This window comes from Microtetraspora glauca (assembly GCF_040656155.1).
Taxonomy (GTDB): Bacteria; Actinomycetota; Actinomycetes; order Streptosporangiales; family Streptosporangiaceae; genus Microtetraspora; species Microtetraspora glauca.
Window position 1 is genome coordinate 117,497 of the sequence record NZ_JBFALK010000009.1, and the last position, 98,811, is coordinate 216,307.

The 98,811-nt window shown below is 71.0% G+C and carries 81 protein-coding genes and 1 pseudogene (1 of these 82 running past the window's edge); 48 read left to right on the top strand and 34 right to left on the bottom strand.

The genetic code is table 11. The features are described from left to right. Positions 1-183 carry the end of a MocR-like transcription factor YczR gene (gene yczR, locus AB0I59_RS18050; protein WP_358134031.1) on the top strand. The gene continues 1,245 nt to the left of window position 1, outside the view, so 183 of the gene's 1,428 nt are visible here — the last part of the coding sequence; its start codon lies off the left edge, out of view; the stop codon is at positions 181-183. Here the strand turns inward: yczR and AB0I59_RS18055 are convergent. Next, positions 167-781: a trimeric intracellular cation channel family protein gene (locus AB0I59_RS18055; RefSeq protein WP_358134034.1), complete on the bottom strand. Its 615-nt coding sequence runs from the start codon at positions 779-781 to the stop codon at positions 167-169. The two genes, yczR and AB0I59_RS18055, sit on opposite strands and share 17 nt — an antisense overlap. 6 nt (positions 782-787) lie before the next feature. After that, positions 788-2,260: a peptide MFS transporter gene (locus tag AB0I59_RS18060; RefSeq protein WP_358134036.1), complete on the bottom strand. Its 1,473-nt coding sequence runs from the start codon at positions 2,258-2,260 to the stop codon at positions 788-790. A 186-nt stretch (positions 2,261-2,446) separates the two neighbouring features. On the opposite strand from AB0I59_RS18060, the gene AB0I59_RS18065 reads away from it, so the two are divergent. The 3 genes from AB0I59_RS18065 (at position 2,447) to AB0I59_RS18075 (ending at position 6,305) form a co-directional block, all read left to right on the top strand. Next, complete coding sequence (locus AB0I59_RS18065; RefSeq protein WP_061255611.1) at positions 2,447-4,279, top strand: AMP-dependent synthetase/ligase; 1,833 nt, start codon at positions 2,447-2,449, stop codon at positions 4,277-4,279. 78 nt (positions 4,280-4,357) lie between these two features. Next, on the top strand, positions 4,358-5,200 hold the full coding sequence (locus AB0I59_RS18070) for a hypothetical protein (protein ID WP_061255612.1): 843 nt from the start codon (positions 4,358-4,360) through the stop codon (positions 5,198-5,200). A 145-nt stretch (positions 5,201-5,345) separates the two neighbouring features. After that, positions 5,346-6,305: a hypothetical protein gene (locus AB0I59_RS18075; RefSeq protein WP_358134039.1), complete on the top strand. Its 960-nt coding sequence runs from the start codon at positions 5,346-5,348 to the stop codon at positions 6,303-6,305. A gap of 66 nt (positions 6,306-6,371) precedes the next feature. Here AB0I59_RS18075 and AB0I59_RS18080 read toward each other — a convergent pair whose 3' ends face one another. Together AB0I59_RS18080 and AB0I59_RS18085 are read right to left on the bottom strand one after the other, a co-directional pair. Next, on the bottom strand, positions 6,372-6,941 hold the full coding sequence (locus AB0I59_RS18080; RefSeq protein ID WP_061255614.1) for an isoprenylcysteine carboxyl methyltransferase family protein: 570 nt from the start codon (positions 6,939-6,941) through the stop codon (positions 6,372-6,374). Between the two features lie 7 nt (positions 6,942-6,948). After that, on the bottom strand, positions 6,949-8,004 hold the full coding sequence (locus AB0I59_RS18085; RefSeq protein ID WP_061255615.1) for a type III polyketide synthase: 1,056 nt from the start codon (positions 8,002-8,004) through the stop codon (positions 6,949-6,951). Positions 8,005-8,176: 172 nt separating this feature from the next. On the opposite strand from AB0I59_RS18085, the gene AB0I59_RS18090 reads away from it, so the two are divergent. The 5 genes from AB0I59_RS18090 to AB0I59_RS18110 all read left to right on the top strand — a co-directional run bounded on the left by AB0I59_RS18090 (position 8,177) and on the right by AB0I59_RS18110 (position 12,368). Then, positions 8,177-9,025, top strand: a complete 849-nt coding sequence (locus tag AB0I59_RS18090; protein ID WP_358134287.1) for a GNAT family N-acetyltransferase — start codon at positions 8,177-8,179, stop codon at positions 9,023-9,025. Positions 9,026-9,213: 188 nt separating this feature from the next. Beyond that, positions 9,214-10,401, top strand: a complete 1,188-nt coding sequence (locus AB0I59_RS18095) for an RtcB family protein (protein WP_061255768.1) — start codon at positions 9,214-9,216, stop codon at positions 10,399-10,401. Positions 10,402-10,506: 105 nt separating this feature from the next. After that, positions 10,507-11,496 (top strand): GTP 3',8-cyclase MoaA, encoded by a 990-nt coding sequence (moaA, locus tag AB0I59_RS18100; RefSeq protein WP_358134043.1) that lies wholly within the window; start codon positions 10,507-10,509, stop codon positions 11,494-11,496. 6 nt (positions 11,497-11,502) lie between these two features. After that, positions 11,503-12,114, top strand: a complete 612-nt coding sequence (gene mobA / locus AB0I59_RS18105; RefSeq protein WP_358134046.1) for a molybdenum cofactor guanylyltransferase — start codon at positions 11,503-11,505, stop codon at positions 12,112-12,114. Then, positions 12,111-12,368: a DUF6457 domain-containing protein gene (locus AB0I59_RS18110; protein ID WP_061255618.1), complete on the top strand. Its 258-nt coding sequence runs from the start codon at positions 12,111-12,113 to the stop codon at positions 12,366-12,368. The genes mobA and AB0I59_RS18110 overlap by 4 nt, the downstream gene beginning before the upstream one ends. Before the next feature lie 481 nt (positions 12,369-12,849). Here the strand turns inward: AB0I59_RS18110 and AB0I59_RS18115 are convergent, their stop codons facing one another. Then, positions 12,850-13,161: a DUF3099 domain-containing protein gene (locus AB0I59_RS18115; RefSeq protein ID WP_061255619.1), complete on the bottom strand. Its 312-nt coding sequence runs from the start codon at positions 13,159-13,161 to the stop codon at positions 12,850-12,852. Positions 13,162-13,245: 84 nt separating this feature from the next. Between AB0I59_RS18115 and AB0I59_RS18120 the strand changes: the two genes are divergently transcribed. Beyond that, positions 13,246-13,458, top strand: coding sequence for a dodecin (locus AB0I59_RS18120; RefSeq protein WP_061255620.1), 213 nt, complete (start codon positions 13,246-13,248; stop codon positions 13,456-13,458). 112 nt (positions 13,459-13,570) lie between these two features. Here AB0I59_RS18120 and AB0I59_RS18125 read toward each other — a convergent pair whose 3' ends face one another. Continuing rightward, on the bottom strand, positions 13,571-14,941 hold the full coding sequence (locus AB0I59_RS18125) for a metallopeptidase TldD-related protein (protein WP_358134050.1): 1,371 nt from the start codon (positions 14,939-14,941) through the stop codon (positions 13,571-13,573). A gap of 8 nt (positions 14,942-14,949) precedes the next feature. After that, a complete protein-coding gene (locus tag AB0I59_RS18130) occupies positions 14,950-16,443 on the bottom strand; it encodes a TldD/PmbA family protein (protein ID WP_358134053.1) in 1,494 nt (497 codons plus the stop codon). A 77-nt stretch (positions 16,444-16,520) separates the two neighbouring features. On the opposite strand from AB0I59_RS18130, the gene AB0I59_RS18135 reads away from it, so the two are divergent. After that, a complete protein-coding gene (locus AB0I59_RS18135) occupies positions 16,521-17,225 on the top strand; it encodes a beta-ketoacyl-ACP reductase (RefSeq protein WP_061255623.1) in 705 nt (234 codons plus the stop codon). Positions 17,226-17,304: 79 nt separating this feature from the next. Further along, on the top strand, positions 17,305-18,069 hold the full coding sequence (gene fabI / locus AB0I59_RS18140) for an enoyl-ACP reductase FabI (protein WP_061255624.1): 765 nt from the start codon (positions 17,305-17,307) through the stop codon (positions 18,067-18,069). A gap of 175 nt (positions 18,070-18,244) precedes the next feature. Here the strand turns inward: fabI and AB0I59_RS18145 are convergent, their stop codons facing one another. Together AB0I59_RS18145 and AB0I59_RS18150 are read right to left on the bottom strand one after the other, a co-directional pair. Continuing rightward, the gene (locus AB0I59_RS18145; RefSeq protein ID WP_358134056.1) at positions 18,245-19,420 is read right to left on the bottom strand and encodes a collagen-like triple helix repeat-containing protein; all 1,176 of its coding nucleotides are present in this window, start codon (positions 19,418-19,420) and stop codon (positions 18,245-18,247) included. Positions 19,421-19,796: 376 nt separating this feature from the next. Beyond that, complete coding sequence (locus AB0I59_RS18150) at positions 19,797-20,735, bottom strand: aldo/keto reductase (protein ID WP_061255626.1); 939 nt, start codon at positions 20,733-20,735, stop codon at positions 19,797-19,799. Positions 20,736-20,779: 44 nt separating this feature from the next. Between AB0I59_RS18150 and AB0I59_RS18155 the strand changes: the two genes are divergently transcribed. The 8 genes from AB0I59_RS18155 (at position 20,780) to AB0I59_RS18190 (ending at position 28,244) form a co-directional block, all read left to right on the top strand. Continuing rightward, positions 20,780-21,598: an undecaprenyl-diphosphate phosphatase gene (locus tag AB0I59_RS18155; RefSeq protein ID WP_061255627.1), complete on the top strand. Its 819-nt coding sequence runs from the start codon at positions 20,780-20,782 to the stop codon at positions 21,596-21,598. Next, positions 21,595-22,302 (top strand): histidine phosphatase family protein, encoded by a 708-nt coding sequence (locus tag AB0I59_RS18160; protein WP_061255628.1) that lies wholly within the window; start codon positions 21,595-21,597, stop codon positions 22,300-22,302. Before AB0I59_RS18155 ends, AB0I59_RS18160 begins: the two co-directional genes overlap by 4 nt. A gap of 9 nt (positions 22,303-22,311) precedes the next feature. Then, positions 22,312-22,884 carry a DUF3090 family protein gene (locus AB0I59_RS18165; protein ID WP_358134060.1) on the top strand — a complete coding sequence of 191 codons (573 nt, stop codon included), beginning with the start codon at positions 22,312-22,314 and terminating at the stop codon, positions 22,882-22,884. A 46-nt stretch (positions 22,885-22,930) separates the two neighbouring features. Next, positions 22,931-23,692, top strand: a complete 762-nt coding sequence (locus AB0I59_RS18170; protein ID WP_358134063.1) for an SCO1664 family protein — start codon at positions 22,931-22,933, stop codon at positions 23,690-23,692. A 46-nt stretch (positions 23,693-23,738) separates the two neighbouring features. Beyond that, complete coding sequence (locus AB0I59_RS18175) at positions 23,739-24,551, top strand: NRDE family protein (protein ID WP_358134066.1); 813 nt, start codon at positions 23,739-23,741, stop codon at positions 24,549-24,551. Positions 24,552-24,597: 46 nt separating this feature from the next. Continuing rightward, positions 24,598-25,809 (top strand): cysteine--1-D-myo-inosityl 2-amino-2-deoxy-alpha-D-glucopyranoside ligase, encoded by a 1,212-nt coding sequence (mshC, locus tag AB0I59_RS18180; protein WP_061255632.1) that lies wholly within the window; start codon positions 24,598-24,600, stop codon positions 25,807-25,809. A gap of 149 nt (positions 25,810-25,958) precedes the next feature. Beyond that, a complete protein-coding gene (locus AB0I59_RS18185) occupies positions 25,959-27,281 on the top strand; it encodes a GH39 family glycosyl hydrolase (RefSeq protein ID WP_358134069.1) in 1,323 nt (440 codons plus the stop codon). A gap of 27 nt (positions 27,282-27,308) precedes the next feature. Further along, on the top strand, positions 27,309-28,244 hold the full coding sequence (locus AB0I59_RS18190) for a glycosyltransferase family 2 protein (RefSeq protein ID WP_061255634.1): 936 nt from the start codon (positions 27,309-27,311) through the stop codon (positions 28,242-28,244). Positions 28,245-28,266: 22 nt separating this feature from the next. Here the strand turns inward: AB0I59_RS18190 and AB0I59_RS18195 are convergent, their stop codons facing one another. Beyond that, positions 28,267-29,046: a polysaccharide deacetylase family protein gene (locus AB0I59_RS18195; RefSeq protein ID WP_358134072.1), complete on the bottom strand. Its 780-nt coding sequence runs from the start codon at positions 29,044-29,046 to the stop codon at positions 28,267-28,269. 133 nt (positions 29,047-29,179) lie between these two features. Between AB0I59_RS18195 and AB0I59_RS18200 the strand changes: the two genes are divergently transcribed. Further along, positions 29,180-30,115 (top strand): glycosyltransferase family 2 protein, encoded by a 936-nt coding sequence (locus AB0I59_RS18200; protein WP_358134075.1) that lies wholly within the window; start codon positions 29,180-29,182, stop codon positions 30,113-30,115. 24 nt (positions 30,116-30,139) lie between these two features. On the opposite strand, the gene AB0I59_RS18205 is transcribed toward AB0I59_RS18200, so the two are convergent. After that, the gene (locus AB0I59_RS18205; RefSeq protein ID WP_358134078.1) at positions 30,140-31,267 is read right to left on the bottom strand and encodes a GNAT family N-acetyltransferase; all 1,128 of its coding nucleotides are present in this window, start codon (positions 31,265-31,267) and stop codon (positions 30,140-30,142) included. Between the two features lie 53 nt (positions 31,268-31,320). Between AB0I59_RS18205 and AB0I59_RS18210 the strand changes: the two genes are divergently transcribed. After that, the gene (locus AB0I59_RS18210) at positions 31,321-32,583 is read left to right on the top strand and encodes a cytochrome P450 (RefSeq protein WP_358134082.1); all 1,263 of its coding nucleotides are present in this window, start codon (positions 31,321-31,323) and stop codon (positions 32,581-32,583) included. On the opposite strand, the gene AB0I59_RS18215 is transcribed toward AB0I59_RS18210, so the two are convergent. Then, positions 32,570-33,646 (bottom strand): GNAT family N-acetyltransferase, encoded by a 1,077-nt coding sequence (locus tag AB0I59_RS18215; RefSeq protein ID WP_358134085.1) that lies wholly within the window; start codon positions 33,644-33,646, stop codon positions 32,570-32,572. The two genes, AB0I59_RS18210 and AB0I59_RS18215, sit on opposite strands and share 14 nt — an antisense overlap. 158 nt (positions 33,647-33,804) lie before the next feature. Here AB0I59_RS18215 and AB0I59_RS18220 point away from each other — a divergent pair, with 158 nt between their 5' ends. Next, complete coding sequence (locus AB0I59_RS18220) at positions 33,805-35,112, top strand: xylan 1,4-beta-xylosidase (RefSeq protein ID WP_358134088.1); 1,308 nt, start codon at positions 33,805-33,807, stop codon at positions 35,110-35,112. Positions 35,113-35,115: 3 nt separating this feature from the next. On the opposite strand, the gene AB0I59_RS18225 is transcribed toward AB0I59_RS18220, so the two are convergent. The 4 genes from AB0I59_RS18225 to AB0I59_RS18240 form a co-directional block, all read right to left on the bottom strand. Beyond that, entirely contained in the window at positions 35,116-38,697 is a 3,582-nt protein-coding gene (locus AB0I59_RS18225) for a lipopolysaccharide biosynthesis protein (RefSeq protein WP_358134090.1), read from the bottom strand. 154 nt (positions 38,698-38,851) lie between these two features. Beyond that, the gene (locus tag AB0I59_RS18230) at positions 38,852-39,577 is read right to left on the bottom strand and encodes a glycosyltransferase family 2 protein (protein WP_358134093.1); all 726 of its coding nucleotides are present in this window, start codon (positions 39,575-39,577) and stop codon (positions 38,852-38,854) included. 587 nt (positions 39,578-40,164) lie between these two features. After that, positions 40,165-41,373, bottom strand: coding sequence for a peptidoglycan recognition protein family protein (locus AB0I59_RS18235; protein ID WP_358134096.1), 1,209 nt, complete (start codon positions 41,371-41,373; stop codon positions 40,165-40,167). 138 nt (positions 41,374-41,511) lie between these two features. Beyond that, entirely contained in the window at positions 41,512-41,988 is a 477-nt protein-coding gene (locus tag AB0I59_RS18240; protein WP_358134099.1) for a peptide deformylase, read from the bottom strand. Between the two features lie 223 nt (positions 41,989-42,211). Here AB0I59_RS18240 and AB0I59_RS18245 point away from each other — a divergent pair, with 223 nt between their 5' ends. From AB0I59_RS18245 to AB0I59_RS18275, 7 genes and pseudogenes are all read left to right on the top strand, one after another. Beyond that, positions 42,212-43,576 (top strand): MFS transporter, encoded by a 1,365-nt coding sequence (locus tag AB0I59_RS18245; protein WP_358134101.1) that lies wholly within the window; start codon positions 42,212-42,214, stop codon positions 43,574-43,576. A gap of 144 nt (positions 43,577-43,720) precedes the next feature. After that, positions 43,721-45,919 carry a molybdopterin oxidoreductase family protein gene (locus AB0I59_RS18250; protein ID WP_358134290.1) on the top strand — a complete coding sequence of 733 codons (2,199 nt, stop codon included), beginning with the start codon at positions 43,721-43,723 and terminating at the stop codon, positions 45,917-45,919. After that, positions 45,916-47,313 (top strand): annotated as a pseudogene (locus tag AB0I59_RS18255) (FAD-dependent oxidoreductase); the annotation flags it as partial. The gene AB0I59_RS18250 and the pseudogene AB0I59_RS18255, both read left to right, overlap by 4 nt. Positions 47,314-47,454: 141 nt before the next feature. Beyond that, positions 47,455-49,935 (top strand): nitrite reductase large subunit NirB, encoded by a 2,481-nt coding sequence (gene nirB / locus AB0I59_RS18260; protein ID WP_358134293.1) that lies wholly within the window; start codon positions 47,455-47,457, stop codon positions 49,933-49,935. Between the two features lie 23 nt (positions 49,936-49,958). Further along, on the top strand, positions 49,959-50,315 hold the full coding sequence (nirD, locus tag AB0I59_RS18265; protein ID WP_358134104.1) for a nitrite reductase small subunit NirD: 357 nt from the start codon (positions 49,959-49,961) through the stop codon (positions 50,313-50,315). Further along, positions 50,299-51,615 carry a uroporphyrinogen-III synthase gene (locus AB0I59_RS18270; protein ID WP_358134107.1) on the top strand — a complete coding sequence of 439 codons (1,317 nt, stop codon included), beginning with the start codon at positions 50,299-50,301 and terminating at the stop codon, positions 51,613-51,615. The genes nirD and AB0I59_RS18270 overlap by 17 nt, the downstream gene beginning before the upstream one ends. Beyond that, positions 51,612-52,325, top strand: a complete 714-nt coding sequence (locus AB0I59_RS18275; RefSeq protein ID WP_061255646.1) for a sirohydrochlorin chelatase — start codon at positions 51,612-51,614, stop codon at positions 52,323-52,325. The genes AB0I59_RS18270 and AB0I59_RS18275 overlap by 4 nt, the downstream gene beginning before the upstream one ends. 108 nt (positions 52,326-52,433) lie before the next feature. On the opposite strand, the gene AB0I59_RS18280 is transcribed toward AB0I59_RS18275, so the two are convergent. Continuing rightward, positions 52,434-52,865 carry a MarR family winged helix-turn-helix transcriptional regulator gene (locus AB0I59_RS18280; protein WP_358134296.1) on the bottom strand — a complete coding sequence of 144 codons (432 nt, stop codon included), beginning with the start codon at positions 52,863-52,865 and terminating at the stop codon, positions 52,434-52,436. A gap of 554 nt (positions 52,866-53,419) precedes the next feature. Here AB0I59_RS18280 and AB0I59_RS18285 point away from each other — a divergent pair. Continuing rightward, positions 53,420-55,684 (top strand): MMPL family transporter, encoded by a 2,265-nt coding sequence (locus tag AB0I59_RS18285; protein WP_435831010.1) that lies wholly within the window; start codon positions 53,420-53,422, stop codon positions 55,682-55,684. Between the two features lie 265 nt (positions 55,685-55,949). Here the strand turns inward: AB0I59_RS18285 and AB0I59_RS18290 are convergent, their stop codons facing one another. From AB0I59_RS18290 to AB0I59_RS18305, 4 genes are all read right to left on the bottom strand, one after another. Then, entirely contained in the window at positions 55,950-56,654 is a 705-nt protein-coding gene (locus tag AB0I59_RS18290) for a GNAT family N-acetyltransferase (protein WP_358134110.1), read from the bottom strand. A gap of 214 nt (positions 56,655-56,868) precedes the next feature. Beyond that, positions 56,869-59,259, bottom strand: coding sequence for an ATP-binding cassette domain-containing protein (locus tag AB0I59_RS18295; protein WP_358134113.1), 2,391 nt, complete (start codon positions 59,257-59,259; stop codon positions 56,869-56,871). A gap of 252 nt (positions 59,260-59,511) precedes the next feature. After that, complete coding sequence (locus AB0I59_RS18300; protein WP_358134116.1) at positions 59,512-59,637, bottom strand: hypothetical protein; 126 nt, start codon at positions 59,635-59,637, stop codon at positions 59,512-59,514. Between the two features lie 149 nt (positions 59,638-59,786). Continuing rightward, positions 59,787-60,644 (bottom strand): PAC2 family protein, encoded by an 858-nt coding sequence (locus AB0I59_RS18305; RefSeq protein WP_061255649.1) that lies wholly within the window; start codon positions 60,642-60,644, stop codon positions 59,787-59,789. Positions 60,645-60,838: 194 nt separating this feature from the next. Between AB0I59_RS18305 and metH the strand changes: the two genes are divergently transcribed. The 8 genes from metH to AB0I59_RS18345 all read left to right on the top strand — a co-directional run bounded on the left by metH (position 60,839) and on the right by AB0I59_RS18345 (position 72,140). Beyond that, positions 60,839-64,303 (top strand): methionine synthase, encoded by a 3,465-nt coding sequence (metH, locus tag AB0I59_RS18310; protein ID WP_061255650.1) that lies wholly within the window; start codon positions 60,839-60,841, stop codon positions 64,301-64,303. A gap of 141 nt (positions 64,304-64,444) precedes the next feature. Then, the gene (locus tag AB0I59_RS18315) at positions 64,445-65,086 is read left to right on the top strand and encodes an HAD family hydrolase (protein ID WP_358134119.1); all 642 of its coding nucleotides are present in this window, start codon (positions 64,445-64,447) and stop codon (positions 65,084-65,086) included. A gap of 156 nt (positions 65,087-65,242) precedes the next feature. Beyond that, the gene (locus AB0I59_RS18320; protein ID WP_358134122.1) at positions 65,243-65,722 is read left to right on the top strand and encodes a cellulose synthase; all 480 of its coding nucleotides are present in this window, start codon (positions 65,243-65,245) and stop codon (positions 65,720-65,722) included. Positions 65,723-66,071: 349 nt separating this feature from the next. Beyond that, complete coding sequence (locus AB0I59_RS18325; protein WP_061255653.1) at positions 66,072-67,064, top strand: ABC transporter permease; 993 nt, start codon at positions 66,072-66,074, stop codon at positions 67,062-67,064. 49 nt (positions 67,065-67,113) lie between these two features. Continuing rightward, positions 67,114-68,886, top strand: coding sequence for an ABC transporter substrate-binding protein (locus AB0I59_RS18330; protein WP_061255654.1), 1,773 nt, complete (start codon positions 67,114-67,116; stop codon positions 68,884-68,886). A gap of 80 nt (positions 68,887-68,966) precedes the next feature. After that, positions 68,967-69,986 carry an ABC transporter permease gene (locus AB0I59_RS18335; protein WP_358134125.1) on the top strand — a complete coding sequence of 340 codons (1,020 nt, stop codon included), beginning with the start codon at positions 68,967-68,969 and terminating at the stop codon, positions 69,984-69,986. Next, on the top strand, positions 69,983-71,008 hold the full coding sequence (locus tag AB0I59_RS18340; protein ID WP_061255656.1) for an ABC transporter ATP-binding protein: 1,026 nt from the start codon (positions 69,983-69,985) through the stop codon (positions 71,006-71,008). Before AB0I59_RS18335 ends, AB0I59_RS18340 begins: the two co-directional genes overlap by 4 nt. 64 nt (positions 71,009-71,072) lie before the next feature. After that, the gene (locus AB0I59_RS18345; RefSeq protein ID WP_358134127.1) at positions 71,073-72,140 is read left to right on the top strand and encodes an ABC transporter ATP-binding protein; all 1,068 of its coding nucleotides are present in this window, start codon (positions 71,073-71,075) and stop codon (positions 72,138-72,140) included. A gap of 24 nt (positions 72,141-72,164) precedes the next feature. Here AB0I59_RS18345 and AB0I59_RS18350 read toward each other — a convergent pair whose 3' ends face one another. The 3 genes from AB0I59_RS18350 to AB0I59_RS18360 form a co-directional block, all read right to left on the bottom strand. Continuing rightward, positions 72,165-72,848 carry a response regulator gene (locus AB0I59_RS18350; RefSeq protein ID WP_061255658.1) on the bottom strand — a complete coding sequence of 228 codons (684 nt, stop codon included), beginning with the start codon at positions 72,846-72,848 and terminating at the stop codon, positions 72,165-72,167. Then, on the bottom strand, positions 72,848-74,074 hold the full coding sequence (locus AB0I59_RS18355) for a sensor histidine kinase (RefSeq protein ID WP_061255659.1): 1,227 nt from the start codon (positions 74,072-74,074) through the stop codon (positions 72,848-72,850). Before AB0I59_RS18355 ends, AB0I59_RS18350 begins: the two co-directional genes overlap by 1 nt. A gap of 114 nt (positions 74,075-74,188) precedes the next feature. Beyond that, the gene (locus AB0I59_RS18360) at positions 74,189-75,052 is read right to left on the bottom strand and encodes a RecB family exonuclease (RefSeq protein ID WP_061255660.1); all 864 of its coding nucleotides are present in this window, start codon (positions 75,050-75,052) and stop codon (positions 74,189-74,191) included. A 125-nt stretch (positions 75,053-75,177) separates the two neighbouring features. On the opposite strand from AB0I59_RS18360, the gene AB0I59_RS18365 reads away from it, so the two are divergent. After that, entirely contained in the window at positions 75,178-76,308 is a 1,131-nt protein-coding gene (locus AB0I59_RS18365; protein WP_228644569.1) for a site-2 protease family protein, read from the top strand. Between the two features lie 64 nt (positions 76,309-76,372). On the opposite strand, the gene AB0I59_RS18370 is transcribed toward AB0I59_RS18365, so the two are convergent. Then, positions 76,373-76,522 carry a hypothetical protein gene (locus AB0I59_RS18370; RefSeq protein ID WP_358134132.1) on the bottom strand — a complete coding sequence of 50 codons (150 nt, stop codon included), beginning with the start codon at positions 76,520-76,522 and terminating at the stop codon, positions 76,373-76,375. A gap of 147 nt (positions 76,523-76,669) precedes the next feature. Here AB0I59_RS18370 and AB0I59_RS18375 point away from each other — a divergent pair, with 147 nt between their 5' ends. After that, complete coding sequence (locus tag AB0I59_RS18375) at positions 76,670-78,289, top strand: FHA domain-containing protein (protein WP_061255663.1); 1,620 nt, start codon at positions 76,670-76,672, stop codon at positions 78,287-78,289. A gap of 59 nt (positions 78,290-78,348) precedes the next feature. Here the strand turns inward: AB0I59_RS18375 and AB0I59_RS18380 are convergent, their stop codons facing one another. After that, positions 78,349-78,951 carry a TetR/AcrR family transcriptional regulator gene (locus tag AB0I59_RS18380; RefSeq protein ID WP_061255664.1) on the bottom strand — a complete coding sequence of 201 codons (603 nt, stop codon included), beginning with the start codon at positions 78,949-78,951 and terminating at the stop codon, positions 78,349-78,351. Positions 78,952-79,009: 58 nt separating this feature from the next. Here AB0I59_RS18380 and AB0I59_RS18385 point away from each other — a divergent pair, with 58 nt between their 5' ends. Further along, the gene (locus tag AB0I59_RS18385; RefSeq protein ID WP_061255665.1) at positions 79,010-79,918 is read left to right on the top strand and encodes a carbohydrate kinase family protein; all 909 of its coding nucleotides are present in this window, start codon (positions 79,010-79,012) and stop codon (positions 79,916-79,918) included. Positions 79,919-79,947: 29 nt separating this feature from the next. Next, the gene (locus AB0I59_RS18390; protein ID WP_061255775.1) at positions 79,948-81,171 is read left to right on the top strand and encodes an aminotransferase class III-fold pyridoxal phosphate-dependent enzyme; all 1,224 of its coding nucleotides are present in this window, start codon (positions 79,948-79,950) and stop codon (positions 81,169-81,171) included. A gap of 30 nt (positions 81,172-81,201) precedes the next feature. On the opposite strand, the gene AB0I59_RS18395 is transcribed toward AB0I59_RS18390, so the two are convergent. Then, positions 81,202-82,299, bottom strand: coding sequence for a GNAT family N-acetyltransferase (locus tag AB0I59_RS18395; protein WP_358134141.1), 1,098 nt, complete (start codon positions 82,297-82,299; stop codon positions 81,202-81,204). Positions 82,300-82,471: 172 nt separating this feature from the next. Between AB0I59_RS18395 and AB0I59_RS18400 the strand changes: the two genes are divergently transcribed. The 4 genes from AB0I59_RS18400 (at position 82,472) to dop (ending at position 88,318) form a co-directional block, all read left to right on the top strand. Then, positions 82,472-83,335: a tRNA (adenine-N1)-methyltransferase gene (locus tag AB0I59_RS18400; RefSeq protein ID WP_061255667.1), complete on the top strand. Its 864-nt coding sequence runs from the start codon at positions 82,472-82,474 to the stop codon at positions 83,333-83,335. A gap of 205 nt (positions 83,336-83,540) precedes the next feature. Continuing rightward, entirely contained in the window at positions 83,541-85,304 is a 1,764-nt protein-coding gene (gene arc, locus AB0I59_RS18405; RefSeq protein WP_061255668.1) for a proteasome ATPase, read from the top strand. Between the two features lie 226 nt (positions 85,305-85,530). Continuing rightward, a complete protein-coding gene (locus tag AB0I59_RS18410; protein ID WP_358134145.1) occupies positions 85,531-86,718 on the top strand; it encodes an acyltransferase family protein in 1,188 nt (395 codons plus the stop codon). Between the two features lie 82 nt (positions 86,719-86,800). Beyond that, positions 86,801-88,318, top strand: a complete 1,518-nt coding sequence (gene dop, locus AB0I59_RS18415; protein ID WP_061255670.1) for a depupylase/deamidase Dop — start codon at positions 86,801-86,803, stop codon at positions 88,316-88,318. A gap of 159 nt (positions 88,319-88,477) precedes the next feature. On the opposite strand, the gene AB0I59_RS18420 is transcribed toward dop, so the two are convergent. Next, a complete protein-coding gene (locus AB0I59_RS18420) occupies positions 88,478-89,371 on the bottom strand; it encodes a serine/threonine-protein kinase (protein WP_358134149.1) in 894 nt (297 codons plus the stop codon). A gap of 325 nt (positions 89,372-89,696) precedes the next feature. Between AB0I59_RS18420 and AB0I59_RS18425 the strand changes: the two genes are divergently transcribed. After that, complete coding sequence (locus AB0I59_RS18425; protein WP_061255672.1) at positions 89,697-89,906, top strand: ubiquitin-like protein Pup; 210 nt, start codon at positions 89,697-89,699, stop codon at positions 89,904-89,906. Between the two features lie 94 nt (positions 89,907-90,000). Here the strand turns inward: AB0I59_RS18425 and AB0I59_RS18430 are convergent, their stop codons facing one another. The 6 genes from AB0I59_RS18430 to AB0I59_RS18455 form a co-directional block, all read right to left on the bottom strand. After that, positions 90,001-92,994: a glycoside hydrolase family 38 N-terminal domain-containing protein gene (locus AB0I59_RS18430; protein ID WP_358134151.1), complete on the bottom strand. Its 2,994-nt coding sequence runs from the start codon at positions 92,992-92,994 to the stop codon at positions 90,001-90,003. A gap of 9 nt (positions 92,995-93,003) precedes the next feature. Next, positions 93,004-94,152 (bottom strand): Gfo/Idh/MocA family protein, encoded by a 1,149-nt coding sequence (locus tag AB0I59_RS18435; protein ID WP_358134154.1) that lies wholly within the window; start codon positions 94,150-94,152, stop codon positions 93,004-93,006. A 232-nt stretch (positions 94,153-94,384) separates the two neighbouring features. Then, positions 94,385-95,614 (bottom strand): CehA/McbA family metallohydrolase, encoded by a 1,230-nt coding sequence (locus AB0I59_RS18440; protein WP_358134156.1) that lies wholly within the window; start codon positions 95,612-95,614, stop codon positions 94,385-94,387. After that, the gene (locus AB0I59_RS18445) at positions 95,611-96,681 is read right to left on the bottom strand and encodes an ABC transporter ATP-binding protein (protein WP_358134159.1); all 1,071 of its coding nucleotides are present in this window, start codon (positions 96,679-96,681) and stop codon (positions 95,611-95,613) included. The genes AB0I59_RS18440 and AB0I59_RS18445 overlap by 4 nt, the downstream gene beginning before the upstream one ends. Continuing rightward, a complete protein-coding gene (locus AB0I59_RS18450; protein ID WP_061255677.1) occupies positions 96,678-97,505 on the bottom strand; it encodes a carbohydrate ABC transporter permease in 828 nt (275 codons plus the stop codon). The genes AB0I59_RS18445 and AB0I59_RS18450 overlap by 4 nt, the downstream gene beginning before the upstream one ends. Positions 97,506-97,710: 205 nt before the next feature. Next, positions 97,711-98,613 carry a carbohydrate ABC transporter permease gene (locus AB0I59_RS18455; protein WP_358134161.1) on the bottom strand — a complete coding sequence of 301 codons (903 nt, stop codon included), beginning with the start codon at positions 98,611-98,613 and terminating at the stop codon, positions 97,711-97,713. Positions 98,614-98,811 lie beyond the last annotated feature (198 nt).

Sequence of the window (98,811 nt, forward strand, 5' to 3'; positions counted from 1 at the left end):
GCGGCCAGGGGCGTGCGGATCGCGCCCGGACCGTGGTTCGGCGTCGACGGGACGCTCGAACGGTACGTCAGGATCCCGTTCACCCAGCCGCCCGACGTCCTCACCGACGCGGTCCACCGCATCGCCGCCGGCACCGGATCGTACGGCTACCGCCCGGGGGAGCCGCTCACCCCGACCCTCTGATGCCCCTGGCGAGGGGCGCCCGCCAGCCGAAGCGCATGGCGAGAATGCGGAACGTGAAGGCGAGCAGGGCCGAGAACAGGGTGGCGGCGAACCCGCGCACGCCCGCCGTGTACAGGATGGCCATCGCCGTGGAGCCGAGCATCGCCGGGACGGCGTAGAGCTGGCGGTCGTAGAGCAGGGTCGGCATCTCGCCGGACAGGACGTCGCGGATGACGCCTCCGCCCACGGCGGTGCAGACGCCGAGGAGCACGGCGTGCAGCGGGGCCAGGCCGGCGTGCAGCGCCTTGGTGGTCCCGACCGCGCAGAACAGGCCGAGCCCCGCCGCGTCGAAGACCAGCACCCCGGGCATGGCCCGCTCGACCTGGGGATGCCAGAGGAAGGCGATCGCGGTGGCCGCGATCGGCACCAGCAGATATCCGGCGTCGCGGAAGGCGGCCGGCTGAACGCCGATGAAAAGGTCGCGCATGATGCCGCCGCCGACGGCGGTGAAGAACGCGAGCACCACCATGCCGACGACGTCCAGCCGCTTGCGCACGCCTTCCAGCGCGCCGGACAGGGCGAAGACGAAGATCCCGGCGAGGTCGAGGACGGGGGTCACGGCTCATCAGTCTCGCATAAGGCGCGCGAGCCGCTTCGAGAAGACCAGCATCGCGACGCCCGCCACCACGGCGACGAGGGCCAGGCTCAGGTAGTACATCGGCATCGGGATCACGGAGGTCAGCCGGTACGCCTGGCCGCCGATCGAGTCGCCCAGGGCGACGGCGAGGAACCAGACACCCATCATCTGGTTCACGAACGCGTGCGGGGCGAGCTTGTTGGTCACCGACAGGCCGACCGGGCTGATGAACAGCTCGCCGATCGTCTGGACGAGGTACACCGAGATCAGCCACATGATCGACACCTTGGCCGTGCCGGACGCGGCCACCGCGGCCGCGGCCATCACCACGAAGCTCAGCCCGATCACGACGAGCGCGACCGCGAACTTGAGCGGTGTGCCGATCCGGTCGCCCGCTTTGATCCAGATCTCCGCGAACACCGGCGCCAGGATGATGATCGCGACGGAGTTGACGTTGGACACCCAGCCGGGCGGCACGTCGAAGCCGAGGATGTTCAGATCGGTGCGCTCCTGGGCGAAGAGCGTGAGCGCCCCTCCGGCCTGGTCGTAGATCATCCAGAAGATCGCGGCGGCGGCGAACAGCCACACATACGCGGTCAGCCGGGTCCGCTCCTCCGGGGTGATCTCGTGCGTACCGGTGAACAGGAAGGCGAAGTAGGCCGCGGGGACGACGGCGGACAGCACCGTCAGCACGATGGTGAAGCGATCGAGGGTGAGCGTCCCGCTGGCCGCCCACAGGGCCATCGCGGTCGCCGCCGCCACGGCCGTGGGCAGGGCGATCCGCGTGAAGCGGGCCCGCTCCTCGGGCGTCAAGCGGTGCTCGGGGTGCTCGCCCGCGCCCTTCAGGTGCCGCCGGCCCAGCACGTACTGCAGGAGCCCGAAGGCCATGCCCACCGCCGCCGCGCCGAACGCCAGGTGCCAGCGGTCGCCCCGCTGCAGCCACGGCACGACCTGGATCCCGGCGAACGCGCCCACGTTAACGCCCATGTAGAACACCGAGTAACCGGAGTCGCGGCGGGCGTCGTCCTCATGGCGGTAGAGGTCGCCGACGATGGCCGAGATGTTCGGCTTCATCAGGCCGCTGCCCAGCGCGATCAGGGTGAGGCCCAGCCACACGAACCCGCCTCCCGCGGGCACGGCCATGCTCGTGTGCCCCGCCATGATGACGGCCCCGCCGTACAGCACGGCCCTGCGCGGGCCGAGGATCCGGTCGGAGATCCACCCACCCGCGAGGGCGAGCAGGTAGACCGAGGCGATGTAGACGCCGTAGACGCCGACCGCGGTGACGTTGGGCAGGCCCATCCCCCCGCGCACCGGGGGAGCGGTGAGGAACAGCACCAGGATGGCCCGCATGCCGTAGTAGCTGAACCGCTCCCACATCTCGGTGCCGAACAGCGTGGCCAGGCCGCGTGGATGCCCGAAGAACGTCCGCTCGCGTACTACCCGCGTCTCCGATTCCATGTCCTGTCCCCGCACCGTCCCCGATCACGGCGGGAAGCCGACACATCGCCGCGCGTATACGGATGAGTGCCCCCTCGCCGGTACGGCAAGCGCCGAGGGACCCGTTGCCGACTGGGTCTTGTCCGGCTTGATCGGATGTGGTGCGATGCAGGCCACTCGTCCAAGACTCCACGCACTGGAGGCGCGATGCCCGGGGTCCTTGAGGAGCGCGCCGCGATCGAGAACGAGATCGCGGGCCTGACGATCTGTGAGCAGCTCAGGCGGACGGCCGCCGATCATCCTGACGCACCCGCCTACTCCGATCCCCTGGACGGCGGCTGGACCACCCTCACGTACGCGGAGGCGCGGCGGAGGGTCCTGGAGATCGCGGCCGGGTACGCCGCCCTGGGCGTCGGTCCGGGCGACGCGGTCGCCCTGATGATGGTCAACCGGAGTGAGCACGTCCTCGCCGACCTGGGAGCGGTCCACGCGGGTGCCGTCCCCTGCTCGGTCTACAGCACCTTCACGCCCGAACAGGTGGCGTTCATCGCGGACGATGTCGCGGCCAAGGTGGTCGTCCTCGGCGGCCCCGCCGATCTGGCCCGCTGGGAGCCGGTCCTCTCGGAGCTGCCCCGGGTGGAGAAGGTCATCGTGCTCGACGGGGCGCCGGCCGGTGACCGCTTCCTGAGCTGGGAGGACTTCCTGGCACTCGGGGCCGAGCGGCTGGCCGCCGATCCCGAGGCGATCGAGTCCCGCTGGCGTGCGGTCGGCCCCGGCGACGTGGCGACCGTCCTCTACACGTCCGGCACCACCGGGAACCCGAAGGGCGTGCCGCTCACCCACACCAACGTGGTCTACGAGGCCGCTGCCACCGACAAGATGACGAAGCTGCCCACCCTGGGCACGCAGATCTCCTACCTCACCTACGCCCACATCGCCGAGCGCGTGCTCAGCCTCTACCTGCCGGTCTTCAAGGTCTCCCACGTCTACTTCTGCACCGACCTGGCGCACCTGGGCGGGGTCCTCGCCCAGGTCAAACCGATGATGTTCTTCGGCGTGCCCCGGGTCTGGGAGAAGATGGCGGCCCGGCTCCAGGCGCTGCTCGCCACCCAGCCGCAGGAGCAGCAGGACAACGTCCGCGCGGCCATGGCCGCCGGGCTCGCCTATGTCGAGGCCGGCCAGTACGGCGCGACCGCCACGCCAGAGGTCCAGGCCGCCTACGACCGGGCGGACGCCGCGCTGCTCTCCGCCATCCGGGCCATGATCGGCTTCGACCGGGCGGAGTGGCTCGCCACCGCCGCCGCTCCCATGCCGATCGAGGTGCAGCGCTTCTTCGCCGGCCTCGGCATGAAGGTCGTGGACGTGTACGGCATGACCGAGACGACCGGCGCGTTCACGGCCAACAGCCCGGCCGTGTACAAGCTGGGCACGGTCGGCCGGGCGGAGCCGGGCGTCGAGGTGCGGATCGCCGAGGACGGCGAGATCCTCACGCGTAGCCCGCTCAACACCAGCGGCTACCTCAACCGCCCGGACGCCGGTGCCGACCTCTTCGACGCGGACGGCTGGCTGCGCACGGGCGACGTCGGATCGATCGACGAGGACGGCTTCATCCGGATCGTCGACCGCAAGAAGGAGCTCATCATCACCGCGGGCGGCGAGAACATCTCACCGGCCAACATCGAGAACGCGCTCAAGGAGCATCCGCTGGTCGGGCAGGCCCTCGCCTACGGCGACCGCCGGCCGTACCCCGTGGCGATCCTGACCCTCGACGGCGAGATCGCCCCGGGATGGGCGCGGGCGCAGGGCATCGCGTTCGCCGACCTCGCCGAGTTGGCCGAGCACCCGGACGTGCTGAAGGCGGTCGAGGCCGCGGTGGAGGCGGCGAACGCCAAGCTCGCCCGGGTTCAGCAGGTGAAGAGGTGGCGGTTGCTCCCGGTCGAGTGGACGCCGGAGACCGAGGAGCTCACCCCCAGCCTCAAGCTCAAGCGGCGCGTCATCCACGCCAGGTACGCCGGGATGATCGACGCGATGTACGACTGAGGCCGGGCCGACGTTTTGCCATCCGGGGTGGTTATCCACCCCGGGGGCATTACCCGGGGCTGCCTACGGTCTTCGGCCATGAGCAGACGTCTAATCGCCAGGGCGGTCGTCACGGCCGCCGTTCCGCTTGCCACTCTCGGGGCCGCGGCGCAGACACCGGCGTCGGCCGACGACGAGCTGGCCATCCGATCCGTCACCGTCCAGCCGGGCGACCCGGTCGTCGGCCCCTCCGGGTCCGTGAAGCTGGTGATCGATGTTGTCGCCCGCGGAGCGCGGGGCGACAACGGGGTCACCGTCAAGGTCGAGCCGGGCCCGCCGCCCGCCGCCTCCACCGGGCAGCCGGGTGGCGCCATGCAGGCCGTCACCCCGGTCAAGCCGGCCACCTCCTCGACGCCGCGCCCGCCGTTCATCAACGGGAGCAGCGGCGCCGTCTCGGTCTCGGGGACGCAGTCCACCCAGGGTGGCCAGGGCGCCGACCGCTTCACCGGCTGGGAGAAGTGGCGGTTCCAGCCGGAGACCGGCCTGTCCCGCTGGTATCCGAGTGGCCAGTGGACCGTGGTCGCGACCGCGAAGGGCGCGAACGGCGCCACGGTGAACAGCTACACGACCTTCTACCTCCGGCGCGCGACGCGGCTGGAAGGGGTCAGGGTGAACCGCGACGCGAACGGCACGCAGGTCACCGGAACCCTGCTCCGGGTCGATCCGAGCGGCCAGGTCGACTACCGGCCCTTCGCCGGCCGGGAGGTCGTGCTCCGCTTCCGCCCGCAGGGGGCGGCCGAGTGGAAGGACATGGGGACCTCCGTCACGAACAAGGACGGCTGGTTCGCGAGCCAGGAGCGGGCGAAGAACACGGGCACCTGGCGGGTCGAGTTCGCGGGAACGGCACGGTACGGATCGGACACCAGTGACGTAACGGGCTGATATCACAGCTACCTGAGGGCAGGTTGCGAATTTGTGATGTTTTGCCTGTCAATCTCGGGCAACTTTTCTCATCCTTTGCGCGTCTTTGACGTAGGCGCGCCCCAATGCCGGGGCGCGTTCGCAACGGGGAGAGGAAATAACCCTCATGGTGAAACGCATCACCGCCGCAATGGTGGCGGCCGCCATGAGCGCCACGGCGCTCGCGGCGGCCACTCCGGCCTTCGCGGACGTCCCGGACGCCTCCAGCAGCACGAGCCCGGAGGTCTCCCAGACGCCCGAGGCCTCCTCCTACCGGGCGGACTCCCGGATCCTGTCGGTCGACGTCACCCCCGGCACGGTCGTCGTCAGACGGCACGGCTCGGTCCGCGTGACGGCCACGGTCCGGACGAAGGACGTCAAGGACGTCAAGATCGAGGTCCTGGAGCCCCGCGGTGGCGGGCACGGTGGTCACGGTGGCGGTCACGGTGGCGGTCACGGTCACTGGTCGGCCAGGAAGGACGACAACCCGGCCGACCGGCACGGGCCCAAGTGGGACACGAAGACCGAGTCCTGGGACTTCGACTGGAGCCACAAGACGGGCGCCTGGACGGTGCACGTCGAGGCTCTCGGCTACGACGGCCAGGTCAGGGTCGCCGACCGGACCTTCTATGTGAAGCGCGACGACTGGCGCAGGCCGCCGGCGCCTCGCGGGCCCAAGGCCACCCGGATCAGCGGCTTCGACGCCACGCCCGAACCGGTGAGGAAGGGCCGCAAGCTCAACCTCCAGGGCAAGCTCGAGGTCGCGCAGTGCTACAGCGACTGGTACTACGACTGGGACGAGTACGACAGCCGCTGGGGCCGTGGCGACTGCTACGAGAGCCGGGGCTACTGGCACAACTGGCACTGGCTCGGCACCCAGGACGTCGGGATCTACTTCCTGCCCGCGGGCTCGCGCAAGTGGAGGTACGTCGAGACCGTCGAGACCGACGGCTCCGGCCGCTTCTCCACCCAGGTCCGGGCCTTCCAGTCCGGCACCTGGGGCGTGCGCTTCGACGGCAACGGCCGTCTGAAGGGCTCGGAGGCGTCCGACTACGTGAAGGTCGTCGGCGGCTGGCACCACCACTAGGACGTGCCTCGCGGATCCAGCCGTGACGATTCACGGCGGGCACCGGATCCGAGGGCACGACCCGCGCTACATCGCTGATCGGTTCGCCCGGTTCCCTCGTGGAGCCGGGCGTTCCGCGTTTCCCGCCGCTCCGGCGAGCGCGGCCTCCTCGCATCTGATCCGTACGACCATGAGGACCGCGTTGAGCACGGTGAACCCGGCCGCGGTCAGCCACGCCGTATGCACCAGCGGCAGCGCCACCCCCTCCACGGCCACGGCCACGTAGTTGGGATGGCGCAGCCAGGAGAGCCGGTACGGCCCGCGGCGTACCGGCGGTATTCCCGGCACCACGATCACCCGTGTGTTCCAGCGCGGGCCGAGCGAGACGACGCACCACCAGCGCAGTCCCTGGGCGGCCAGGACCAGGGCGAGCATGGGCCAGCCGAGTGCCGGGACGAACGGCCGCCCGGCCAGCCGTACCTCGACCAGGCAGGAGACGAGCAGCCCGGTGTGCAGCGCGACCAGCCACGGGTAGTGAGCCCGCCCGCTGACCACGCCGCCGCGGGCCAGGCTCCACCGGGCGTTGCGCCGGGCCACGACCAGTTCGGCGACGCGTTCCGCCGCCACCCCGAGGACGAGCAGGGCGTACCAGGGCACGGCGCCGCTACCAGCGCAGCAGTACGAGCTCGGAGCAGAAGCCGGGGCCCATCGCGAGGAGGACGCCCGGAGTGCCCGGGGGAGGCGGGTGCGGCGACGCCAGCGTGTCCCGCAGCACGAACAGCACGGACGCGGAGGAGAGGTTCCCGGCCTCGGCCAGGGAGCGCCATGTCAGGTCCAGCGCGCCGTCAGGCAGGTCGAGGGCCTCGGCCACGGCCTCCAGCACCTTTGGGCCGCCCGGGTGGCAGACCCACGCGCTCACGTCACCCGTCGTCAGCTCCTGGTCGGACAGGAACCCGCGCATGTCGTCGGCCAGATGGGCGCGCACCAGCGCCGGGATGCTCACGTCGAGCACCACCTGGAAGCCGGTGTCGCGGACGTCCCAGCCCATCACCCGCTCGGAGTCGCGATACAGGCGGCTGCGGGTGGCGACCACGGCCGGGCCGGACGCGCGCCGCTCGTCGCCGCACGCCACCACGGCGGCGGCGCCGTCCCCGAACAGGCCGCTCGCCACCAGGTTCGCGATCGAGGAGTCGCCGCGTTGCAGGGTGAGGGAGCAGAGCTCCACCGAGAGCAGCACGGCCACCTCGCCGGGCGCGCCGCGCAGGTAGTCGTGCAGGCGCGCGATCCCCGCGGCCCCGGCGACGCATCCGAGGCCGAAGACCGGGACACGCTTGACGTCGGGGCGCAGGCCGAGCCGTCCGGCCATCCTGGCGTCGATCGAGGGCGCGGCGACGCCGGTCGTCGAGGCGACGATGATCATGTCCACGTCGGACGCGGCCAGCCCGGCCGTGTCGAGCGCCCCGCCCACCGCCTCGACGCCCAGATCCACCGCGGCGTCGACGTAGATCTCGTTCGCCATGCCGAAGCCGTCGAGCTTGCCGTAGTCCTCGATCGGCAACACCAGATGGCGATGCCCGACCCTGGTGCTCGTGTGCAGCCGGTCGAGGAATTCCCGGCCGGACTCCGGGATCAGCCACAGGTCCGCCAGCCGGTCCGTGATCTCCTCCTGGGCGTACCGGTTCGGGGGGAGGACGCACTGGACGGCGGCGATTCGCGTCATGGAAGCCTCCCTGCAGGGAAATGCTCTCTGTTTCCTAAATGCCCGATTCTTGGGTCGGCATGCCTGGGCCACCCGGGGGAGGACGCCGTGAGATGCGCGAACGGCCCGATGCGGGGGCATCGCACAGCCCGGAGCACGGTGGATGTTGTGGCACAGTATGGCCGTGACGGACATGTACATAAGGGACGCAACGGTCGCTGATCTGGACGCCATCGCGGCGGTGGCCGTCGCGACCGGCCAGGGCGAGGAATGGACGGGAGCCGACCCGGCCTACATCGGTCACCTGCTCGTCCACGGCCGGGTGGTGGTCGCCGAGCAGCGCGGGACGGTGACGGGATTCGGCGCGACCCGCCGGATCGGCGAGGGGCCGGAGGCGGTGACGATGCTCTGCGACCTGTTCGTCGATCCGGGATCCCACGGCCTCGGCGCGGGCCACGCCATGCTCTCCGCCCTGTGGCAGGACACCCCCCGGCGGATGACCTTCAGCAGTCTGCACGCGCACGCGCTGCCGCTGTACACGAGGTCCGGCCTGGACGCCTGGTGGCCGCTCCTCTACCTGGCCGGGGACGTACGGGCGCTGAGCACCCCGGCCCGCTGGACGGTCTCGGAGGCGACCTCCGGCGAGGTCGCCGAGTTGGAGCGGCGGTGGACCGGGACCGACCGCGCCGCCGACCACGCGGCCTGGGCCGCCCGTCCGGGAGGGCTCGCGGTCCTCGCGGTCCGTGACGGCGTGGCGGTGGCGGCGGCCACCGTGGCCGGGGCAGGGCCGGAGTACGGCATCGTGCACCTGGCCGTGGAACCCGGATCGGTCCCCCACGTGGCCCGGGACGCGGTCGTCGCCGTGCTGGCCTCCCTGGAGCCGCCCGACGGCCGGGCCCGGGTCTGCCTGCCCGCCCCGCACGCCGCCACGCGGCCCCTGCTCTCCGCCGGGTGGCGCAGCGACGCCATGGACATGTTCATGGCGACCGATCCCGGCCTGCTCGACCCGCGCAGGTCCGTCCCCTCTCCCGCGCTGGCCTGAGCGCCGTCCAGGGGCCCGCCACTCCCTCGCCGGCCCGCCTGTTCACAAACGCCGGATCCCCGCGGCCCGAGACCTCGGGGCGCCGCCCGCGGTAATTCTGTTGCCGATCAAGGGGGATTCTGGCGTTATAGGGCATGTCGTTCATGGCGGGGCACCGCCGTGAGGTCCGTACGAGAGGGGAGGCGACGATGACGTACCGCGAGGTGACCGGGGCTCGGGCGCCGATCAGGATGTGGGCGAACCCGGACGAGGTCGAGGAACAGGCGATGCGGCAGCTCCGCAACGTCGCCGACCTGCCCTGGACCCACGGCGTCGCGGTGATGCCGGACGTCCACTACGGCCTGGGCGCGACGGTCGGCTCCGTGATCGCGATGCGGGACGCGGTGTCCCCGGCGGCGGTCGGAGTGGACATCGGCTGCGGGATGAGCGCGGTGAAGACGTCGCTCAAGGTCGAGGAGCTGCCCGACAACCTTCACTACCTCCGCTCGCGGCTGGAGCAGGCGGTGCCGGTCGGGTTCGGCAAGCACAAGACGCCCGTCGACCCGTCGAAGGTGTACGGCCTGCCCCAGGAGGGCTGGAAGGAGTTCTGGCAGGACTTCGAGTGGCTGGCGGAGCCCGTACGCGGCCTCAGGGCGCGGGCCGAGGTCCAGATGGGCACGCTGGGCTCGGGGAACCACTTCCTCGAGGTCTGCGCCGACGACGACGGCGCCGTCTGGGTGGTGCTGCACTCGGGCTCGCGGAACATCGGCAAGGAGCTGGCCGAGTTCCACATCGAGCAGGCGCGCCGGCTCCCGCACAACAAGGGGCTGCCGGATCGGGATCTCGCGGTGTTCATCCACGGCTCCCCGAAGATGGACGCGTACCGCAGCGACCTGTTCTGGGCGCAGGACTACGCGCGGCGCAACCGGGCGGTCATGCTGGCCCTGGTCTGCAACGTGCTGCGCAAGCACTTCAAGGAGATCAGGTTCGACGAGCCGATCTCCTGCCACCACAACTACGTGGCCGACGAGACGTACGACGGCGTCCGGCTGCTGGTGACCAGGAAGGGCGCGATCCGGGCGGGCAGGGGCGACCTCGGGATCATCCCGGGGTCGATGGCCACCGGCACCTACATCGTGCGCGGCCTGGGCAACAGCAGGGCGTTCAACTCGGCGTCGCACGGCGCGGGACGGAAGATGAGCCGGACCCGGGCCAGGAAGACCTTCACCCTGGACGATCTGGCCGGCCAGACCAGCGGGGTCGAGTGCCGCAAGGACGCCGGGGTACTCGACGAGATCCCGGGGGCGTACAAGGACATCGAGTCGGTCATGGCCGCCCAGTCCGACCTCGTCGAGGTGGTCGCCCACCTGCGTCAGGTGATCTGCGTCAAGGGATGAACGGATCGTGATGGTTCTAGGGGAATCATCACGGTCCTTCCGCCGTTCCCGGAGGAAAGGCGACAGGTCGTAGGCTGGTGTCTTCTGACGCCCTGGAGGTCCCCCTTGCTGGTTGACTCATTCGGCCGGGTCGCGACGGACCTGCGCGTCTCGCTGACAGACCGGTGCAACCTGCGGTGCACGTACTGCATGCCGCCGGAGGGGCTCGACTGGCTGCCCAAACCCGATCTGCTCACCGCCGAGGAGATCACCCGCCTCGTCGCCATCGGCGTGGAACGGCTGGGCGTCACGGAGGTGCGCTACACCGGCGGCGAGCCCCTGCTCCGGCGGGAGCTGGTCGAGATCGTCGCGGCGACCACCCGGCTCGACCCGCGCCCCCAGGTGTCGCTGACCACCAACGGCATCGGCCTCGCCCGGCTCGCCGCGCCGCTCGCGGAGGCCGGGCTCGACCGCGTCAACGTCTCGCTCGACACCCTGGACCGTGACGTGTTCGTCCGGCTCGCGCACCGTGACCGGCTACGGGACGTCGTGGACGGCCTGGCGGCGGCCGAGCGGGCCGGGCTCACCCCCGTCAAGATCAACACTGTGCTGATGCGGGGGATCAACGAGCACGAGGCCGTGCCGCTGCTGCGGTTCAGCCTGGACCACGGCTACGAGCTGCGCTTCATCGAGCAGATGCCCCTCGACGCGCAGCACGGCTGGCGCCGCGAGGACATGGTCACCGCCGACGAGATCCTCGGCCTGCTCAAGGACTCCTTCGACCTCTCCGAGGACGACCCGAGCGGCCGGGGCAGCGCGCCCGCCGAGCTCTTCCTGGTGAACGGCGGCCCGGCGCGGGTGGGCGTGATCGGCTCGGTCACCCGGCCGTTCTGCGGGGCGTGTGACCGGGTCCGGCTCACCGCCGACGGCCAGATCCGCAACTGCCTGTTCGCGACCGAGGAGTCCGATCTCCGTACGGCGCTGCGGTCTGGCGCCTCCGACGAGGACCTCGCGTCCCGGTGGATCGCGGCCGTGCGCGGGAAGAAGGCCGGCCACGGCATCGACGACCCGTCCTTCCTCCAGCCGTCCCGCCCCATGTCGGCCATCGGAGGCTAGACCGCCGTGCGGGACGACGCGGTGCCGTACGACGCGGTGATCCTGGCCGGAGGGCGCGCGGAGCGCCTGGGCGGCCTGGACAAGCCGGGAGAGCCGGTCGGCGGGCGGCCCCTGATCGAGCGGGTGGCGGCGGCGGTGCCCGGCGCGCGGACCCTCGTCGTGGTCGGCCCTCCGAGGCCGGGACGTGGGCTGGAACGTGCCGTCCACGTCAGAGAGGACCCGCCCGGATCCGGGCCGATCCCGGCGCTGCGCGCGGGTCTCGCCCTCGTCACCGAGGACGAGGTCGCGTTGCTCGCCGCCGACCTGCCGTTCCTGGACGCGGGGCACGTGACGGCGCTCTTCGCCGCCGCGCGCGCCGCCGGGGCCCCCGGTGCGGTGCTCGTGGACGATGAGGGCAGGGAGCAGTGGCTGACCGGCGTGTGGCGGTCGGGGCCGCTCCGTGCGGCGCTCGAAAGCTACACCGGCCGGTCCCTGCGCGGGCTCCTCGGCCCCCTGGGGCCGGCGGCGATCCGCCTCGCGTCCCGCGCGGACGGGTGCGACCCGTGGTTCGACTGCGACACCATGGATGATCTCGACCGGGCGCGCCGGAGTCGAGTGACGAGCGAGGAGACCGCATGAACGTGCTGGAGCAGTGGACCGCCCTGGTGTGCCGGGAGCTGGGCATCGACCCTGAGCGGGTGGACAGGAACGCCGTGCTGGACCTGACCCGCGATGTGGCGCACGGTGTGGCCCGGCCCGCCGCGCCGCTCACCGCCTACCTGCTCGGGCTCGCCCAGGGAGCCGGTACGGCCCCGCAGGACGCGCTGGAACGCCTGTCGATGATGGCCCGGAACTGGGAGCAGGCCACGACCGAAACCATGAAGGACGCCTAAGGAGGGTCTGACAAATACGGCCCGTGCGTGGCAGGGCTTGATTTGTCAGACATGACCTCAGGAGGCGGCGGCGAGGCTCACCCGGTGAGGCTGTTCTCCGAACCTCGGCCGGGTTGCCTCCGGGGCGGGCCTCATGGCGCGTCGGTGGGCCGAGGCCGTGGGGTTTCGTTCGCGCGGGGGCTCTGGCGGGGGATCTGATCGGGAGGCTCGCGTCGCCGGACGGGGAAATGATCGGCGCATATATCGCGATATGCCGCGCAAACGACGTTCGGACGTCGCACGGGAATATGTTCGAATTAAATCGATAAAACAAGTAAAAAATAGAAGGGCGACGCCGGGTGGTTACGGGGGCAAACCACCCGGCGCCGCTTCATCGGCGTTCCGACGGGGGCCCGGAACGCCGGCACCAGCGCTCCGACGGGGGACCAGAGCGCTTGGCTAAACTGTACACCTACAACCCATGGGATGCGTCAAGACTTTGTCACGACCCGATCTCGCGTCGATGCCGTGGTATCTCGTTTTGGTTAGCTTCGGTGGTTTCCATGGGCGACGGCTGACCTTTACCTCGCTCATTGGCCCCGATCACGGCAACGTACGGCAAAACGACGGCCCCGGCGACGAGGAGCGCGCGTACCGGCCACGGCGCGGGCACGGCCACGGCGAGGACGAGGCACACGAGGCGGATCGCCATCTTGATCACGTAGCTGATCTCGCGCCGCCGGATGTCCTCGGACAGGGCGGGCCTGGCGTCCGTAACCTGATGAACCGTCCGGTTCCGGCCCCAAAGCTTCACAAACTCCACGGTAGACCCCGCATGGTGGGGGCGCGAATGCGCCGCAGCGATACGAGCATGAGTCCGAGCGAGAGGGAGGACGTCATGTCGGATCGAACCTATCGGGTGACCGAAATAGTCGGCACTTCGGGGGAGAGCGTCGACCAGGCCATCCGCAACGGCATCCGTCGGGCCGCGGAAACCCTTCGGCATCTCGACTGGTTCGAGGTGATCGAGGTCCGCGGCCACATCGAGGACGGCGAGGTGGCCCACATCCAGGTCGGCCTGAAGGTCGGATTCCGCCTGGAAGACGCCTGAGCCCGCCCCGGGGACGGGGCCGCCGCGATGGACGGCCCGCATCGCCGGGCGGGCGTGGCGCAGGCCTGAGGAACACGCCCGAGGGCCGGGCGGGTGGGAACAGGGGGAGGAGTCAGTTCGCCTGGCTGACCGTGGACATGTTGAAGTCGGGCACCCGGACCGTCGGCATGACCGCACGGGTGAAGTAGTCGTTCCACTCGCGCGGCAGGGTCTGCTCACTGCGCCCGACCTCGGTGAGCCGGCCCAGCAGATCGACCGGCGACTCGTTGAACCTGAAGTTGTTGACCTCCCCGACGACCTCGCCGTTCTCCACGAGGTAGACGCCGTCCCTGGTGAGGCCCGTGAGCAACAGGGACTGCGGGTCCACCTCGCGGATGTACCACAGGCAGGTGAGCAGCAGGCCGCGCTCGGTGCCGGCGATCATCTCCTCCAGGGAGCGCCCGCCGTCAGGGCCGGTCATGATCAGGTTGTCGATCTGCGGGGTGACCGCCAGCCCGGTCACCCCGGCGGAGTGCCGGGTCTGCACCAGGTTGGCCAGCGTTCCGCCGGAGATCCAGTCGGTGGCGCCGAGGCCCAGGCCGTTGTCGAAGACCGACTGATCGCGGCTGGAGGCGTGCGCGACGACGAACGGCGCGCACTCGATGCCCGGGTGGGCCGGGTCGCTGTACAGCCGCACGGGGACGTCGGAGAGGCGCTCGCCGACGCGCGTGCCGCCCCCCGGCTTGGAGAACACCGTACGGCCGTCGGCGGCGTCCCTCGCGCCCGCCGACCAGTAGAGGTAGATCATCAGGTCGGAGACCGCGGTCGGCGGCAGGATCGTCTCGTACCGTCCGGCAGGGAGGTCGACACGGCGCTTGGCCCAGTCGAGCCGCCGCGCGAGCGTCGCGTCGAGCGCGGCCACGTCCACGTCCGTGAAGTCGCGGGTCGCCACGCCCGTCCACGCCGACCGGGACATGTCGGGCGACTTCGCGTTGAGCTCAAGCCGCCCGGTCGGCTGGTCGTGGCGGGCCCGGAGGCCGGACGACGTCCCGACGAAGGTGGAGGTCAGGATGTGCTCGGCGAAGCCGTACAACCTCCGGCCCGAGGACTCGGCCGCCGCGAACGACTCGCCCAGCGCGGGCGCGAAGTCGCGGAAGACCTCGATGGTGGTCGGATCGACGCCCCGGTCCCAGTCGCCGTACGAGCCGCCGCCAGCGAGCGGCCGGGCGTCCTCGGACGGCTGGGCGTCCCTGGCCGCGCGGTCGGCGGCCGCCACCACGTCGGCGAGTTGGTCCGGGCGCACCGCGGCGCGGGACACCACGCCCGCGCTCTGTCCCACGATCGAGATCACGGTCAGCTGCGAGGACCGCGCCACCCCGTTGGTGGTGAGCGTGTTGCCCGCGAAACGCAGGTTGGCCGTGGACCCCTCGTCCACGATCACGACGCAGTCGTCCGCCTGGCTGAGCGCGAGAGCCCGCTCGACCGTCTCCTGGGGAGTGCTCATGCGCTCGCTCACTTGCCGCCCTCCTGCACCGTGTTGAGGATCCGGACGCCCCGGAACAGCGCCGAGGGCGTGCCGTGGCTGACCGGCGCGACCTGCCCCGGCTGGCCCTTGCCGCAGTTGAACGCGCCGCCGAGCACGTACGTCTCCGGCCCGCCGACGGCCTCCATGGACCGCCAGAAGTCGGTCGTCGTCGCCTGGTAGGCGACGTCGCGGAGCTGACCGGCCAGCTTGCCGTTCTCGATCCGGTAGAAGCGCTGGCCGGTGAACTGGAAGTTGTAGCGCTGCATGTCGATCGACCAGCTCTTGTCGCCCACGATGTAGACACCCCGCTCCACGCGGGAGATGAGCTCCTCGGTCGAGGGGCCGCCCTCGGCCGGCCGGAGGGACACGTTGGCCATCCGCTGCATCGGCACGTGGCCGGGGGAGTCGGCGAACGCGCAGCCGTTGGACCGCCCGAGGTCCTTCAGAAGGGCCATCCGCCGGTCGAGCTGGTAGCCCACCAGGGTGCCGTCGCGGACGATGTCGAACGCCTGTCCCTCGACGCCCTCGTCGTCCCAGCCGACCGTGGCCAGGCCGTGTTCCGCCGTGCGGTCGCCCACGACGTTCATGACCGGCGAGCCGTACCGCAGAGTGCCGAGTTGGTCGAACGTGGCGAAGGAGGTGCCGGCGTACGCCGCCTCGTAGCCGAGCGCGCGGTCCAGCTCGGTCGCGTGGCCGATCGACTCGTGGATGGTCAGCCACAGGTTCGACGGGTCGATCACCAGGTCGTACGCGCCCGCCTCGACCGACGGGGCCTTCAGCTTCTCGGTGAGCAGGTCGGGGATCTCGGCGAGTTCGGCGGGGAAGTCCCAGCCGGTGCCCGTGAGGTATTCGAAGCCGCGGCCGGCCGGCGGCGCCAGCGTGCGCATGTCGTCGAACCGGTCGCCGTCGGATCGCATCGCGGTCAGCGCAGGAAACACCCGGACTCGCTGCTGCGTGGTGACCGTGCCCGCCGTGTCGGCGTAGAACTTCTGCTCCTTGACCTGCATCAGCGAGGCCGAGACGTGGTCGACCCGGCCGAGCAGGCCCGAGGACCAGCCGCCGAGCAGCTCCACCTTGTCGCGCAGCGGCACGTCGAACGGGTCCACGTCGTAAGCGGACACCCATGTGACGTCGGAGTAGACGGGCTCGGGCGCGAGCTCGACGGGCTCCCTGTTGATGGGGGCGCTCACCGCGGCCACCCGCACGGCCTCCTCGGCGGCGCGGACCGCGGCCTCCGGCGTCAGCTCGACGCCGGACGCGAACCCCCATGTGCCATCCTTGATCACCCGTACGGCGAAGCCGAGATCGTCGGCGTCCATGGACCCTTCGAGACGGGCGTCGAACAGGCGCAGGGTCTCTGAGCGCACCCGCTCCAGGCGGAACGCGGCGTGCTCGGCGCCCAGGTCACGGGCGCGCTGCAGGGCCGCGTCCGCCAGTCGCCTGAGTGGCAGGGCGAGAAAATCGGGATCGATCTGGCGCATGTCCACGATCCTAACCCTGTGATCTTGTGCCCAGCGGACAAGAGGATTACCGGACGGTAGCCGATAGCGTCGCGTGCATGGCTCGTTCTGTTCTCGTCACCGGCGGCAACCGTGGCATCGGTCTCGCCATCGCCCGTGAGCTCGCCGCCGCCGGCGACGCCGTCGCCGTCACCTACCGCTCTGGACAGCCCCCGCAGGGGCTGTTCGGCGTCCGCTGCGACGTGACCGACTCCGCGGACGTGGACGCCGCCTTCGAGAAGGCCGAGGCCGAGCACGGCCCGGTGGAGGTCGTGGTCGCCAACGCAGGGATCACCAAGGACACGCTGCTGCCGTTGATGAAGGAGGAGACCTTCACCGACGTCATCGACACCAACCTGACCGGCGCGTACCGCGTCGCGAAGCGGGCCGTGCGGCCGATGCTGCGGCTCAAGCGCGGCAGGATCGTGCTGATCTCCTCGGTCGTCGCCATGCTCGGGTCGGCCGGCCAGACGAACTACGCCGCGTCGAAGGCCGGGCTGATCGGATTCGGCCGGTCGCTGGCCAGGGAGCTCGCCTCGCGCGGCATCACGGTCAACGTCGTCGCGCCGGGGTTCGTCGAGACCGACATGACCGCCGTGCTCGACGACGCCCAGCAGGAGCTGATCCGCAAGAACATCCCGCTCGGACGGCAGGCCACCGCCGAGGAGATCGCGAAGGTCGTCAGGTTCCTGGCGAGTGACGACGCCTCCTACGTCACCGGCGCGGTCATTCCCGTGGACGGTGGCCTCGGAATGGGTCACTGACTTCCTGGAAGCATTCCGGAGGCATTCCGGGACGGACGAGAACGGGTGGCCGAGGGCCACCTGGAACTGGAGCTGACACATGGGTCTGCTGGACGGCAAACGACTGCTGGTCACCGGCGTCCTCACCGACTCCTCGATCGCCTACAACGTGGCGAAGCTCGCTCAGGAGGAGGGCGCGACCATCGTGCTGACCGGCTTCGGCCGCCTCAGCCTGGTGGAGCGCATCGCCAGGCGGCTGCCCGAGCCGCCGCCGGTGATCGAGCTGGACGTGCAGAACACCGAGCACCTCGACACGCTCGCCGACCGCGTGGGCGAGCACCTGGGCGGGCTGGACGGCGTCGTCCACTCCATCGGCTTCGCGCCGCAGACGTGCCTGGGCGGCAACTTCCTCAACACCACCTGGGAGGACGTGGCGACCGCCGTCCACGTCTCCACCTACTCGTTCAAGTCGCTCGCCGTGGCGTGCCTTCCGCTGATGAAGGGCGGCGGCTCGATCGTCGGCCTCGACTTCGACGCCAGCAAGGCGTGGCCCGTCTACGACTGGATGGGCGTGGCCAAGGCCGGCCTGGAGTCCTGCTCCCGCTATCTCGCGCGGGACCTCGGCACGCACGGCATCCGGGTCAACCTGGTCGCCGCCGGTCCGCTGCGCACCATGGCCGCCAAGAGCATCCCGGGCTTCCAGGAGTTCGAGGAGAGCTGGCCGTCCAAGGCTCCCCTCGGCTGGGACCTGACCGACACCGAGCCCGCGGCCCGGGCCTGCCTCGCCCTGCTGTCCGACTGGTTCCCCGCCACCACCGGGGAGATCGTGCACGTCGACGGCGGCGTGCACGCCATGGGAGCCTGACCCCCGCGTCCGTCCCGGCGCCGTCGCACCCGTCGTGCGGCGGCGCCGTTCCATGCCAGCCGGTCCCATGGCGCAGGCCGCCCCGGCCCTCGTCGTCCGGTCTCTGTTCGCGGACCGTGTGCGGACCGTGTGCGGATCGTGGTCCGGCTGCCTCCGGGCCGTCCTCAGGCGGCCTTCAGGCCATGCGGTGGCGCCCGGGGGTGCCGGTGAGCCGCACACCCTCGAACGGCATCGTCTCCGGCAGGTTCGCGCGGGCCCGGCGGGCCGACACCACGCGGGTGGCGAGCACGGCGGACAGCAGCAGCGCCGCGGTCAGCGCCGTCTCCACCATGTCGTACGGCCGGCGCGACCGGATCGGCTCGCCCTTCATGTGGGTGGCGAGCCCCGGGACGTACTGCCCCGGCCACAGCAGCGGGATGCCCACGTCGTCCGGGTTCACGGAAAGATCCACCGGGCGGATGGGCTTGCCTCCGTCGATGAAGTTCGGCCGGTTGTCCGGTGGCCGGGTCGGCTCGGTCGGAAGAGTGCCGTCCGCTGTCTCGCCGTGGAGGTTCTCGCCGTGGGCGGACTCGCTCTCCTCGCCGTCGGCGGGCTTGGCCGTCCCGCCCTCGGAGGGATCGCAGTGGGCGCCCGCGACCACCGGGAGGCAGGTGCCGCCGACGGTCTGGGCCAGCCCGTCCGTGAGATCCACCGCGCCGTTCACCGCGCCGCCGACCGCATCGCCGACCGTGCTCCCGGCCGAACCCGAGGAACCGGCGGACGATCCCGCGCCGCCGACCGCGTCGCCGAGCCCCTTGACCGTTCCGCTGAGCGTGCCGGTCACGCCGCCGACCGTGTCGCCGAGGGTGCCGGTCACGCCGCCGACCGTGTCGCCCAGGGTGCCGGTCACGCCGCCGACCGTGTCGCCCAGGGTGCCGGTCACGCCGCCGACCGTGTCGCCCAGGGTGCCGGTCACACCGCCGACCGTGTCCCCGAGGGAGCCGGTGAGCCCGCCGACCGTGTCGGTCACGCCGCCCACGGTCTTGCCCAGCGTGCCCGTCACGCCGCTCACCGTCTTGCCGAGCGTGCCGGTCACGCCGTTGACGGTGCCGTTGACCGTACCGGTCACCCCGCCGACCGTGTCGTCGACCACGGCGCCGAGCCCTGAGGTGGCCCCGCCGGTCACCGCGTTCAGCGTGCCGGTCGCGCCGTGGACCACCGAGCACAGGCCGTTGGTCACGTCGGACAGCAGCCCGCCGCCGGCGCAGTCGGCCGCCTGAGCGGGCTCGGCCGCCAGCAGGGGGACTCCCACGCTGAGGGCAACCGCCAGCGCCCCCGCAGAGATCGCGGACGCATGACGTCCGACCTCCATATGCTCCCCTTCCCCAATCCCGGACTCGTCGTCATCCCACCCTCAGGGCGTGTCCGGTGCCTCACGCCCGCCATGCGCGGCCTCGCCGGCGCCTCGCCACGCCGACGCCGCATTCACGGGCGCGAGCCGCGCCCGGGATCGTGATGGGCGGCATGTGCCGAACACTCCCTACGGCTCCCACTCTTTTCCCAAGCGCCCGGATTTTTCGCCGAAAGTTGCGATTCGGTATCGACGCGTGATACGCGAGAAGAACTCTCGTTTTTTACGGTGAGCATCCGGAGGATGCCGACGGGGCACGGAACAGCGGTCCGGGGACGGGGCAGGCCGCCGATGTCAGGGGCCTCTCACAAAGCGTGTCTCAGGAGGGTGTGCCGCCTCAGGAGTCGGAGACGTCGTCCAGGGCTTCGCGGATCTCCCACGGAAGGGTGAGCTTCTCGGCCTGGAGAACACCGAGCAACTGCGCGTGCGTGCGCGCGCCCACGACGGCGGACGACACGCCCGGCCGGTCGCGCACCCAGGAAAGGGCCACAGCGAGCGGCGACACGCCGAGGCCGTCGGCCGCCGTCGCCACCGACTCCACGATCCTGCGGCAGCGGTCGTCGAGGTACGGCGTGACGAACTCGGCGAAGTGCGGTGTCGCGGCGCGGGAGTCCGCCGGGATGCCGGTGCGGTACTTGCCGGTCAGCACGCCCCGCCCCAGCGGCGACCACGCCAGGAAGCCCGCGCCGACGTGCCCGGCGGCCGGGAGCAGCTCCTGCTCGGGCTCGCGGGCGAGGAGGGAGTACTCCGCCTGGGAGCAGACGATCGGCGCCCGCGACTCGCCCGAGCGCTGCCACACCGCCGCCGCGGCGAGCTGCCACCCCGCGTAGTCGCACACCCCGGCGTAGGCCGTGCGACCCGAGGAGACCGCGAGATCGACGGCGGCGAGCGTCTCCTCAAGGGGAACGTCGGGGTCGAAGGCGTGCAGCTGCCACAGGTCCACATCGTCCAGCCCCAGCCGGGACAGGGAGGCGTCCAGCGCCCGGATCAGGTGCCGCCGCGACGCGTCGCGGCCGCCGTCTGCGGTCAGCACGGCCTTGGTCGAGATCACCAGGTCGTCGCGCCGCACCACGTCCCGCATGAGCCGGCCGATCAGGAGTTCGGCGTCGCCGCCCCCGTAGACGTCGGCCGTGTCGACCAGCGTGCCGCCCGCCTCGACGAACGCGGTGAGTTGCGCGGTCGCCTCCTCGGCCCCGGTGTCGCGGGCCCAGGTCATCGTGCCGAGCCCCACCCGGGACACCGAGAGACCGCTGCGCCCGACAAGTCGCTGATCCATTGTTAGGCCAGATTAGCGCGTCGGACAGTTTAGGCTGGCCCATCGTGGACTCTCTCCAGGCCATCGTGCTCGGGATCGTGCAGGGGCTCACCGAATTCCTGCCGATCTCCAGCTCCGCGCACCTGCTGATCGTGCCGAAGCTCCTGGGGTGGTCCGACCCCGGCGCGGCCTTCACCGCGGTGATCCAGTTAGGCACCATGCTGGCGGTGCTGATCTACTTCTGGCGCGACATCGTACGGATCTTCTGGACCTGGCTGCGGAGCCTGTGGACCCCCGACCTGCGCGGCCACCTGGACGCCCGGATGGGCTGGTACATCGGCCTCGGGACGATCCCCATCGGCGTCGCCGGCCTGCTGTTCAAGGACGCGATCGAGGGCCCGGCGCGCAACCTGTGGCTGAACGCGAGCATGCTCATCGTCTTCGGCCTCCTGCTGCTCACCGCCGACCAGATGGGCAGGAAGAAGAAGGAGGTCGCCGACCTCGGCCTGCGCGACGGTCTGATCATCGGCGCCTGGCAGATGCTGCCCCTGGTCCCCGGCGCCTCCCGGTCGGGTTCCACCATGACGGGCGCCATGTTCCTCGGCTACACGCGCGAGGCCGCGGCCCGCTACTCCTTCCTCCTGTCCATCCCCGCGGTGGTCCTGTCCGGACTGTTCGAGCTGCGCCACATGGGCGACGGGGGAGGGGTGGCGCCGGTGCCGACCGCGATCGCGACCATCGTCTCGTTCGTCGTCGGGTACGCCTCCATCGCCTGGCTGTTGCGTTACGTCGCCAAGCATTCGACCATCGTGTTCGTGGTCTACCGGGTCTTCGCGGGCACCTTCCTGCTCACGCTCCTCTCGCTGGGAGTGATCTCCTCATGACGACCCTCCTGCTCCTGCGGCACGGCCTCACCGCGATGACGGGGCCGGTGCTCGCGGGCTGGACGCCGGGCGTCCACCTCGACGAGCGCGGGCGGCGGCAGGCGGAGGCGCTCGCCGGGCGGCTCGCCCCGCTCGACCTCGACGCCGTCGTCTCCAGCCCGCTCGAACGCTGCCAGGAGACGGCGCTCGCCGTGGCGCTGCGGCAGGAGCGGTGCAATACGGTCCAGACCGACGACCGCTTCGGGGAGTGCGGCTACGGCGACTGGACCGGCCGGCCGATCGAGGAGCTGGTCCGGGAGCCGCTCTGGCAGGTCGTCCAGGCGCATCCGAGCGCCGCCGTGTTCCCCGGCGGCGAGGCGCTGGCCGACGCCCAGAGCCGGGCCGTACGCGCGGTCCGCGAGTGGAACGACCGACTGGGAGAGAAGGCGACCTACGCCGTCTGCACCCACGGCGACGTGATCAAGGCGATCGTCGCCGACGCGCTCGGGCTGCACCTCGACCAGTTCCAGCGGATCAACGCCTATCCCGCGTCGTTGACCGTGATCCGCTACACCCCCTTGCGCCCCTTCCTGCTCAGGCTCAACGACATCGGAGGGGACGTGGCCGATCTGATTCCTCCGAGCGAGGTTCCGGGGGAACCGGACGGGGGAGAAAACATCACCGGGAGCGATGCCGCCGTCGGCGGCGGACCCGGGACCACGTAAGGTCGGGTTATGCCGGTCTTCGACTACGATCCGCCTGACAGGTTCGTGGCCGGTGCCGTCGGGCAACCGGGAGCACGGGCCTTCTTCCTGCAGGCCCGTGGCCAGGGCAGGGTCACCACCGTCGCGCTCGAGAAGTTCCAGGTCGCCGTGCTCGCCGACCGACTCGACGAGCTGCTCGACGAGGTGCTGCGCCGTACCGGCGGCCGTGCCCCCGTCCCGGCCGCGGCCCCGGTCGAACTTGCCGACGACGCCCCGCTCGACCTGCCGATCGACGAGGACTTCCGGGTCGGCACCATGGCGCTCGCATGGGATCCCGAGACCTCCCAGGTGATCATCGAGGCGCAGGAGGCCACGGAGGCCGAGGCCGAGGACGAGGACGAGGTGTTCGACACCGACGAGCCCGAGCCCGCCGTCCTGCGGGTGCGGATCAGTCCCGCGGCGGCCCGCGCCTTCAGCCGCCGGGCACTCGACCTCGTCGCCGCCGGCCGCCCGCCGTGCCCGCTGTGCGGGCAGCCCCTGGAGCCCGAGGGGCACATCTGCGTCCGTCTCAACGGTCACCACCCCGGGGGAATGTCGGCGTGAGCGAGCGAACCAGTGAACGCGGGAGCGGGTCGGGCGGGAGGGCCGGATGACAGCGGAGAGCGATCCGGCCGTCAGCACGCAGGAGGGTGCCGGGCTGGACGACGCCACGGCGCTTCGCCTGCTGCGCGACGGCGCGCTGGAGGTGGCGGGCCGCCTGGTCGAGGCCACCAACATGACGCTCTACTGTTCGGTTCGTCTGGGTGAGCTCGTCGCCGCGTGCGTGTACAAGCCGGTCCGCGGCGAGCGGCCCTTGTGGGACTTCCCCGACGGCACACTGGCCGCCCGCGAGGTCGCGGCCTACGAGGTGGCGGCGGCCACCGGGTGGCGGATCGTCCCGCCGACGGTCTATCGCGACGGCCCGTTCGGGCCGGGGATGGTCCAGCTGTGGATCGACACCGACCCGGAGGCCGACCTCATCTCCCTGGTGCGCGGCCGGACCCCCGCGCTGCGCCGCATGGCCGTCTTCGACGCCGTCGTCAACAACGCCGACCGCAAGGGCGGGCACCTGCTGCCGCTGCCCGACGGGCACATCTACGGCGTCGACCACGGGGTCTGCTTCTCGGTTGAGGACAAGCTCCGCACCGTGCTGTGGCAGTGGCGCGGCAAGCCGCTCTCCCGCGAGGCGGTCTCCGTCCTGGTCCATCTGGAGGGCGAGATCGACCGCGGACGCCTGGGGCGGCGCCTGCGGGAGCTCCTCACCCAGTCCGAGGTTGAGGCGACATGGGAGCGGGTCCGGCGGCTGATCGACGCCGGGACGCATCCGTACCCGTCCGAGGACTGGCCGGCGGTTCCGTGGCCACCGATCTGAAACATCCCGGATACTTGTGCAAATCGTTTGAAACCATGCACTCTGCATGAGTCTCTACCGATTCTGGAGGGAACGGGCATTGTGTACGGTGATCGTCAGCGTGGACCCCGAGGCCCGCGTGCCGGTGGTTCTCGTGGGTGTCAGGGACGAGTTCGTGGCGCGGCAGTGGATGTCCCCGGCCCGGCACTGGCCGGACCACCCCGGCCTGATCGGCGGGCGTGACCTGCGGGCGGGCGGCACCTGGCTGGCCGTCGATCCGGCTTCCCGGCGGGTGGCCGCCCTGTTGAACGGGCAGGGGATCGCGGCGCCGGAGGATGTCCGCCGCTCCCGGGGCGACCTTCCGCTCCGCGCCGCCGCGGCGGGAGAGCTGCCGCGGCTGGATCTCACCTCCTACGATCCCTTCCATCTCGTCGTGGGCGGCATCGACGGCGTCCGGCTGTGGAGCTGGAACGGCGAGCGGGTGTCGGAGGAGAAGCTCCCCGCGGGCGTGCACATGATCGTCAACTGCGGCTGGGAGCAGTGCAAGGACAATCCGCGCGTCTCCTGGTTTCGGCCCCGGTTCGCGGCGGCCGCACGGCCGGCGCGGATGGGCTCCGGGTCCCTCACCAGGTTCTGGGGCGAATGGCTTCCCCTGGCGTCGGGAGACGGGCTGGCCCTGGACGATCCCCGGGCCCTGGTGTTCCGGGCGACGACCGAGGACGGCCAGATCTTCGGGTCGCTCTCGATCACGCTGATCGCCCTGGCTGACGAGGGCGTACGCTACGACTTCTGCCCGGTTCCCGGAGATCCCTCGTCCTGGCATCAGGTCGAGACGGGTGACCGGCCCCACCCGATGAAGCGTGGGAGATATGTCGGATAACCGCCCGGGTGATCCGAGCTCTCCCCGGCGCGGATAGGCTCGGTTCATGCGATCGTGGTCTGCTCCGAACATCCCCAAGCTGCCCGGTTCGGGCCTCCCTCTCCGCCTGTACGACACCGCCGCTCGTGAGGTCCGTGGGACCAGGCCGCAGGGCGAGGCCAGGATGTACGTCTGCGGCATCACGCCCTATGACGCGACCCACCTGGGGCACGCCAACACCTACCTCGCCTTCGACCTGGTGAACCGGGCGTGGCGGGACGCGGGCCACGAGGTCCACTACACCCAGAACTCCACGGACGTCGACGATCCGCTGCTGGAACGCGCCGAGGCGACGGGTGTGGACTGGCAGGAGCTCGCCGAGCGCGAGATCGAGCTCTTCCGCACCGACATGGAGGCGCTCCGCATCGTCCCGCCCCGCGAGTACGTCGGGGTGACCGAGGTCGTCGACCAGGTCGTGGAGCTGATCGCCAGGCTCGGCGACCGGGGCGCGACCTACCGCCTCGACGACGACGTGTACTTCTCGGTGGCGGCGGCGCCCAAGTTCGGCGCGGTCTCCGGCTATTCCGAGGAGCAGATGCTGGAGCTGTTCGGCGAGCGCGGCGGCGATCCCGGCCGCGAGGGCAAGCGCCACCCGCTCGACTGGCTGCTGTGGCGCGGCCACCGTCCGGGTGAGCCGTCGTGGCCCTCCCCGTTCGGCCCGGGCCGTCCCGGCTGGCACGTCGAGTGCACGGCGATCGCGCTGGCGAACCTCGGCACCGGGTTCGACGTGGCCGGCGGCGGCTCCGACCTGATCTTCCCGCACCACGAGATGGGCGCCTGCGAGGGGCATGTGGCGACCGGCGAGTGGCCGTTCGCCCGCGCGTACGTCCACGCCGGGATGGTCGCGCTGGACGGCGAGAAGATGTCCAAGTCCAAGGGCAACCTCGTCTTCGTCTCCAAGCTGCGCCAGGTCGCCGATCCCATGGTCGTACGGCTCGCGCTGCTGGACCGGCACTACCGGTCCGACTGGGAGTGGACCCCGGACCAGCTCGCCGAGGCCGAGGCAAGGCTGGCGCGGTGGCGGTCGGCCGTCGCCCGTCCCTCGGGTCCGGACGGGCGGGCCGTGCTCGACCAGGTCAGGGAGCGGATCGCCGCCGACCTGGACGCGCCGGGAGCGCTGCAGGCGATCGACCGGTGGGCCGCCGAGGAGGGCACCGACACGGAGGCCCCGGCTCTGGTGAGGGACGTCGCCGACGCGCTGCTCGGGATCGCCCTGTGACGACCGCGCGGGCGGAACCGCCGACAGTCAGCTGATTTTCAAGATTTTCTCAGGCCCGTCTCAACCTTGGCTGCTTCCGTGAGGAGTGCTATAGCGTTGATCGGAGACCGGGGGGCTCCGGGTGTGAGCCGGCTCAAAGGGGAGACACCGTGCGTGTTCGATTCCGCCGATGGGCCGGCACCGCCGCCGGTGCGACGCTAATGGGGCTGATCCTCATCGCGTGCACGCTGGGAAACGGCACGTCCAGCCGGGCGGTCTCCACGACGGAGGTCACCGCCACCGAGGCGGCGACGACCGCGTCCACGTGGCCGGTCTTCGGGTTCACGCACACGCAGTACACCGTGGACTACGGTCGGCAGCAGGCGCTCAGGACGGTGCACAACGCGATCGCCGAGAAGCGCGTCCTGCAGAACCAGCACATCATGGGGTTCGGCGCGCTAAACCCCGAGCCCAGTCCGGGCAAGTACGACTTCGCCAGCCTGGACGACCGGATGGAGCTGATCCGTAAGACCCGCGGCATCCCCGTCATCACGCTGTGCTGCGCGCCCGACTGGATGAAGGGCGGCTCGCCGGGCGAGACCGACTGGAACCGGATCGAGGCGGCGCCGCTCCCCGGTCACTACCAGGACTTCGCCGACCTGGCGGCCAAGGTCGCCAGGAGATACCCGGACGTCACCCACTTCATCGTGTGGAACGAGCTCAAGGGTTTCTTCGACGAGGACAAGCATCGGTGGAACTACGAGGGTTACACCGACATGTACAACCGGGTCTACAAAGCGCTGAAGGACGTCAATCCGAAGATCGAGGTCGGCGGTCCCTATCCCGCGCTCGGCGGCTTCGACGCGCCGTCGGAGTTGCACGGCGACTGGGGCAACGTGGACCAGCGGGTGCTCGACGCCCTGCGTTACTGGATCAGGCACAACAAGGGCGCGGACTTCATCGTCGTCGACGGGACGTCCGAGAGCGACAAGGGGCTGGTCCCCGACGAGTTCGGCGCGCTGAAGAAGTTCTCCGCCGTCAACGGGTGGCTGCGCCGGCACACCGACCTGCCGATCTGGTGGGCGGAGTGGTACGCCGAGCCGGCCGACTCGGGCTGGCCGGAGAACAAGCGGCTCGCCGTGCACGCCGCCGCGATGATGGAGTTCGCCCGCAGCCGGACGGCCGCCGCCCTCTACTGGAGCCGCCAGGAGGAGGGCGAGGAGTGCCCCGAGGGCTGTCTGTGGACGAGTCCGCGCGCGGGTGGGGGCGGAAAGCCCACCGCGCTGCTCCGCCTCCTGCAGGAATTCGCCCGATCGTTCCCGCAGGGCACCAAGACGGTGCCGGTCGACGTCGCGCCCTCGTCCGTACTGGCGCTCGCCCAGCGGGCGCGGATCGTCGTGGTGAACACACAGGACAAAGCGGTCAAAGCCACGGTCGACGGAAAAGAGGTCGATCTGTCGCCTTATGAGGTGCGCTGGATTTCCCGCGTGTGATAACCCGCTCAGGTAGCATTTTTCAGCATGAGCGACCACAATTGGCCTTCCGTTGCGGCCGTCATCACCACTCGCGGTGACCGCGCCGACTTTCTCCGGGAGGCGATCGAATCGATCGTCGCCCAGGACTATCCGGGTCGAATCAATGTAATGGTGGTATTCGACCGCGCCGAGCCCGACGAGAGTCTCACCGAGCTGGGAGACGGGCCGATGCGCGAGGTGCGCGTCATGCTCAGCGACCGGCCTCCCGGCTCCTCCGCGAGCAGGAACGCCGGGATCCTCGCCACCGAATCCGACCTGGTCGGGTTCTGCGACGACGACGACTCCTGGTTGCCCGGCAAGCTCAGGAGCCAGGTCACCGCCCTGCGGTCGCGGCCCCGCGCGTTGTTCGCCTCCTGCGGGGCGATCACGACGTACGACGGATGGTCCGCGGAGTGCATGTGGTCCAAGCCGCAGATCGCGCACGCCGACCTGCTCGTCTCCCGGGTGAAGGAGGCGAACACCGACTCCTTCCTCGCCTACCGCAGCGCGCTGCTCGGCCCGATCGGGCTGTTCTCCGAGGAGATCCCCGGCGGGTTCGCCGAGGACTACGAGATGCTGCTGCGCGCCGCGCGGCACTCGCCCATCGTCTACGCGCACGAGGTGGGGGTCCGGGTCCGCGGTCACGGCCGGACGTCGCACTTCACCGGGAACTGGGAGACCATCGCGTCGGCGAACGAGTGGCTGCTCGACGCCTACCCCGAGTTCAGGTCGGAGCGCCGCGGGTTCGCGCGCATCGCGGGCCAGATCAGCCTCGCCTGGGGCATGCTCGGCCGGCGCGGCACCGCCATGCGCTGGGCCGTGCGCGCCTTCCTCGCCAGCCCGCTGGAGATCCGGTCGTACGTCGTGACGGCGCTGGCGATGCGCGCCGTGAGCAGGTCGTGGGTCCAGCGCCGCCTCGACGCCATCGGGGCCACTTCCTAGGCGTACGCTCCGGAGCGCGTGTCTAGATGTGCACGCTGTCGGCGATCCGGGCGATGCCGTCGATCAGCGGCGGTATCGCCCCGATGTGCCCTGCCGTACGGACCGGCCGGATCCGCCGGACCATGGTGCGCAGCCACTTCTCGGCCGGGGCGGCGTGCAGCCGGAGCGAGCCGAACCCGTCGCCGATGCAGGCCCTGGTGAAGGCGTAGGGCCCCTGGTCGCGGTACGGATCCACCGTCACGCAGCCGTAGGTGTAACCGGCGGCCCGGACCGCGTCCAGGACACGGACGTCGGCGGCGCCGTACGGATAGCAGATGCCGTCGGCGGGCTGGCCGGTGATGTCCCGCAGGATCTCGCGGCTGCGGGACAGCTCGTCCGCGAGTCCCTGGTCGTCCAGCGTGGTCAGCGAGGTGTGGGTCAGTCCGTGGGACGCGATCTCCATCCCGGCGTCGGCGGCCTCGCGGAGGTGGTCGGCGCCCATCAGCTCCTTGCGCGGGCCGGGCTGGTCCCATTTGTTGAACTGGCTGAGCAGCCCCGACACGATGTACAGGCTCGCGGTGAAGTCGTACCGCCGGAGGATCGGGAGCGCCTGCTCCATGAAATCGACGTAACCGTCGTCGAACGTGAGCGCGATCATGCCGCTCGGGTCGTCGGCGGAGAGCAGCTCCCGCATCGTGACACCGCGTTTGTCCTGCTTGTAGATCCATCTGATCTGCGACTCGAAATTCTCCGGAGTGACAGTCAGGGTGTAGGGATCGTACGTGTAGTGATCGATTGAGTGGTACATCCAGATCGCAGGCACGCAAGAAGTCTAGAGAATTCATTTACTCGGCCTTCGAGTTCGTGATCGCATCGTGACCAGGATGCTTCGCGGCGAAAGCCGCACGTTCCCGCAAACCCCATGAATAACAGATCGCGCTGCTACGATCACGGTCATGAGCGAACAGCGCCTGCCTTCGGTGGCGGCTGTCATCTGCACTCGAGGGGACCGCGCCGAGCTCCTGCGGGAGGCGGTGGACTCGATCGTTCATCAGGATTACGCGGGCCCGATCACCATCATGGTGGTGTTCGACCGCGCCGTGCCCGACGAGAGTCTCACCGAGCTGGGAGACGGGCCGACGCGCGAGGTGCGCGTCATGCTCAGCGACCGGCCTCCCGGCTCCTCGGCCTGCAGGAACGCCGGGATCCTCGCCACCGAGTCCGACCTGGTCGGGTTCTGCGACGACGACGACTCCTGGTTGCCCGGCAAGCTGACCGCGCAGGTGGCCGAGCTCGTACGGCGTCCCGAGGCGGGTTCCGTGGCCTGCGGCGCCGTCACGATCCACGACGGCTGGACCTCCGAGTGCGTCTGGGACAAGCCGGAGATCACGTTCTCCGACCTGCTGCGCTCCCGGGTGAAGGAGGCCTCGCCCTCCTCGTTCGTGGTCCGCCGTGAGCTGCTGCTCGGCTCCGTGGGGATGTTCTCCGAGGAGATCCCCGGCGGGTTCGCGGAGGACTACGAGATCCTGCTGCGCATGGCGGGGCATTCCCCCGTGGTGTACGTGCGCCAGGTCGGGGTGCAGGTCCGGGTGCAGGGGCGCACCTCGCACTTCACCGGCAACTGGGCGGTCATCGCCGAGGCGCTGGAGTGGCTGCTCGCCGAGTATCCCGCGTTCTCCGGGGTTCGCCGCGGGTATGCCAGGCTGGCCGGGCAGATCGCCCTGTCCAAGGGGATGCTGGGCGAGCGGAGGGAGTCGCTGCGCTGGGCCTCCCGGGCGTTTCGCGCCAGCCCGCTCGAGATCCGCTCCTACGTGGTCGCGGCGATGGCCCTGCACGCGGTCAGCCGGTCCTGGGTGCTCGCGCGGCTCGCCGCCGCCGGCGCCACCAGCTGAACCGGCGTCATCCCGTTCTCCCGCTCATCCCGCCGACTCCGTCGCGCCGCCCTCGCCGCGCGGCTGCGCCGCGGTCTTCCCGCGCAGGTTCCCGTAACGTCGAAGCACCCGGTCCGCGATGCCGTACAGGCGGGGCCGGTCCAGGATGTACTGCTTCGCGCCGCGCACCGGTGAGTTCCTGACCCAGTGCAACGCGGCGCCCGCCGAGCGGCGGCGGACGCACCCCTCGCCCACCATGTGGCCGCTCGTCCGCAGGTTCTGCTTGTAGTCGTCGCCCTTGCTGACGCTCCAGTCCATCTGGGTGATCCCGTCCTGCGCCGCGGCCTTGGCCATCAGCAGGTGCTGGACGAGCCCGGGGGAGTACTTGGAGTACTCGGCGTCGTACGCGGGGAACCAGCCGGCGAGGAGCGGGCCCGAGCGCAGGCCGATGTGCCCGGCGATCGGCGCGTCCCCGGCGTACAGCATGGTCAGCAGCCCGGCGCAGCCCGGCGCCCGGCTGGCGTGCAGCCGCTCGACCAGCTCCACCACCCACGGCTGCCCGAACCGGTCCTGACGGCCGATCCGGCGGTACTGGCTCGACTTCCACCGCATCAGCGTGCGCAGGTCGCCGATGTCGGCGCTGTGCAGTTCCACCCGCAGCGGCCCGACGTCGCGGCCGAGCTTGCGTTCGCGGTAGAGGCCCATCTTCAGCGTGCGGGGGGCGTTGGCCTTCACCTTCGCGAGGTAGTCGTCGTAGCCGCCGCCCACGTCGATGAGCACCGACTCCGCCTCGACGGTCGCGAACGGGGCGAACCAGGGCTGCCCGCCGACCAGGAACTCGAACTCCCAGACGTCCAACCGGGAGCCGCGGAGCAGCGCCGCCGGGTCGAAGCCCGCCCCGGGCCGGTGGACGACCCCCTGCGCCAGCGAGACCCAGCCGGCGATCGGCCTGCCCACCCCGAGCGGGTGCCGTTCGAAGGGGAAGAAGCCGACGGTCTCGTTCCCCTCGGTGAGCACCGCGACGAACGCGTCGTCCCGCACCTCGCCGACGGCCATGGTGAATTCCGGGGACAGAAACGGGCTGGCCAAATGAGGTTGGGAGTCCTGCATCGACCGCCATTCCGCCTGTTCGCCGGGGCCGAGCTCATGGGGGCGGATGACCGAGATCTGCATGAGATCCTTTCGCGGCGGGGGGAATGCCCATTGTAGGGCGACAGAATGCCGCGATGTGGGATCCTTTGGGAGTGAAGCTCATCGCTGATCTCGACATCGCGAAGCTGGACTTCTGGGAGCGGCCCGTCTCCGAGCGGCACGAGGCTTTCGCGTGGCTCAGGGAGCAGGAGCGTCCTTTGTTCTTCGCCCAGCCCAAGGTTCCCTTGGCGCGCGCGGGCAAGGGTTTCCACGCACTGGTACGCCACGCGGACGTGACCGAGGCGAGCAGGAACGGCGCGGTATTCGCCAACAGTCCAGCGGTTACTAATCCAGAACCACCCAAATGGGTGAAATACATCTATGGCGACTCCTTGGAGAACAAGGACGCGCCCGAACACACCCGGTTGCGGCGCATCGTCTCCAGGGCTTTCGCCCCCCGGATGATGGCGCGGCTGGAAGAGCACATGCGGCGCCGCGCGGAGGAGGCCGTGTCGGCCCTCGCCGCCGCCGGTCCCGGCGACTTCGTCGAGCTGGTCACGCAGACGTACACCACCCATGTCGTCTGCGACCTGCTGGGCATCCCGGACGCCGACCGCCCGCAGGTCCTGCGCTGGGTACGCGACACGGTGGAGTACCAGGCGGTACGCAGCGACCCCAAGGGCATGCTGCGGCACGCGGCGAAGAACACCAGGGCCACCTTCGGCCTGCGCAACCTGGTGATCCGGCTGGGCAGGGAGCGCAGGAAGGAGCCCGGCGACGATGTCATCTCGGCCCTGGCGGGCGCCGACGTCGAGGGCGAGCGGCTGACCGGCATGGAGCTGGGCGCGTTCTTCCTGCTTCTCGTGGTGGCCGGCATCGACACCCCCGGGCACACCATGTCGCACGCCCTCGCGCTGCTCAGCGAGCATCCCGACCAGCGCGAGCTGCTGCTCTCGGACTACGACAGGTACATGCCGGGCGCCGTGGACGAGATCGTGCGGTACGCCTCGCCCATCACGCAGCTCCAGCGGACCGTCACCGCGGAGTACGAGCTGCGCGGGCAGCGGCTGGCGCCCGGAGACAAGGTGGTGCTCTTCTACAACTCGGCGAACAGGGACGAGCGGGTCTTCACCGACCCCGACGTCTTCGACATCTCGCGGGGCCCCAACCCGCACGTCGCCTTCGGCGGTCCGGGCGCCCACTACTGCCTGGGCGCCCATCTGGCCAAGCGCGAGCTGACCGTGCTCTTCCAGGAACTGTTCACCCGCCTGCCGGACGTCCGGCTCGCCGCGCCCCCCGAGCCCATGGTGTCCACGTTCAACAACGCGATCAGGCGGCTGCCCGTCACGTTTTCGTGAGCCGCGCGTAGCCCTTGAGCACGCGGTCCGCCTTGTCGCGCAGGAAGGGGTTGGCCAGCACCGTGTTGCGGAGCGTCCGTACGGGCGTGCTGGCCAGCCAGTGCAGGCCCGCGGCCGGTGAGAGGCGGGCCACCCGGCCCTCGGCCACCTCCAGGTCGTGGGTCTTGAGCTTCTCCTTGTAGTCCTTCTCGCCCCGGCCCATGTCGATCAGCGTCAGCCCCGTCGCGGCGAAGTCCCTGGCGATGTCCAGGTGCATGACCATGCCGGGGGAGTACCGCGCGTACTCCACGTCGTAGGTGGGGAACCACATGCACAGCCGGCTCCCCGTGCGCACGCCGAAGTGACCGGCGATCAACCGCTCCCCGGCGTACAGCAGGGACAGGCTGCCGGCGAACCGGTCGGTGCGGATCGCGTGCAGCCGCTCCACGAGCTCGACGATCCACGGATGCGCGAACCGGTCCATGCGGCCGGTGCGGCGGTATTGGGCCGACTTCCAGGCGAGCAGTTCGCGCAGCGCGGCGCCGTCGGAGGACTCGGCGACGTGCCGGACCTCGCCCACCTCCCGGCCGAGCCGTCCCCGCTGGTAGCGCGTCATCTTGTGCGTCTTGGGGGAGCGCCGCCGCAGCGTGGCGAGGTAGGCGTCGAATCCGTCGCCGATGTCGATGGCGGGCGAGGGGAAGCGGGCGGCGTGATGGGGGACGAACATCGGCTGCCCGACGTGGAGGTGGTCGAACTCCCAGGTGGCGAGGCCGCTCGCGCGCAGCAACCGGGTGGCGTCGATTTCGAGGCCCTGGGCGTACACCATGCCCTGGAGATCGGTGAGGCCCGCGCCGACCGGCCGCCCGATGCCCAGGCGGTGTTTCTCGAACGGAAAGAATCCCGCGATTCCGGAACCGTCGCTCACGACGGCGACGCGCACGTATGGGCGAAGGCTCCCGACGGTCTGGACGAACTCGGGGGAGAGAAAGGGATTGTCCTGCTCCGGATCCGCGTCCTGGAACTTTCGCCATCGGTCGAGTTCCGGCTCACCGAGGTCGTTGGGGTGGATCACAGAAATCTGCACCACGCCATAATCTCGCTTTAAACCCGATAAGCGACCCCAAACGCCCGCAAGGCCCATCTCGCATCGATATTCTTTCGCGCGTGGGACGGCATTCGAGTGGTATCGCGCTGCCTCGTTGGCCGCTTGCCCTCGGCCTGATTGTGATCATGGTTGCCGCGATGGCCGCGATTCTGGGAGGAGCCGCCGCCCGGCGCTCCGGCGCCAAGCCCACGCCGCGCCCGGCCGTGGCGGTGGCGCCGCTGTCCTTCGACCAGGCCCGTACGCCGGAACGATGGCCCCGGTGGGGGATGACGCACACGCAGTACAGCGTCACCGAGGACGGGCCCGCGGCGGCGGAACGGGCGCGTGAGGCGCTCGGCGCGCGGGCCGTGGTGCAGAACCAGCACATCATGGGGTTCGGGGCGGGCAATCCGGAGCCGAAGCCGGGAGAGTACGACTTCTCCTCGCTCGACGAGCGGGTCAGGCTCATGGCGGAGACCGGCGCCGCCCCCGTCATCACCCTCTGCTGCGCACCCGACTGGATGAAGGGCGGGCGTTCCGGCGACACCGACTGGAGCCTGCTGGAGATCGCGCCGCGCCACGAGCACTTCCCCGACTTCGCCCGGCTCGCCGCCGCCGTGGCCCGGCGCTACCCGAACGTCCGCCACTTCATCGTGTGGAACGAGTTCAAGGGGTTCTGGGACGGCCCGCGCCGGGAGTGGAACGCCGCCGCCTACACGGAGCTCTACAACCAGGTGTACGACGCGCTCAAGGCGGTGAACCCGGAGATCAAGGTGGGCGGGCCCTACGTGCCGGTGTCCAGCCAGGCCGGGGACGCGGCCGCCTCCGAGGTCGCGGGGCCCTGGGGCTCGGTGGACCGCAAGGTGCTGAAGGCCGTGGAGTACTGGCTGCGCCACAAGCGGGGCGCGGACTTCGTCGTCGTGGACGGCGGGGTGACCTCCGAGGACGGGCGGGCCCGGCCGGACGAGTTCACCGCGCTCGGCAAATTCGGCGCGATGACCAGGTGGCTGCGCGAGCACTCCGACCTGCCCGTGTGGTGGGCCGAGTTCTATCCCCTGCCCTGCGCCTCCCTGGAGCCCGGCGGCTCGTGCCTGGCCCTCACCTGGGACGAGCGGCGCCGTACGGCGGTGACGGCGGTCGCGCTGATCGAGCTGGCGGAAGGCGGCGCGGACACCGCGCTCTACTGGGACACGCACCGGCCGAAGACCCGGGACTGCCCGCTGTGCCTGTGGTCCGGCGACGACGGCGCGCCCACGGAGTCCCTGGCGCTGCTCCAGGACTTCGCCCGCTGGTTCCCCGAAGGGACGGAGCCCGTCGCGGTGGACGTCTCCGTCCCCCAGGTGCGCGTGCTCGCGCGGGACGGCCGGATGGTCGTCGTGAACACCACGGACGGCAGGCTCGCGGCGCGCGTGGACGGCGGCGCCGTGACGCTGGGGCCGTACGAGGTGCGGTGGATGGACCGCTGACGGTCACAGCCCGAGGCTGACGAAGCGCTCGACCACGACGGCCACCGCGATCACCAGCAGGACGACCGAGATCTGGAGGAGCCGGCGGCGGGCCCGCGTCCGGGGCGATCCGGAGAGCCGCATCGTCTCGGCCGCGATCAGTGTGCCGATGAACAGGACGGCGGCGGCGACGCCCACCGGTGTCCACGTCGTGACGCCCGGCGGTGTCACGGTGAGGTCGGGCGCGGGCGGCACGGAGCCCGCCGGCGGGCGGCGCAGCGCGTACACCGCGGCGTCCTCGTCGGAGTACAGCGTGACCAGGTCGGGTGAGGCGGCCATCGCGGCGCGGATCCGGACGCCCCAGCCAGGGGCGAACCCGCTGCCGAGCGGGTCGGTGACCTCCATCATGGTCTCCTGGTTACGCGCGGCGAGGAGGAACGAGCCGGGCCCCGTCTCGCGCAGCGCAGCCACGATCGGCGCGGTGTCGGACGGATCGACCGGCGCCGAGACGCCCAGCCACTCGATCCGCTCGACGTGCTTCTCCCGCCACGGGATCACGCTGTAGGCGAGGTCTCCGGTGACGGTGCCGGGCTTCTCCTCCATGGGGGTCAGCATCAGGACGCGCGCGCTCGGCTTGTCATGGGCGTAGATGTAGTCGAGCGCCGCGATCTCGCCGGAGGAGACCCGCTCGAACTGCTCGTTGCCGTACTTGGCGACGTAGAAGCCGCCGGCGAGGGCAAGGGCGGTCACGAAGGCGAGCACCATCGGCAGCCGTGCCCGGAGCCGCACCAGGACGGAGCGGGCGACCTGGCCCTCGCGGACCTCGCGCAGCCGCACGCTGTCCGGCGAGTTGGGGAAGAACGCGTACGCGGCGAGCAGGCAGGCTCCCGGCAGCATGAAGAAGTAGACACGCAGCCCCATCTCGCCGCCGTAGCTCTGCATGGCCATGGCCGACACCGGCATGACCGTCAGCACCAGGGCGACCCGGTCGATCACCTTGCGGCGCAGCCGGCGCAGCAGGCCGATCCCGGCGAGCAGCGCGAGCACCCCGGCGAAGCCGAGCCGCACCTTCAGGACGACGGAGTGCAGCGGGTCTCCGGTGGAGGCGGCGATCCGGCCGGTGGTGTTCGAGCTCAGGTTGCTCACGAGCGACCCGAACGCGCCGAACATGTCCCCCAGATGGCCCGCCCAGTACGGCGTGGCCAGGTAGCTCACCCAGGCGACGGCCAGGGCGCCGACCAGCCAGGGCAGCGTGCCGAGGGAGCAGCGCCGTACGATCACCAGACCGAGGCAGGCCGAGGCCATCATGAACGGCGTGATCTGGTGGCTGGCGGTGGCGGCGGCGCCCAGCAGGATCAGCACCAGGAACAGCACGATCCGGGTCATCGAGTCGGCGGGGCGGGACGTGAACTCGCCGGGATCCGCCTCGTCGAGGCGGCGGACCAGGCGGCCGAGCAGGCTCCTCGGCGCCCTGCCGGTGTCGGCGCGTTCCTCGCGGCCGAACCAGGTGAGCAGGATCGCCAGGAACAGCAGGTACATGAGGTACGTGGTGCCCTGCGGGGAGAAGTAGTCCTGGCCGATCCACTGGAGGGTGACGAACAGGATCGCGGCCAGCCACTTCGCCCGCCGGTCGGCCCGCATCCTGCGCAGGATCAGCAGGAGAGGGATGAGGTAGAGGACGTTCGAGGCGACGGGGTACCAGTTCATGAACTGGCGGAGGTCGTCCATGCCGAGCGCGCTGCCGACGAAGGCGAACAGCGTGAAGAACCCGGGCCAGCTGAAGCGGGCGTCCAGCCCGGGAAGGGTCTCCCCGCTCCTGGCGATGAACTCCACGAACCCGGCGTGCAGCCACGCCGTCGGAAAGCGGGGCTCCGGGGAGACGAGCGCCGAGGCGCCGTGCAGGCAGAAGGCGATGGCGAAGAGCTGCAGGAGCAGCAGGACCGGACGGTAACGAGGCTGCGAGAGCGTCACGAAGAACGACGCGACCAGCAGCGCCAGGCCGCCGAGCGCCGCGGGGGGGAGCACGGAGATCAGGCCGAGGCCGTTCATCCGGTCGAGATCGACGCCCGTCAGCCGGCTCGGCGGGGAGACCATCGCGAACACGAAGATCGCGAACCCCTCCACCGCCAGCACCGGCAGCACCCACCGCCTCGCCCGCTCGGGCCAGCCGGACGGCGCGCCGTCCGAAGAGGTCGCTCGCACGGGCGCGAGGAGGTGGCTGACGCGGTCGCCGATCGTGGTCACGAAGACCATCATGCGGGAGACGGGGTCCGTCGCGGCGCGCCCCGGAACGATCAGCGCGCGCAGGAGCGAGGGCGCGATCGCGGTCGCCACCGCGAGCTGGGCGACGAGGACGGCCACGCCGACGCCGTCGATCCCGAGCCGGGGCAGCAGCAGGAAGGTGCCGCTGAACGCGAGGGCGCACATCGCGCCCTGCACGACGGCGAGGGTCCTGACGCGGCTGCGCGCCCGGAGGACGCCGATGTAGATCTCGATCACGGCCCGGGGCAGCGCGGCCAGCGCGATGAGCCGCAGCAGGCCGGTGGCGTGCTCCGCGTGCCCCGGCCCGAAGACCGCCATGATGTACGGCGCCAGCACGACGGTGGCGAGCACGGCCGGGCCGAGGACCATGAACGCGCGGGCGAGGGCGCGGCGGCCGTGCTGGGCGAGCATGGCCGTGTCGAAGACACTCTCCACGGTCAGCGAGGCGGCCATCGTGAAGGCCAGCATCTCCAGGATGCCGCCCAGCATCCCGGTGCTGTAGTAGTAGTTGTACGTCGTCGCGTCGACATGGACGCCCACGATCACGGGCAGCAGGTACGTGACCGCGAGGATGAACGTGGAGCCCAGATAGTCGCCCGCGAGGAAGCGGCCGACCGCGCGCACCGTGGGCGGTGTCCGGTCCGCGGTGTCGCGCGCGTGCCTCGGGACGAGCCTGCGGAACATCAGCAGGTTGACCGGCAGCACGGAGATCGCGACCGCGACCACCCAGGACACCGTGATCCCCTGCCGGGGCAGGATCCAGGACAGCGCGACCAGCAGCACGATCTTGACCAGGCTGGACCCGATCGTGCTGAAGGGGACCCAGGTGGCCTTCCGCAAGCCGGTCAGGGCGACGTCCTGGAGGGTGAAGACCACCCAGACGAGGACCGCGCCCGCGAACAGCGCCCCCGGGCCGAACCCGGCCAGGTCGCGGTAGTTGTCCCCCCACCGGTCCAGGGTGAACAGGAACACCACGGTCGCCAGGCCGGCCGCGGCGAGGGAGACCAGGTAGACCGAGCGGATGAACCGGCCGGTAGCACGGCCGGTGTCCGGGACGAACCGCGTCAGGGTGCCGACGAAGCCGAACGACGTGATCGCCGCGAGGAGGCGCATCGCCCCGATCACCGCCATCGCGCGGCCGCCGTTCGCGGTGTCGTACAAGCGGGCCGCGAGCACCCAGTAGACCAGGCCGAGCGCGCCGGATCCGGCCGCGCTCACCATGAGCGCGTACGCGTTGCGCAGGAGGGGGTCGCGCAGGCCGAGGGTGAAGCGTCCGCGGGGCGTGCGCCCCGGATCCTCCCGCGTCACGTCGTCGGGCGTCGTGCGGGGGAGGATCTCAGTCACGGGCTCGCTTCCAGCGGTACAGCGGGCACTCCCACGTCGGGCCGGTCAACGGGAACGCGTCGTGCCGAGCCGGGCGGCAGGACCCACGTGATTGTCCGGCAGGACACCGCCGCGCCGCAACCGGTACCGCGAAGCGGCGAGACCTCCGGAACGATCACGCGGCCCCCTGGTCCGCCGCGGCGGGCGGGGCCTGGGCGGACGTCCGGTCCGGTACGGGCGCCCCGCCGCCGCGCTCGCGCACGATGGTCTTGAGCACCCGCCATCCGTCCCGGATCGCGCGCAGGTTGCTCGCGCCGTGGATGCGGCTGCGCTCGTGGCTGGGGATCTCGTGCACCCGCAGCCCGGCCTTGGCGGCGCGGATGTTCATGAGCGTCTCGACCTCGAAACCGTCGCAGTCGAGGCCGAGGGCGTCGAGGTGGCGGGCCCAGAAGGCGTTGTAGCCGTAGCACAGGTCGGTGTAGCGGGTGCCGTACAGCCGGTTGACCAGGGTGCTGAGCACGAAGTTGCCGAACCGCCTGCAGAGCGTGATGTCGTCGCTCCCGCCGCCGCTGGCGAACCGCGACCCCTTGGCGTAGTCGGCGCCCGCGACCAGCGCGCCGACGAACCTGATGATCTCCCGCCCGTCGGTGGAGCCGTCCGCGTCGATCATCACGATGATGTCGCCCGTGCAGGCGGCGAATCCGGCGGCCAGCGCGTCGCCCTTGCCCTTGCCGCTCTGCTGGACCACCCGCAGGCCGGGCCGCAGCCGCCGGGCCACCGCGACGGTGTCGTCGGTCGAGTTGCCGTCGACGAGCACGACCTCGCTCACCCAACGGGGAAGGGTCGCGAAGACGTGCGGGAGGTTCTCCGCCTCGTTGAGAGCGGGCACGACGACGCTCACGCGCGGAGAGATCGCCATATCGGGCGTTAGGCGGATAAAACCGTCACTGGACGACTTGTGAGTGAGTGTCGTTAAATGTGAACGGGAGAGAGATTTGGTGCTCTCGGGGTTCATGTTATGTGGATCCTCCGGGGCATTCGGGGCATGGTGCTGGCGGCGTCGTCGGCGCGGGGGCACGTTGCCCGTCGCTATCAGCGAGGACGTTGGAACGTACTGGATAGGTCTCGCGACGGCCCGGTTCGGTTGGCAGGACGACCGAAAATCCGCCGAAAAACGAGGGCTACGTTACATTCCTGATCTATGTCCCGGGTGGCCGATGACGAGGTACGCTTTTTGCCCCGATTCTGGAACGGATCTCATTCAATGCCCCCACCCTCGCCGAACTGCGTCTTTTGCGCCGGCGCCGGGGTTCGGGCTCGGAGGAAAGGAAAAACGCGTAACCCTAGCGGCGGCTGATCGTTAAACATATCTGACCAAGTGCGCACTTTGGTGTCAACGCTGACGTCTGGCCTTATCGCCCGGTTTACTCCGTGTCCAAATCGTGATCAAACCTGTGGTCGAACCCGTGGCCTCGGTCCTCGGGCGGGTCAGCCGGTCACGTCGCGCGGGCCCAGCGCGGGCCCGTGCTCGAACGGCACGGCGGCCCCCATGAAACCGCCCCCGCCGGGTAGGGCCAGCCGCCGCGGAGGCCGGCGCTCCAGCGGGACCGGCGGCGCCGCCTGAGCCGCCCTGGCGGCCAGCGCCGCCGCCTGGGCGGGGTCCTGGAACCGGGCGATCCGCCGGACGACCCGGTTGCGCAGTTCCGGCAGATACGCGTAGAGGCTGTCGCCCGGGCACGAGGTGGCGTTGAGGTCGCGGTGCCCGACGATCGCCACGCTCGGGTCGAGGCCGTAGACGCCGCAGAGCCAGGCCGCGAGACGGGTCAGCGCCACGATCTGCCGATGGAGGGGCAACTCGGTCATGTAGGTGCCCTCGGTCTCGATGCCGATCGTGTGGCTGTTGTGGTTCGCCGTGTGCGCGCCCACCACGTGTTCCCCGCGCGCGATGGCGGCGAGCGTGCCGTTCCTTCCCTCCATGACGTAGCCGCCGCGGCTGATCGTGAACTGCTGGCCGATGTCGTCCCAGCCGTTGCGGCCCATGTGGTAGCGCTGGATCGCCTGCGACAGCCGGAAGGCGGCGTCGATCCCGGTGTCGGCGACGTTGGCCGTCGCCGTGTGGTGGACGACGATCCGGTCCGGCGCGTGGTCGACCACCAGGGCCGGGCGCCGCGGCGGGCGGGCCTGCCAGTCCTGGCGCGGATGGATGCGCGGCGGGGCGGCGATGACGGTCCCGGTGGTCGACGCCGCTCGCGCCGCCACAGTCGGTGCCGCGGTCGGGGCCGTCGTGGCCGTCGTCGCCGCGGCAGCGGGGACCGCCGCGGGTGTCGCGGCCTCCGCCGCCGTTCCCGCCGCTGTCGCTCCCGTCGCCCCGGTGGCGGCGGCTGTGGCTCCCGCCGTGCTGCCCGAAGCCGTGCCCGAAGCCGTGCCCGAAGCCGTGCCCGAAGCCGTGCCCGAGGCGGTGCCCGACGTCGCGGCGGCGGTCGCGGGCGCGGCCGGAGGCATGACGGCGGGGGGAAGCGGCCGGAGCAGCGCCACGCCCGCGACACCGCCCCCGAGCGCCAGGAACGCCCGTCGGCTGAGCGCGGCCTCACCATCCGGCGTGAGACCGCGTGTGCGCGCGACCTCGGGCACCGGCCCGAGGTCGCCGGAGTGTGCGGCCTCATCGTCCGGCGTGAGACCGCGGAAGAACACGGACATGTTGACCCTCCCCGAATCGAGCGTGAATTCTCGGGGTTTCCACGTCGGCCGGGAAGGTCGAAGCCATCGTCCCCAGGCACGGAGACGGCTACTCCTCGCGGTCGGATAGTGACGGGTATGTCCGCTGCGCCGGGCGTGCTACGGGATCGCGGCGAGGAAGCGCTTCCGTTCCTCCTCGGGCAGGTGGTCGATGAAGAGGACACCGTCCAGGTGGTCGGCCTCGTGCTGGAGCACACGGGCGAGCATGCCGATGGCGCGGATCGTGAGCGGCTTGCCGTACATGTCCCGGCCGCGGGCGACGGCGGAGAAGGAGCGCTCCAGCGGCCACCACAGGTTCGGGGCCGACAGGCACGCCTCGTCGGCCCGGATCAGGCGGCCGGAGACCTCCAGTCGCGGGTTGACGATGTGGCCCGCCCTTCCGTCCACCTCGAAGGCGATCACCCTGAGGGGGACGCCGATCTGCGGCGCGGCCAGCCCGGCCCGTCCCGACCCGGCCCGCATGGTCGCGGTGAGCGACCGGACGAGATCGCGGATGGAACGATCGAAGGCGGTGACCGGCTCGGCTACGCTCCGTAGCGCTGGATCACTGAACATCCGGATCTGCCGGGCACCCATGCACGCTCCCCGCGGCGACGACGACACCACAACGAAATGCCCGCCCTGGGCGCGTTCCAATCTCTGTTAAATCCGTATTACCACGGTGATACCTGTAGATCGGATGTTTCACGGGTGCGTCACCTGTAACCCTCGCACGATCACCGAGAGTCATCGTGCGTAACGCGCGCCTCCTAGCGTCGGAGCCGGTCCCCAGCCGGCCCCGACGAACGCGGGAGGAACGATGACGATGGCGCGAGAGGCGCGCGGCGCACCACGGAAAGGCCGCTGGATCGGCCACTGGGAGCCGGACGACCCGGCATTCTGGGAGAGCACGGGCCGCAGGGTCGCGCGACGCAACCTGATCTTCTCGATCGTCGCGGAGCACCTCGGGTTCACCCTGTGGACCGTATGGAGCATCGTGGCGGTGAAGCTCGGCGCCTACGAGTTCTCCACGGACCAGCTGTTCTGGATCGTCTCCCTGCCCAACCTGGTCGGGTCCGCGCTGCGCATCCCCTACACCTTCGCGCCCGCCCGGTTCGGCGGGCGCGACTGGACGATCGCCAGCGCGCTGTTCCTGCTGATCCCCGCCGTCCTCCTCGCGGTCGCGGTGAGCGATCCGGGCACGCCGTACTGGGCGTTCCTCGCCATCGCGGCCACCGCCGGGCTGGGCGGCGGCAACTTCGCCTCCAGCATGGCGAACATCACCTACTTCTATCCCCAGTCGCGGCAGGGCGCGGCCCTCGGGCTGAACGCCGCCGGAGGCAACATCGGCGTCAGCTCCGTCCAGCTCCTCATGCCGCTGGTGATCGGCGCGTTCGGCCTCGCCGCCGCCGGACTGTTCTGGGTGCCGTTCATCGTGGCCGCGAGCGCCGGCGCCTACCTCTTCATGGACAACCTCACCTCGGCGAAGGCCGACCCGAGGGACCAGCTCAAGATCGTCACGAGCGGGCACACGTGGATCATGTCGATCCTCTACATCGGCTCGTTCGGCTCGTTCATCGGCTACTCCACCGCGTTCCCGCTGCTGATCAAGTCGCAGTTCCCCGAGCACACCTCGCTCGTCGGGTACGCGTTCGTCGGCGCCCTCGTCGGCTCCCTGGTCCGCCCCGCCGGCGGCTGGTTGTCCGACCGGCTCGGCGGCGCCCGGGTGACCCTCGCCGGGTTCGCGGCGATGGCCCTGGCGCTCCTCCTGGTGTGGCGGGGGCTGGCCGCGCACGACATCACCCTGTTCTTCGGCGCGTACCTGCTGCTGATCGCCACGACGGGCGTCGGCAACGGCTCGACCTACCGCATGATCCCCGCGATCTTCCGGGCGCGGGCGACCGCCGGGGTCCCGGCGTCCGACACGGAGGCGTTCGCGGAGGCGGCGGCGAACGGCCGGCGGGACGCGTCCGCCGCGATCGGCGTCATCTCCGCGATCGGCGCGTTCGGCGGATTCTTCATCAACCGGGGGTTCGGCACCTCCATCGGGGCGACGGGGGACGCGTCCGCCGCACTCGCCGCCTTCGCCGCCTTCTACGCGGCCTGCCTCGCGCTCACCTGGTTCTGCTACCTGCGGAGGGCCGGTTCCAGAGCCGCCGCGGGCCTCGCCGCGGCGCGAGTCTGACCGGCCCCTCACAGCGCGCCGGGCCCGCCCGTTAGCGCGGTTAGCCGCTTGTAGCACAGAGGTAACAGAAGGGACCCAGCGGTGAAACCCCCTGTCAGCACCATCGGACCCGTGCCGATCTCACCGTCCCCCCGAGCGCCTGTGATGTCACGGGTGCCGGAGGGACCCGCCACCCACTGCCCGTACTGCGCGCTGCAGTGCGGCATGAACGTGGCCGGGGGAGAGGTCACTCCGCGCGAGGACATCCCCGCCAACGCCGGCGGCCTGTGCCAGAAGGGATGGACCTCGGCGGAACTGCTGGCGTCCCCCGAACGCCTGACCACCCCGCTGCTGCGCGGCCGGCCCGCCACCTGGGACGAGGCGCTCGGCTTCGCCGCCGCGCGGATCAGGGCCGTCCAGGAGGAGGACGGCCACGACGCGGTGGCGGTGTTCGGCGGCGGCGGCCTCACCAACGAGGCGGCCTACCAGCTCGGCAAGTTCGCCAGGGTGGCGCTGCGCACCGCACAGATCGACTACAACGGCAGGTTCTGCATGTCGTCGGCGGCGGCCGCGTCCGGCCGGGCGTTCGGGATGGACCGCGGCCTGCCGTTCCCGATCACGGACATCGGGCGCGCGGACGCGCTGCTGCTCGCGGGCGGCAACGTCGCGGAGACCATGCCGCCCTTCGTCCGCCACCTGACCAGGATGCGCGACGGCGGCGGGCGCCTGATCGTCGTCGATCCGCGGGTCACCCCGACGGCCGCGCTCGCGGACCTCCACCTGCAGGTGACCCCGGGCACCGACCTCGCCCTCGCGCTCGGCCTGCTGCACCTGGCCGTCGCCGAGGGGTACGCGGACCTCGGCTACCTCGCCGCGCGTACGAGCGGGTTCGAGGCGGTCAGGGACTCGGTGGCGGCGTGGTGGCCGGAACGCGTCGAGCGGGTCACCGGGGTGCCGGTGGCCCGGATGCGCGAGGCCGTACGCCTCCTCGGCACCGCCCCGAGGGCGATGATCCTCACGGGCAGGGGCGCCGAGCAGCACGCCAAGGGCACCGACACGGTGACCGCGTTCGTCAACCTGGCGCTCACGCTCGGCCTGCCCGGCCGCGAGGGGTCCGGCTACGGCTGCGTCACCGGCCAGGGGAACGGCCAGGGCGGCCGCGAGCACGGGCAGAAGGCCGACCAGCTTCCCGGCTACCGCAAGATCGACGATCCGGCGGCCCGCGCTCACGTCGCGTCCGTGTGGGGCGTCGATCCGGACGACCTGCCCGGTCCCGGACAGTCGGCGTACGAGCTGCTGGACGCGCTGGGCACGCCGGGAGGGCCCAAGGCGCTCCTGCTGTTCGGGTCCAACCCGGTGGTGTCCGCGCCGCGCGCCGGGCACGTCACCGAGCGGCTGGGCGCGCTGGACCTCCTCGTGGTCGCCGACCTCGTGCTCTCGGAGACCGCCGCCATGGCCGACGTCGTGCTGCCGGTCACGCAGTGGGCCGAGGAGGCGGGCACGATGACGAACCTGGAGGGCCGCGTCCTGCTCCGCCGCCGGGCGGCCGACCCACCGCCCGGAGTGCGGAGCGACCTGGCCGTCCTGCACGGCATCGCCGACCGGCTCGGCCGCGGCGACCTGTTCCCCACCGACCCGCGTACCGTCTTCGACGAGCTGAGGAGGGCGTCCGAGGGAGGGATCGCCGACTATTCGGGCATCACCTACGAGCGGATCGCGGCCGAGACCGGCGTCTTCTGGCCCTGCCCGCGCACCGGCGAGGACGGCGGGCCGCATCCGGGCACGCCGCGGCCCTTCCTGGACCGCTTCGCCACCGCCGACGGCCGGGCCAGGCTCGTCCCGGTCGAACACCGGCCGGTGGCCGAGGAGATCGACGAGGAGTTCCCCTTCTACCTGACGTCGGGCCGGGTGCTCGCGCACTACCAGTCGGGCGCGCAGACCCGGCGGGTCCCCGCGCTGAACGCCGCGTCGCCCGAGCCGTTCGTGGAACTCCACCCCGACCTGGCGGAGAGGCTCGGCATCGAGCCTGGCGACACCGTTCTGGTGCGCGGCCGGCGCGGCTCCTCCGAGTGCGTCGCCCGGGTGAGCGCCGCGATCCGGCCGGACACGCTGTTCATGCCGTTCCACTGGGAGGGCGTCAACAGGCTGACCAATCCGGCGCTCGATCCGGTGTCGAAGATGCCGGAGTTCAAGGTCTGCGCGGCGACGCTGGAGCGCCGGACGCCGCCCCGCGCGACGGCCGTCGCCGGGGCCGTCGCCGGGGCCGTCGCGGGGGCGGCCGTGGGAGCCGCCGTCGGAGTCGCCGTGGGAGCCGTCGCGGGAGCCGGGAACATCGTGGCGGCGGGTACGGAGCGTGCCCGATGAGGCTCGTCGTGGTCGGGAACGGGATGGCGGGCGCCCGCCTGGTGAGCGAGGTGCGCGCCCGGAGCGCGGACGTGCGCATCACGGTGTTCGGCGCCGAGACGGCGCAGCCGTACAACCGGGTGCTGCTCTCGAACGTGGTGGCGGGCACCTCGACCCGGGAACAGGTCCGCCTGCTCGACCCCCGGTGGTACGCGGAGCACGGCGTGACGGCGCGTCTCGGTGTGGCGGTGAGCGCCGTCGACAGGGACGGCCGGGCGGTCGTGGGCGCCGACGGGACGCGAGAGCCGTACGACGTGCTGGTGCTGGCGACGGGCAGCGAGCCGGTGGTGCCGCCGATCCCCGGGGTGGAGCGGGCGACGCCGTTCCGGACGCTGGACGACTGCGACCGGATCAGGGAGGCCGCCGCGACGGCGCGCCGCGCGGTGGTGATCGGCGGTGGGCTCCTCGGCGTCGAGGCGGCGCGCGGTCTGGCCGGGCTCGGCCTGCCGGTGACGCTCCTCCATCTCGCCGGCCATCTGATGGAGCGCCAGCTCGACGCGGAGGCGGGGCTGGTGCTCGGCGAGACGCTCGCCGCCCTCGGCGTCGAGACGGTGACCGGGGTGAACGCGACCAGGATCGCCGAGGGAGGGGTGGAGCTGTCGGAGGGCGGACCGGTCGAGGCCGACCTGGTCGTGCTCGCCTGCGGTGTCCGGCCGGTCGTCGGGCTGGCCCGCGACGCGGGACTCGGCGTGGAGCGCGGCGTCCTCGTGGACGACGAGTTGCGCACCGACGACCCGGCGATCTTCGCGATCGGGGAGTGCGCGCAGCACGCGGGCACGGTCTACGGCCTGGTGGCCCCGGCGTGGGAGCAGGCGTCCGTCGTGGCGGACCTGGTCACGGGGACGGACAAGGAGGCGCGCTACCGGGGTTCCCGGTTGGTCACGCGGTTGAAGGCGAATCGCGTGGAACTCGCCGCGATGGGGGAGACCCACCTGACGGAGGACGAGGCGGAGATCGTCCGCTTCAGTCACCGGCGCGACGGCACCTACCGCAAGCTCGTGATCAGGGACGACCGACTGGTCGGCGCGATCCTGCTGGGCGAGACGGCGGCCGTGGGCACGCTGACCCAGCTGTTCGACAGGGGCGGGCCGCTGCCCGCCGACCGGGCGGGGCTGCTCTTCCCCGGTCTCGCCGGTCTCGCCGGTCTCGCCGGCCTCGGCGCGGGAGGCGCGGGGGGCGGCGCAGCGGTGGCGGACAGCCCGGTGCGCATGCCGGACTCGGCCCGGGTCTGCCGGTGCAACGACGTAACGAAGGGCCGGATCAGGGCCTGCTGGGAGTCCGGCGCGCGGGACGTCGCCGCGGTGGCGGCCGCGACGCGGGCCACGACCGGATGCGGCGGGTGCCGCGACGCGGTGGAGGGGATCATCGGCTGGCTGTGCGAGCAGGCAGGAGGGCGTGCACGCGTGAACGCGAAGCGGCGAAGGGACGCGGCGAGTACGGCGAACGAGGAGCGTGGCGTGCTCACGAGGCCGGAGCGGAGGACGACCGGGGAAGCGGTGCCGAGCACGGGCCGGCGGGTCGTCGTCGTGGGATACGGCCCGACGGCGCACCGGCTGGTTGAGGCGCTCGCCGCGGGCGGGTTCGCGGGCACCGTCACGGTGCTCGGAGAGGAGCCGCGCCCGGCCTATGACCGGGTGGCGCTGACCTCCTATCTGGCCGGCCGTACCGTCGAGGACCTCACCTACCCGGTGCCCGGCGGCGCGGCGGTCACCGTGACGGTCACGGTGGGCGCCCGGGTGGTGGACGTCGACCGCGAGAGCCGCACAGTGGTCACGGCGGGGGGCGAGGCCGTGCCGTACGACGTGCTGGTGCTGGCGACCGGGTCGGCGCCGTTCGTGCCGCCGGTGCCGGGAAACGACCTGCCCGGGTGCTTCGCCTACCGGACGATCGACGACCTGGACGCGATCAGGGAGGCGGCGCGGGACGGCGGTCCCGGCGTCGTCGTCGGCGGGGGGCTCCTCGGCCTGGAGGCCGCCGACGCCCTGCGCGGGCTCGGCCTGACCACCCACGTCGTGGAGATGAGTGACCGGCTGCTGCCCCGGCAGGTGGACGAGGGCGGTGGCGCGGTGCTCAGGAACCACATCGAGGCGCTCGGCCTGACCGTGCACACGGGTGCCGGAGTGGCGGCCGTCGAGCCGGGGCCGGACGGCAGGGCGGCCCGCCTGGTGAAGCCGGACGGCGAGGCGATCGACGCCCGCGTGGTGGTGTTCTCCGCCGGCATCAGGCCGCGCGACGAGCTCGCCCGGCGGTGCGGCCTCGCGGTGGGCGAGCGCGGAGGCGTCGTCGTGGACGCGGCCATGCGCACCTCGGACCCGCGCGTCTACGCCGTGGGGGAGTGCGCCCTGGCCGGGGGCATGGTCTACGGGCTGGTCGGGCCCTGCTTCACGCAGGCCGAGGTGGCCGCGGACCGGATACTCGGCGGCACGGCGACGTTCGAGGGCGCGGACCCGTCGGCGAAGCTGAAGCTGCTCGGCGTCGAGGTCGCCCAGTTCGGCGCGACGGCCGGGGCGCTCGACGTCACCTACATGGACCCGGTCGCCGGGATCTACAAGCGGCTGTTCGTCAGCGACGACGCGAGGACGCTGCTCGGCGGCATCTGCGTGGGCGACGCGGCGCCGTACGACACGTTGCGGCCCTTCGTGGGCAGGGACCTGCCGGGGACGCCGAGCGACCTGCTGTTCGCCGGTGCGGGCGGCGACCGCGTCGACCTGCCGGACGACGCTCAGGTCTGCTCCTGCAACAACGTCACCAGGGGCCGGGTCCGCGCGGCCGTCGTCGAGCACGGCCTGACCGACGTTCAGGGCGTCAAGGAGTGCACCAGGGCCGGGACGACCTGCGGCAGTTGTGTGCCGATGCTCAAGCGGATCCTGGCCGAGTCGGGCGTCGAGGTGGGCAAGGCCCTGTGCGAGCACTTCGCGTACAGCAGGGCGGAACTGTTCGACATCGTCCAGGTGCGCGGGATCACGACCTTCTCCCGCCTGATCGCGGAGCACGGCACCGGACGCGGCTGCGACATCTGCAAGCCGGTGGTCGCCTCGATCCTCGCGTCCCTGGGCAACGGCCACATCCTGGACGGCGAGCAGGCGGCGCTGCAGGACACCAACGACCATTTCCTCGCCAACATCCAGAAGAACGGCACCTACTCCGTGGTGCCGCGCGTCCCAGGCGGGGAGATCACGCCGGAGAAGCTCATCGTGATCGGCGAGGTGGCCCGCGACTTCGGGCTGTACACCAAGATCACCGGAGGGCAGCGGATCGACCTTCTCGGCGCCCGCGTCGAGCAGCTCCCGCGGATCTGGAAGCGGCTCGTGGACGCGGGCTTCGAGTCCGGCCACGCTTACGGCAAGGCGCTGCGCACGGTGAAGTCGTGCGTCGGTTCGACCTGGTGCAGGTACGGCGTGCAGGACTCCGTCGGCCTGGCCATCGCCCTCGAACTGCGCTACCGGGGGCTGCGGGCGCCGCACAAGCTCAAGTCGGCGGTGTCCGGCTGCGCCCGCGAATGCGCCGAGGCCAGGTCGAAGGACTTCGGGATCATCGCCACCGAGCGGGGCTGGAACCTCTACGTCGGAGGCAACGGAGGCTTCACGCCCCGGCACGCCGATCTGCTCGCCGCCGACCTGCCGGCCGACGAGCTGGTCCGCCTGATCGACCGGTTCCTGATGTTCTACATCCGCACCGCCGACCGGCTGCAGCGGACCTCCGCCTGGCTGGAGAACCTCGACGGCGGGCTCGACTACCTGCGCGAGGTGATCGTCGAGGACTCGCTCGGCATCTGCGCGGACCTCGACGCCCAGATGGAGCGGCACGTCGCCGACTACGCCGACGAGTGGCGCGCCACCCTCGAGGACCCCGAGCGGTCGCGCCGGTTCGTGAGCTTCGTCAACGCGCCGGGCACCCCCGACCCGTCCATCGCCTTCGAGACCGAGCGCGAGCAGATCAAACCGACCCTGATCCCCCTGGAGGCAGTGAGCAGATGAGCGTTCTTCAGGAAAGTCCCGCCATGGCCGGAAGGCCGGCTGGGGAGCGTGCCTGGACCCCGGTCTGCCGGTACGCCGACCTCCTGCCCGACCGCGGCGCGGCGGCGCTGGTCGGCCACGACCAGGTCGCCGTGTTCCGCACCTTCGAAGGCGGCCTGTACGCCATCGGCAACCGCGACCCCTACAGCGGCGCCTACGTGCTGTCGCGCGGCATCGTCGGCAGCAGGGGCGCGGAGCCGACGGTCGCCTCGCCCATGCACAAGCAGGTCTTCTCGCTGCTGACCGGCGTCAGCCTGGACGACCCGGCGACAGCCGTACCGACCTATCCGATCCGCGTCACCGACGGAACCGTGGAGGTGGGCCTTGACCGCGCCGCCTGACCTGATGCCCGACCTGCTGCCGGCGCCGGTGCCCGGCCTGATGCCGGGCGGCCTCCCGGTCGTGCCGCCGGGACCACAGCCCGCGCTGTCGTCCGTACCCTCCTTCGGGCAGGTGTCCGGGCCGTACTCAGAGGCGTCGCCGGGCGGGCCCGGCTCACCGGAGCACAGTCTGGAGACCGCGCCCGACGCGCTCGCCGGGTTCACGATCGGGGTGACCGCCACCCGGCGCCGCGAGGAGTTCTCCGCGCTGCTGGAACGCCGGGGCGCGCGCGTCGTCCAGGCGCCGGCGATCAGGCTCGTCCCGGTGGCCGAGGACACCGAACTGCTCGCCGCCACGCGGGAGTGCCTGGCCGCCCCCGTCGACGAAGTGGTGGTCACCACCGGCGTGGGCTTCCGCGGCTGGATGGCGGCGGCCGAAGGCTGGGGCCTGTCCTCCGAGATCGTCGCGCGGCTGTCGCGGGCGCGGCTGCTGCCCCGCGGGCCCAAGGCGCGCGGCGCGGTACGGGCCGCCGGACTCGCCGACCACTGGACGCCGCCCACCGAGTCGTGCGAGGAGGTCAAGCAGTACCTCCTCGGCCAGGACCTGCGTGGCCGCCGCGTCGCGGTCCAACTGCACGGCGAGCCGTTGACGGACTTCGTGGAGGCGCTGCGCGCGGCGGGGGCGCAGGTGATCGAGGTGCCCGTCTACCGGTGGCTGCCCTACCGTGACCCCTCGCCGCTGCGCCGCCTGGTCACCCAGGCCATCTCCGGATCGGTCGACGCCGTCGCGTTCACCAGCGCGCCCGCCGTCCTCGCCATGCTGAACGCCGCCCGCGCCGAGGGCCTGGAGGACGCTCTGATCGCGGCCTTCCGCGGCCCGGTGGTCGCGGCCTGCGTGGGCTCCGTCACCGCGGCCCCGCTGACGGAACGCGGCGTCCCGGTGATCCAGCCCGACCGGTCCCGCCTCGGCGCCCTGGCCCGCACGCTGGCCCGCCACCTGCCGGAGAACGGCGTGACGCGGCTCGTCGCGGGCGGTCACCGCCTGGAGATCCGCGGACACGCCGTCGTCGTGGACCACGACCTCAAGCCGCTGCCGCCCGCCCCGATGGCCGTGCTCAAGCGCCTCGCCGAGCGGCCGGGCCACGTCGTGGCGCGATCGGACCTGCGGCTGGTCCTCCCCGGCGGCGCGTCGCGCGACTCGGCCGAGCACGCCGTCGAGATGGCCATCACACGGCTGCGCCGCGGTCTCGGCCCGGCAGGGATCGTCGAGACCGTGGTCAAGCGCGGCTACCGGCTGGCCTGCGACCGGGACGAGCGGTGACGACCCTCGTCCTCGCCGCGCACGGCGCCCGCGACCCCCGGTGGGCGGCGGTCATGGCCGCCGTCGCCGGACGGGTGCGCCGCGCGCGGCCCGGCACGCCGGTCGAGCTCGGCTTCCTGGAGATCAGCTCGCCGCCCCTCACCGAGGTGCTGGCCTGTGTACGCGGTCCGGTCGTGGTCGTTCCGTTGCTACTCGCCGGCGGATACCACGCGCACATCGACCTGCCCGCGGTGGTCGCCCGTGCCCGGCCGGACGCCGTCGTGGCCGGGCGCCTCGGACCTCACCCGCTGCTCGCCTCGGTGCTCGCACGGCGGCTCGCCTCCGCCGGGCTGCGCCCCTGCGACGCGGTGATCCTCGGCGCGGCCGGGTCTTCTGACCCCGCCGCGCTCGACGACGTGCGGGCCGCCGCCCGCCTGCTCGCCGTACGGCTGTCGCGTCCGGTCACCGCGGCCTTCGCCGCCAACGGGAGCCCCACGATCGGCGAGGCGCTCGACGGGGTGCGGACGGGCCCGGCGCCGCGCGCCGTGATCGCGTCCTACCTGCTCGCCCCCGGGTTCTTCCACACCCGGCTGAGCGAGAGCGGCGCCGACCTGGTCAGCGAGCCGCTGGGCGCCGACGACGACCTCGCCGCGCTGGTGTGGACGCGGTTCGACGAGGTGGCGGCGACGGTCGCCGGTACGGCCTGCCGCCCGGAGCCCGTCGCGCGGTAGCGCAGCCCGGAGCCCGTCGCGCGGTAGCGCAGCCCGGAGACCGTCTGCCGCGAGCGCCCGAGCCCGTCCTACGGCGAGCGCTGTCCGGAACCGGCGGCTCGACACGCGTCACTCGCGGTACATGCCGGCCGAGATCTCGTTGAGGGTGTCTCCGAGGCGGTTCAGCCAGTCCGCGATGATCTCCAGTTCGACCTCGGAATACCGGGCGTGCATGGCGGTCATGGCATCGCGGATCCCCAGCGGGTTGTCCTCCGCGGACATGGAGCCGGACGGGTCGGCCAGCCGCACCACCACCTTGCGCCGGTCCTCGGGGTGGCGGTCGCGTACGACCAGGCCGCGCGCCTCCATCCGGTCGATGAGGCCGGTGACCGAGCCGGTGGCGAGCTTCAGCCACTGCGCGATCTCTCCTGGGGTCATCGCCCCCGCGCTTCGCAGCAGCATGTAGCACTGGAAGTCCGTGGGGTTGAGGTCGAGGCCGGCCGACATGGCGTGCAGCAGCCGGATGAGGCCGGCGGCGAGCCGCTGCCCGTCGCCCTGGATCGCGAGATAGAGGCTCTCGCGGGATCGGACCGGTTCCGGGCTCTCGGCGTCGGCCCCTGTGCCGGATCGTGTCTCAGCCTGCCTCTCCGGCCGTGTCTCAGCCTGCCTCTCAGGCCGTGTCTCAGCCTGCCTCTCAGGCCGTGTCTCAGGCCGTGAGTCACGCCCGGCTTCAGGCGGTGTCTCAGGCCGTGGGCCAGGTCGGGTCTCAGCCTGCGTCTCGGATCGGCTCTCGGGTCGCGTGTCCGGTTGTTCCGGCCGACCGGATCCCGGGGCGCTGTCCATTCGTCTCCAACGGGGTCGGCGCGGCGGATCGCGGGGCGGGGTCGTCGTCTCGTTCGTGTCGTCGCACAGGAATTCTAGGGCGGGTCCACCGCCCGGCGGCGCTGCTCCGCGCGGGCCGCCCCCGCGCTCCGTTGACCCCGCCGTAGCTCCGGCCCGTCGCACTCCCATCCCTCGACGCTGATGTATCTTGCTTTCCAAGCATCTTGATTATCGAGTCAATCAGACGCGGGAAGCGTTCGCGGCGATGGCGCCGCGGATCCACGGGGGGCGGGATGACCATCCACGACGGCCTGACAAGGCGGCCAGGATCGCGGCCGAAGGAGCCCGTCGACCCTGGTCAGAGCCGGCGGAGACGGAGAGTCTGGTACGGAGCCGCCATCCTCATCGCCCTGGTGTGGATAGCCGGGGTCGGCCCGCTCGGATCCTTCATGGGCCGGCTGGCGGAGGTGCAGAGCAACGACTCGGCCGCCTTCCTCCCGATCGGGGCGGAGTCCACAGAGGTGCAGGAGGCCCAGAAGCGGTTCGAGGACAGCGGGGCCGTCCCCGCGATCGTCGTCTACTCCGTCCCCGAGCCGATGGCCGCGGCGCGACTGGCCGAGATATCGAAGGACGCCGCCAGGCTCGCCGCGCAGCCCTGGATCGAGGGCCGGATCGTCGGCCCCATCCCCGGCACCGAGGACGACCGCGTCGCCCAACTCGTCGTCCCCGTGTCGGAGCGGGTCAAGCCGTCCACCGCGGTCAAGGAGCTGCGTACGCTGCTCGCCGACTCGGCGGTGGGTGGCGCGGAGGTCCAGGTGGGCGGCCCCGCAGCGCTCGCGGCCGACCTCAGCGCCGCCTTCGGCGGGATCGACGGCACGCTGCTCGCCGTCGCGCTGGGCGCCGTGCTGATCATCCTCGTCGCGGTGTACCGCTCACCGCTGCTGCCGTTCGTGGTCATCGTCTCGGCGATGCTCGGCCTGGTGCTGGCGGCGGTCGCCGTCTACGTGATGGCCGACGCCGGGTGGATCAAGCTGAACGGCCAGAGCCAGGGCATCCTGTTCATCCTGGTCGTCGGCGCATGCACCGACTACGCCCTGCTGCTCGTCGCCCGCTACCGGGAGGCGTTGCACGAGCACGCGCGGCCGATCGACGCCCTGCGGACCGCGCTGCGCGGCACAGTCGAGCCGATCCTCGCCTCGGGCGGAACCGTCATCCTGGGCGTGCTGTGCCTGCTCGCCAGTGACCTGTCGTCCAACCGCGGTCTGGGGCCGGTCGCCGCGCTCGGCATCGCCGCGGCGCTGGTGGCGGCGCTGACCTTCCTCCCGGCCGTGCTGCTGCTCCTCGGCCGGGCCGCCTTCTGGCCGGTACGGCCGCGCCCCGCCGGGGAAGCCGCCATCTCGGAAGCCGCCGCCTCGGAAGCCGCCGCCTCAGAAGCCGTCACTCCGGCGGCGCGCGCCACAGAACCGGCCGGAGTGCGGAACCATCCGCTGTGGAGCCGGGTCGCCGCGACCGTCGACCGCAGGCCTCGCTTCTACTGGGCGGCCACTGTCGCGCTGCTCGCCGTCGCCGCGGCGTTCGTCCCGCAGTTCCGCGCCGAGGGGACCGCACAGCTCGACGTGTTCCGCTCCGAGGTCGAGTCGGTGACCGCGCAGCGGACCCTGGAACGCGGCTTCGGCTCCAGTGGTTCGGCCACCCCGGCCGTCATCCTCGCCGACGCGTCCCACCTGGACCAGGTGATCGCCGCGGCGGGGAAGGTGGACGGCGTGACGGCCGTCGCGGCCGTCACCGGGAGCGCGGAGGGGGCGCCTGACAACGCCGGCGGACCGAAGCCGGAGCCCAAGGTCGTGGACGGCAGGTCGCTCGTCCACGCCACGCTCGCCGAGCCCGCGGGGTCGACCGGAGCGGTGGACATCGTGCGCGACCTGCGCGCCGCCGTGCACGCCGTCCCGGGCGCAGGCGCGCTCGTCGGCGGGAGCGCGGCGGTCACCCTCGACACGCTCGACACCTCCGCGCGCGACCTGCGGGTCGTGATCCCGCTCGTGCTGCTGGTCGTGCTGGGCGTCCTGATCGTGCTGCTCCGCTCACTGGTGGCGCCGCTGGCGCTCGTGGCCACCACCGTGCTGTCGTTCGCGTCGGCGCTCGGAGTGGGCGCGCTCGTCTTCAACGGCATCCTCGGCCTGCCCGGGGCCGACCCCGTCGTCCCGCTGTTCGCGTTCGTGTTCCTGGTGGCGCTGGGGATCGACTACAACATCTTCCTGATGACGCGGGCCCGGGAGGAGACCGTACGGCACGGCCACCGCCAGGGCATGCTCCGCGCGCTGACCCTGACGGGCGGGGTCATCACGTCGGCGGGGGTGGTGCTGGCCGCGACGTTCGCCGCGCTGGCCGTGCTGCCCATCCTGTTCCTGCTGCAGCTCGCGTTCCTGGTGGCGTTCGGCGTGCTGCTCGACGCGCTGGTGGTCCGCTCGCTGCTGGTCCCGGCGCTGACGCTGGACGCCGGCCGGTGGATGTGGTGGCCCAGCCGGCTCGCGCGGCGCGACGGCCCCCGACAGAACTAGTCGAGCTCGCGTAGACGTGCGCTTGGAGCTGGTGGAGCAGCTCCGGCTTCGCCCTCGGCGGTATCCGCGTCTCCGCGAACGCCGTGAACACCCAGTCAGTGCTGTCGGCTCGCACCCGGCCGAGCGGGTCTCCGCCGTTCGGCCTCAGGGAAGGATCGGACCGGATTTCGGCGGCAGGCGAAGCTGCCGGTGATCTTGGCATCACCAGCGAGAGGCTCGGTCGTGCCCCCCACCTGCCGCGCACGCATCTCAGTGCCAGAGGCCGTCAGGGCGTGCGGAACCCTTGGAAGGTCACGGGCTTGCGGGTCTCGAAGCCGAGCCGCTCGTAGAGGGCGATCGCGCCGGTGTTCGCCTCGGCCACGTGCAGGAAGGGACGTTCGTGGCGAGCCACGATACGCGCGACGAGCGCACTGATCAGGTGGGCGGCGTAGCCTCGCCCGCGTGCCTCTGGGGCGGTGCAGACGGCGCTGATCTCGGTCCATCCCGGTGGCCGGAGTCGCTCGCCCGCCATCGCCACCAGCGTGCCCTTGTCGCGGACGCCGAGATAGGTGCCGAACTCGCGGGTGCGCGGCCAGAATGGCCCGGGCTGGGCCCGCGCGACGAGGTCGAGCATCTCGGGCACGCTGTCCACGCCGAGTTCGACCACTTCGGCGCCGGTCCCGGCAGGGAGGTGATCAGGTCGGCTGTCGCCGGCCCAGATCATCTGGCGGCCTTCGAGGACGAAGACCGGCTCCCAGTCCGGCGGCGGTGTCGCCGCGCGGCTGAACATGTCGGCGAGCTCGCCTCGGCCGAGCAGTCGAGCGAGGTCGGCCCAGTCCTGCGGATCCGGGTCGGCGGCTACCGCGGAGAAGGTCGCGACTCCCGACTGGTAGGTAGCAGCCCGGCCGAGTCGGCGGGCAAGGTGTGCGTGGTGACCGCGCAGTGATGCGCCCACCGGGTCGTCGAGCGCGGCGGCGTCGCGGTTCACCATTCGTGCTGTTCCTCTCGTGTCGAGCCGGGGTCGGCGGGTGACTGGCTGGACGGGCGATGACTCATCCGGCCGGACATCTTATGGACACCATTCTCAAAGACAGAACCGGCACGGGAGGAGCCGCTCGCCCCTGTCGAACACACCCCGTGCCGGTTCACCGGGACCTGCGAAACAGATGAGAGAACTCGTCTGCCGGTGTCCCCGAGGGCCTCGGTCAGGTGCCGACGTAGGCCGCGAGGTGCTCGCCGGTGAGGGTGGAGCGGGCCGCGACGAGGTCGGCGGGTGTGCCTTCGAAGACGATCCGGCCGCCGTCGTGGCCGGCGCCGGGACCGAGGTCGATGATCCAGTCGGCGTGCGCCATGACCGCCTGGTGGTGCTCGACGACGATGACGGACTTGCCGGAGTCGACGAGCCGGTCGAGCAGGCCGAGCAGCTGTTCGACGTCCGCGAGGTGGAGGCCGGTGGTCGGCTCGTCGAGGACGTAGACGCCGCCCTTCTCGGACATGTGGGTGGCCAGCTTGAGCCGCTGCCGCTCGCCGCCGGACAGCGTGGTGAGCGGCTGGCCGAGGCTGAGGTAGCCGAGCCCGACGTCGGCGAGCCGGTTGAGGATGGCGTGCGCGGCCGGCGTGCGCGCCTCGCCTGAGCCGAAGAACTCCTCGGCCTCGATCACCGACATCGCGAGCACCTCGCTGATGTCGCGGCCGCCGAGGTGGTGGTCCAGCACCGATGCCTGGAACCGCTTCCCCTCGCACTCCTCGCAGGTGGTGGCGACGCCGGCCATCATCGCCAGGTCGGTGTAGATGACGCCCGCGCCGTTGCAGCTGGGGCAGGCGCCCTCGGAGTTGGCGCTGAACAGCGCCGGCTTGACGCCGTTGGCCTTCGCGAACGCCTTGCGGATCGGGTCGAGCAGTCCGGTGTACGTCGCCGGGTTGCTCCGTCGCGAGCCGCGGATCGCGCCCTGGTCGACCGACACCACACCCGCGCCGGCGGGGATCGACCCGTGCACGAGCGAGCTCTTGCCGGAGCCGGCGACGCCGGTGACGACGACAAGCACCCCGAGCGGGATGTCGACGTCGACGCCGCGCAGGTTGTGCGCCGTCGCGCCGCGGATCTCCAGCGTGCCGGCGGGCTTCCGCACCGTCTCCTTGAGGGCGGCCCGGTCGTCGAAATGGCGGCCGGTGATGGTGTCGCTGGCCCGCAGCCCCTCGACGGTGCCCTCGAAGCAGACGGTGCCGCCCGCCGTACCGGCGCCGGGGCCGAGGTCGACGACGTGGTCGGCGATCGCGATCGTCTCCGGCTTGTGCTCCACGACCAGCACCGTGTTGCCCTTGTCCCGCAGCCGCAGCAGCAGGTCGTTCATCCGCTGGATGTCATGGGGGTGCAGGCCCGTGGTGGGCTCGTCGAAGACGTAGGTGACGTCGGTGAGTGAGGAGCCGAGGTGGCGGATCATCTTGACGCGCTGCGCCTCGCCGCCCGACAGCGTGCCCGACGGCCGGTCGAGCGACAGGTAGCCCAACCCGATCCCGACGAACGAGTCGAGCGTGTGCTGCAGCGTGGCGAGCAGCGGCGCCACCGACGGCTCGTCCAGGCCGCGAACCCATGTGGCCAGGTCACTGATCTGCATCGCGCACGCGTCGGCGATGCTGATCCCGCTGATCTTCGATGACCGGGCCGCCTCGTTGAGCCGGGTGCCGTCGCATTCGGCGCAGGTGGTGAAGGTGACCGCCCGCTCCACGAACGCCCGGATATGCGACTGCAGCGAGTCGACGTCCTTGGACAGCATCGATTTCTGGATCTTCGGAATCAGACCCTCGTAGGTCAGGTTGATGCCATCGACCTTGATCTTGGTCGGCTCCTTGTAGAGGAGGTCGTTCAGCTCTTTCTTGGTGAACTCGCGGATCGGCTTGTCCGGGTCGAAGAAGCCGCAGCCGCCGAAGATGCGGCCGTACCAACCGTCCATGGTGTAGCCGGGGATCGTGAGAGCGCCCTCGTTGAGCGACTTGCCGTCGTCGTAGAGCTGGGTCAGGTCGATGTCGTTGACCGAGCCCCGGCCCTCGCAACGCGGACACATGCCGCCGGTGACGTTGAAGCTGCGACGCTCCTTCACGTTCCGTCCGGCGCGCTCCATGGTGACCGCACCCGCTCCACTGATCGAGGCGACGTTGAAGGAGAACGCCTGGGCTGAGCCGATGTGCGGCGTCCCGAGCCGGCTGAAGAGGATGCGCAGCATCGCGTTGACGTCGGTGGCGGTGCCGACCGTGGAGCGGGGGTCGGTGCCCATCCGCTGCTGGTCGACGATGATCGCGGTTGTCAGCCCTTCGAGTACGTCGACCTCGGGGCGCGCCAGCGTCGGCATGAAGCCCTGCACGAAGGCGCTGTAGGTCTCGTTGATCATCCGCTGCGACTCCGCGGCGATCGTGCCGAACACCAGCGAGCTCTTGCCCGAGCCGGAGACGCCGGTGAACACCGTCAGCCGTCGCTTCGGGATCTCGATGGTGACGTCCTTGAGGTTGTTCACGCGCGCGCCCTGCACGCGGATCAGATCGTGGCTGTCGGCGGCGTGCGGCGCAGGCGACTGCGTGTCGGTCCTCGTGGCCATGCTCATCGTCTCTCCATCTGTTACGTGGGCCGCCTTCGCGGTCTCGGTCGGCGTCGCCTGGCTCGATCTAACCAGATTCGAACAGTAGTACGTCTGGTTCTCCCGCGCTCCGGCCCGTAAAGCCTCCGGGCCCCGGCCGGCGGCGTGCCCGTCGAGGCGTCAGTCCGGTCGGGAGCGCCTGGCGTGAACTCGAACGGGAAGTCTGGGAACGGACGGCCCGATCGCCTGGGGTGGCGGGTTCGCCGCCGGCCGTTCGTCTCAACCGTGTCCGGCCCGCAGGAGAAGGAGCGCCACCGGGACCACGTCCGGGCGCTCGCGATGGAAGGCCAGGGACGGGTCCGGGTCGTCGTGCGGGAGGAAGCCCGGGTGAATGGTGATGTCCACGGCGGTCACGCTAGCCGCGGCTCGGAGGGCCGCGCTTCTCGATTCCTGATCGGTGTGGCCACCTGTTTCGCGACGCGCGACGGATCCTCGCCGTCGCGCGCTCGATGCGCCGCGTCATCAGGGAGCACTGCGGCGGACCCGCCGCAGGGTCAGCCGTCGGTGCCGCGGTCCCTGCGGCGGAGGTAGCGCTCGAACTCGGCCGCGATGGCGTCACCGCTGGCCTCCGGCAGCTCGGTGGCGTCCTTGCGCTCCTCCAGCTCCCTGACGTACTCGGCGACTTCGGTGTCCTGGGCGGCCAGCTCGTCCACGCCGTGCTCCCACGCCCTCGCCTCCTCGGCGAGGTCGCCGTACGGCATCGGGATGTCGAGCATGTCCTCGATCCTGCGGAGCAGCGCCAGGGTGGCCTTGGGGTTCGGCGGCTGGGCCACATAGTGCGGCACCGACGCCCACAGCGAAACGGTGCGCAGCCCGGCCGAGCCGAGGGAGTGCTGGAGCACGCCCACGATCCCGGTGGGGCCCTCGTACTTCGACATGTCGAGGTTGAGCGCGCGGGCCATCCCCGCGTCGCTCACCGATCCGACGATGGGCACCGGGCGGGTGTGCGGCGAGTCGTTGAGCAGCGCGCCCAGCAGCACCGCCAGGTCCACGCCGAGGTCGTGGCACAGGCCCACGACCTCCGAGCAGAACGAGCGCCAGCGCATGTTCGGCTCGATGCCGCGAAGCAGCACGACGTCGCGCTTGGCGCCCGGTGGCCGGGCGAGGAGGAACCGGGTCGTCGGCCAGACGATGGACCGGGTCAGGCCGTCGTCGCCCATCTCCACGACCGGGCGGGTCACCTGGAAGTCGTAATAGTCCTCCGGGTCCAGCTCGACCAGCGGAGTCGCCTTCCACTCCGACTCGAGGTGCGCGAGCACTCCGCTGGACGCCTCACCCGCGTCGTTCCACCCTTCGAACGCGGCGATCAGCACCGGGTCGACGAGCTCAGGGAGCCCTTCGAGCTCGATCACGCGCCGCCTCCTCACTGGCCCACAGGGATATGGCCTTCCCCCAAGACTATTCGGTGAGGGGCCTCCGGCGTCACCCACGCGCCCAATGATGATCGTTCGTCTGCGGTAGTCCGGGAACCGTGCGGGGGCCGCCGGTCGTTCCTATTGGCCTACGCGTTCAATAGCGCTGACGCGTATCCGGATAGGCTTGGCGCATGACGAGTGGACCGTCCTTCCGCAGAGCCCTGTCCGAGCGCGTGCTGGTGGCCGACGGGGCGATGGGCACCATGCTGCAGTCCTACGACCCCACGATCGACGATTTCCAGGGTCACGAGGGTTGCAACGACGTCCTCAACGTCAGCCGCCCCGACATCGTCAGGGCCGTGCACGACGCCTACCTCGCGGTGGGCGTCGACTGTGTCGAGACGAACACCTTCAACGCCAACCACGCCGCGCTCGGCGAGTACGACATCGCCGACCGGATCTACGAGCTCTCCGAGGCCGGCGCGCGGCTCGCCCGTGAGCAGGCCGACCAGTGGTCCACCCCCGACCACCCCCGGTTCGTACTCGGCTCGATGGGGCCGGGCACCAAGCTGCCCACGCTGGGGCACCTGCCGTACGCCACGCTGCGCGACGCCTACCGCGACAACGCGGCGGGTCTGATCGCCGGGGGCGCCGACGCGCTGATCATCGAGACCTGCCAGGACCTGCTCCAGGTCAAGGCCGCGGTCGTGGGTTCCAAGCGGGCCGTCGAGGCGGCCGGACGCGACGTGCCGATCATCGCCCAGGTGACGATCGAGACCAACGGCGCCATGCTGCTCGGCTCGGAGATCGGAGCCGCGCTGACCGCGATCGAGCCGCTCGGCGTCGACGTGATCGGCCTCAACTGCGCCACCGGGCCGACCGAGATGAGCGAGCACCTGCGCTACCTGGCCAAGCACTGCCGGGTGCCGCTGTCGTGCATGCCGAACGCGGGCCTGCCGCAGCTCACCTCCGACGGCGCCTACTACCCGCTCAGCCCGGGCGAGCTCGCCGACGCCCACGAGGCGTTCACCCGCGACTACGGCCTCGCCCTGATCGGCGGCTGCTGCGGCACCACTCCCGAGCACCTGCGGCACGTCGTCGAGCGCGTCCGCGGCCGGGGTCGCGAGGCCAGGCGCCCCCGTCCCGAGGCCGGCGCCTCCTCGCTCTACCAGCACGTGCCGTTCCGCCAGGACACCTCCTTCCTCGCCATCGGCGAGCGGACCAACGCCAACGGCTCAAAGGCGTTCCGCGAGGCGATGCTCGCGGGCAACCACGAGGAGTGCGTCGAGATCGCCAGGGCGCAGGCCCGCGACGGCGCCCACCTGCTGGACCTGTGCGTCGACTACGTCGGCCGCGACGGCGTGAACGACATGAAGGAGCTGGCGTTCCGGTTCGCCACCGCCTCCACCCTGCCGATCGTGATCGACTCCACCGAGCCCGCCGTCATCGAGGCCGGCCTGGAGATGCTCGGCGGCCGCGCGATCGTCAACTCGGTCAACTACGAGGACGGCGACGGCCCCGACTCGCGGTTCACCCGGATCATGCGCCTGGTCAGGGAGCACGGCGCGGCGGTCGTGGCGCTGACCATCGACGAGGAGGGCCAGGCCCGCACCACCGAGGGCAAGGTCAGGATCGCCGACCGCCTCATCGAGGACCTGGTGCACAACTGGGGCATGAGGGTCGAGGACATCATCGTCGACTGCCTCACGTTCCCGATCGCCACCGGCCAGGAGGAGACCCGGCGCGACGGCATCGAGACCATGGAGGCGATCCGCGAGCTCAAGCGCCGCCACCCCACCGTGCAGACCACTCTGGGCGTCTCCAACGTGTCGTTCGGCCTGAACCCGGCCGCGCGCATGGTGCTCAACAGCGTGTTCCTGCACGAGTGCGTCAACGCCGGGCTCGACTCGGCGATCGTGCACGCCTCCAAGATCCTGCCGATGGCGCGGATCCCCGACGAGCAGCGCCAGGTCGCGCTCGACATGGTCTACGACCGGCGGCGTGAGGGCTACGACCCGCTGCAGCGGTTCATGGAGCTGTTCGAGGGCGTCGACGCCGCCGCGCTGAAGGCGGGCAAGGCCGCCGAGCTGGCCGGGCTCCCGCTGTGGGAGCGTCTCAAGCGCCGCATCGTCGACGGTGAGCGCAAGGGCCTGGAGGCCGACCTGGACGAGGCGCTCGCCCAGCGGCCCGCCCTGGAGATCATCAACGACGTGCTGCTCGACGGCATGAAGACCGTCGGCGTCCTGTTCGGCTCCGGCGAGATGCAGCTGCCGTTCGTGCTCCAGTCGGCCGAGGTCATGAAGAACGCGGTCGCCTACCTGGAGCCCCACATGGAGCGCCTGGAGGGCGACGGCAAGGGCCGCATCGTCCTGGCCACCGTCAAGGGCGACGTGCACGACATCGGCAAGAACCTCGTGGACATCATCCTGTCCAACAACGGCTACGAGGTGGTCAACCTCGGCATCAAGCAGCCGGTGTCGGCGATCCTGGAGGCCGCGGAGGACAAGAAGGCCGACGTGATCGGCATGTCCGGGCTTCTGGTGAAGTCGACGGTCGTCATGAAGGAGAACCTCGAGGAGATGAACGTCCGGGGGATCTCCGAGAAGTACCCCGTGCTCCTCGGCGGTGCCGCGCTGACCCGGGCGTACGTCGAGCAGGACCTGGCCGACCTGTTCCAGGGCGAGGTCAGGTATGCCAGGGACGCCTTCGAGGGCCTGCGGCTGATGGACGCGTTCATGGCGGTCAAGCGGGGCGAGCAGGGCGCCGAGCTGCCCGCGCTGCGCACCCGCAGGGTGAAGACCGGCGCGGTCCTCACCCGCACCGCGGTCGAGGACCTGCCGGCCAGGTCCGACGTCGCCGCCGACAATCCGGTGCCCACGGCGCCCTTCTTCGGCGACAGGGTCGTCAAGGGCATCCCGCTGGCCGACTACGCCTCCTTCCTCGACGAGCGCGCCACGTTCATGGGCCAGTGGGGCCTCAAGGCCGCGCGCGGCGGCGACGGACCGTCCTACGAGGAGCTCGTCGAGCTCGAGGGCCGGCCGCGGCTGCGCATGTGGCTGGAGCGGCTGCAGACCGAGGGGCTGCTTGAGGCCGCGGTCGCGTACGGCTACTTCCCGTGCGTCAGTGAGGGCGACAACCTGATCATCCTCGACGACGCCGGCAACGAGCGGACCCGCTTCACGTTCCCGCGCCAGCGCCGGGACCGGCACCTGTGCCTGTCCGACTTCTTCAGGTCGCGCGACTCCGGCGAGGTCGACGTGGTCGCCTTCCAGGTGGCGACGATGGGCAACCGGATCAGCGAGGCCACCGCCGAGCTGTTCGCGAAGGACTCCTACCGCGAGTACCTCGAACTCCACGGCCTGTCCGTCCAGCTCACCGAGGCGCTCGCCGAGTACTGGCACGCCCGCGTGCGCTCCGAGCTGGGCATCGGGGGCGACGAGTCCCTGGCCGACATGCTCAAGGTCAACATCGCCGGGTGCCGTTACTCCTTCGGCTACCCGGCCTGCCCCAACCTGGAGGACCAGGTTCAGGTCATGGAGCTGCTCGACCCCTCGCGCATCGGCGTCACGCTGTCGGAGGAGTTCCAGCTGCACCCCGAGCAGGCCACCTCGGCTCTGGTGGTCCACCACCCGGAGGCGAAGTACTTCAACGTCTGACCGTCCCCCCGCGTGATCTTGTGGCCTGGGCCGTATAGCATGGCTGACCTGCACACCCATTGATCGTGATCACGCGGGGTCCCCCCGGCATGCGCGACGCGCCTCGATCACGCGGTACGGCGAAGCGGGCAAGGGGGAAGCTTGGACGCGGTTCTCTTCGACATGGACGGACTGCTCGTCGACACCGAGAAGGTGTGGTTCGAGGTGGAATCCGAGGTGGTGACCCGCCTCGGCGGCACCTGGGGGCCCGAGCACCAGGAACAGCTCGTGGGCGGGTCGTGGGAGCGCAGCGTCGCCTACATGCTCGCGATGACCGGGGCCGAGGTGGCCCCGTCCCTGATCGGGGAGTGGCTGCTCGACGGCATGGAGCGGCGGCTCGCGGACGGAGTCGTCACCATGCCGGGAGCACTCGAACTGCTCCGGGCGGTCGCCGACGAGGGCGTGCCCATCGCGCTGGTCACCTCGTCGCTGCGGGTGATCGCGGACTCGGTGCTGAAGACCATCGGCCGCGAGCACTTCGACGTCATCGTCACGGCGGACGACGTCACCTGGACCAAGCCGCATCCCGAGCCCTACCTGACCGCGACGGGCCTGCTCTCCGTCGATCCGGCGCGCTGCGCCGTACTGGAGGACTCCCCGAACGGCGTGGCGTCCGCGTCGGCGGCGGGATGCCAGGTGGTCGCGGTGCCCAGCCTGGTGGCCATCGACCCCGCCCCCGGACGGATCGTCGTGCCCTCGCTGCGCCACGTGGACGTCGCGCTCCTACGCGGTCTCATCGCCTGATCGCGCGCGTAGCGATGGTCGGATGGCTCCTCGCGGACGTCTCAGGGTTCCCCGCGGGAATCTCAGGGGCATCTCGGGGCTCGGTGGTGATCTCGGGGCGCTCGCAGGCGGGCGGAGCGTGCCAGGATGGAACGAACGCCGTAAGAGGAGCCTGTTATGTCCTTTGACCAGATCGCGTGGATGCCGCTGTGCGCCGCACTCACCGCCGTGGGGATCGTGCTGAGCTATCTGGCGTTCCGTCGCAGGGGGCTGGCCGCGGGGCTGCGTGCCACGGCGTGGGCGCTGCTGCCGCTCGCCGCGTACTTGACCGGGGCGCTCAAGACGCTGTGGAACGTGATCTCCTCGCTCGTGTCCTTCGTGACCGGACTGGTCCTGTCGCCGATGGTCTGGACGGGGATCGTCCTCGCGGGGCTCTCCGCCCTGCTCTTCGTCGTCTCCGGCGCCCTGCGCGGGCGCGCTCTGGCGCGGGACCGCAAGGGAACCGCCGGGGAGGAGGCCTCCGCGCCGACGCCCACCGGCACGCCCGCCGCGGCGCCCGGTGGGAAGACCACGCCGATCGAGCGGCCCGCCAAGCCGGCTCCGGCGGATGACTTCTCCGACATCGAGGACATCCTCAAGCGACGCGGCATCAGCTGAGCGATGCTCGCGAAATCTCGGATGGTGGGAATGTCACGGTTCCGAGACGTAACCGGCATCGGTTTCTGACATTCCTTTCAAGATCAATACGAATGAGTTTCGCGTCAATCACAGTTGGGCCACATAGGCCCCTTGTGGGCTTGTTTACCCAGTTCAGGACGTAGATTCTCCCTTCTGGGACCGGCGTGCCTTCCGGGACCACGGGATAACGTCTGGAACCCAGGGGGCCGACACGCATGGCCGCGCGCAGCAGGGTCATCAATACGCACCGCACTTCGGTCGTGGAGTCGACGCCGGGATTCGCCGTGAAGCGGAACACGCTTCCGGCGGACGGGAACGGGGAGCTCCGGTGACCGCGCCGCTCGACGTGCCGGCCACGCCGACCGATCCCGCGCCGGTGCCCACGGTCGCCGGCGTGAGCGCCACGGCCATCCAGGGGCGCTCGCTGGGGCAGATCGCCTGGATGCGGCTGAAGCGCGACAAGATCGCCATCGCGGGCGGGCTGGTCGTGATCTTCCTGATCCTGGTCGCCGTCTTCGCGCCCCTCATCGTCGGGCTGTTCGGGCACGACCCCATCCAGTTCAACTCCGATCTCATCGATTCCTCGACCATGGCGCCCAAGGACGGCACGGGCATCAGCGCCGAGCACCTCTTCGGCGTCGAGCCGGTCAACGGGCGCGACATCTTCAGCCGGATCGTGTACGGCGCGCGCATCTCGCTGCTGATCGCCTTCCTGGCCACCCTGCTGTCGGTCGTCATCGGAACGCTGCTGGGCGTCACGGCGGCCTACTTCGGGGGCCTGGTCGACTCGATCATCAGCAAGACGATGGACGTCTTCCTGGCCTTCCCGATCCTGGTCTTCGCCATGGCGCTGGCCGGCATCATCCCGGACGACGCGTTCGGCCTGACCGGCGACACCCTGCGCGTGGCGCTGCTGGTCTTCGTCATCGGCTTCTTCAACTGGCCCTACATCGGCCGGATCATCCGCGGGCAGACGTTGTCGCTGCGCGAGCGCGAGTTCGTCGACGCGGCGCGCAGTCTCGGGGCCCGCGGGTCGTACGTCATCTTCCGGGAGATCCTCCCGAACCTGGTGGCGCCCATCCTCATCTACGCGACGCTGCTCATCCCGACGAACGTGGTGTTCGAGGCGTCGCTGTCGTTCCTCGGCGTCGGCGTCCGCCCGCCGACACCGACGTGGGGTGGCATGTTGTCGGACGCCGTCCGCTTCTACACGATGCCCTATTTCATGCTTTTCCCGGGCATGGCGATCTTCATCACCGTTCTGGCGTTCAACCTGTTCGGTGACGGGCTGAGGGACGCCCTCGACCCGAAGGCCCGCTGAGCTCACCCGATTCCCTGTTGTTCCCCGCTCCGAAACCAAGGGGTTGTAGATGAAGAGAAGAACCACGACAGGCGCGGCGGCCGTGGGCGCGGTGCTCGCCCTCGCGCTGTCGGCCTGCGGCGGCGGCAGCAGCACGACGCCGAAGGACTCGGCGAAGCCGGCCGCCGATGGGGCGAAGGCGGAGTTCAACGCCGCCCTCACCGGAATCGTCAACCCGTCCGACAAGAAGGGCGGTGTCCTCAAGTTCGCCAACGAGGGTGACTGGGACTCGCTCGACCCCGGCGACACGTACTACGGCTACTCCTGGAACTTCGTCCGGCTCTACGGCCGCTCGCTGCTGATGTTCAAGTCGGCGCCGGGCAAGGAGGGCAACGAGCTCACGCCCGACCTGGCCGAGGGCATGGGCACGCCGAGCGACGACGCCAAGACCTGGACGTACAAGATCAAGTCGGGTGTCAAGTTCGAGGACGGCACGCCGATCACGTCCAAGGACGTCAAGTACGGCGTGCTGCGCTCGCTCGACAAGGAGGTGTTCCCCGACGGGTACACCTACTTCAACGACTTCCTGGACCTGCCGAAGGACTACAAGGGTCCGTACAAGTCCAAGGGCGTCAACACGGACAAGGCGATCGAGACGCCGGACGACCAGACGATCGTCTTCCACCTCAAGCAGCCGCTGAGCAACTTCGACTACTTCGCCCAGCTTCCGGCGACCATCCCGGTCCCCGAGGCCAAGGACACCGGCGCGAAGTACCGCGAGCACATCATCGCGTCCGGGCCGTACATGTTCCAGAAGAACGAGATCGGCAAGGGCTTCACGCTGGTCCGCAACCCCAACTGGGACCCGGCCACCGACCCGAACCGCCCGGCGCTGCCTGACGGCTTCGAGGTCTCGACGAACGTCAACGCCGACGACATCGACAACCGGATCCTGTCCGGCGACCTCGACGTCGCGGTGATCGGCACCGGCATCAAGCAGGCCGCGCTCGGCCGGGTCCTCGGCGACCCGGCGGTCAAGGCCGCCTCCGACAACCCGACGAGCACCCGCCTCTGGTACACGTCGATCAACGGCAACGTGCCCCCGCTGGACAACATCGACTGCCGCAAGGCCGTCCAGTACGCCGCGAACAAGGTGGACTACCAGACGGCGTTCGGCGGCGAGGTCGCGGGCGGCCAGATCGCGACCAGCCTGCTGCCGCCGGCGATCCCGGGCCACGAGGACTTCAACCTCTACCCGCCGGGCGCCGACAACAAGGGCGACCTGGCCAAGGCCAAGGAGCACCTGACGGCCTGCGGCCAGCCGGACGGTTTCGAGACCAACATCTCCTACCGCGCCGAGCGTCCGAACGAGAAGGCCGCGGCCGAGGCGCTGCAGCAGGCCCTGGGCCGGGTCGGCATCAAGCTGACCCTCAAGCCGTTCCCGCAGGCGGACTACTTCGCGCTGTACGCCGGCAAGCCGGGCTACGCCAAGGACAACAAGATCGGCCTCGCCCAGAACGGCTGGATGTCGGACTGGCCCGACGGCTTCGGCTTCCTCGGCCAGATCGTGGACAGCCGCGTCATCCGTGACACCGGCGGTTCCTCGAACATCAGCGTCCGGGACCCCGAGGTCGACAAGCTGCTCGACCAGGCGATGGCGGAGACCGACAAGACCAAGCGCGACGCCATCTGGACCGCGATCGACAAGAAGGTCATGGAGGGCGCCTACATCCTCCCGGGCATCTGGACGAAGAGCCTGCTCGTGCGCAGCAAGAACGCGACGAACATCTTCGTGAACGACGCCTACGGCATGTACGACTACCTGGGCCTCGGCGTCAAGTAGTCGCGTAACCGATCCGACAGACACGTGAACGCGGCAAGGGGGCCGGCTCGTCCGAGCCGGCCCCCGGAGCCGGGGGGATTGTGGTCACATACATCATCAGGCGGCTGATCTGGGCGGCCGCGATGCTCACCATCGTGAGCATCGTCACGTTCGCCATCTTCTTCCTGGTGCCGCGCCTGGCGGGCGCGACACCGGAGAGCCTCGCCACGCGCTACGTCGGCCGTACCGCGAACGCCGAACAGGTGAAGATCGCCGCTGAGAAACTCGGTTTCTACGATCCCCTGGTCGTGCAGTACGGACGATTCGCCAAGGGCATCGTCGCGGGCTCGGAGTACGACTACGGCCCGGGGGTGGAGCAGTGCCCCGCTCCCTGCTTCGGCTACTCCTTCCTCACCCGGCTGCCGGTCTGGCCCGACCTGCTGGACCGCGTGCCGGTGACGATGTCACTCGCGTTAGGCGCCGCGGTCATCTGGGTGCTCGCGGGCGTGGCGACAGGAGTGGTCTCCGCTCTGCGGAGGGGAAGCTTCTTCGACCGGGCCGCGATGACCATCGCGCTCGGAGGGGTGTCGCTGCCCATCTTCTTCACGGGAATGGCGTCGCTGGTGGTGTTCAGCTACGGCTACCCATTCGAGATCACCGCCCCCGGCGGCAGTTTCACCCCGTTCTTCGAAAATCCCGTGGACTGGGCGTACAGCCTCATCCTGCCGTGGATCACCCTCGCCTTCCTGTACGCCGCCGGATACGCGCGGCTCACCCGGGCCGGGATGCTGGAGACGATGAACGAGGACTACATCCGAACGGCCCGGGCCAAGGGGCTGGCCGAGCGCACGGTGGTGCTCAAGCACGGCCTGCGCGGCGCGCTCACCCCGATCCTGACGATCTTCGGCCTCGACGTCGGCCTCCTCCTGGGCGGCGCGGTGCTCACCGAGAGCACGTACTCGCTGCCCGGCATGGGCAAGTACGCCATCGACGCGATCAACAGCCAGGACCTGCCCAAGGTCATGGGCGTGGTGCTGTTCGCCGCGTTCTTCGTCGTCGTGGCGAATCTGATCGTCGACCTGCTGTACGCGGTGGTCGACCCGAGGGTGAGGCTCTCGTGACCTTCCTGGAACTGAAGGACCTGCGGATCCACTTCCCGACCGACGACGGCCTGGTCAAGTCCGTGGACGGGCTCTCCTACAGCCTGGAGCGGGGCAAGACCCTCGGCATCGTCGGGGAGTCCGGCTCGGGCAAGAGCGTCACCAGCCTCGGCATCCTCGGCCTGCACAAGGGCGGCCCGGCGAAGATCTCCGGTGAGATCTGGCTGGACGGCGAGGAGCTGGTCAGCGCCAGCGCCGAGCACGTACGGACCCTGCGGGGCAAGAAGATGGCGATGATCTTCCAGGATCCGCTGTCCGCGATGCACCCGTTCTACACGGTCGGCGCCCAGATCATCGAGGCGTACCGGATCCACCACAACGTGAGCAAGAAGGTCGCGCGCAAGCACGCGATCGACATGCTCGACCGGGTCGGCATCCCGCAGCCCGACCGGCGGGTGGACAGCTACCCGCACGAGTTCTCCGGCGGTATGCGGCAGCGCGCGATGATCGCCATGGCGCTGAGCTGCGACCCCGAGCTGCTGATCGCCGACGAGCCCACCACGGCGCTGGACGTCACCGTGCAGGCGCAGATCCTCGACCTGATGCGGGATCTGCAGCGCGACTTCAACGCCGCGCTGATCATCATCACCCACGACCTGGGCGTGGTGGCCGAGCTGTCCGACGACATCCTCGTGATGTACGCCGGAAAGGCCATCGAGTACGGCACGGCCGAGGACATCTTCGAGCGGCCGGAGCACCCGTACACCTGGGGCCTGCTGGGATCGATGCCACGGCTGGACCGGGAGCGCACCGAACGCCTCGTCCCGATCAAGGGCACGCCGCCCTCGCTGATCAACGTGCCGCAGGGGTGCGCCTTCCACCCGCGCTGCGCGTACGAGGACCGCACCGGCGGCAAGTCCACCACCGAGGTGCCGGCGCTCCTGGAGAGCGAGGGCGGCCACCTGGTGCGCTGCCATCTGCCCCGGGACGTCCGGCGGGCCGTCTGGGAGAACGAGATCAAGCCCAACCTGGAGGCATCGTGAGCGCGCGTAGCGAGCGAGCCGGTCGACACGGCACGATCCGTCACGAGCCGACGAAGGAGGTATCGTGACGGACCCTCTGCTGAGTGTTCAGAACCTGCAGAAGCACTTCCCGATCACCAAGGGACTGCTCAAGCGCCAGGTCGGAGCGGTCAAGGCCGTGGACGGCGTCAGCTTCGACGTCGTCAAGGGCGAGACGATCGGCCTGGTGGGCGAGTCGGGCTGCGGCAAGACGACGACCGGGCGGCTGATCACACGGCTGATCGAGCCGACCGGCGGAAAGATCGTCTTCGAGGGCCACGACATCACCCACGCGTCGCAGGGGCGGATGCGCCCGCTCCGCCGCGACGTGCAGATGATCTTCCAGGACCCCTACAGCTCGCTGAACCCCCGGCACACGGTCGGCGCCATCGTCGGCGCGCCGTTCCGGATCCAGGGGATCAAGACCGAGCAGGGCACGAAGAAGGCCGTCCAGGAGATCCTGGAACTGGTCGGGCTCAACCCGGAGCACTACAACCGTTATCCGCACGAGTTCTCCGGCGGCCAGCGCCAGCGCATCGGCATCGCCCGCACCCTCGCGCTCAAGCCGAAGCTCATCATCGCCGACGAGCCGGTGTCCGCGCTGGACGTGTCGATCCAGGCGCAGGTGGTCAACCTCCTGGAGGACCTGCAGAACGAGCTCGACCTCACCTACGTGGTGATCGCGCACGACCTGTCGGTGGTCCGGCACATCAGCGACCGGGTCGCGGTCATGTACCTCGGCAAGATCGTCGAGCTGGCCGACCGCAAGAGCCTGTACGAGTCGCCGATGCATCCGTACACCAACGCGCTCCTGTCGGCCGTGCCGATCCCCGACCCGAAGCGGCGCAAGGAGCGCGAGCGCATCCGGCTGCAGGGCGACGTCCCGTCGCCGCTCAACCCGCCGCCCGCCTGCCGCTTCCACACCCGCTGCTGGAAGGCGCAGGAGATCTGCTCGCAGGTCGAGCCGCCGCTGCTGGCGCTCGCGACCGGCCACCAGGTGGCGTGTCACTTCCCGGAGAACGCGCCGGCGCCGGGGGCCGTCTCCACGACCGGGGAGGGCCTCGTGACCGCGGACGGCGGCCCCGCGGCCGGGGACGGCACCGCGGCGGAGTGACGCCCGATCACGCCGGTGGGCCCGTCAGGAACGGGTCCCCGGCGTGATCAGCCCGGTCTCGTAGGCCAGCACCACGGCCTGCACCCGGTCGCGCAGGGACAGCTTCGTCAGCACGTTGCCGACGTGCGTCTTCACGGTGGTCTCGCTGACCACCAGCTTCGCCGCGATCTCGGCGTTGGACATGCCCTTGGCGATGAGCTGGAGCACCTCGAGCTCACGCTCGGTCAGCCGGTCCAGCCGCGCCGGGATCGCACGCTCGTGCGCGGACGGCAGCCGGGTGGCGAACCGGTCGAGGAGCCGCCGCGTGACGCTCGGCGCGACGATCGCGTCTCCCGCGGCGACCACGCGGATGGCCTGGACGAGATCGTCGGGCGGCACGTCCTTCAGCAGGAACCCGCTGGCCCCGGCGCGCAGCGCCTCCACGATGTACTCGTCCAGGTCGAACGTGGTCAGCACGAGGACCTTCGGCACGTGCGCGCTCGCCGCCGCCTCCCTGACGATGCGGCGGGTCGCCTCGATGCCGTCCATGCCCGGCATGCGGACGTCCATGAGGATGACGTCGGGCAGGAGCGCCCGTGACTGCTCCATCGCCGTCGCCCCGTCACCCGCCTCGCCGACCACGGTGACGTCCTGCTCGGCCTCAAGGATGAAGCGGAATCCGGTACGCAGCAGCGGCTGGTCGTCCACCAGCAGCACTCTGATGGGCATCATCTGTCCTTGAGGGGGAAACGGGCGCTGACCTCGAACCCGCCCCCGTCGCGAGGACCGATCCGCAGGACTCCACCATAAAGGGCGACTCGCTCCCTGATGCCCACGAGACCGTGACCGGTCCGTCCCGGTGGCCGCTGCTCCGCCGCCGGGCCGCGCCCGTCGTCCTCCACATGGACCAGCAGTTCGCGGCTCTCCCGGCGTACGGTCACCCACGCCCTGGCGGCGGGACCGGCGTGCCGGAGGCTGTTGGTGAGGGCCTCCTGGATGAGGCGGTAGGCCGCCAGGTCCACGCCGGGAGGCAGCGCCCGCTCCTTGCCCTCGGCGGCGCCTCCGACGTCGCCCTCGACGCTCAGCTGGGTGCGCAGGCCCGCCTCCCGCATCTGCTCGACCAGCGTGGGCACGTCCTGCACGCCGGGTTGCGGCCCGAGCTCCGCCGGGCCGTCGGTGCGCAGCACCCCCACGATGCTGCGCATCTCCGCCATCGCCGTGCGTCCCATCTCCTCGATGGCCGTGAGCGCGTCGCGGGCCACGTCCGGCTTGACGGCCAGCATCTTGCGCGCTGCCGCGGCCTGGACGGTCATGACGCTGACGTGGTGCGCCACGACGTCGTGCAGCTCACGGGCGATGCGGGACCGCTCCTCGGCCCTGGCGGCCCGGGTGTCGGCCTCCCGCGCGCGCTCCAGCCGGTCGGTACGGTCCACCAACTCGGCCAGGTAGGCCCGGCGCAGCCGGACGCTGCGGCCGCCCATCCAGCACAGCATGGTCAGCACGACGACGATGACGTGATCCGTCCACGAGGCCGGCTCCCCGCTCAGCAGGACGCCCACGGCGTACCCGAGGCCGGTGACGGCCAGGGCGATCAGACTGAGCGCGAGCCCGCGATGCGCGGCCACGGAGTAGAGGAGGATGAGCGCCGCGACACCACGCAGGCCGGGGCTGTGGCCCAGTGCCTGGAGAGCCAGGTCGGGCAGCGTGGTGAACGTGAGAGCGAGCAACGGCCAGAGGCGGCGCGCCGCCACCGGCAGCGTGCACAGCGCCGCCAGGACGAGGCTGAGCGCGTCGGGGTCCCGCAGCTGGGGGACGGAGGAATCCGGCCACAGCACGGACCCCATCAGCGGGATGAGCGCGAGCGAGGCCGCGGTCAGGGCCACCGCCAGAACCGAGTCGTTGATCAGATGGTGAGATCGGATCCGAGATCTCGGACTACCGGGGGTGGGACGCACGGATCCAAATTTACGGACCCATCCTGGGAGTCCGCCCCTGCCGTGGGCGGATATGCGGCTCGTCCGAACGGATGAGCCGGAGCGCCGGTCACCATGTCAACCGGCGTGCCCCCGTCACAGCTCGTCGCTGGCGGCCCGGTGGCTGCTCCTGCGCGAGCTGAGCCCCGGCTCCCGCGCGGGGACGGGCGGGGGAGTGCCGCCGAACTCGGGGCACAGCGCCTGGTGGTCGCACCAGTCGCACAGCCGCGAGCGCCTGGCCCGCCACTCACGGGACCGCAGCGAGCGCTCGATCGCCTCCCAGAGGGCCTGGACCTTCCTCTCGGTGGCCCGCAGGTCGGCCTCGTCGGGCACGTACCGGATGATCTCACCGTTGCCGAGGTACATCAGCTGGAGCATCCGCGGCACGTTCCCGTGCAGCCGCCACAGCGCGAGGGCGTAGAACTTCATCTGGAACAGCGCCTTGGCCTCGAACTCCGGCCCCGGCGCGCTGCCCGTCTTGTAGTCGACGACCCGCACCTCGCCGGTGGGCGCGACGTCGAGCCGGTCGATGTAGCCGCGCAGCAGCAGCCCGCTGTCCAGCACCGCCTCGACGTACATCTCCCGCTCCGCGGGCTCCAGGCGGCGCGGGTCCTCCAGCGTGAAGTAGCGGTCCACCATTCCCCGGGCCTGCGTGAGCCAGCCCTCCCGCTCGTCGTCGTCGGCGAACAGCCCGGCGTACTCCGGCTCCTCCTCCAGTAGCCGCCGCCACTGCGGCTCCAGCAGCTCCTGCGCCGCGGCCACCGTGCGCGCCTCGGCGGGCAGGTCGTACAGCCGCTCGAGGACGGCGTGCACGAGGGTGCCGCGGACCGCCGCGGCGGAGGGCCGCTCGGGCAGCTGGTCGATCACCCTGAACCTGTAGAGCAGCGGACACGTCATGAAATCGCCGGCACGGGAAGGGGAAAGGGCGCCGATGATCGCGCGCTCTTCGGTGAGGGCCATGTCCCGCACTGTAGGCCACCGAGCCGACAGAATCCCTCCCCAAGGCACCGGGTGCCCGCGTCGGGCATGGCCTGCGCTCACCTCCCGGCGCGTACCATCAAGGCCAAGGAGGGAAGACGACCACCATGAGTACCCCTGTGAATGGCTCCCCCGGACTGCGAATGGGACGGCCGTTCGGCATCCCGGTCTACGTCTCGCCCACCTGGCTGATCGTGGCCGTCTTCATCACCTGGACCGCGGAACCGTGGTTCGCGGGGTCCCTTCCGGGGTTCGGACCGCCCGCCACGTACGCGGTGGCCCTGGTCTTCGCGGTGCTCCTCTATCTTTCGGTGCTCGCGCACGAGCTGGCCCACTGCGTGGTCGCCAAGCACTACGGCTATCCCGTACGCAGGATCGTGCTCTACATGCTCGGCGGCGTCTCGGAGATCGAGCGCGAGCCGGACACCCCCGGCCGCGAGTTCTTCGTCGCGGCGGCGGGCCCGGCGCTCTCGCTCGGCCTCGGCGCCGTGGGCTACCTGCTGCTCACCTTCGTGATGCCGAGTGAGGGGCTCGCCTACGTGCTGGTCTTCCAGCTCACCGGGGCGAACCTGATCGTCGGCGTCTTCAACCTGGTGCCCGGCCTCCCGCTCGACGGCGGCCGCATCCTGCGCGCCGGTGTGTGGAAGATCACGAAGAGTCCCGTGAACGGCACCCTCGCCGCCGCCTGGGTCGGCCGCGGGCTCGCCGTGGTGATGATCGCGTGGCCGCTCCTCACTTCGGTGATGACCGGGCAGGACATCGACGTGCCCCTGATGATCTGGTCGGTCATCCTGGCGTCGTTCATCTGGATGGGAGCCACGCAGTCCCTGCGGGTGGCCCGGGTCCGGGCCCGCCTTCCCCACCTGCGAGCACGCGCCCTGGCCCGCAGAGCGCTCCCGGTGACCGCGGAGGTGCCCCTGTCGGAGGCGCTGCGCCGGGCGAGGGACGCAGGCGCCGGGGCGATGGTCGTGGTGGACCACGACAGCCACCCGGTCGCCATCGTCAACGACGCCGCGGTGAACGCCACCCCCGAGCAGCGCAGGCCGTGGGTGAACGTCGGAGCCCTCGCCCGCACCCTGGAGCCGTCCCTGGTGCTCGGCGCGGATCTTGAGGGAGAGGCGCTGCTCGACGCCATGCGCGGCACCCCGTCGGGGGAGTACCTCCTGGTCGAGCGGGGCGGCGAGATCTACGGCGTGCTCGTCACCGCGGACGTGAACCGGGTGTTCTCCGGGGTCTGATGATCCGACCCCCTTCCCACTCGTCTAGTGAGGGCCTCTGGGGCTAGTGTTCTGGTCAAACTGATCAGGAGCGTGTAGTGGCCAGCCCCCCGAGCGTCGGCGTACCGACCCGCGAGCCGTCCGGCGCCGTGACCGTGGCGGCGCGTACGGGAGCGGACCGGGCGGCGGCCCGGCCGGAGATCTCCGGGGGCGCGCGGCCTCCAGAAGGCCGCATGCCATTCTTTTTGCTACGTTCTGGGGTGATCGACCTGGTGTCGCCTACGGTCGCGTTCCGGGCCCGCTCGCCGCGGACGGATGTCCGGGTGAGCGCGCCGATGCCGGTGCCGTTCATCTGGTGGGGTTTCCGGAAAGGGAGAGTTCTGTGACGGAACAGGGCGTGGGGGTGGTCCGCCCGCTGCCGGGAGAGGGCGTCGTCGCCCATCTGAACGGCCTGCTGGTGGTCTGCGCGGCCGCGGATCAGGCGGTCGAGGACCTGCTCGCGGCGCTGCGCGAGACCGCGGCCTCGGGCGGGGACGGCCGGGCGCTGGCTCGCCGGGTCGCCCAGGTCCTGGCCGGGACGATGGACCGGACCACGGGCGAGCCGGTCGCGTGCGCGATAGCCGGGCCGACCGCGGGCGGTGTCGCGGTCCTGGTCAGCGGCGCCGCGGAGGCCACCGTGCGCGGCGGGCCCGACGGCGACGTCCACCTTTCCGGGCGTGACGCCCTCACCTGGACCGACCGCCTCGTCCGAGGCCCCGTGACGCGGATCGAGCTGCGGCTGCCCGGCGCCGGCCCCTCCAGCCCCTACGCGCGGCTCGACGGAGGCGTGGTCGCGGGCGCGGGCGTGGTTCACGACCTCACCGAGGCGGGCGGGACCGCGTTCCCCCCGCCGCCGCCGCACCGGCAGCCGATGCCGGGGCCGCCGGTCCTGCCGATGGAGCCGATCGCCGCGCGCGAGCCCGTCGTGCCGCCGCCCTCTCCGTTCGGCCCCATGGACCCGCCGTTCTCGCCGGGAGAGCCGCACAGGGAGCCGGGCCAGGTCCCTCCTCCGCCCTTCCCGCGGGTCGAGCCTGAGCGCGACTCGGGGCCGTTCGCCCTGCCGCCGCTGCCCGGGCCGCCCATGGAGCCGCTGCCGTACCCCGCGCCGCCGATGGAGCCGCTGCCGTACCCCGCGCCGCCGATGGAGCCGCTTCCCTACTCCGGGCCGCCCGCGGAGCAGGTCCCGTACCCCGCGCCGCCCGCGGACTCGTTCCCCTATCCCGCGCCGCCCGTGTCCGGGCCGGGGCCGGATCCGGTCTCCGGCCCGCCGTCAGGACCGATCTTCGGCCCGATGGCCGATCCGGTCCCGGGCTTCGCCACCGGGCCGCAGCCGGAACCGGAGCAGCCCGGCGCCCACGAGGAGGACGACGCGCCGCCCGCGCGCGACGCCGGGCCGTTCGAGCCGTTCATGAGCTCCCCGTCGCCCGCTTCCGACGAGGAGCAGGGGGAGTCCACCCAGCTCGACTCCGCGCCGGCCGACGGCCCGCTGCCCATGGTCTACGGGGTCGACTGCAAGAACGACCACTTCAACGACCCGCGCGCCCAGTTCTGCGCGGTGTGCGGCGTGCCCATCCCCGCGCACGTGCTCGTGCCGTACAAGGGGACGCGGCCGTCGCTCGGCGTGCTGCTGCTCGACGACGGCGTCGCCCTGGGCCTCGACGCCGACTACGTGCTGGGGCGTGATCCCGAGCGTGCGCCGGAGGCGCAGTCGGGCGAGGCGAGGCCGGCCCGGGTGACCAGCCCCGACGGTTCGGTCTCCCGGCGTCACCTGCGCATCGCGCTGGACGGATGGGACGTCACGCTGGTCGACCTCGGCTCGGTCAACGGAACGCAGATCCAGCCGCCCGGCGACCCGAACTTCTACGACATCCCGCCGAACGAGGTCGTCGCCATCGCCCCGGGCACGACCGTGCGGATCGGGGTCTCCCGCACCATGCGCTACGAGCCGCACCGTACGGCGTGACCTCCGCGGGGGCCCGGAACACGGGCCCCCTCGGCCGCGCCGCGGCCAGCCGGAACTCCCTATGAGGCGAGCCGGTCCAGCTCGCGGAGGATGAGGCGTTCGAGGCGCTCGGGCGTGACCCGGTCGGGGTAGAGGAGCCGGTGCGCGCTGAGCCCGTCGACCAGCGCGAGCAGCCGCTCCGCCACGTCGTCGAGGTCCTCGCCGAGGTCTTCGGGCGCGGCGATCTCCCCGGCGTCGGCGGCGGACTGGAGCAGGCTGCGCACGAGATAGCGCAGCTCGGCCGCGTCCTCCCGCTGGAGGGCGAGGAGCGCGGGGCTGCTCAGGCCGCGTCCCCAGAAACCCACTTCGAGGCCGGTCTCCCCGGCGCGTTCCTCGTCCAGCGGCAGGTTGTCCAGCAGCACCTCCCGCAGGGCGGCGAGTCCGGTGAGGCCGACGAGTTTCTCCTTCAGCCGGTTCGCGATGCGGCGGTGGGAGTCGCGCAGGGCCGAGAGCAGGATGTCGTCCTTATCGGCGAAGTAGTGCGTGAGCACGCCGTTGGAGTAACCGGCCTCCTTGGCGATCGCCCGGGTCGTCGCGCCCTCGACGCCGTCGCGGAGGATGACCCGCCGGGCGGCCGCCATCACCTCGTCCCGACGTTCGCCGTGGTCCACGATCTTCGGCATGACGGATCCTCCTTCGTCTGTTGACATTTTAGTCGGACGCCCGTCTATTATCCCGGGCATGACCGTCGTCACACTCGGCGTCCACATCGTGGACGTGCTGGCCCGCCCGGTGGAGTCGATCCCGCAGGGCCAGGACACCCATCTCCTCGAACAGATCCGTATCACGGCCGCGGGGGCGGCCGCGGGCACCGCGGTCGATCTGGCCAAGATCGGCGTTCCGGTGGCGTCCGCGGGCGCCGTGGGCGACGACGAACTCGGCGACTTCCTCATCATGATCATGGCGCGGCACGGTGTCGACGTCACCGGAGTCGTGCGCAAGCCGGGAGAGCAGACCGCCGCGTCCATCCTGCCGATCCGGCCGGACGGCGGGCGCCCCTCGTTCCACGTTCCTGGCGCGAACCTCGGGCTGTCCCTGGCCGACCTCGACAAGGAGCGGATCACCGGGGCGTCGGTACTCCACCTCGGCGGCATGGACGTCACGTGGGGGCTGCACGACCCCGCGTTCTTCGCCCTGCTGGACGAGGCGCGCGCGGGCGGCACGGTGGTCACCATGGACCTGCTGTCCAACATGCCGGATCTCGTGACGGGGGCCAGAACCTTCCTGCCGCATGTCGACCACGTCCTGCCCAACGAGGAGCAGGCGCTCATGCTGACCGGCGCGGACGGCGTCGAGGAGGCCGCCGCGGCCCTGCTCGGTGAGGGCGTGACGAGCGTGCTCGTCACGCTCGGGGGCGAGGGCAGCCTCGTGGCCACCTCGGACGGCCACACCAGGATCCCCGCGCTCGACGTGCCGGTGGTCGACACCACCGGCTGCGGCGACGCGTACTGCGCGGGCTTCATCGCCGGCCTCCTCGGCGGCCGTGACGTCGTCGGCGCCGCCCGGCTCGGCACGGCCGTCGCCGCCAGGGTCGCCGGAGGGCTGGGCAGCGACGCCGGCCTGGACGGCGTCGACCCGGCCGCCCTGTGACCATCCCCGACAGCACCAAGGAGATCTCCGTGACCGGTTTCTCGGACGCGTCGCTGCGCGAGCGCGCCGCAAGGGTCGTCCCCGGCGGCATGTACGGCCACCTCAACGCCGCCCTGCACGGCGACGCCTACCCGCAGTTCTTCGTACGCGGCGAGGGCGCCAGGCAGTGGGACGCCGACGGCCGTGAGTACGTCGACCTGATGTGCAGCTGGGGGCCGATGATCGTCGGGCACCGCAACCCCAGGGTCGAGGCCGCCGCCGCGGCCCAGCAGGCGTACGGCGACTGCCTGAACGGGCCGGGCCCGGTCATGGTCGAGCTGGCCGAACTGCTGGTGGACCTGATCCCGTCCGCGGACTGGGCGATGTTCTCCAAGAACGGCACCGACGCGACCACACAGGCCCTCATGGTCGCCCGCGCCGCGACCGGGCGGACGAAGGTCCTGGTCGCGCACGGTGCCTACCACGGCGCGGACCCCTGGTGCACGCCCGGCCTGTCCGGCACGACGCCGAACCAGCGGGCCGACACGATCGAGTTCACCTACAACGACCTGGCCGGTGCCGAGGCCGCCGCCGAGGCGGGCGACATCGCGGCGATCCTGGTGACCCCGTTCAAGCACGACTCGTTCGAGGACCAGGAGTTCGCCGACGCGGACTTCGCCCGCGGCCTGCGCGCCCTCGCCGACCGGATCGGCGCCGCCCTGGTGATCGACGACGTACGCGCGGGCTGGCGGCTGGACCTGCGCGGCTCCTGGGAGCCCTTCGGCGTGCGGCCCGACCTGACCGCGTGGAGCAAGGCGATGGCGAACGGGTTCCCGATCGCGGCGGTGACGGGCACCGACGCGCTGCGCGGTCCGGCCCAGACGCTGTACTCCACCGGATCCTTCTGGTTCTCGGCCACCGCGATGGCGGCGGCCAAGGCCACGATCGAGATCCTGCGCGAGACCGACGGCCCCGCGCTCATCGAGCGCGCGGGGACCCGGCTGCGGGAGGGCCTCGCCGCGCAGGCGGCCTCCCACGGCTTCGTGATCAACCAGACCGGCCCGGTGCAGATCCCGTGGTTGTCCTTCGAGGGCGACGCCACCCTGGACAAGGGCATGCGATGGGCGGCCGCGTGCCTGGGGGAGGGCGTGTACCTCCATCCCTGGCACAACTGGTTCCTGTCGACGGCGCACACCGACGACGAGATCGACCGGGCGCTGCTGGGGACCGACGCCGCCTTCGCCAAGCTCAGGGCGACGTTCGGCGCCGACTGACCGGCGGGCCCCGGCCCTTCACGGGTCGCGTCAGCGGGTGCGGGACCACTGGATGTCGTCGACGCGGGTGCCGCCCGGGCCGGGCAGCAGGTCCTTGACGAGTACCTCGCGGACGAACCCGGCGCGTTCGAGCACGCGGTGTGAGGCCGTGTTCTCGGGCGCCGTGCCCGCGACGATCCGGCGCAGGGAGGTGTGCGTGAAAGCCCACTCCACGAGCAGTTCCAGGGCGCGGGTGACGAAGCCGCGCCCCCGGAAGTCGGGGTGCAGGCTGTACCCCGTCATCGCCTGGTCCAGCGGCGGGATGACGTTCGCGAGCTGGATGTCGCCCGCGAACGCGCCGGTGGCGGCGTCCCGGATGGCGATCCCGGCCTGGTGGCCGGCGAGCCACAGATGGCGGCCGTACCGGCAGCGTTCCACGCACTCGGCGTACTCCGGCGGCTCCGGCGGGACGTGGTGCCCGTAGACGTCGGGAACGGACGCCACCGCGTGATAGTCGCCGGCGTCCGCGAGGGTGAGGGGCGTCAGCCGTACGACGCCGTCGGTCAGCTCCCCACCGGGGAAGAAGGGCAGGTACGGCCGGATCGCCTCGCCGGAGTCGGACGCCAGGCGGGCGAAGGCCGCCGTGTCGGCGCGCGAGCCGTCCCGGGTCGGAAGCGCCCCGCGCAACACCCCCTCGCGCCGGAAACCGGCCGCGCACGCGACGCGCTGGCTCGCGACGTTCTCGATGTCGGTCAGGAGCGCGATCCGGGGAACTCCCCGGGCGAAGGCCAGCTCGGTCAGCGTCCGGGTGGCGGTGGTGGCGACGCCCCGCCCGCGAGCCCAGGGGGCGACCCAGTAGCCGATCTCGCCGTTCCCCACCCGGTCGAGCGGCTTGTGCCCGATGACGCCCAGGAACTCGCCGGTGCCGGAGTCGGCGACGACGTAGTCGGCGCCTCCCGCCTCCCACGTCTCCCGTACGAGCCGGTTGATCCAGAACAGGGCGTCCTCGCGCGTGTAGGGCGAGGGGACGAGCGGGAGGAACCGGGCGATCTCGGGGTCGCCGCACGCCCGCGTCACCGCGTCGGCGTCGGCCTCCACGGGAGGCCGCAGCACGTACGGCCCGGCGGGAATTACCTCATTGGGAAACATATGGTGGTTCTACCAGGCGAACCGATCTCCGTGACAAGGGATTAACCGGCGGGACGGCATGCGGACGGAGGTGCGCCGGGCCCCGCGGCACGGCCGGGACGCGGCCGGGACGCGGACGAGACGCGGACGAGACGCGGATGGGGACAGGGCAAACACGGATAGCCTTGGCCACATGGGTTTTCGCAGGCACGGGCCGTTCCAGGCCGGAGATCAGGTTCAGCTCACCGATCCGAAGGACAAGCGGCATACGGTGACGCTGAAAGAGGGTGGCGTCTTCCACACCCACAAGGGGTCCATCCCGCATGACGACCTGATCGGGCAGCCCGAGGGCTCCGTGGTGCGGTCCTCGGGGGGCACCGCCTATCTCGCCTTCCGGCACCTGTTGCAGGACTACGCGGTGTCCATGCCGCGTGGCGCGGCGGTGATCTATCCGAAGGACGCCGCGCAGATCGTCGCCATGGCCGACGTCTTCCCCGGGGCCCGCGTGGTCGAGGCGGGCGTCGGATCGGGCGCGCTGACGTGCTTCCTGCTGCGTGCCGTCGGCTCCGAGGGCTCCGTGACGTCGTACGAGCGGCGCGCCGACTTCGCCGAGGTGGCCACCAAGAACGTGGAGAAGTTCTACGGCGGCCCGATGGACCAGTGGCGCCTGGTGGTCGGCGACTTCGTCTCCGCGCTCGACGAGGTGGACGTCGACCGGGTGATCCTGGACATGCTCGCCCCGTGGGAGTGCGTGGACGCCGCGGCCAAGGCGCTCACGCCCGGCGGCGTGATCTGCTGTTATGTCGCGACGACGACGCAGCTGTCCCGGACGGTCGAGACCATCAGAGAACACGGGAGTTTCACGGAGCCCCATGCGTGGGAGACCTTGGTTCGCGACTGGCATGTAGAAGGGCTCGCGGTACGCCCCGACCACCGCATGGTGGGGCATACCGGTTTCTTGGTCACGGCCCGTCGCATGGCGGACGGCGTCACGCCGCCGCCGAGGCGCAGGCGCCCCGCCAAGGGTGCGTACGGAGAGGGGACCGAATCCGCATGACGATTCAGCCACAAACCGGCAAAACCGCTTGAATGGGGAACATTCGGGTGAGTACCACTTGCTCACCTGAATAAACGGACCATTCGGGACTAAACACCGAACACCCAATGTAACTACACGAACACTGCCCGGCCAGGTTACGTACAGCGCCAAGATAGGTAGGGTCTTGAGTAGTCGTTCTCGACGGGGAAGGAGGTGACGGGGCGTGGCAGCTCGCGACGACGCTGAGGCTCGGGCCGCGCAGCGCGAACGGGAGGTCGCCGACCTCACAACACAGGTCTCCTTCCTGCAAGAGGAGATCACCGCACTGCGGCGGAAGCTGGCGGAGTCCCCCCGGCAGGCCAGAGTCATCGAAGAGCGTCTCCATGAGGCACAGGCCCAGGTGGCCGCCCTCACTGGGCAGAACGAACGGCTGGTCTCCACCCTCAAGGAGGCCAGGGATCAGATTGTCGCCCTCAAGGAGGAGGTCGACCGGCTGGCGCAGCCGCCGTCCGGGTTCGGCGTCTTTCTAGAGACGAGGGAGGACGGCACGATCGAGGTGTTCACCGGGGGCCGCAAGCTCCGAGTGAACGTCAGCCCCGCCGTGGACGTCGACTCGCTCAGGCGTGGCCAGGAGGTCATGCTGAACGAGGCGCTCAACGTCGTCGAGGCCCTCGGCTTCGAGGACGTGGGCGAGATCGTCATGTTGAAGGAGCTCCTGGAGGACGGCGACCGCGCGCTGGTCATCTCGCACGCCGACGAGGAGCGCGTGGTCAAGCTGGCCGACTCGCTGAAGGACCAGCCGGTCCGCGCCGGCGACTCTCTCCTGCTCGAACCTCGTTCCAACTATGTCTACGAACGCATCCCCAAGTCCGAGGTCGAGGAGCTCGTGCTGGAGGAGGTGCCGGACATCTCCTACGAGGAGATCGGCGGCCTCATGCGGCAGATCGAGCAGATCAGGGACGCGATCGAGCTGCCCTACCTCTATTCGGACCTGTTCAAGGAGCACAAGCTCCGCCCGCCCAAGGGTGTGCTGCTGTACGGCCCGCCCGGTTGCGGCAAGACGCTCATCGCCAAGGCCGTCGCCAACTCCCTGGCCAAGCAGGTCGCGGAGAAGACCGGCCAGTCCGGCAAGAGCTTCTTCCTCAACATCAAGGGCCCCGAGCTGCTCAACAAGTACGTCGGTGAGACCGAGCGGCACATCCGCCTGGTCTTCCAGCGGGCCAGGGAGAAGGCCTCCGAGGGCACACCGGTGATCGTGTTCTTCGACGAGATGGACTCGATCTTCCGCACCCGAGGCTCCGGCGTCTCCTCCGATGTCGAGAACACCATCGTCCCCCAGCTGCTCTCGGAGATCGACGGCGTCGAGGGCCTGGAGAACGTCATCGTCATCGGCGCGTCCAACCGCGAGGACATGATCGACCCGGCGATCCTGCGGCCCGGCCGCCTGGACGTCAAGATCAAGATCGAGCGGCCGGACGCCGAGGCCGCGAGGGACATCTTCTCCAAGTACCTCATCAGCGACCTGCCGCTGCACGCCGACGATCTCGCCGAGCACGGCGACAGCCGGGAGAGCACGATCGCGGGCATGATCCAGCGGGTCGTCGAGCGCATGTACACCGAGAGCGAGGAGAACCGCTTCCTCGAGGTGACCTACGCCAACGGCGACAAGGAAGTCCTGTACTTCAAGGACTTCAACTCCGGCGCCATGATCCAGAACATCGTGGACCGGGCGAAGAAGATGGCCATCAAGGAGTTCCTCGAGACCAAGCAGAAGGGCCTGCGGATCGCGCATCTGCTGGCCGCCTGCGTGGACGAGTTCTCCGAGAACGAGGACCTGCCCAACACCACCAACCCCGATGACTGGGCCCGCATCTCCGGCAAGAAGGGCGAGCGGATCGTCTACATCCGCACCCTCGTGCAGGGCAAGCAGGGCACCGAGGCCGGCCGTTCGATCGACACGGTGGCCAACACCGGCCAGTACCTCTAGGAACCACCTCCAGGGACCGGCTCCGGCTCGTGTTGAAGGCCGGGAGGGGATCACCCCTCCCGGCCTTTTCCTGTTTCCCATGTGTGCGGCAATTAGTGCAGCAATGCTCCGTTTATCCGGAAATATACGAATTTCTCGGAAGTGGATGAGTTAATTCTGGAAATTCCGGGGAACCAAGAGCGGCAAAGTTACGTCAAAGGGGCGTGATCTACCTAGGTGTGCGCCCGTGACGCATGTCCGCTCGCGTGGTCTCGACACGGGTCCGGCGACGAGGGGGCCGCGCCTCGTCGAACTCGACGCGTTGCGCTTCGTCGCCGCGTTCGCCGTGATGTCCTTCCACTACATGGCGGCCAGCAAGTCGCTCTGGGGCGACTACCCCACGGCGCTGTTCGCGAGCGTCAACCGGGTCACGACCCTGGGCATCCTCGGCGTCGAGCTGTTCTTCCTCATCAGCGGATTCGTCATCCTGATGAGCGCGTGGGGCCACTCCATCGGAGACTTCGTGGTCTCCCGGGTCTCCCGGCTGTACCCCGCGTACTGGTTCGTCGTGATCGCGCTCTTCGTGATGTACACCTTCGCCGGGGTCAAGGGCTTCGACCCCGGACTGTCGCTGCGCGACTACCTGATCAACCTGACGATGTTGCAGGGCGGTCTGGGCGTCGGACACGCGGGCGCCGTCTTCTGGTCGCTGTGGGTCGAGCTCAGGTTCTACATCCTCGTGGGCCTGTTCATGCTGTTCGGCATCACGCTGCGACGCTGCCTGGGCTTCATGACGGGCTGGCTCATCCTCGTGGTCGCCGCCGAGGCGACCCACAACGACGTGCTGACCTTCCTGTTCATGCCCCGCCAGGCCCCCTACTTCATCGCGGGCATGGCATTCTACCTGATCCACAGGTTCGGTTCCACCCTCGTGCTGTGGGCCTTCGTGGCCGTCTCGTACGGGCTGTGCCTGCTCGCCGCCACGGAGCGGGTCAAGGGACGGGTGGACATGATCGGCTTCGAGCACTTCCCGGCTCCCCCCGAGGGTGCGATCATCGCGATCACGCTGATCTTCCTGCTGATCGCGGCGGTGTCCCTCGGCTGGCTGCGCTGGCTGCGGTGGCGCGCGCTGACCACCGTCGGCGCGCTGACCTACCCGCTCTACCTGGTCCACCAGAACGTCTCGGCCGTGCTCATCCCCGGCCTGAAGGACTCCGTCGGCCGCTGGCCCCTGGTCGGCCTCACCATGGCCGTCTCGATCGCGCTGGCGTACCTCGTCTACCGGCTCGTTGACAAGCCGGGGCAGCGGTGGCTGCGGGCGGCCCTGGGAGCGTCCCTGGACCGGATCCGCCTGCGCGGCGGGCGCTCCGGGCCGCCCCCTCCCGCGGAGGAGACACGCGCCGCGACGCAAAGTAAGGAAGCATCTGTGCCGTAACTGTCTGGTAGCCGGGCATAGAGAAGAAGCTAGGCTCGGGGATATAACGGCGGAACGACGGCCTTAAGCAGGCGGGGTGCGCATGACGGTACGGCGGGTGATGGGCATCGAGACCGAGTACGGCATCGCCGTACCCGGGCAGCCCGGGGCGAACGCGATGGTGACCTCTTCGCAGGTCGTCAACGCGTACCTGGCGGCCTCGGCCGCGAGGGCCCGCCGGGCTCGGTGGGATTTCGAGGAGGAGAACCCGCTCCGCGACGCCAGGGGGTTCGATCTCGCCAGGGAGGTGGCCGACCAGAGCCAGCTCACCGACGAGGACCTCGGCCTCGCCAACGTGATCCTGACCAACGGCGCGCGTCTCTACGTCGACCACGCCCACCCGGAGTACTCCACGCCCGAGTGCACCAACCCTCGGGCCGCGGTGATCTGGGACAAGGCGGGGGAGCGGGTCATGTACGACGCCGCCGTCCGCGCCTCGGCGATGCCCGGCAACGCGCCCATCCAGCTCTACAAGAACAACACCGACGCCAAGGGCGCCTCCTACGGCTGCCACGAGAACTACCTGATGCGCCGGGCGACGCCGTTCGCCGACATCGTGCGGCACCTGACGCCGTTCTTCGTCTCGCGCCAGGTCGTCTGCGGCGCGGGCAAGGTCGGCATCGGGCAGGACTCGCGCGGTGAGGGCTTCCAGATCAGCCAGCGCGCCGACTTCTTCGAGGTCGAGGTCGGCCTGGAGACCACGCTCAAGCGGCCGATCATCAACACGCGGGACGAACCGCACGCCGACCCGGAGAAGTACCGCCGGCTCCACGTCATCATCGGCGACGCCAATATGTCGGAAATTTCGACATATTTGAAGCTAGGGACCACGGCGCTGGTCCTCGCCATGATCGAGGACGGGTTCCTCACCGTGGACCTCTCGGTCGAGTCGCCCGTCGCCGCCCTCCGCGCGGTCTCGCACGACCCGACCTGCAAGTACGAGATCACCCTGCGCAACGGCCGCAAGATGACCGCCGTGCAGCTCCAGATGGAGTACCTCGAGCAGGCCCGCAAGTACGTCGAGGACCGCTACGGCGCGAGCGTCGACGACATGACCAAGGACGTGCTCAACCGGTGGGAGTCGGTGCTCACCCGGCTCGCCGAGAACCCGATGCAGCTGTCACGCGAGCTCGACTGGGTCGCCAAGCTCGAACTGCTCGAGGGCTACCGCACCCGAGACAGCCTGCCCTGGTCGCACCCGCGGCTCCAGCTCGTCGACCTGCAGTACTCCGACATCCGGCCCGACCGCGGCCTCTACAACCGCCTGGTCGCCCGTGGCCGCATGCAGCGCCTGGTCACCGAGGACGACGTGGAGCGCGCGATCGAGCTGCCGCCCACCGACACCCGTGCCTACTTCCGCGGGCGGTGCCTGCGCCAGTACAGCGAGTCCGTCGCGGCGGCCTCGTGGGATTCGGTGATCTTCGACATCCCCGGCAGGGAGTCCCTCCAGCGGGTGCCGACCCTGGAGCCGCTGCGCGGGACCAAGGCTCACGTCGGCGACCTGCTCGACCGCTGCCGCACCGCCGCGGCCCTCGTGGCGGCCCTGACCGGCGACAAGTGAGCGCCCCGAACTGACCGAACAGGCCAAGCGGCCTGAACGGACCGAACGGCCTGCACGGCCCGCTCCGCGCCGTGCGGACCGCACGGATCGCTCGGGCCGTGCCGGCCTCAGGGAGTGTTCGACTTCGCGGAGCGTTCGACGGCGCGGACTGTTCGGAATCTACGTCGTAAAGGCGCGGGCCGGTGGCACCTCGGGCCGCCGGCCGGGAGGCGCCGCCGAGATGCCCAGCCGCCGCAGCACGCCGACCAGGAGCGAGACCGCCGCCTTCGCGGTCAGCCGCTCGTCCGGGTCGCGACGCAGCAGGCCCTCCATCACGGGGCCGAGCGGGCCCGCCCGGCGGGGCGGCTCCGGATCGCCGTCCAGCGCCCGTTCGAGCTCGGTGAGCGACCCCGCCTCCGCGTAGGGGGGACGGCCCTCCACGGCGCAGTACAGCGTCGCGCCGAAGGACCAGAGGTCCGAGGCGACGGTCGGCTGCCCCCCGGTCACCCGCTCGGGCGCGAGATAGGCCGCCGTACGGACGACGGGGATCGTGGTCGAGCCGGAGCCCTGGATCGCCGCCATCCCGAAGTCGGTCAGCACGACGCGGTCCTCGGTCAGCAGGACGTTCGCCGGCTCGATGGCCCCGTGGACCACTCCCGTCTCGTGCGCGTGCCGTACGCCGGCCAGAAGCTGGAACCCCACCCAGGCGGACCAGTGCACCGGCAACTGCCCGAGATGGCGGATCGTCTCCTCCAGGGTCAGGCCCTCGAGGAGCTCCGTCACGATCCACAGGCGGCCGTTCGCCTCCAGCAGGTCGTGCACGGTCACCACGGCGGGATGGCTCAGCCGGGCGGCCGAGCGGGCTTCCCGCAGTGCCCGGCGGCGCGCGGTCTGCAGGTCGGGCTCGTCGTCGTGGTGCGGCGGCCGCAGCTCCTTGATCGCCACATTGCGCCGCAGCCGCGTGTCGTGCGCGTGCCACATCACCGCTCCTCGCCCGCGGTGAACGGCGGAGAGCAGCCGGTAGCGATCTCCCAGCAATTCGTGATCCGTTCCCATGAGCCACCCCCCTGGCATGACACGGCCCCTATGTCTCCCGGGTACATATTGTGGTCGCAAAAAGGATCACCGTTGACCGTGGCGCGCCTCCACCGGTGGTAACGATCCGGTCTACGGGACGATCTTGGCTGCGTACTCCCGGGAGCGGGGTACGCGCCGGCCGTTCCGGGGAGGCCGTGGGACAAGGGCGTGGGGTGGCTGACTTGCTTTCCCGCCGCGCGGAGGGTTGGCTATCTGGACCGCCTTCCGGAGCCGGGTGAAAGATCGCGGGCGATCCGCGCGAATTGTCGCCCGGTTCGGGGAAGATACGAAGTAGAGGCATCCCCCGAGCGGAGGTATCCATATGGCGACGAGGGACACCGGCGGCCAGAAGCAGACGGGCCGTCAGGAGAGCGAGGTCGAGGAGACCGAGGCGCAGGCGACTCCCGATGTTCAGGAGCGTCACGAGAAGCTCACCGACGACGTCGACTCCATCCTCGACGAGATCGACGAGGTCCTCGAGGAGAACGCGGAGGAGTTCGTGAGGTCATACGTCCAGAAGGGCGGAGAGTAAGGCCGGGGACGGCCGCCGAGGGGAGGCCCGGGTCCGGAGCCGGCCGCGGACGTTCGCGGAGCTCAGGGTCCGGGCCGGCACCTTTCTCATCAGGTCAGGCCCACAACTGAACGGTAACGATCTCGAAGGGGCGCAGCGGGAGCCGTACCGAGCCCGCTGAGACCTCGAGCGGGGCGGCGGGAGAGCCGAGCGCGTCGGCGAGACGCGCGGCGGTGAAACTTCCGTGGACGACGGCCTCGGTCGCCACCGGATGCTCGGCGACCAGGCGCATCTCCAGCCGGCCGTCCCTCTCCCGGAGTGCGGCCATCACCACGCCGTCGCCCGACACCGTGGGTGCCCGCCCCGCGAGCACCGCCGACCCGGCCAGGTCATCGGTCCCGGCGGCGGTGACGGTCCCGGATCCGGGTACGGCGAGCAGATCATGGCGATACTCCTCGGCCAGGCGCACCAGCCCCACCTCCTCCCAGCCGCCGGCGTAGGGCAGGACCGCGAACCGCACCGAGAACGGCCCCTGGCACTGGGCGGCCGGCGTCGCGAGCTGCGGCCCGGCCGGTTCGTCCCGATAGGGGTTCCGGTTCCGCGACAGGTAGCCGACCGATCTCATCAGCGTGAGCGCCAGTTCCCCGGGCTCGTGCGCGCCTCCGGCTCGCCCGGCCGCCGGGCCCAGGACATCGACGCCGCCAGAGGAGCCGCCGGAGTCTCCAGGGTCGCCCGGGATCAGTTCGTATTCGGTGACGTGGTCGAGCAGCACCGCCAGGCCGCCGGCCGCCACGAACCCCTCCGCCGGGAAAGTCGGGATCGGCCGCTCGCCCCCGCTGACCTCGGCGCCGGTTCGCGAGCCGGTTGCCGTGCGGTCCTCCGTGTGGCCGCCGTTCGTACGACGGCCTTCCGGGGCCGTGCCACGCCGTACGACCGCGAACTGGCCCTCCGCGAACGACTCGGCCGCCGGGCGGGCGAGCGGCGCGTGCCACCGGAGGCGGTGGTCGCGGCACCGCACGTCCAGGTCGATCGCGCACCGGACGAACGGCTCGCCCGCGCGCAGCTCCACCCGGGTCGTGACCACCGTGCCAGAAGTGACCATCGTGACCATCGTGTCCGAAGTGGCGTTCGTGTCGGCAATGTTCATTGAGCCGGGGGCGTTCACCGTGCCGGCGGTGTTCATCGTGCCGGTGCTGTTTCCCTTGCCCGGCGTGGCCTCCTGGGGGACGTCGTCCTCTGACGACCCGTCCCAGCCGGTCGGCGCGCCGTCGGCGGGCCATTCGTAGGAGCGGGAGACCTCCAGTACGGACACGAGCGGCCCGCGGCAGATCTCCTCGACCTTGACGTACGCGGGCCGGTCCACGATCCGGTCTTCCGGAGGGGGCGCGTAGTTATAGGTGTCCCCGATGTCTCCGCCATGCGAGATCCGGCCGACGCCGTGCACCTCCGTGCCGTCCCGGCCGCGCAACGACAGCGTGCCGTCCTCGGCGACGGTCACGCGCAGCAGCCCGTTGTCCAAAGTGCCCTCGGAGGCGGCGAGCGCGGCCGCCGCCTCCGGAGTGCGGGTGAGCGCGACGTGCCCTCCCGCGCCGGGTTCGGCGGTGAGGACGGAGCGGCCCAGCGGCGGGACGGTGACCTGCGCCGCGACGGTGACGACCGGTTCGGCGAGCGTCAGGACCCGCCACGGTCCCGGACCGGCCCCGAGGATGGCGCGGCGCAGGTCCTCGTAGGCGTAGCCGCCCGACGCGTGCCTGCTCACCGTGATCGTGAACACGCCGTCCCCGGTCTCCCAGGAGACGATCTCCTGCCCGAACAGCTCCCGCTCGTGGACCCGGCCGAGGAGCTGGGAGAGGTCGTCCATGACCGTCTCGTCGAGCAGCGTGGGGGCGTGTTCCAGTCGCTGGACCGCCACGGTCCCGCCTGACGCGTCCGTCAGCCGGGCGCGGTGCTCCGGCAGGTCGGCGAGCACGAGCGCGGTCCGCTCGAACGGCGACGGGTTGACCACGACCAGCGCGCCGCGCGGCACGTGGGCGGCCAGTGTGGCGCTCACCAGGTCCACCACCGCCTGGCCGATCTGCTCCGCCTCCGCTATCCGCGCCGCGACCTGCTGGGCGGTCTCGTCCGCGCCGCAACCGGTGACGGAGTCGTGCCCGGAGCAGGCGATCAGCCGCCGCCACGCCAGGTCGAGCAGCCGGGCGGAGGCCGTACGGTCGGCCAGCCAGAGCGTGGACAGCGGCTCGGCGTACCGGATGACGGCGCGCTCCGCGCGCGCCATCGCCTGCTTGAGAGGGACGCGGGCGGAGACGACACCGGGCAGGATGTTGGCCCGGGCGTGCGACCGCAGCTCGCCGCGGACCTCCGGCAGGTCCGAGGGAACCCCGGCCAGGTCCAGGTACTCCTCGAGGGTGGCGACGCGCAGACCGTGCCCGGTGATCTCGGCCGCCGGAGCCGAGTGGTCCGCGCCGTACATCGCCAGCATGGGACCGTCCGGGCGCCACGGGCGCATGGAGGCGGCGAAGGCGGAGACACGGTCGGCGAGCCCTTCGGCCGGGCCGCTGAACAGGGCGACCGCGTTGCCGTACCCGCCGGGCAGATAGCGGGTGACGACGGTGGTGCCGTCGGCGCCCGTCCAGGCGAACGCGTCCCGGCCGACCGACTCGGGCACCCCGCGCCACAGGCACGCCCGCCCGAGTCCGGCGAGTGAGAGGATCTGCGGCATCTGAGCGCAGTGCCCGAACTGGTCCGGCAGGTAGCCCACCCGCATGGCACCGCCGAGGGCGGCCGCGCCGCGCATTCCGTACTCCAGGTTGCGGATCAGCGTCTCGCCCGAGCAGAGGAACTCGTCGGCGAGGATCATCCAGGGACCGACGGCGAGCGTGCCCGCCTCGACGAACCTCCTCACGTCATCCCGCCTCTCCGGGCGGATCTCGAGGTAGTCCTCGACCGCGGCCAGCTGCCCGTCCATGGTGAAGCGGTAGAGCGGGTCGGCCGACATGATGTCGAGGACCTCGTCCAGCATGCGGACGAGCCCCATGCGGAACCGGTGGAAGGGGAGGTACCACTCGCGGTCCCAGTGCGTGTGCGGGACGACGACGATCTCAGGGTGCACGCGTGCTCCTCAGGGGGTTGCGTCCGGGGGACCGGTGGCGGGCGAGGCGTCCGGGGACGCGGCCGGGGAGGCGGCCTCGCCGCCGATCGGCAGGCCCGCGGACTCGGCGTGGCGCCGGATGATCCGCTGCGCCGTGACGATATCGCTCAGCGCGCCGTCCCGTCCGGTGAGCGGGGGTTCGTCCTGGGTGGCGAACCGGTGGAAGGCGACGAGCTGTCGTTCGAAGGCCTCCGCGACGTCCCGGAAGACGATCTTCCGCTCGGTGGTCCCGAGACGGGTCACCGAGGTGAGCGTCGTGGGCGTGTTCATCAGATAGGGGGACGGGAAGTCGAGTTCGAGCGAGCCGTGCTCGTGGTGGATCGTCACCCGCTCCTGGTAGGCGGGGTATCCCGCCAGGTAGTGCCACCGCAGGCCGTACCTGCCGGTGGCCAGGTCGCCGCTCGCCTCGATCGAGGGCGGGAAGACGTCGCCGGGCCAGACGGCGACGTGGTCCACGGTGCCGGGCGGCCCGGTGAACATCCGCATCAGCGACAGGTCGTGGCAGAGGCTGCCCAGCACGACCTGGGAGTAGAGCCGGCGCAGTCGTGGCGGCGCGTCCGCGCCCAGCGCCGTCGTGAGCGCCTCCTCGTCCGCCTCCAGGTACGGCGCGAGCGCCTCGGGCGTGGGGTGTGACGCCCGCGCCTTGGCGAAGAGGAGCTGGGACTCGGTGGACGGGTGCAGCACGGTCACGTCCAGATGCCGTACCGCCTCCGGGCCTCCGGCCTCGTGGAGGGCCTCGACCATCCGCTGGGCGGCCGGGTCGTACTGCTTCATGTAGCCCACCATCAGGCGGGCGTCGCCCGGGATCCCGGCCAGCTCGGCCCGGCTGTAGGCGAGGGGCTTCTCGCACAGCACCCAGTGGCCGTGGTCGAGCGCGGCCCGGACCAGCGGCGCGTGCGACCCCGGGGTGAGCACGATCAGCGCGTCGAAGCCGCCCTTCCCGAGCATGGCCATGGGGTCGTCGAACGCGGCCACGCCCAGCTCTCCGCCGATCTTCGCGGCGTGGGCGTCGTCCAGGTCGCAGACGGCGCTGAGCTCGAAGAGGTCCCTGCGGCGGGCCAGCAGCGGCAGGTACATCACCTGCGCGGCGATCCCCAGCCCCACGATGGCGACCTTCATGGCTTCCCCCAATCACTTTGGGCCTGATCACCCGGAAACGTGCGCGGATGAGCATGCTGCCCCGGTTCGTGACCAGGTACAGATTCCCTGTGAAGTGCCCCGACATGCGACGACGCGGTCCGCGGTCTGACAGGCGGGCGTCACGTGCGCAGGGCCGCCGCGTGCAGGGCCGTCGCATGCAGAGCCATCGCGTACGGAGTCATCGCGTACGGAGTCATCGCGTTCAGCGCCGTCACGTGCACAGGGCCATCACCTCGTTCCTCGGCGTCTCCAGCCGGTGCGCGCCCGGCCTGGCGGGGAACGCGGCCCGGTCGCCCCGCACGACGGCACGGGTCTCGGGCCCCCACAGGACCAGGCCGTCCGCCCCGATCGCGACGAACTCGTCCCCGTGGCGCAGCAGGAGCGGGGCGTCCGGGGAGGCGGACACGGCGGTACGGCCGTCGGCGAGCGCGGCGATGATGCCCGCCGTCCCGGCGGCGGGATCGGCGAGCACCCAGGTGGTCGGCGCTCCGGGCGGATGCCCCTCCTCCGGCCGGTGGTAGTCGCTGCCGCCGACCACGACGAGGTCGTCCGCCCACGCCTGGCCCCAGGCGAGCGGGGCGCCCCAGGTGCGGTCCCACCAGCTCCAGTGCCACAGCTCGGCGATCCTCGGCCGGTCCGGCGCCATCGGATGCCGCCACGAGCAGTCACCGGCGACCGGATGGTTGATCGACAGGACCCCGCCCCGATCCCGTACGGCCTTCGCCCACTCGTCCGGCCCCTTGCGGAAGTCCACCCAGCCGACGTCGCCGAACGCGTTGGCGTGGCCGAGATCCGTGGTCACCTCCTGCCCGGGGAGGAGCAGGATGCCCGCCAGTGCGGAGGCCGAGGAGAGTTCCGCGTGGTGGCTGACGGTGTTGTGGTCGGTGACCGCGAGGAAGTCGAGCCCGCAGTCGGCGGCGAGGCAGGCCAGCTCGTGGACGCCGAGCGAGCCGTCGGAGTGCGTCGTGTGCGCGTGCAGGTCGCCGGCGAGCCAGCGCAGCCCCTCGAGCGCGGGGGCGCCGCGCCGGGAGGCGGCCGGTTCCCGGTGTTGGGCGCGCGGCGCCCGCACGCCTCTGGCCGGATGGTCGCGGGGCACCGCCGGAGGCCGCCGGTGCGCGATCACCGTGATCTTGTAGGGCAGGCCCTCGTCGGGGATCCGGTAGAGCCCGACGAGCACCAGCCAGACGCCCGGCTCGATCTCACCGGGAAGGTAGCCCGGGGTGGCCCAGTCCGCGGTGACGGTGTACTCCGACCGCGCCCCGCCCGACCAGCCCCGGAAGCCGCGTGGCCCGGCACAGCCGAGATCGAGGGTTCCGGCGGAGCGGTCGTAGGAGAGCCGGACCGTCACGGCGGCGGTTCCCGGAGGCAGCTCGACGGGCACCTCGCGGACCGGGCCGGAGATCCGGTCGGCGAGCGTCCACACGCCCTTGATCGTCGTCATCGGGCGCCGTCCGCCGGGAGGGGCGAAACGAGCCGGTCGTCGCGGTAGACGAGCGCGCGGCCCGGCCGGGGGACCGCCCACGCCGCCGTGCCCGGGGCGGGCTCCTCCCCTTCGGGGACGACGGCCTGGATGAGGTGGTCTCCGGATTCGAGGGTGACGAGATGGGCCGTTCCGAGGTTCTCCACGACCGCTACCTTCCCCGTGAAGGCGTCATCCCTCGGCGATAGCGACAGATCCGTATATTCGGGCCGCAGGCCGTACACGATCGGGCCGTCGGAGACGCCGGCGGGCAGGGGGAGGACCGCCCCGGCGACCCGCAGAGCGCCGTCCCCCGCGACTCCGGGCAGCAGGTTCATGGGCGTGGAACCGATGAAGGAGGCCGTGAACGTGTTCGCCGGCCTCCGGAAGATCTCCGACGGGGTGCCGACCTGCATGAAACGGCCCGCCGACATGACCGCGATCCGGTCGGCGAGCGCCAGGGCCTCGCCCTGGTCGTGCGTCACGAACACGGTGGTCACCGCGAGTTCGCGCTGCAGCCGTTTGAGGAACGTCCGGGCCTCCAGGCGGAGCCGGGCGTCGAGGTTGGACAGCGGCTCGTCGAAGAGGAAGACCTTCGGATGGCAGGCGACGGCCCGGGCCAGGGCGACCCGCTGCTGCTGCCCGCCGGAGAGCTGGCCGGGCCGGCGGGCGAGCAGGTCGGACAGGCTGAGCAGGGACGCGGTCTCGGCCGCCTTGGCCTCGCGCCGGGCTCGGGTGACCTTCTTGATCCGCAACGGGTAGGCGATGTTGGCCGTGACGTCCATGTGGGGGAAGAGCGCGTAGTCCTGGAACACCATGGCGACGTCCCGCCGCCCGGGAGGAACGGACGTCACGTCGACCCCGCCGATCCCGATATTTCCGGATGTAGGGGTTTCCAGGCCCGCGATCGTCCGCAGCAGCGTCGTCTTCCCGCACCCGGACGGCCCGAGCAACGCGAAGAACTCGCCGTCGGCGATCTCCAGATCGAGCCCGTCGAGCGCCCTCACCCCGCCGGGGAACTCCTTGGTCAGCCCGCCTAACACGATCACCTCTTGATCCCTCCGTGGAAGCGGAAGCCGTACCTGCGGCTGACGAACACGTACATCACCACCACCGGCAGCGAATAGAGCAGCGAGAACGTCGAGATCAGGTCGAGCCGCGGCGCGCCGCCCTCCGTGTACAGCGTGTAGAGGATGACCGCCCCCGGCGCCTTGTCCGGGTCGCGGAGCAGGATGAACGGCTGCAGGAAGCCGCCCCACACGTTGGCCACCGCCCACACCGCGATCGTCGCCAGGCCCGGCCGTACCAGCGGGATCACGACATGCCGCAGAATCTGCAGCGGCGACGCGCCGAACACCCGCGCCGACTCCTCGTACGACGTCGGCGTGCCGTCCATGAAGTCCTTCATGATGAAGATCGCCGCGGGCAGCAGCCCGCCGGACATCGTCAGCACCACACCCAGATGAGTGTCGATCAGGTTCAACCGCGTCGCCAGCTCGAACAGCGGAACCATCGCCGCCGTCCCCGTCACGACCGACGACAGCAGGAGCAGCACGTACAGCAGCGCGTCCCGGCCCGGCACCCGCACCCTGGACAGCGCGTACGCCGCCAGAGCCGCGAGCGTCACGACCAGCGCCGCGCTTCCCCCCGCCTGGATCAGCGAGTTCCGCAACGACGTCAGGGCGTACGGATTGCCGAGCAGCGCCCGGAAGTTCCGGAGCGTGAAATCCGGCACCGACATCGCGATCCCCGGATGGCCGTCGAACGGAGCCGTGGCCAGCCACAGCAACGGCAGCGCGAAGAACCCCAGCACCAGCGCCAGGAACGTCGCCCGGCCGAGCACCCCCAACGCATGCCGTCCCGCGCCGTTCATCGGCCCGCTCCGCTCAGTGCCCGTCGGCCTGCTCCGCCCGGTGCCCGTCGGCCCGCTCCGCCCGGTGCCCGTCGGCCCGCTCCGCCCGGTGTCCGTCGGCTCGCTCCGCCCGCTGGGCCGCGGGCGCCTTCGCGGCGGTGTGCTTCGGTCGTCACGTCCTCGCCCGTTCCTCGCCGCGGGCGCTCACCGCCGCGCTCTCCGCGCGTCACGGCGCCGCCACCTCCCGCCGGGCGTCCTCGCGGCGGGTGCGGAGGAGACGCAGATACACGAAGGCCACGACCAGATTGATGATCAGAACGAGGAACGAGATCGCCGCTCCGAAACCGAGGCGCCCCCCGCTCAACGCCACGTTGTAGATGTAGATCGGCAGGATCTCCGAACGACCCTCCGGCCCCCCGGCCGTGATCTGGAACGCGGAGAAGTCGTTGAACGTCCAGAGACTGATCAGCAGCAGGTTCGTCAGGACATGCCCCTTGATCCGCGGCACCACCACATCCCTGAGCTGCTGGAACGTGGACGCCCCCGCCAGACGTGCCGTCTCCAGATGGGAGGGCGGCACGTTCGCGAGCGCCGCGCCGTACAGCATCATCGAGAACGCCGTCCCACGCCACACGTTGAAGACGATGATCGACGGCATCGGATGGTCGAGCAGCCACGCCAGCCCCGGCGTGTGCAGCAACGCGTTCAACGTGCCCTCGTCCCGATCGAGCAACGCGATCCACAGGAACGCCACGACCGACGACGGCAGGATCCACGCGAGCAGCACCAGCCCCTCGGTGACCCGCTTCACCGGCCCCCGCCGGTCCCGCAGCACCCAGGCGATCGAGAACCCCAGCCCCGCCTGCCCGATCACCGCCGAACCCAGCACGTACTGCGCCGTCAACCACAACGACCCTCGGAAGCGCTCGTCGCCCAGCGCCGCGGTGTAGTTGTCCAGCCCCACCACCCGCGGCTCCGCCGCCTCCAACCCCGTCAGCCGATAGTCCGTCAGCCCCAGATAGATCGTCCACAGCGCCGGGAAGACCAGGAACACCCCGATCAGCACCAGGGCGGGCAGTACGAACCCCACCGCACGCCCCCGGCCCAGCCCCGCCGCGTCGGGGCTCATGCGCTCACTCCGCTCGCGGGCCCAGGGCGCCCCTTGAGGCGGCTCGTGCCCTTCTCGCTCGGGGTCGCTCGTTCCCCGCCTCCCGCTCGCCCGGCGGTTACTTCCCCGCCTCCCGCTCGCCCGGCGGTTACTTCCCCGCCTCCCGCTCGCCCGGCGGTTACTTCCCCGCCTCCCGCTCGCCCGGCGGTTACTTCCCCG

What these genes read in the sequence shown, in the direction of transcription:
- AB0I59_RS18130 (WP_358134053.1), bottom strand. Translation starts at nt 16,443, where the DNA reads ATGCGCCAGATCGATCCCGATTTTCTCGCCCTGCCACTCAGGCGACTG.
- nirD (WP_358134104.1), top strand. Translation starts at nt 49,959, where the DNA reads ATGGCCGGAAGGCCGGCTGGGGAGCGTGCCTGGACCCCGGTCTGCCGG.
- AB0I59_RS18385 (WP_061255665.1), top strand. Translation starts at nt 79,010, where the DNA reads ATGACCGTCGTCACACTCGGCGTCCACATCGTGGACGTGCTGGCCCGC.
- AB0I59_RS18425 (WP_061255672.1), top strand. Translation starts at nt 89,697, where the DNA reads ATGGCGACGAGGGACACCGGCGGCCAGAAGCAGACGGGCCGTCAGGAG.
- AB0I59_RS18220 (WP_358134088.1), top strand. Translation starts at nt 33,805, where the DNA reads ATGGCCGCGATTCTGGGAGGAGCCGCCGCCCGGCGCTCCGGCGCCAAG.
- AB0I59_RS18095 (WP_061255768.1), top strand. Translation starts at nt 9,214, where the DNA reads ATGACGTACCGCGAGGTGACCGGGGCTCGGGCGCCGATCAGGATGTGG.
- AB0I59_RS18235 (WP_358134096.1), bottom strand. Translation starts at nt 41,373, where the DNA reads ATGTCCGTGTTCTTCCGCGGTCTCACGCCGGACGATGAGGCCGCACAC.
- AB0I59_RS18250 (WP_358134290.1), top strand. Translation starts at nt 43,721, where the DNA reads ATGTCACGGGTGCCGGAGGGACCCGCCACCCACTGCCCGTACTGCGCG.
- AB0I59_RS18170 (WP_358134063.1), top strand. Translation starts at nt 22,931, where the DNA reads ATGACAGCGGAGAGCGATCCGGCCGTCAGCACGCAGGAGGGTGCCGGG.
- AB0I59_RS18120 (WP_061255620.1), top strand. Translation starts at nt 13,246, where the DNA reads ATGTCGGATCGAACCTATCGGGTGACCGAAATAGTCGGCACTTCGGGG.
- AB0I59_RS18240 (WP_358134099.1), bottom strand. Translation starts at nt 41,988, where the DNA reads ATGGGTGCCCGGCAGATCCGGATGTTCAGTGATCCAGCGCTACGGAGC.
- AB0I59_RS18175 (WP_358134066.1), top strand. Translation starts at nt 23,739, where the DNA reads ATGAGTCTCTACCGATTCTGGAGGGAACGGGCATTGTGTACGGTGATC.
- AB0I59_RS18245 (WP_358134101.1), top strand. Translation starts at nt 42,212, where the DNA reads ATGACGATGGCGCGAGAGGCGCGCGGCGCACCACGGAAAGGCCGCTGG.
- AB0I59_RS18060 (WP_358134036.1), bottom strand. Translation starts at nt 2,260, where the DNA reads ATGGAATCGGAGACGCGGGTAGTACGCGAGCGGACGTTCTTCGGGCAT.
- fabI (WP_061255624.1), top strand. Translation starts at nt 17,305, where the DNA reads ATGGGTCTGCTGGACGGCAAACGACTGCTGGTCACCGGCGTCCTCACC.
- AB0I59_RS18455 (WP_358134161.1), bottom strand. Translation starts at nt 98,613, where the DNA reads ATGAGCCCCGACGCGGCGGGGCTGGGCCGGGGGCGTGCGGTGGGGTTC.
- AB0I59_RS18200 (WP_358134075.1), top strand. Translation starts at nt 29,180, where the DNA reads ATGAGCGAACAGCGCCTGCCTTCGGTGGCGGCTGTCATCTGCACTCGA.
- AB0I59_RS18440 (WP_358134156.1), bottom strand. Translation starts at nt 95,614, where the DNA reads ATGACGACGATCAAGGGCGTGTGGACGCTCGCCGACCGGATCTCCGGC.
- AB0I59_RS18165 (WP_358134060.1), top strand. Translation starts at nt 22,312, where the DNA reads ATGCCGGTCTTCGACTACGATCCGCCTGACAGGTTCGTGGCCGGTGCC.
- AB0I59_RS18145 (WP_358134056.1), bottom strand. Translation starts at nt 19,420, where the DNA reads ATGGAGGTCGGACGTCATGCGTCCGCGATCTCTGCGGGGGCGCTGGCG.
- AB0I59_RS18285 (WP_435831010.1), top strand. Translation starts at nt 53,420, where the DNA reads ATGACCATCCACGACGGCCTGACAAGGCGGCCAGGATCGCGGCCGAAG.
- AB0I59_RS18160 (WP_061255628.1), top strand. Translation starts at nt 21,595, where the DNA reads ATGACGACCCTCCTGCTCCTGCGGCACGGCCTCACCGCGATGACGGGG.
- AB0I59_RS18290 (WP_358134110.1), bottom strand. Translation starts at nt 56,654, where the DNA reads ATGGTGAACCGCGACGCCGCCGCGCTCGACGACCCGGTGGGCGCATCA.
- AB0I59_RS18320 (WP_358134122.1), top strand. Translation starts at nt 65,243, where the DNA reads ATGTCCTTTGACCAGATCGCGTGGATGCCGCTGTGCGCCGCACTCACC.
- AB0I59_RS18365 (WP_228644569.1), top strand. Translation starts at nt 75,178, where the DNA reads ATGAGTACCCCTGTGAATGGCTCCCCCGGACTGCGAATGGGACGGCCG.
- AB0I59_RS18435 (WP_358134154.1), bottom strand. Translation starts at nt 94,152, where the DNA reads ATGAAGGTCGCCATCGTGGGGCTGGGGATCGCCGCGCAGGTGATGTAC.
- AB0I59_RS18205 (WP_358134078.1), bottom strand. Translation starts at nt 31,267, where the DNA reads ATGCAGATCTCGGTCATCCGCCCCCATGAGCTCGGCCCCGGCGAACAG.
- AB0I59_RS18110 (WP_061255618.1), top strand. Translation starts at nt 12,111, where the DNA reads ATGAACGTGCTGGAGCAGTGGACCGCCCTGGTGTGCCGGGAGCTGGGC.
- AB0I59_RS18135 (WP_061255623.1), top strand. Translation starts at nt 16,521, where the DNA reads ATGGCTCGTTCTGTTCTCGTCACCGGCGGCAACCGTGGCATCGGTCTC.
- AB0I59_RS18190 (WP_061255634.1), top strand. Translation starts at nt 27,309, where the DNA reads ATGAGCGACCACAATTGGCCTTCCGTTGCGGCCGTCATCACCACTCGC.
- AB0I59_RS18395 (WP_358134141.1), bottom strand. Translation starts at nt 82,299, where the DNA reads ATGTTTCCCAATGAGGTAATTCCCGCCGGGCCGTACGTGCTGCGGCCT.
- AB0I59_RS18125 (WP_358134050.1), bottom strand. Translation starts at nt 14,941, where the DNA reads ATGAGCACTCCCCAGGAGACGGTCGAGCGGGCTCTCGCGCTCAGCCAG.
- AB0I59_RS18210 (WP_358134082.1), top strand. Translation starts at nt 31,321, where the DNA reads ATGTGGGATCCTTTGGGAGTGAAGCTCATCGCTGATCTCGACATCGCG.
- AB0I59_RS18150 (WP_061255626.1), bottom strand. Translation starts at nt 20,735, where the DNA reads ATGGATCAGCGACTTGTCGGGCGCAGCGGTCTCTCGGTGTCCCGGGTG.
- AB0I59_RS18420 (WP_358134149.1), bottom strand. Translation starts at nt 89,371, where the DNA reads ATGCCAGGGGGGTGGCTCATGGGAACGGATCACGAATTGCTGGGAGAT.
- AB0I59_RS18075 (WP_358134039.1), top strand. Translation starts at nt 5,346, where the DNA reads ATGGTGAAACGCATCACCGCCGCAATGGTGGCGGCCGCCATGAGCGCC.
- AB0I59_RS18380 (WP_061255664.1), bottom strand. Translation starts at nt 78,951, where the DNA reads ATGCCGAAGATCGTGGACCACGGCGAACGTCGGGACGAGGTGATGGCG.
- metH (WP_061255650.1), top strand. Translation starts at nt 60,839, where the DNA reads ATGACGAGTGGACCGTCCTTCCGCAGAGCCCTGTCCGAGCGCGTGCTG.
- AB0I59_RS18400 (WP_061255667.1), top strand. Translation starts at nt 82,472, where the DNA reads ATGGGTTTTCGCAGGCACGGGCCGTTCCAGGCCGGAGATCAGGTTCAG.
- AB0I59_RS18330 (WP_061255654.1), top strand. Translation starts at nt 67,114, where the DNA reads ATGAAGAGAAGAACCACGACAGGCGCGGCGGCCGTGGGCGCGGTGCTC.
- AB0I59_RS18090 (WP_358134287.1), top strand. Translation starts at nt 8,177, where the DNA reads ATGTACATAAGGGACGCAACGGTCGCTGATCTGGACGCCATCGCGGCG.
- AB0I59_RS18085 (WP_061255615.1), bottom strand. Translation starts at nt 8,004, where the DNA reads ATGACGCGAATCGCCGCCGTCCAGTGCGTCCTCCCCCCGAACCGGTAC.
- AB0I59_RS18370 (WP_358134132.1), bottom strand. Translation starts at nt 76,522, where the DNA reads ATGCGGCCTTCTGGAGGCCGCGCGCCCCCGGAGATCTCCGGCCGGGCC.
- AB0I59_RS18350 (WP_061255658.1), bottom strand. Translation starts at nt 72,848, where the DNA reads ATGCCCATCAGAGTGCTGCTGGTGGACGACCAGCCGCTGCTGCGTACC.
- AB0I59_RS18295 (WP_358134113.1), bottom strand. Translation starts at nt 59,259, where the DNA reads ATGAGCATGGCCACGAGGACCGACACGCAGTCGCCTGCGCCGCACGCC.
- AB0I59_RS18450 (WP_061255677.1), bottom strand. Translation starts at nt 97,505, where the DNA reads ATGAACGGCGCGGGACGGCATGCGTTGGGGGTGCTCGGCCGGGCGACG.
- AB0I59_RS18360 (WP_061255660.1), bottom strand. Translation starts at nt 75,052, where the DNA reads ATGGCCCTCACCGAAGAGCGCGCGATCATCGGCGCCCTTTCCCCTTCC.
- dop (WP_061255670.1), top strand. Translation starts at nt 86,801, where the DNA reads ATGACGGTACGGCGGGTGATGGGCATCGAGACCGAGTACGGCATCGCC.
- AB0I59_RS18070 (WP_061255612.1), top strand. Translation starts at nt 4,358, where the DNA reads ATGAGCAGACGTCTAATCGCCAGGGCGGTCGTCACGGCCGCCGTTCCG.
- AB0I59_RS18065 (WP_061255611.1), top strand. Translation starts at nt 2,447, where the DNA reads ATGCCCGGGGTCCTTGAGGAGCGCGCCGCGATCGAGAACGAGATCGCG.
- mshC (WP_061255632.1), top strand. Translation starts at nt 24,598, where the DNA reads ATGCGATCGTGGTCTGCTCCGAACATCCCCAAGCTGCCCGGTTCGGGC.